Annotated in this window: 81 protein-coding genes, 1 rRNA gene, 1 other RNA gene, 3 pseudogenes and 3 riboswitches; of the genes and pseudogenes, 18 read left to right on the top strand and 68 right to left on the bottom strand. The window is 46.0% G+C overall.

Going from position 1 to position 91,125, the window contains the following annotated elements; translation table 11 throughout:
* Nucleotides 1–101, bottom strand: a 16S ribosomal RNA gene (locus tag C6Y45_RS09115); the annotation flags it as partial.
* 1,023 nt (nt 102–1,124) lie between these two features.
* On the opposite strand from C6Y45_RS09115, the gene C6Y45_RS09110 reads away from it, so the two are divergent.
* Nucleotides 1,125–1,712 carry a biotin transporter BioY gene (locus tag C6Y45_RS09110; protein WP_107584911.1) on the top strand — a complete coding sequence of 196 codons (588 nt, stop codon included), beginning with the start codon at nt 1,125–1,127 and terminating at the stop codon, nt 1,710–1,712.
* A gap of 88 nt (nt 1,713–1,800) precedes the next feature.
* On the opposite strand, the gene C6Y45_RS09105 is transcribed toward C6Y45_RS09110, so the two are convergent.
* From C6Y45_RS09105 to C6Y45_RS09095, 3 genes are read right to left on the bottom strand one after another with little or no spacing between them, the layout of a single operon-like run.
* Nucleotides 1,801–2,997, bottom strand: a complete 1,197-nt coding sequence (locus tag C6Y45_RS09105; protein WP_107584910.1) for a DctP family TRAP transporter solute-binding subunit — start codon at nt 2,995–2,997, stop codon at nt 1,801–1,803.
* A 58-nt stretch (nt 2,998–3,055) separates the two neighbouring features.
* The gene (locus tag C6Y45_RS09100) at nt 3,056–4,330 is read right to left on the bottom strand and encodes a TRAP transporter large permease (RefSeq protein WP_107584909.1); all 1,275 of its coding nucleotides are present in this window, start codon (nt 4,328–4,330) and stop codon (nt 3,056–3,058) included.
* A gap of 21 nt (nt 4,331–4,351) precedes the next feature.
* Complete coding sequence (locus tag C6Y45_RS09095; RefSeq protein WP_245922625.1) at nt 4,352–4,900, bottom strand: TRAP transporter small permease; 549 nt, start codon at nt 4,898–4,900, stop codon at nt 4,352–4,354.
* Nucleotides 4,901–5,333: 433 nt separating this feature from the next.
* On the opposite strand from C6Y45_RS09095, the gene C6Y45_RS09090 reads away from it, so the two are divergent.
* On the top strand, nt 5,334–5,813 hold the full coding sequence (locus C6Y45_RS09090; protein ID WP_107584908.1) for a divergent PAP2 family protein: 480 nt from the start codon (nt 5,334–5,336) through the stop codon (nt 5,811–5,813).
* Nucleotides 5,814–5,893: 80 nt separating this feature from the next.
* On the opposite strand, the gene C6Y45_RS09085 is transcribed toward C6Y45_RS09090, so the two are convergent.
* From C6Y45_RS09085 to C6Y45_RS09080, 3 genes are all read right to left on the bottom strand, one after another.
* Nucleotides 5,894–6,223, bottom strand: coding sequence for a YuiB family protein (locus C6Y45_RS09085; RefSeq protein ID WP_107584907.1), 330 nt, complete (start codon nt 6,221–6,223; stop codon nt 5,894–5,896).
* A gap of 61 nt (nt 6,224–6,284) precedes the next feature.
* A complete protein-coding gene (locus tag C6Y45_RS17495; protein WP_160058264.1) occupies nt 6,285–6,410 on the bottom strand; it encodes a YuiA family protein in 126 nt (41 codons plus the stop codon).
* 288 nt (nt 6,411–6,698) lie between these two features.
* Entirely contained in the window at nt 6,699–7,907 is a 1,209-nt protein-coding gene (locus C6Y45_RS09080) for an NAD(P)/FAD-dependent oxidoreductase (RefSeq protein WP_107584906.1), read from the bottom strand.
* Nucleotides 7,908–8,285: 378 nt separating this feature from the next.
* Here C6Y45_RS09080 and C6Y45_RS09075 point away from each other — a divergent pair, with 378 nt between their 5' ends.
* Nucleotides 8,286–9,281 (top strand): NAD(P)/FAD-dependent oxidoreductase, encoded by a 996-nt coding sequence (locus C6Y45_RS09075; RefSeq protein ID WP_107584916.1) that lies wholly within the window; start codon nt 8,286–8,288, stop codon nt 9,279–9,281.
* Between the two features lie 169 nt (nt 9,282–9,450).
* On the opposite strand, the gene C6Y45_RS09070 is transcribed toward C6Y45_RS09075, so the two are convergent.
* Nucleotides 9,451–9,801, bottom strand: coding sequence for a HesB/IscA family protein (locus C6Y45_RS09070; protein ID WP_107584905.1), 351 nt, complete (start codon nt 9,799–9,801; stop codon nt 9,451–9,453).
* A 336-nt stretch (nt 9,802–10,137) separates the two neighbouring features.
* Here C6Y45_RS09070 and mqnE point away from each other — a divergent pair, with 336 nt between their 5' ends.
* Nucleotides 10,138–11,232, top strand: coding sequence for an aminofutalosine synthase MqnE (gene mqnE / locus C6Y45_RS09065; protein WP_107584904.1), 1,095 nt, complete (start codon nt 10,138–10,140; stop codon nt 11,230–11,232).
* Here mqnE and C6Y45_RS09060 read toward each other — a convergent pair.
* The 3 genes from C6Y45_RS09060 to C6Y45_RS09050 all read right to left on the bottom strand — a co-directional run bounded on the left by C6Y45_RS09060 (nt 11,229) and on the right by C6Y45_RS09050 (nt 12,401).
* Complete coding sequence (locus C6Y45_RS09060) at nt 11,229–11,705, bottom strand: hypothetical protein (protein WP_107584903.1); 477 nt, start codon at nt 11,703–11,705, stop codon at nt 11,229–11,231. The two genes, mqnE and C6Y45_RS09060, sit on opposite strands and share 4 nt — an antisense overlap.
* Before the next feature lie 76 nt (nt 11,706–11,781).
* Nucleotides 11,782–12,018 (bottom strand): hypothetical protein, encoded by a 237-nt coding sequence (locus tag C6Y45_RS09055; protein ID WP_107584902.1) that lies wholly within the window; start codon nt 12,016–12,018, stop codon nt 11,782–11,784.
* Nucleotides 12,019–12,164: 146 nt separating this feature from the next.
* The gene (locus C6Y45_RS09050) at nt 12,165–12,401 is read right to left on the bottom strand and encodes a YuzB family protein (RefSeq protein ID WP_107584915.1); all 237 of its coding nucleotides are present in this window, start codon (nt 12,399–12,401) and stop codon (nt 12,165–12,167) included.
* Between the two features lie 216 nt (nt 12,402–12,617).
* Here C6Y45_RS09050 and C6Y45_RS09045 point away from each other — a divergent pair, with 216 nt between their 5' ends.
* Nucleotides 12,618–13,727: an NAD(P)/FAD-dependent oxidoreductase gene (locus C6Y45_RS09045; RefSeq protein ID WP_342752437.1), complete on the top strand. Its 1,110-nt coding sequence runs from the start codon at nt 12,618–12,620 to the stop codon at nt 13,725–13,727.
* A 130-nt stretch (nt 13,728–13,857) separates the two neighbouring features.
* On the opposite strand, the gene C6Y45_RS09040 is transcribed toward C6Y45_RS09045, so the two are convergent.
* Complete coding sequence (locus C6Y45_RS09040) at nt 13,858–14,166, bottom strand: YuzD family protein (RefSeq protein ID WP_342752436.1); 309 nt, start codon at nt 14,164–14,166, stop codon at nt 13,858–13,860.
* A 131-nt stretch (nt 14,167–14,297) separates the two neighbouring features.
* Here C6Y45_RS09040 and C6Y45_RS09035 point away from each other — a divergent pair, with 131 nt between their 5' ends.
* From C6Y45_RS09035 to C6Y45_RS09025, 3 genes are all read left to right on the top strand, one after another.
* Nucleotides 14,298–14,534, top strand: a complete 237-nt coding sequence (locus C6Y45_RS09035; protein WP_107584899.1) for a NifU family protein — start codon at nt 14,298–14,300, stop codon at nt 14,532–14,534.
* Nucleotides 14,535–14,689: 155 nt separating this feature from the next.
* Nucleotides 14,690–15,997 carry a flavin monoamine oxidase family protein gene (locus C6Y45_RS09030; RefSeq protein ID WP_160058262.1) on the top strand — a complete coding sequence of 436 codons (1,308 nt, stop codon included), beginning with the start codon at nt 14,690–14,692 and terminating at the stop codon, nt 15,995–15,997.
* 29 nt (nt 15,998–16,026) lie between these two features.
* Nucleotides 16,027–17,301, top strand: a complete 1,275-nt coding sequence (locus C6Y45_RS09025) for a peptidase (protein WP_107584897.1) — start codon at nt 16,027–16,029, stop codon at nt 17,299–17,301.
* Between the two features lie 128 nt (nt 17,302–17,429).
* On the opposite strand, the gene C6Y45_RS09020 is transcribed toward C6Y45_RS09025, so the two are convergent.
* The 3 genes from C6Y45_RS09020 to C6Y45_RS09010 are packed head-to-tail and all read right to left on the bottom strand — an operon-like array spanning nt 17,430 to nt 19,637.
* The gene (locus C6Y45_RS09020) at nt 17,430–18,404 is read right to left on the bottom strand and encodes a 2-hydroxyacid dehydrogenase (RefSeq protein WP_107584896.1); all 975 of its coding nucleotides are present in this window, start codon (nt 18,402–18,404) and stop codon (nt 17,430–17,432) included.
* The gene (locus tag C6Y45_RS09015) at nt 18,397–19,185 is read right to left on the bottom strand and encodes a TIGR01457 family HAD-type hydrolase (protein ID WP_107584895.1); all 789 of its coding nucleotides are present in this window, start codon (nt 19,183–19,185) and stop codon (nt 18,397–18,399) included. The genes C6Y45_RS09020 and C6Y45_RS09015 overlap by 8 nt, the downstream gene beginning before the upstream one ends.
* Entirely contained in the window at nt 19,182–19,637 is a 456-nt protein-coding gene (locus tag C6Y45_RS09010; RefSeq protein ID WP_107584894.1) for a DUF86 domain-containing protein, read from the bottom strand. The genes C6Y45_RS09015 and C6Y45_RS09010 overlap by 4 nt, the downstream gene beginning before the upstream one ends.
* 169 nt (nt 19,638–19,806) lie before the next feature.
* Between C6Y45_RS09010 and glpX the strand changes: the two genes are divergently transcribed.
* Complete coding sequence (gene glpX / locus C6Y45_RS09005; protein WP_107584893.1) at nt 19,807–20,778, top strand: class II fructose-bisphosphatase; 972 nt, start codon at nt 19,807–19,809, stop codon at nt 20,776–20,778.
* A 516-nt stretch (nt 20,779–21,294) separates the two neighbouring features.
* Here glpX and C6Y45_RS09000 read toward each other — a convergent pair.
* On the bottom strand, nt 21,295–21,666 hold the full coding sequence (locus C6Y45_RS09000; RefSeq protein WP_342752435.1) for a YutD family protein: 372 nt from the start codon (nt 21,664–21,666) through the stop codon (nt 21,295–21,297).
* 68 nt (nt 21,667–21,734) lie between these two features.
* The gene (gene lipA / locus C6Y45_RS08995; protein WP_107584892.1) at nt 21,735–22,619 is read right to left on the bottom strand and encodes a lipoyl synthase; all 885 of its coding nucleotides are present in this window, start codon (nt 22,617–22,619) and stop codon (nt 21,735–21,737) included.
* Nucleotides 22,620–22,855: 236 nt separating this feature from the next.
* Between lipA and C6Y45_RS18110 the strand changes: the two genes are divergently transcribed.
* Nucleotides 22,856–22,990, top strand: a complete 135-nt coding sequence (locus C6Y45_RS18110) for a hypothetical protein (protein ID WP_281260605.1) — start codon at nt 22,856–22,858, stop codon at nt 22,988–22,990.
* 90 nt (nt 22,991–23,080) lie between these two features.
* Here the strand turns inward: C6Y45_RS18110 and C6Y45_RS08990 are convergent, their stop codons facing one another.
* From C6Y45_RS08990 to C6Y45_RS08870, 24 genes and pseudogenes are all read right to left on the bottom strand, one after another.
* Nucleotides 23,081–24,424, bottom strand: coding sequence for a sodium-dependent transporter (locus tag C6Y45_RS08990; protein ID WP_107584891.1), 1,344 nt, complete (start codon nt 24,422–24,424; stop codon nt 23,081–23,083).
* Nucleotides 24,425–25,201: 777 nt separating this feature from the next.
* On the bottom strand, nt 25,202–25,504 hold the full coding sequence (locus tag C6Y45_RS17490; RefSeq protein WP_107584890.1) for a hypothetical protein: 303 nt from the start codon (nt 25,502–25,504) through the stop codon (nt 25,202–25,204).
* 140 nt (nt 25,505–25,644) lie between these two features.
* A complete protein-coding gene (locus tag C6Y45_RS08980) occupies nt 25,645–27,219 on the bottom strand; it encodes a Na+/H+ antiporter NhaC family protein (protein ID WP_107584889.1) in 1,575 nt (524 codons plus the stop codon).
* An 80-nt stretch (nt 27,220–27,299) separates the two neighbouring features.
* Nucleotides 27,300–27,473, bottom strand: a riboswitch (Lysine riboswitch).
* 47 nt (nt 27,474–27,520) lie between these two features.
* A complete protein-coding gene (locus tag C6Y45_RS08970) occupies nt 27,521–28,024 on the bottom strand; it encodes a dihydrofolate reductase (protein WP_107584887.1) in 504 nt (167 codons plus the stop codon).
* Complete coding sequence (locus C6Y45_RS08965) at nt 28,021–28,815, bottom strand: thymidylate synthase (RefSeq protein ID WP_107584886.1); 795 nt, start codon at nt 28,813–28,815, stop codon at nt 28,021–28,023. Before C6Y45_RS08965 ends, C6Y45_RS08970 begins: the two co-directional genes overlap by 4 nt.
* Nucleotides 28,816–28,841: 26 nt before the next feature.
* Nucleotides 28,842–30,197, bottom strand: coding sequence for a bifunctional metallophosphatase/5'-nucleotidase (locus C6Y45_RS08960; RefSeq protein ID WP_107584885.1), 1,356 nt, complete (start codon nt 30,195–30,197; stop codon nt 28,842–28,844).
* Nucleotides 30,198–30,213: 16 nt separating this feature from the next.
* Nucleotides 30,214–31,035 carry a sulfite exporter TauE/SafE family protein gene (locus C6Y45_RS08955; RefSeq protein WP_107584884.1) on the bottom strand — a complete coding sequence of 274 codons (822 nt, stop codon included), beginning with the start codon at nt 31,033–31,035 and terminating at the stop codon, nt 30,214–30,216.
* Between the two features lie 323 nt (nt 31,036–31,358).
* The gene (locus C6Y45_RS08950; RefSeq protein ID WP_107584883.1) at nt 31,359–32,243 is read right to left on the bottom strand and encodes a DUF72 domain-containing protein; all 885 of its coding nucleotides are present in this window, start codon (nt 32,241–32,243) and stop codon (nt 31,359–31,361) included.
* Between the two features lie 384 nt (nt 32,244–32,627).
* Nucleotides 32,628–34,025 carry a Fe-S cluster assembly protein SufB gene (sufB, locus tag C6Y45_RS08945; protein ID WP_107584882.1) on the bottom strand — a complete coding sequence of 466 codons (1,398 nt, stop codon included), beginning with the start codon at nt 34,023–34,025 and terminating at the stop codon, nt 32,628–32,630.
* A gap of 121 nt (nt 34,026–34,146) precedes the next feature.
* Nucleotides 34,147–34,587: a Fe-S cluster assembly sulfur transfer protein SufU gene (gene sufU, locus C6Y45_RS08940; protein WP_107584881.1), complete on the bottom strand. Its 441-nt coding sequence runs from the start codon at nt 34,585–34,587 to the stop codon at nt 34,147–34,149.
* The gene (locus C6Y45_RS08935; protein WP_107584880.1) at nt 34,574–35,797 is read right to left on the bottom strand and encodes a cysteine desulfurase; all 1,224 of its coding nucleotides are present in this window, start codon (nt 35,795–35,797) and stop codon (nt 34,574–34,576) included. Before C6Y45_RS08935 ends, sufU begins: the two co-directional genes overlap by 14 nt.
* 2 nt (nt 35,798–35,799) lie before the next feature.
* Nucleotides 35,800–37,107 (bottom strand): Fe-S cluster assembly protein SufD, encoded by a 1,308-nt coding sequence (gene sufD / locus C6Y45_RS08930; protein WP_107584879.1) that lies wholly within the window; start codon nt 37,105–37,107, stop codon nt 35,800–35,802.
* A gap of 22 nt (nt 37,108–37,129) precedes the next feature.
* Nucleotides 37,130–37,912, bottom strand: a complete 783-nt coding sequence (gene sufC, locus C6Y45_RS08925; protein WP_107584878.1) for a Fe-S cluster assembly ATPase SufC — start codon at nt 37,910–37,912, stop codon at nt 37,130–37,132.
* A 1,037-nt stretch (nt 37,913–38,949) separates the two neighbouring features.
* A complete protein-coding gene (locus C6Y45_RS17790) occupies nt 38,950–39,093 on the bottom strand; it encodes a YuzK family famiily protein (protein WP_170098736.1) in 144 nt (47 codons plus the stop codon).
* A gap of 391 nt (nt 39,094–39,484) precedes the next feature.
* Nucleotides 39,485–40,411: a MetQ/NlpA family ABC transporter substrate-binding protein gene (locus tag C6Y45_RS08915; protein WP_107584876.1), complete on the bottom strand. Its 927-nt coding sequence runs from the start codon at nt 40,409–40,411 to the stop codon at nt 39,485–39,487.
* A gap of 17 nt (nt 40,412–40,428) precedes the next feature.
* Nucleotides 40,429–41,058, bottom strand: a complete 630-nt coding sequence (locus C6Y45_RS08910) for a methionine ABC transporter permease (protein ID WP_107584913.1) — start codon at nt 41,056–41,058, stop codon at nt 40,429–40,431.
* A 46-nt stretch (nt 41,059–41,104) separates the two neighbouring features.
* A complete protein-coding gene (locus tag C6Y45_RS08905) occupies nt 41,105–42,130 on the bottom strand; it encodes a methionine ABC transporter ATP-binding protein (RefSeq protein WP_107584875.1) in 1,026 nt (341 codons plus the stop codon).
* A gap of 140 nt (nt 42,131–42,270) precedes the next feature.
* Nucleotides 42,271–42,379, bottom strand: a riboswitch (SAM riboswitch).
* Nucleotides 42,380–42,614: 235 nt separating this feature from the next.
* Nucleotides 42,615–43,055, bottom strand: a pseudogene (locus C6Y45_RS08900) (peroxiredoxin-like family protein); the annotation flags it as partial.
* Nucleotides 43,056–43,311: 256 nt separating this feature from the next.
* Nucleotides 43,312–43,695, bottom strand: coding sequence for a glycine cleavage system protein GcvH (gene gcvH / locus C6Y45_RS08895; protein WP_107584873.1), 384 nt, complete (start codon nt 43,693–43,695; stop codon nt 43,312–43,314).
* 131 nt (nt 43,696–43,826) lie between these two features.
* Nucleotides 43,827–44,183 (bottom strand): arsenate reductase family protein, encoded by a 357-nt coding sequence (locus tag C6Y45_RS08890; protein WP_107584872.1) that lies wholly within the window; start codon nt 44,181–44,183, stop codon nt 43,827–43,829.
* 303 nt (nt 44,184–44,486) lie between these two features.
* On the bottom strand, nt 44,487–46,265 hold the full coding sequence (locus C6Y45_RS08885; RefSeq protein ID WP_107584871.1) for an acyl-CoA dehydrogenase family protein: 1,779 nt from the start codon (nt 46,263–46,265) through the stop codon (nt 44,487–44,489).
* A gap of 20 nt (nt 46,266–46,285) precedes the next feature.
* Nucleotides 46,286–47,467, bottom strand: coding sequence for an acetyl-CoA C-acetyltransferase (locus C6Y45_RS08880; protein ID WP_107584870.1), 1,182 nt, complete (start codon nt 47,465–47,467; stop codon nt 46,286–46,288).
* 19 nt (nt 47,468–47,486) lie between these two features.
* Nucleotides 47,487–49,871 carry a 3-hydroxyacyl-CoA dehydrogenase/enoyl-CoA hydratase family protein gene (locus C6Y45_RS08875; RefSeq protein WP_107584869.1) on the bottom strand — a complete coding sequence of 795 codons (2,385 nt, stop codon included), beginning with the start codon at nt 49,869–49,871 and terminating at the stop codon, nt 47,487–47,489.
* A 956-nt stretch (nt 49,872–50,827) separates the two neighbouring features.
* Nucleotides 50,828–52,210 carry a PQQ-dependent sugar dehydrogenase gene (locus C6Y45_RS08870; RefSeq protein ID WP_107584868.1) on the bottom strand — a complete coding sequence of 461 codons (1,383 nt, stop codon included), beginning with the start codon at nt 52,208–52,210 and terminating at the stop codon, nt 50,828–50,830.
* A gap of 262 nt (nt 52,211–52,472) precedes the next feature.
* Between C6Y45_RS08870 and C6Y45_RS17195 the strand changes: the two genes are divergently transcribed.
* Nucleotides 52,473–52,787: a COG3415 family protein gene (locus tag C6Y45_RS17195; protein WP_146159166.1), complete on the top strand. Its 315-nt coding sequence runs from the start codon at nt 52,473–52,475 to the stop codon at nt 52,785–52,787.
* Nucleotides 52,788–52,998: 211 nt separating this feature from the next.
* Here C6Y45_RS17195 and secY read toward each other — a convergent pair whose 3' ends face one another.
* The 5 genes and pseudogenes from secY to ilvD form a co-directional block, all read right to left on the bottom strand.
* Complete coding sequence (secY, locus tag C6Y45_RS08865) at nt 52,999–54,300, bottom strand: preprotein translocase subunit SecY (protein ID WP_107584867.1); 1,302 nt, start codon at nt 54,298–54,300, stop codon at nt 52,999–53,001.
* Nucleotides 54,301–54,660: 360 nt separating this feature from the next.
* Nucleotides 54,661–55,206, bottom strand: a pseudogene (locus tag C6Y45_RS08860) (DsbA family oxidoreductase); the annotation flags it as partial.
* A gap of 137 nt (nt 55,207–55,343) precedes the next feature.
* On the bottom strand, nt 55,344–55,766 hold the full coding sequence (locus C6Y45_RS08855; RefSeq protein WP_160058260.1) for a hypothetical protein: 423 nt from the start codon (nt 55,764–55,766) through the stop codon (nt 55,344–55,346).
* 28 nt (nt 55,767–55,794) lie between these two features.
* Nucleotides 55,795–57,003, bottom strand: a complete 1,209-nt coding sequence (locus tag C6Y45_RS08850; protein ID WP_107584864.1) for a homoserine dehydrogenase — start codon at nt 57,001–57,003, stop codon at nt 55,795–55,797.
* 189 nt (nt 57,004–57,192) lie between these two features.
* Nucleotides 57,193–57,305: riboswitch (SAM riboswitch) on the bottom strand.
* A 284-nt stretch (nt 57,306–57,589) separates the two neighbouring features.
* Nucleotides 57,590–59,284, bottom strand: a complete 1,695-nt coding sequence (gene ilvD, locus C6Y45_RS08845; RefSeq protein ID WP_107584863.1) for a dihydroxy-acid dehydratase — start codon at nt 59,282–59,284, stop codon at nt 57,590–57,592.
* 202 nt (nt 59,285–59,486) lie between these two features.
* Here ilvD and C6Y45_RS08840 point away from each other — a divergent pair.
* Both C6Y45_RS08840 and C6Y45_RS08830 read left to right on the top strand, forming a co-directional pair.
* Nucleotides 59,487–60,857, top strand: a pseudogene (locus C6Y45_RS08840) (dipeptidase).
* A gap of 582 nt (nt 60,858–61,439) precedes the next feature.
* Nucleotides 61,440–62,114 carry a hypothetical protein gene (locus tag C6Y45_RS08830; protein ID WP_107584861.1) on the top strand — a complete coding sequence of 225 codons (675 nt, stop codon included), beginning with the start codon at nt 61,440–61,442 and terminating at the stop codon, nt 62,112–62,114.
* A gap of 104 nt (nt 62,115–62,218) precedes the next feature.
* Here the strand turns inward: C6Y45_RS08830 and C6Y45_RS08825 are convergent, their stop codons facing one another.
* A complete protein-coding gene (locus tag C6Y45_RS08825) occupies nt 62,219–63,664 on the bottom strand; it encodes a nicotinate phosphoribosyltransferase (protein WP_107584860.1) in 1,446 nt (481 codons plus the stop codon).
* Nucleotides 63,665–63,933: 269 nt separating this feature from the next.
* Between C6Y45_RS08825 and C6Y45_RS08820 the strand changes: the two genes are divergently transcribed.
* Nucleotides 63,934–64,962: a glycerophosphodiester phosphodiesterase family protein gene (locus C6Y45_RS08820; RefSeq protein WP_107584859.1), complete on the top strand. Its 1,029-nt coding sequence runs from the start codon at nt 63,934–63,936 to the stop codon at nt 64,960–64,962.
* Nucleotides 64,963–65,574: 612 nt separating this feature from the next.
* On the opposite strand, the gene ssrA is transcribed toward C6Y45_RS08820, so the two are convergent.
* The 14 genes from ssrA to rpoN all read right to left on the bottom strand — a co-directional run bounded on the left by ssrA (nt 65,575) and on the right by rpoN (nt 81,028).
* Nucleotides 65,575–65,941, bottom strand: a transfer-messenger RNA (tmRNA) gene (ssrA, locus tag C6Y45_RS08815).
* Between the two features lie 80 nt (nt 65,942–66,021).
* Nucleotides 66,022–66,489: an SsrA-binding protein SmpB gene (smpB, locus tag C6Y45_RS08810; protein ID WP_107584858.1), complete on the bottom strand. Its 468-nt coding sequence runs from the start codon at nt 66,487–66,489 to the stop codon at nt 66,022–66,024.
* Between the two features lie 55 nt (nt 66,490–66,544).
* Nucleotides 66,545–68,875 carry a ribonuclease R gene (gene rnr, locus C6Y45_RS08805; RefSeq protein WP_107584857.1) on the bottom strand — a complete coding sequence of 777 codons (2,331 nt, stop codon included), beginning with the start codon at nt 68,873–68,875 and terminating at the stop codon, nt 66,545–66,547.
* A gap of 45 nt (nt 68,876–68,920) precedes the next feature.
* Nucleotides 68,921–69,667, bottom strand: coding sequence for an alpha/beta hydrolase (locus C6Y45_RS08800; RefSeq protein ID WP_107584912.1), 747 nt, complete (start codon nt 69,665–69,667; stop codon nt 68,921–68,923).
* Complete coding sequence (locus C6Y45_RS08795) at nt 69,633–70,397, bottom strand: alpha/beta hydrolase (RefSeq protein ID WP_107584856.1); 765 nt, start codon at nt 70,395–70,397, stop codon at nt 69,633–69,635. Before C6Y45_RS08795 ends, C6Y45_RS08800 begins: the two co-directional genes overlap by 35 nt.
* 154 nt (nt 70,398–70,551) lie before the next feature.
* Nucleotides 70,552–70,782 carry a preprotein translocase subunit SecG gene (secG, locus tag C6Y45_RS08790; RefSeq protein WP_107584855.1) on the bottom strand — a complete coding sequence of 77 codons (231 nt, stop codon included), beginning with the start codon at nt 70,780–70,782 and terminating at the stop codon, nt 70,552–70,554.
* 1,253 nt (nt 70,783–72,035) lie between these two features.
* Nucleotides 72,036–73,319: a phosphopyruvate hydratase gene (eno, locus tag C6Y45_RS08785; RefSeq protein WP_107584854.1), complete on the bottom strand. Its 1,284-nt coding sequence runs from the start codon at nt 73,317–73,319 to the stop codon at nt 72,036–72,038.
* A gap of 5 nt (nt 73,320–73,324) precedes the next feature.
* A complete protein-coding gene (gene gpmI / locus C6Y45_RS08780) occupies nt 73,325–74,896 on the bottom strand; it encodes a 2,3-bisphosphoglycerate-independent phosphoglycerate mutase (RefSeq protein ID WP_107584853.1) in 1,572 nt (523 codons plus the stop codon).
* Entirely contained in the window at nt 74,889–75,647 is a 759-nt protein-coding gene (tpiA, locus tag C6Y45_RS08775) for a triose-phosphate isomerase (RefSeq protein ID WP_107584852.1), read from the bottom strand. Before tpiA ends, gpmI begins: the two co-directional genes overlap by 8 nt.
* Nucleotides 75,648–75,671: 24 nt before the next feature.
* Nucleotides 75,672–76,856 carry a phosphoglycerate kinase gene (locus C6Y45_RS08770; RefSeq protein WP_107584851.1) on the bottom strand — a complete coding sequence of 395 codons (1,185 nt, stop codon included), beginning with the start codon at nt 76,854–76,856 and terminating at the stop codon, nt 75,672–75,674.
* 281 nt (nt 76,857–77,137) lie between these two features.
* Complete coding sequence (gap, locus tag C6Y45_RS08765; protein WP_107584850.1) at nt 77,138–78,145, bottom strand: type I glyceraldehyde-3-phosphate dehydrogenase; 1,008 nt, start codon at nt 78,143–78,145, stop codon at nt 77,138–77,140.
* Nucleotides 78,146–78,265: 120 nt separating this feature from the next.
* Nucleotides 78,266–79,291, bottom strand: coding sequence for a sugar-binding transcriptional regulator (locus C6Y45_RS08760; RefSeq protein WP_107584849.1), 1,026 nt, complete (start codon nt 79,289–79,291; stop codon nt 78,266–78,268).
* 145 nt (nt 79,292–79,436) lie between these two features.
* Nucleotides 79,437–79,676: a glutaredoxin family protein gene (locus C6Y45_RS08755; RefSeq protein WP_107584848.1), complete on the bottom strand. Its 240-nt coding sequence runs from the start codon at nt 79,674–79,676 to the stop codon at nt 79,437–79,439.
* A 29-nt stretch (nt 79,677–79,705) separates the two neighbouring features.
* Nucleotides 79,706–81,028, bottom strand: coding sequence for an RNA polymerase factor sigma-54 (gene rpoN / locus C6Y45_RS08750; protein ID WP_160058258.1), 1,323 nt, complete (start codon nt 81,026–81,028; stop codon nt 79,706–79,708).
* Between the two features lie 331 nt (nt 81,029–81,359).
* Between rpoN and clpP the strand changes: the two genes are divergently transcribed.
* Nucleotides 81,360–81,950 (top strand): ATP-dependent Clp endopeptidase proteolytic subunit ClpP, encoded by a 591-nt coding sequence (gene clpP, locus C6Y45_RS08745; protein ID WP_107584846.1) that lies wholly within the window; start codon nt 81,360–81,362, stop codon nt 81,948–81,950.
* 96 nt (nt 81,951–82,046) lie between these two features.
* Here clpP and C6Y45_RS08740 read toward each other — a convergent pair whose 3' ends face one another.
* From C6Y45_RS08740 to C6Y45_RS08710, 7 genes are all read right to left on the bottom strand, one after another.
* The gene (locus C6Y45_RS08740) at nt 82,047–82,304 is read right to left on the bottom strand and encodes an HPr family phosphocarrier protein (RefSeq protein WP_107584845.1); all 258 of its coding nucleotides are present in this window, start codon (nt 82,302–82,304) and stop codon (nt 82,047–82,049) included.
* 146 nt (nt 82,305–82,450) lie between these two features.
* The gene (gene whiA / locus C6Y45_RS08735; protein ID WP_107584844.1) at nt 82,451–83,392 is read right to left on the bottom strand and encodes a DNA-binding protein WhiA; all 942 of its coding nucleotides are present in this window, start codon (nt 83,390–83,392) and stop codon (nt 82,451–82,453) included.
* Nucleotides 83,393–83,415: 23 nt separating this feature from the next.
* Nucleotides 83,416–84,360 carry a gluconeogenesis factor YvcK family protein gene (locus tag C6Y45_RS08730; protein ID WP_107584843.1) on the bottom strand — a complete coding sequence of 315 codons (945 nt, stop codon included), beginning with the start codon at nt 84,358–84,360 and terminating at the stop codon, nt 83,416–83,418.
* Nucleotides 84,357–85,256 (bottom strand): RNase adapter RapZ, encoded by a 900-nt coding sequence (gene rapZ / locus C6Y45_RS08725; protein ID WP_107584842.1) that lies wholly within the window; start codon nt 85,254–85,256, stop codon nt 84,357–84,359. Before rapZ ends, C6Y45_RS08730 begins: the two co-directional genes overlap by 4 nt.
* Nucleotides 85,257–85,261: 5 nt before the next feature.
* The gene (locus C6Y45_RS08720) at nt 85,262–85,756 is read right to left on the bottom strand and encodes an NUDIX hydrolase (protein ID WP_107584841.1); all 495 of its coding nucleotides are present in this window, start codon (nt 85,754–85,756) and stop codon (nt 85,262–85,264) included.
* Between the two features lie 303 nt (nt 85,757–86,059).
* Nucleotides 86,060–87,028 carry a thioredoxin-disulfide reductase gene (gene trxB / locus C6Y45_RS08715; RefSeq protein ID WP_107584840.1) on the bottom strand — a complete coding sequence of 323 codons (969 nt, stop codon included), beginning with the start codon at nt 87,026–87,028 and terminating at the stop codon, nt 86,060–86,062.
* Nucleotides 87,029–87,135: 107 nt separating this feature from the next.
* On the bottom strand, nt 87,136–88,161 hold the full coding sequence (locus C6Y45_RS08710; RefSeq protein WP_107584839.1) for a tetratricopeptide repeat protein: 1,026 nt from the start codon (nt 88,159–88,161) through the stop codon (nt 87,136–87,138).
* 517 nt (nt 88,162–88,678) lie between these two features.
* Between C6Y45_RS08710 and C6Y45_RS08705 the strand changes: the two genes are divergently transcribed.
* The 3 genes from C6Y45_RS08705 to C6Y45_RS17850 all read left to right on the top strand — a co-directional run.
* On the top strand, nt 88,679–89,224 hold the full coding sequence (locus tag C6Y45_RS08705) for a methyltransferase family protein (RefSeq protein ID WP_107584838.1): 546 nt from the start codon (nt 88,679–88,681) through the stop codon (nt 89,222–89,224).
* Nucleotides 89,225–89,273: 49 nt separating this feature from the next.
* On the top strand, nt 89,274–90,785 hold the full coding sequence (locus tag C6Y45_RS08700; RefSeq protein ID WP_107584837.1) for a phytoene desaturase family protein: 1,512 nt from the start codon (nt 89,274–89,276) through the stop codon (nt 90,783–90,785).
* A 103-nt stretch (nt 90,786–90,888) separates the two neighbouring features.
* The coding region (locus C6Y45_RS17850; protein ID WP_218017806.1) for a hypothetical protein at nt 90,889–91,125 on the top strand (237 nt) is incomplete at its 3' end.

The raw sequence follows: 91,125 nt of genomic DNA, 5'->3' as shown, positions 1-91,125 counted from the left end.
GGCTTCCCCCCGAAGGGTTCCGCCGGTTTCCTGCGCTCGACTTGCATGTATTAGGCACGCCGCCAGCGTTCGTCCTGAGCCAGGATCAAACTCTCCGATAAATCGTCGAAGTTTGAACTTCTGACATTGCGAAGCAGGATGCTTCGCTTGCAAAACGGAATCTGGCTAAAGATTCTTTTTAAAAAATTGACAGAGAATGATTCATTCTCTTTTTTCCTTCACAATCGTCTTTTGTTTAGTTTTCAAAGGGCAAATCATCGCGCCGCCGTTTTTGGCGACTTAATTAATATATCACTTCCAAAAAACTAAGTCAATAACTTTCTAAAAAGAAAATGAAGTGTTTTTTGTTTGTTACTCGGCGCCTCATCAGCGACAATTAATAATATACCAGAATAGCATTCTTCTGACAACCATTTATTTAATACTTTTCACGATTTCTTCAATGAATTTTAAAAGGCTGAACTTCTTAAAAAAAGCAGGTTCCGATTCGGACCGGCCTGAACTATTCTAAACATGTAACTGTAAAAATTCAATACTTTTCTGGCTGCTCTATTCAAATCGTTAATTGGTTATGAATCAAAAACTGGTTATCCCCCTTTTTTGTCTTTTAAACTGGCTGCCTTGAAATAAAACAACGAATAAGAACATTTCACGGCTTCGTTTCTATGGAAATTCGGGTCGGCCAAAACTGATCCTTTTCTACAAAGCCTGAGCCTCGAAGAAAGTTCCTGTATTAATATAGATCTGAGAAAACCCCATGTAAGGAAGACAAGATCTGTTTTTTCGGGATCTGGACCTTTTTCAAGCTATTATATACTGGTTATTCTATATAGGAAGAGAAGTTATTTTTTCCGCTTTCACTCACAGAAAATCACCTTCCTACTGAAATACCGGCATACAAGATTTCACCAGATAAATTTATTCAATCAAGTCGATTTTTCTGGAGTGTACAACGTTCTTCCCCAAATCAGTGTAAAAACACTCGACGTAAACAGGAGCGGCCCATGCCCGTCTTAATGATAAAATTCAAAGAAATACAAAATTTTCAATTGACAGATACAAAATAAACGACGTATTCTATTGTTAACCAAAATAAATAAAAGTTAACAATAGGAGGTTTTCTTATGTCCGCTTCACCACGATTTTCCGCTTTACATATTACGTACGCTGCTATGTTCATTGCTCTCATGGCTGTGGGCGCTAACCTTGCCGCTTTTATTACACTCGGCGGGGTGCCCCTGACATTTCAAAGTGCCGTCGCCGTTCTTGCAGGAATTATACTGGGCAGAAAATTAGGTGTCCTCTCTATGGTTGGATACATTCTTCTTGGATTAGCCGGAGCACCTGTTTTTGCCGGATTCAGCGGTGGAACTTCCGTACTTGCTTCACCAACATTTGGATTTATCATTTCTTTCATTTTTATAGCTTATGCAGCCGGTTTTGTAAGTGAGAGAATGCGTGAAAAAACAAAGCGTGGTTTTTTTCTTGCAGGAACAGCAGGCTTAATTTTAAATTACGGGATCGGTGTTCCTTACCTTTATTTCTATACAGCCTATGTGCTCGGGGCAGCTGACGCCAGTTTTACTATTATAGCTGCCGGAATGAGCGCCTTTTTCATTAAGGATATGATTTTAATTTTTTTCACGGCAACTTTGGCTTATCAACTTTATTCAAGAAAAGCTGTGCAGCCTGTCTGGCAGAAAGCCGCATGATTCCTATGTAAATAAACACCAAATTTCCGCAATTAACAAGAAACCCGCCGCTGCGGTTACGCAGCGGCGGGTTTCTTGTTTTATCAGATTATTCTTCGTCGTCTTCATCTTCGTTCATATCGTTATTTGAGTTTTCGTTATCCACTTCATCTTCTGCATCGTCCCCGGATTCACCAGCGCCAATGTCCTCACCACTCATATCCTCGATTTCCTGCTCCAGTGTATCGAGGATTTCTTCAGCCTGATCTCCTCCATTTTCACGGAAGTAGTCACGTACAGGAAGGGCAAGTTCACGGAAAGCGTCCCGTTCTTCTTCGGAAAGTTCGGTGATTTCTGTCGGGTTATCTTCGTCGTCTTCAATTTGGGACAGGAATTCATTATTCTGTTCTTCCTGAATTTCGAACCCTCTTTCCCGCATTTCTTCGACAGACTCATCAATAATCTGCTGAACCTCTTCGTCCAGTCCATTATAGAAATCCGGATTTACTGTAGTCATTGTTACATACATGTTGTGATTGGATATTGTCATGTAGTCCTGTACTTCGTTGAAGTTGGCATCCGCGATAAAGAAGATAGGATTTTCCTGACCGTCCACCGCTCCCTGCTGCAGACCTGTATATAATTCTCCCCAGCTCATAGCAGTAGGGTTAGCTCCGTATGCTTCATACGATTCCAGAATTAAAGGAGATTCCTGAGTGCGCATCTGGAAGCCCTGGAAATCGTCTGGAGTCTGAAGAGGAGAGTTTCCTGTCCACTGCATAGCACCTTCTGTCCAGAAAGCCAGTGGGAGGATTCCCTGCTCTTCATAAAGAGGAACAAGCTGCTCATTAATTGCTTCTGATTCATTCAAAATCTCCTGATTCGTTTCCTGATCATCTGTGAACAGGAACTGGAGAGCGAAAATGTTTCCTTCCGGTACGAGTGTACCCGTAAACCCTGGAGATATGATTGCAAATTCAACGATACCCTGTGTCAGCTGCTCAACCTGGTCGACCTCACTTCCGAGTGCACCAAATTCATATACATCAATATCGAGTGCCCCGCCGGATTTTTCATCTACCAGATCAGCGAACTCTTGTGCATATTCATATTGCACCTGACCCTGGGTCTCCTCCACGACAAAGCGCCATTCCTGCGGTTCGATATCCCCGGCAGCTTCTCCGTTGTCTCCATTATTACCAGTGTCTGTATTTCCATTGTCTGCCCCATCATCGTTGCCGCCACATGCGGCAAGAACAAAACTTAAAGATAAAGCTCCTGTTAGTAAACCTGTTTTTTTAAACATACGTTTACATACCCCCATAATTTTTTTTATTTATTTTAAAGATACACTCCCCTGTCTCTTAGAAAAGGTTGAGCAGGAAGAGGGATATATCTTCAAAAACGATTACTAATACTGATGTTAACAATAATATTACGATATAAGGCGGCGTCCCGCGTATAACATCCAGATAGGATTTATTAAACACGGCGCTCGCGGTGAATATGTCGACTCCAAACGGCGGTGTTGCTGATCCGAGTGCCGCCTGGAATACGATAACTACCCCAAGATGAATAGGATCCACCCCGGCCATCGTTGCTACCGGCGCAAAGATTGGCGTGAGGATAAGAATTACTACAATCGGATCTACAAACATACATCCGATGAAAAAGAAAACCGCTACGATGACCAGCACCTGCAGCGCTGTAGGATCTGCAGGAATTACGGCATCTGTGAGCATCGTGGGAATTCTCGCAAACGATATGACCCAGGAAAATGCCTGCCCTCCCGCCACAAGTACAAATACAGCGGATGTAACGATCCCTGATGACAAGGCGATATCCGGTATCTCTTTCAGTTTAATGGAACGAAAAACGAAAACTTCCAGAATCAGTGCGTAAAGAACAGAAATACCCGCAGCTTCTGTTGGTGTAAACTGGCCGGTATAAATCCCCCCTACAATAATGACAGGGAATCCAAGCGGCATAAGCGCTTTGATAAATACGCTCCGCCTTTCCTTCCAGTCCGCTTTCGGAGCAAGAGGAATATTGAAAATTTTCGCATGTATAAACGCATAGGCAGCGAAAAAGATGAAAATAAGTACTCCGGGCCCTATTCCGGCAATAAAGAGATCCCCTACTGACGCATCGGCAACTAAAGCATAAATAATCATTCCGATACTCGGTGGTATAAGTAAAGCTACGTCACTCGCATTGATAATCAAAGCAATTGCACTCGAATCTTTGTATCCCGCCTTGAGCAGCCGCTGCCGCATCGGTTTACCGATGGCTACAACCGTCGCCTGTGTGGAACCGGAAATTGAACCGAACATCGTACAGGCAGCTGCAGTCGTAATCGCATAACCTCCGCTTAAATGCCGGACGAAAGCACCTACAAAGTCGAGAAGCTTCTGAGAAGTCCTTCCGGATGTCATTATGTCAGCCGCAAAGATAAAAAGTGGAACGGCTATAAGTACATACGATGATATTCCTTCCGCCATCTGCTGGATCATAATAGTAGGTTCAAGCCCGTCCATAAAGAACAGAATCATTATGAGCGGCCCTGCAATCAGCGGAATCATCATCGGAAAGCCCAGTAACAGTGTTATGACCATTACCCCTAATAATGTCCAAAGCATAGTATGTTCCTCTCTGTTCTTCTAGATTTGTGTTTCCTGCTGCTCACTGTAATCTTTTTTGTCCTGTGCCAGATAAATTTCTTTATTAACAATATTGATCCACATATTGCGAAGAAATTGTATCCCTCCGAGGAAACACCCTATTGGAATAGCTACTACCATCAGCCAGAAAGGAAACTGCAGCGCAGCTGTTGTACGGCCTGATTCGTAAATACCATGCGTGTACAGTACTGCGAAATAACCAACTGCAAACAGGACAATGGCTGTAACAAAGGGAATAATAATTGCCAGCGCTTTTTTAACAGGCCTTGGTGAAAGATCAAAGAAAGCAGACATACTGATATGCCGGCCCTTGCGTGCAGCATAACTGATGCCTATAAAGCTCGCCACAATAACAGACAGACGACTTATCTCTGCTGCAAAGTGCCAGCTGCTCCCAGTCACCAGCCGGTAAATAACATTTCCGAACGTCATAACGGAAATCACGATAATCGCCCACTTAAGAATAAACTTTTCAAGTGTGTGGAGCCCCGTATCAAGCAGCTTCAAAAACTTTTTAACGGTTTCCAATGCCCATCCCCCCTTTAGTAAAATATGAAGTTTTTATTGAATGAAGGAAGGAAACAGCAGTTTGTTTCCTTCCTTCATTATAACAAAAAATACCAGCAGTGAAATATGTATTTTGGGTCGGGCATCCTATTTAATAGGATAATACAGTAAATAGAAAGTCTCAAAACGCATATAAGTATATCCAGGCCCATGGGAGCACAGCAGAAGACTCATTCTTGCTGAAGCGGCCTGCAGCTACGAATTTGAGGGATTTTGACTAACTATTGGTTTGATAACTTTTTTACCCTTATGAGTATAAGTTAAAACATAATTTTACATACTGTCTGCGATTTTTTTCTTCTCCAGCTTTCCCAGCTTATCATCCGGCTGTAATATGCTATAATAGCGTGTGTACTTTTTATATTTTTTATCAGGAAAGGACGTTTATACTGCAATGGAATTTTTCACCAACTTCCCTCTGCTCGTGGCACTGTTTACAATCGCTTTTGCCCAGTTCATTAAAGTTCCTCTCCTGTATATAGCAAGCCGCCGAGTAGACTGGACCCTTCTTACGAGCACCGGGGGTATGCCGAGTTCTCATTCCGGGGCCGTCACTGCCCTCGCTACTGCTCTTGCCATTGAACACGGCCTTGGTTCGCCTTATTTTGCTATCGCGGTTATTTTCGGTGTTATTGTTATGTTTGATGCAACAGGTGTAAGGTGGCACGCCGGCGAACAGGCTACTGTCGTTAATCAGCTGGTTATGGACTTCACTAAATTTCGTGATGAAATGAAACACTGGCCGGAGAAAAAAGAAGAAGAAAAGAGAAACGAACTGAAGGAGCTTCTCGGACACCAGCCTATTGAAGTTTTTTTCGGAGGTCTCTTAGGTATTATCCTTGCTTTAACTCTTCATTTTATTTTTAACACTTAAACTTTTCGGCCTTACAAGATGACACAGCTGAATAAAGAAAGTTAAAAATCCGCCGGGGAAATTCATCCCCGGCGGATTTTTTAGAACATTTGATACCCCCGCACGCGGAGCATCCTTATTGCAATCCCGGCAAGAACTGCACCAACCATGCCGGCACTCAATATGAAAATATCCACAAACGTGAGCGAAGCCAGACTGTTCCCGAGAACTGAAAAAGAATTCCCGGGAGACGTGAAGTAACTGAAAAAACCTGCTTCACTTACGATAAATAAAACGACCAGTGGATAAATAACAGCCATTACCCAGGTCGAACGAAGCAGCATATTTAAAATAAACCCAATTCCAAAGAAAAGAACAAAATACAGCAGTACTGCTATAATAAGCTGCGGCAAATTTAACAAGCGTGGCATCCCCCTTCATTCAGTCAAAATCAGTTTACTGAATTGAAAGGAAGACGTCAATGATGAAAGGTCAGCGTCTCTTACCTGACCCCTGGCAGCGGCTGCACGTTTCAGATCCGCCAAGCAGCAGCTGATGATAGCCGCGGCCGGTGCAGTAAGCGCAGCTGGAACTTTTATTTTGTTTGCGCTGATACATATTCTCACCTCAATTATCTGATATTTCTGATAATATAACATCTTTTCTCAGTCATTGCAAAAACTTAATTTCCTCTTTATATCTCCATGTAAGCGCAAACATCTTCTTTTTCCTCTTTCTCAAAGGACCATCCTGTTATTTTATCTTTCCTGCAGTCAGGATCAGCGGTCCCTTTCTGCCTAATTATCAAAATCGACTCTTACACGCACCTCCCTTTCGTAACGAGTTCAGCATAATAGGATAGTAAAAATCCATCCGGAAAACCGGATGGATTTAGATGGGGTGTATTTAATAAAATTTCAGCTTTCCTTTTTTCATGACCAGCGGTACTCCGCCGAGCAGGTACAGGTAGCGGTTATCGATCATTTTTTTCATTACGGAGGCGGAATTACCATAAAGCTTACGGGATCCAACTACTCCAATGGCTTCATTTCCTCCAAGGGAGGCTACAGTTCCTTTAATTTCCGGGTTAAATACTTCGAGCTCTTTTTTACCTTCAATAAGCGCTTTAAGATTATTGGCACACGTGTATGCCTGCTGAATAGCAATCTGCGCCGTTGGTGGGAAAGGCCGCTCTGTTTCTTCATTAATGATCAGTGAACAGTCTCCGATAACAAAAATGTCTTCATAACCAGGAGCGCGCAGATCTTTTTCAACTTTGATACGGCCGCGCATCGCTTCAAACCCGGAGTTTTCCACCACTGGGTTCCCACGTACACCTGTCGTCCAGACTACCGTGTTGGATTTCAGCATCGTATCATCATTAAGAAGGACTCCGTCTGCACGTACTTCCTTAATCGGCATATTGATTTTAAATTCGACTCCGCGGCTTTCGAGGAGATTCATTGCATATTCTACGAGCTCTTCATCAAAGCCGGGAAGAACGGTAGGAGCTGCCTCCACAGATACGAGTTTTACTTTTTCACGTGGGATGTCGTATTCTTTGCAGAGTTCCGGCACTCGTTCTGTAAGCTCTCCAACAAATTCCACACCGGTGAATCCTGCCCCTGCCACAACAATGGTCAGCATTTCGTCGTGCTTTTCGTCCATTTGACTGTAGGTTGCGAATTGATAATCAATGTGGTCCTTAATCTGACGTACCGAGTCCACATTCGTAATGCCAAAAGCATGCTCTTTAACTCCCGGAATACCAAACGTTTCCGGCACTGCACCGAGTCCTATTACAAGATAGTCGTAGTCAAGCTCCATTGTGCCAAGCACAACTTTCTTTTCCTCCGCCTTAATTTCCACTACCGTATCCTGAACAAAATTAATTTTACTTAAATCGAGTACCTTGGATATATCCATACGGGTTTTATCGTGATGCATAGTTCCTGCAGCCGGTTCGTGCAGCCAGGTTGTCTGGTAGTGGTAGTCGTTTTTGTTAACAAGTGTCACGTTTGCATCTTTTGACGCCGTCGATTTCTGCAGACGGGCAGCAGTAATCATCCCGCCGTAGCCGGCTCCTAGAATGACGATATTCGGTTTATTGCTCATTCTGCTCACTCCAATAAATTAATGAATTTTTACAGCTCAAGGAAATCTGCCACTAACGCACCTCACACTGAATATGCGGTATATAATGTGATTTTTTTCACGTAATTGTCTGCAGAAAGACACTGCCGCTCTTTGAGCTGTATGTACTTTTTTTACTCTTCATAGGATACTTCTGTAATTTTAGGGTGTTTATCCGGCATTTTCAACTTTTTTTTGAACAATTGATGAAATCTGCACATCCATTCTCTATTCTATCCTCTTCCTCTTTTTTTCTCAACCATAAATACCGGCCCTTTTCAATCCCCCTCCCTTTTCTTTAAACAAGAGAAAGGCTATAATAGTTTAATGGAATATATTAAAGCCGGAGGTGTCTTTAAAGTGTCACAAGATCAAGAAGTATACGACCTGACCATTATCGGCGGCGGCCCCGTCGGATTATATACGGCTTTCTATGCCGGTCTTCGTCAGATGAAAGTTAAAATTATCGAAGCTATGCCCCAGCTCGGAGGCCAGCTTTCTGCCCTGTACCCCGAAAAATACATTTATGATGTTGCAGGGTACAAAAAAGTACTGGCACAGGAGCTGGTGGACAACCTTGTAGAGCAGGCAGTCCAGTTTGATCCTGCTACTGCCCTCGGGGAAGCCGTACAGGATGTAGAGAAAGATGCGGATGGGATTTTTACACTGCGCACAAATAAAGGGGAACATTTAACAAAAACGGTTGTTATTGCCGCAGGAGTCGGAGCATTCCAGCCCCGCCGCCTGAAAATTGAAGGAGCAGAACGATTTGAAGATACGAACCTTCATTATTTCGTAAACGACATTAACCAGTTTGCCGGTGATCGAGTGGTGCTTGCCGGCGGCGGAGATTCGGCCGTCGACTGGACACTTATGCTCGAAGATATTGCAGAAGAAGTGACTATCGTCCACCGCCGGGATAAATTCCGTGCCCACGAACACAGTGTTTCGCAGATGGAAGATTCCGAACGCATTAACGTAAAAACACCTTACAGTATTGAAGAGCTCCACTATGAAAACGATGAGATTACAAGCGTGACATTGAAGCACAAAGATGGAGACCATTCAGAGGAAGTGGATATCGATTCGCTGATCGTGAATTACGGTTTCGTCTCTGATCTTGGTTCAATTAAAACATGGGGACTTGAAATCGTTAAAAATTCCATCGTCGTTAATTCAAATACTGAAACCAACATTGAAGGTATATACGCCGTTGGAGATATCGTAACGTATGAAGGGAAAGCAAAACTTATAGCTACAGGCTTCGGTGAGGCCCCTACTGCCGTAAACAAAGCAAAAGTGCTCGTTGATCCAAAAGCAAAGGCAACTGCAGGACACAGCACAAGCCTCTTTTAATTTTCAGCAGTTTTAACGTTCTTTGCAGGTAATGAAAAACTTTATTTTGATCGGGCAGCTGTACTTTTAATAATATGAAACTTTTATTGCGTCTGCGGGTTAAGCTTCCGCATAAAAAAGATCTGTCCCCGCCTTAATCGGCGGGGACAGATCTTTTTGTTTGAAAATATCAGCAGTCTTCCGGCTTCCCGGCGTTTGTGGCTGTACGGAAAGACGCGCCACAGCCGCAGTTGGCTATCGCATTCGGATTGTCGAGTGTAAATCCGCCGCCCATCATGTTCTGCTTGTAGTCGATCGTGACACCGTCAAGCATCGGTGCACTTTCATTATCGATCACGAGATCAATCCCGTTTATCGTAACCTGACTGTCGTCATCATGTACTTCCGAGTCGAATCCCATGCCGTAGGAAAGACCAGTACAGCCTCCCCCCTGCACACCAACTCTCATATAGTTTGCATCTTCATTATCTTCCATCATCTGCTTAATCTGAGCAGCAGCTGTTTCAGTAATCGTAATCATATACTCCGCCTCCTTAAATAACCTCTTCCTATTAGTATAACAACATGCATCTTTTCCTTCAAATTTCCTGTACACGTTCGTTGCGTTTGGCAAGGAAGTTTGGTTGGTGGTAAGATATAGATAGTTTCGGGCGGAAGTTCTTTAATCAGAAGCACTATTGAACGCCGCGTATCATTTTTGATAACTGCAGTAACAATTATCCGGCACTGTTTCGGGGTAATAATGGCAGGTCTGACAAACACAATCTGCACTCCAGCCGTGAGCGGAAGCAGAGAAGACTGCAGCGGATATCTGTTTTGAAGGATATCCTAACATAGAAAAGGCAGGGGATTATAAATGAGCACAATCGTAATGGATGACAAACTGCAGGCAATCCAGGAGAAAGTTAAAAACGGAGAACGCCTGACAATTGAAGACGGTCTGACACTTTACGAAACTCCGGATCTACTAACTGTCGCCCAGCTCGCCAATCAGGTGAACGAGCAGAAAAACGGTGACAACGTCTATTTCATAGAGAACATGTACATTAATCCAACAAATGTCTGTGAAGCAAGCTGTGCCTTCTGCGGCTTCAAACGTAAGCCCGGAGAGGAAGGCGCCTACACGATGCACGAAGAGGAACTTCTTGAGTACGTTCAGAAACGCTGGAATGACAATATCCGGGAGTTTCACATCGTCGGGGGCCATAACACGGACGTTCCTTTCGACTATTACCTGAATACTATCCGTACGCTTAAAAAGCATTATCCGCAGTGTGCAATTAAAGCATATACCGGTGCGGAAATTGAATTTTTTGCGCGTCACGCCGGCATCTCTATGCGCGAAGTGCTGGAACAGCTTGTCGAAGCCGGGCTTGATACTCTTCCAGGCGGCGGGGCAGAAATTCTAACTGAAAATTACCGGGCTAAAATGAGTCCCGACAAAGCTTCTACTGATCAGTGGCTCGAAGCACATGAAATTGCCCATGATCTTGGGATGAAAACTCATGCCACAATGCTTTACGGGTCTATTGAATCTAAAGAAGAACGCCTGATTCATATGGACCGGCTCCGACAGCTTCAGGATAAAACAAACGGATTCATGGTATTCATTCCACTCGCGATGCAGCCTCGTAAAGCAAGTGCAGGACTTAAACGCCGTACCTCAGCATATGACGATCTGCGTACAGTAGCTATCAGCCGGCTGATGCTCGATAATTTTGATCATATTAAAGCTTATTGGATTAACATCGGTGTACAGTTGACCCAGATGTCCCTTGCTTTCGGCAGTTCTGATATTCACGGCACGCTTATTGAAGAAAGAATTTCACACTCTGTAGGTGCCTTAACTTCCCAGAGTCTGACACGAAGCGAACTGGTCCACCTTATTAAAGGTGCCGGTAAAACACCGGTCGAACGGGACACCTTCTACAACGTAATTAAATCTTACTAATAGTTCTGCAGCTCCTGCAGCGGCAGCGATGAACAAAAAGCCACCGGCATAAGGCCGGTGGCTTTTTCAGCGTGTTGATTAAGTCTTGGTTTCAGAATAATTATTCTTCTGAGCGTATAGCTTTCTCCTACACTCCCCGGCGGAAGCTTGCCGTGGGGCTCGTCATCAGCTATTTTCCAGCCCTTCGGCCATGGAAAAGGATCTTCCGACTTCGCTTTATCCCACCGGCGTCCCCGCCGGTCGTTCCGGAGGAAAAAGCCTCTCCTGAATGGAAGAAAGGGCGGAATTAACACATTTTTTAGAAGAAGAACCTTCTTTTTATTTTCCTGCTGGAGCTGCAGCAGGCGACTCCGAGGCGAGATAGGACGAGCAGAAGATCCATTTCTTCCGAGCAGTGGGAGGAAGAAATTAGCTGAAGCCGGCCCGCCCGGAAAGCGTCCTGAGGAGGCGAAAGCAGGAATTTGCATAGGCATGTATAAAAAACACTTTATAAACAGCCTGAAGGAGAAAAAAAGATAAACACCTGCCTATACAATAAAATGCATTTTTTTAACGAAGCGGTTCATCCGCCCAAAAATAATCGTCATCCGCTTCTAAAATTGTCATTGTCTGTAGACAGCACGGAAAATTAAGTCTTGTTTTTACCCCTTCCTTTGCCCGGCTCAGAGTGTTGGCTTTCATGTAAGTAAGAACGTTGGATTCCCCGCAGTAGGGGCATGTATCCACATAAATTTCGCCCATCTGCTTTTCATAGGGCCACGTATGATCAAACGGCAGCGGCTTCACACTTTCACCTGCTTTCTAAACTGTAAATTTCTATAAAGAGTAATGGAACTTTTTAAAAGAAACGAAGCGGCGGCAGAAGTAAAGACTAAAAGCCGGCTCCGTTGAGAAAAATCAGGCCCCTGCCGGAGACAGAGGACCTTTCTTTATCAAAACATTGGGTTATCTTCTAAATACTGATAAATATTCTGCAGCAGTTCATCATTCGTGTCTCCAGTGACCATGTCCCCGTTTACAAGAGCATACCTGCTGCGGGCACACATACCGCAGTAGCTGAGACAGCCGTATTCGATAACATCGAGGTCCGGATCTTTCTCCAGTTCTTCCATAACTTCCTGTGTCCCGCTCGCAAGATTACTGATGCAGAACTCTATGATAGGTTTCATTTCAAGCTTCACCTCATTATTTTCTTCTTCGTTTATGCTAAGGGCAGCACCTCTGTTTGTCAACATTCCGGACTCAGAAGGGTAAAGGAGAAGCAATTCGTAAACCGCTTTCAAATTTGATTGTGTACCTCTCAAAAAACTGGTATATTTAACAATGGTATTGTACTAATTACATCGTTGGAAGTTGAGAGAACGGCAGCAGCCGCTTCTTCTCCTTTGGCACGATTGAAAGGGGTTGATCCCGTGCACCATCTCGTTATTTTAGGAGGAGGCTACGGAGGGCTTCGCGTGATCCAGAGATTACTTGCAGATAAAGAAATACAAGATTTTAAAATTACTCTGGTGGAACGGGAAGCTTATCACAGTTTAAAAACAGAGTTTTATGCCCTGGCAGCAGGTACAGTGGCAGACCGCCATCTGCGTATTTCCTTCCCGGAGGACGATAGGCTTGAGCACGTATGTGACACTGTTACAAACATTCGCCTGGAAGACAGAACGGTCGAACTGAAATCAGGGGAAACACTTACATATGATGATCTGCTTATCGGTCTGGGCTGTGAAGACAAATATCACGGAGTACCCGGTGCCCAGGAAAAGACGTTGAGTATTCAAAGTATGCGACGTGCACGCAAGACGAACCAGATTATTCAGAATGTTCCCCACGGCGGAAAAGTCGCTATTATCGGAGGCGGTCTCAGCGGCGTGGAAACAGCGAGTGAACTTCGGGAGAGCCGTGAAGATCTGGATATCCGCCTTTACGACCGCGGAGAAAATATCCTCTCCATGTTTCCACCCAAACTCTATAATTATGTGACGGACTGGTTTCATAAAAACAACGTTACCCTTATTAACCGGGCGAACATTACTAAAGTAGAATGGAACATCCTGTATAACCATGGAGAAGCAGAAGAACTTGACGCCATTATCTGGACAGCCGGCGTGCAGCCGAATAAGCTTGTCCGGGATCTTACTGCAAAACACGACCTCGTAACCGACCGTATGGGCCGTGTCGAAACAACAAAATATCACCATATTCCCGGATTCGAAGACGCGTTTATTGTGGGAGACTGTGCCGCTTCCGAGCACGCACCAAGTGCTCAGCTCGCAGAAGCACAGGGAGACAATATTGCTATTCTGCTGAGCAAAAAGTGGCGGAACCTTCCTTATCCGGAAACACTTCCGAAAATGAAACTTAAGGGCGTGCTCGGCTCTCTCGGAAAGAAACATGGCTTCGGTTTGATGGGAGAAAGAAAACTGGTCGGCCGGGTGCCCCGCGTTCTGAAATCAGGAGTGCTCTGGATGTACAAGCATCATTCCGGATCCTGATCGGCCAGAAACAAAAAGAGTGCCGGTACAGAAATCCGGCACTCTTTTTATGATGAAGCTGATAAAGCAGCTTTTTCCGGGTACAGGGGGCTTAGTTAACAAGCTGTAAAAAAACGGTCCCCTATGCACTTTACGGCTGAACCGGGAGAGACTTCTCAATTTCTCTGTAAAGCGCCGGAAGTCTCGGATCCCCTTCTGCTACAGCTTCTCCATTCAGGACAACGAGAGGATAAAAATATTCATCGTCCAGAATCAGCTCTGAAAAACGGCGCTCTTCTTCTGTTTCCGGATGTTCAATGTCACAATAATGAAATTCAATTTTATCCTCGGGGAACCTGCGGCTGACCGCTGCTTCGAGCCACTCTTTTGTTTCAAGTGCACTCGGCAGGTGAATACAGCTGGCACATTTCTGTTCTGCTCCATAAACCGTTATTTTCACCGCTGTCACATCCTTTCTTTTCTTCATTTTACCACGAACTATTTTCTGTCTGAATAAAATTAAGCCTCAGCCGTGGATTTTTGTCTCCAATGATACTATAATGGTTGTTAAAGGAAAGGAGAGTGTATGCAATGACTACAGAAACAATGGAACCACAGGTACAGGAAGTACTCGATAAATTACGTCCGTTCCTTCTTCGTGATGGAGGCGACGTAGAACTGGTGGATATTGAAGACGGAGTGGTAAAGGTCCGCCTTATGGGCGCCTGCGGCTCATGCCCAAGTTCCACAATCACTCTTAAAGCCGGTATTGAGCGTGCACTTCTGGAAGAAGTTCCAGGATTTACTGAACTCGAACAAGTATTTTAATTCAACCGATAACATTTTCATAAAAAAAAGCCCCGGCCAAGCGGCCGGGGCTTTTTTTGGTGTTTCCTAAAGTTTATGGGCTCAGAAAAAAGGTAAACAGAATGGTAAAACCCTCCTATAAATTGGGAGCGTACAGAACAGGAGGTGTGAGAGTAATGGCGGCATACGATGCAATTATTATAGGAGGAGGATTCAGCGGGCTGGCTGCTGCGCGGGAACTGAGTGCAAACGGCTGCCATCCGCTCGTGCTGGAAGCTAAAAACCGTCTCGGCGGACGTGCATGGACAGATGAGCGCCTGGGAAAAAAACTTGAAATGGGAGGTACATGGTTTCATTGGTATGAACCCCATATATGGAGTGAAATAACTAAATACAATCTTGAAACTACCCAGCACGTGAAGGTGGAAACGTTACAATGGCACAACGGAAAATCAGTCAAAAAAGTTCCTCTGAATCTGCTGTATACTTTTCTTGAAAAAAGAATGAAAACGTTGACAGATGAAGCCTCTTTTTATTTCCCAAATCCATACCGTCCCTTGGAACAGCAGGAAAAACTGCTGGAAATTGACGGTTTGTCCACCAGAGACCGTCTCAACAGAATGAAACTCACTTCTTCGGAATACGAATGGATGGACAGCCTCTGGTCTCTCATCTTTCACGGCCGGACGGAAGAAGCTTCCTATACCCATTCACTCCGGTGGCTGGCTCTTTCCATGAATGACTGGAAAAGACTGCTCGAAACTTTTTCAGCTTTCCAGCTTACAAACGGAACGAAAGAACTCATTTCCTGTATAGCCGCTGATGTAAAAGGCGACATACATCTCTCCAGCGAAGTAACAGCTGTAGAAAAGCAGAAAGACGAAACGTATGCCGTCACTACACAGGCAGGGGAAACTTTCCATGGAAACACCGTCATCGTAACGCTTCCTCCTCCAGTGATACAAAATGTTGCTTTTTCCCCTCCTCTCTCCTCCGTCAAAAGGCAGGCGGGTAAAGAAAAAGCCGTATCCAGGGGCGTCAAGGTATGGGTCAGGATCAAGAGCTCCCCGGAACCATTTATAGCAGCTGCTCCGGCCCACTTTCCGCTGAATTATATTCAATATGAATATGAAGATGAGGACGGCTCGTTTCTCGTCTGCTTTGGAAGCGACGCCGGCAAACTGGACGTTTCCAATATCAGTGATGTTGAAGATGCCGTACACAGAATTCTTCCTGATGTTGAAATAATGGACTGTGCCGGCCACGACTGGACACGTGATAAATTTGCCGGCCAGACCTGGTCAATGCACGGTAAAAATCAGCTGACCCGGTATCATATGGAGCTGAACCGGGAAGAAAATGGTATTTTTCTTGCTGGAGACAGCCTGGCCGATGGGGGGGCCGGCTTAATGGACGGTGCGCTTGAAAGCGGAATAAAAACAGCCGGTAAAGTAAGAAATTATATAATCCAGCACCTGAAATAAATTCAGCAGTGTGAAAGGAGCATAATAAAATGGACAGCGTATACAATATACAATCCTATCTCAGCCAATACCGGGACCATTATATTAATCTGCTTCAGGAATGGGTCCAGCACCCCACACTTTCCGGAGAAGAATATGAGCTTCAGCAGAAAATAGCGGACAGTCTTAAAGCTGCCGGACTCGACGTGGATATGTGGGAACCGGATATTGAACTAATAAAAGATCATCCCGCCTTCACGTCTGAAAGAAAAAGCTTTGAAGGCAGCCCTAACGTATGCGCAACGTTGAAAGGCACAGGCGGAGGCCGCTCTCTTCTTTTAAACGGCCATGTCGATGTGGTTCCGGAAGGGGCTCTTGAACAATGGGAGCACGATCCTTTCTCCGGTCTTATTGAAGACGGAAAAATGTTCGGCCGCGGGACCACTGATATGAAAGCAGGGAACGTCGCACTCCTTGCAGCAGTGGAAGCTGTCCAATACTTGAATGTCCCTCTTAAGGGGGACCTTATTTTTCAAAGTGTGGTAGAGGAAGAAACAGGGGGAGCCGGTACACTCTCTGCTATCGAGCGTGGATACCGGGCTGATGCAGCTATCATTCCGGAACCGACTGAGATGAAGATTGTACCAAAACAGCAGGGTTCCACATGGTTCCGCGTCACCGTTTCAGGGATATCAGCTCATGCCGGCACACGCTTTGAAGGAATCAGTGCTCTCGAAAAGTCATGGAAAGTATACGATACGCTTATGTCTCTTGAAAATGAACGGAATATCCGTCTGCAGGATCCTATGTTTAAAAACATAAAAATACCTATTCCTATTAACGTCGGAAAAATTCAGGGCGGCAGCTGGCCTTCATCCGTCCCATCCCAGGTAGTTATGGAGGGACGCTACGGTATTGGCCCGGATGAAACGATCGAGGAAGCAAAAAAGGAGCTGGAACAAGCGCTCCATCGTCTGGAACAGTATGATGAGTTTTTTAAAAAATATCCTGTGGAAGTGGAATGGTTCGGAGCAAACTGGATCCCGGGAGCCGTAGATCTCCCCCACCCCCTCGTCGATATTTTAACGAATACGTTTGAAAAAACGCAGCAGCGGCAGCCGGTCATCCAGGCTTCCAATTGGGGGACGGACGGAGGGATGCTGACTCAATATGCCGGCACTCCAAGCATCATCTTCGGTCCCGGCACGACCAGTATGGCTCATTTTCCTAACGAATCCGTAGAGCTGGACCGTGTGTTTGCTTTTACGGAAGTATTGTTTCACACTATTATTGATTGGTGCGGAACGCCAGAAAATAACGCGTAAAGTGAAGCTTCGGAGTCCCGCACCTCTTTTGAAACAGCCACTGAAAAAACTGTTCCGCTGTATCGAAGCGGAACAGTTTTTTCTGGAATCATTATTCATCGGCTGAGTGCGCCTTTAAGGCAGCCGAATTACCTGTGGCTGCCTACAGGAGTTTCCGCCCCTCTGCCTGTAAGAACGCCGTGAATGTTTGCCGCTGCAAGCTGCATCATGTCCCTGCGTGTCTGTACCGTAGCACTGCCGATATGAGGCAGCGCCGTTACTTCCTTAAACTGCAGCAGCGGATGATCTGAGCGGATTGGTTCTCTGTCAAAAACGTCCAGACCCGCACCGGCAATCTGTTTCGTCTGGAGGGCCTTTATAAGTGCTTCCTCCTGTATTACAGGTCCCCGGGAAATATTAATAAGGTGGGCGGAGTCTTTCATTTTTTTAAATTCCTCCGACCCTATCATTCCTTTGGTTTCCGGCGTCAGCGGAGCTGTGACACAAACAAAATCAGCAGTCTCCAGAAGCTCCGCTTTTTCTGCATAGGAAGCCCCCGTTTCCTTTTCGACATGTTCACGGCGGGAACGGTTATGATAAAGAACCCTCATATTAAATCCTTTGGCTCTTCCTGCCACTGCCGCGCCGATTCTTCCCATCCCGATGATCCCTAAGGTTTTGCCATGGACTTCCGTGCCGGCAAGAAGAAACGGAGCCCACTCGCGCCATTCATCCCGTTTAATATACTCCGACGCTTCGGTCAGTCTTCTGGCAGATGCCATCAATAGAGCAAAAGCAAGATCAGCCGTTGCTTCCGTCAAAACGTCGGGGGTGTTGCTGATTACAACACCTCTCTTATCCGCTTCCTGAAGATCGACATTATCGTACCCGACAGCCATGTTCGCACATATTTTTAAATTCGGCGCCCGGTCGAGCAGTTCTTTATCAATTTGTTCACTCAGCATAGTGAGCAGCCCGTCTGCTTTCTCCGCCTTTTTCAGGAGGGTTTCTCTGTCTACAGCACGGTCTTCATACGGCCAGCATTCAACATCCGCCGCTTTACTCAGCTCCTTAAGTGTATCCTCCGGCAGCTTTCTCGTTACATATACATATGGTTTAGTCACGTTGAACTTCTCCTTTCTCTACAGACCACTCGTCCAGACTGTCAGCCTTCCAAACAGGCTGGTTCCCTTTTTCAGCAAGTTCCTCTCTCGTAGAAACGCCGGTAAAGACCATCAGCGTGTCAAGACCGGCCCGGATACCGGCAAGAATATCCGTGTCGTAATTATCTCCTATCATCAGCGTTTCTTTTTTATCCGTCCCGAGAGCCTGAAGAGCCTGTTCCATAATTACCGCTTCGGGTTTACCGATAAACAAAGGATCCTGTCCGGTGGAAACCTGCACTACGGCTGTAAGTGAGCCATTACCGGGGAGCATGCCCCTTTCTGTCGGTATCGCTTTATCTCCGTTCGTTGATAAAAAGGCCGCTCCACTGCGCACAAACAAGCACGCTTTCGCAAGTTTTTCATACGTAATTTTCCGGTCAATACCCATCACTACTACATCTGCCTCTTCCTCTGAAAGTGAAAGCCCTTCTGCTTCCACCGCTTCCCGGAGTCCTTCCTCCCCGATAACGTAGACAGCCGCGTCTCCATACGTCTTTTTTATGTATTTCGCTGTCGCCATACTTGTCGTCATGACGTTTTCTTCGAGCGCATTGATGCCCATATCCCGCAGTTTCTCCGCTACCTGGTCCGGTCGCCGGGAGGAGTTATTCGTTACGAAAATGTACGGAATGCCGGCTGCATTCAAGCGTTCTACAAGCCTTTGTCCTGCATCGATACGTTCCGTCCCACGGTACATTGTCCCGTCCAGGTCGATAAGATACCCTTTATATTTATTCATGAACGATCCTCCTCTTCCGGAAGAAAGGCCGAGACCGGCCCGAGCTCATTTGTTAAGTAATGTCGTACACGTTCTGGAAATTTTTTATACGCTCTGCTGTTCGCCCTGAACCCTTCCATCATAGCTTCGTAGCTGTAGGAAGTATAATTTTGAAGCAGCTCTTTTCTCCACGGAAGCAGTGCTTCCATTTCCCCGCCTTCTTCTGCGGGAATAACTTTTTCATCGACGAGAATCGCAGCGATATCTTCAAAGCTTCCCGGATCACGCATGATAAATCCGTCGATCATCTGATTTCCAACGTCCATCATCGATTCGATCAGCATGTGGCACGCTCTTTCTCCCGCGTACAATGCGTATTCGTTTTCTGCCTCGTAAACTTCCTCCACCAGCCGGCTCATATCTTCAATAAATGCGAGTCGTTCTTCAATAAGTTTTCGATCAACAAAATACATAGTATCTTTTCCTCCTTCTATTAGTATGTCACATTGAATGCCCTTAACAAAATAAAAATCATAATTCCGCCATTTTTACATTCCATTTCTCAAAAATCTCTGGTAATATGATAAAGGATTTTGTACATATAATTATACATGGATTAAATACGTATTTGGAGGAATTAACATGGATCGCGAATTAGCAATGGAAGTAGGGCGCGTAACAGAAGCTGCTGCCCTCGCTTCTGCTCAGTGGATGGGAAGAGGATTAAAGAACGAGGCGGATGATGCTGCTACATCGGCGATGAGAAATATGTTTGACTCTGTGAACATGAACGGAACGGTCGTCATTGGAGAAGGAGAACTGGATGAAGCACCGATGCTCTACATAGGCGAAGAACTCGGTACCGGGACAGGTCCGGAAGTTGATATTGCAGTAGATCCTCTGGAAGGAACAAGTATTGTAGCTAAAGGTCACCCGAATGCCATGGCTGTTATTGCAATTGCTGATCGGGGGACGCTCCTGCACGCACCGGATATGTATATGGAGAAGCTTGTAGTCGGACCTGAAGCAGCAGGACTTGTCCGGCTCGATGATCCGATTGAGAAAACGATTGATATCGTTGCAAAAATGAATGATAAACGCGTACGGGACGTGACAGTAATTATTCAGGAGCGGGAACGGCACGCTGATCTAGTAAGGCGCGTACAAAATAAAGGTGCACGGGTAAAGCTTTTTGGTGACGGGGATGTCGGGGCGTCTATCGCTGCCGTTATGCCGCGTACCGGTATTGATTTGTTTGTCGGAACGGGCGGGGCACCGGAAGGGGTCATCTCTGCAGCCGCAATTAAAACGCTGGGGGGAGATATGCAGGCACGTCTCGTCCCTTCCAATCAGGAAGAATATGAGCGGTGCCGGAAGATGGGGATTGAAGACCCGGAGCAGCATCTCAGTCTCGACGACCTTGTAAAAAGTGATGATGCTATTTTCGCAGCTACCGGAGTTTCTTCAGGAGAGCTTCTCGAAGGCGTCCGCTTTCTCGGTAAGGATCTTGTTGAAACAGACACAATTGTCATGCGGGCAAAAACAGGTACGGTCCGGTATATAAAAGCCCATCACCGCCTGAACCAGAAGCCGCATCTGCTTGAAACGAAGTAGTGTAAGTCTTTTAACAGACTACAAAAAGCAGAAAGGCGGAGGCCTTTCTGCTTTTCAGTTTGTTGATTAAATGATCTGTGCAGAATAGTTATTCCAGTCGCTGTATAAGCTCCTTCTCTTGCCTTGCCGTGGAGCTGGCCTTCAGCTGTTTGGCCTGTGTCATGGTCTGACCGCGCTGCGCCTCCGCCGTTTCGGAGGGGAAATCATCTCTTTATCGAAGGATATGGCTTTATAAAGAGGGATTCTTCATAGCAGAAACCTTTTTTTGATTTCCCTGCAGCAGCCGCAGGGACGACTCCTGGGCGATTAAGGCCGGGACGAAGATCCATTCCTTCCATCCATATGTTGGAAGAAATTAGCTGAGCCCGGCCGGAAAGGTGAAAGCAGGGCAGTGTATATCTATACATGAAAATATACTTTTTCTAAGTGTTAATTAAGTTTTGCTTTCAGGATAATTATTCCGGTGTACAGATTTCTCCTGCCCTCTCTCTGTGGAATCTTTCTTCCATAAATCATTTACGATTCCTGGGCTTCCTCTTCTGTTTCAGGCTGCTCTTTAGTTTTTCCGACTTTTTTAATGACGAAATAGGCACAGCCGAAATTACAGTATTCGTAAATATAATCATGCAGAAAATTAATTTTGGCATCAGGAGCTGATTTCCGGTGGCTTTCTTCAAAAAAACCTTTCAGCCGGAGCTGTTCATATCCCCAGTCGCCTACAATATAATCATATTTGTTTAAAATATCACTGTAGCGCTCCTTAAAAGCTTCTTCCGACCATCCGTTCCGGACGTCTTCAACTATTTCGTACATATTCCCCTGAATCTGAATCATCGTTCGCCACCTGCCTTCTTTCTCTATCTTGCCGGATTTCCAGGCAAATTTCAATTCTTTCCTGCTCTCTTTGAAAAACACCGCAACGGAGTCCGTTACGGTGCTTTTCTCAGTTTAACCTATCAGCTGTTCGCCTTTGCTGCATTCACCTGTTCATCCGCATGATAAGAGGAACGAACGAGCGGACCGGCTTCGCAGTGTTTAAATCCTTTGGAAAGAGCAATTTCCTTCAGTTCGGCAAATTCCTCAGGTGACCAGTATTTTTTGATTTTCAGATGGGATTTTGTCGGCTGCAGATACTGGCCGATAGTCATAATGTCCACATCTGCATCCCGGAGGTCATCCATCAGTTCTATAATTTCTTCCTTCGTTTCTCCAAGTCCGATCATCAGACTCGATTTCGTCGGGATAGATGGATTCAGCTGTTTGGAAATACGTAAAACGTTAAGTGTGCGGTCGTATTTTGCCCGTGCCCGGACCCGCGGCGTAAGACGACGGATTGTTTCAATATTGTGGTTGAAAATATCCGGCTTTGCATCAATAAGAGTTTTAACATTTTCCTCTTTTCCTCCCATATCAGAAGGAAGAACCTCGATGCTTGTCCCCGGATTCATTTTCCGGACCTGACGGACTGTTTCTGCAAAAACAGCCGCTCCACCGTCCCGAAGGTCATCCCTGGCCACAGCCGTAATGACTACATGCTTCAGTCCCATTACCTGTACGGATTCCGCGAGTCTTTCCGGCTCCTCCCAGTCAAGTTCGTTCGGCAGACCTGTTTTCACCGCACAGAAACGGCACGCCCGTGTACATACGTCCCCGAGAATCATAAACGTTGCTGTTTTTCTTTCCGCCCAGCATTCATGAATATTTGGACACTTAGCTTCTTCACAGACCGTATGGAGGCGCTTTTCACGCATTAGTTTCTTTAAACCTTTATAGGACTCATTTGTATTAAGCTTTATTTTCAGCCACTCGGGCTTGCGCAGATATTCTTCCTGCTTTGCCATGCAAGCTCACGCCCTTCGTAAATTTATGTATAATTCGTCTTCTACTTTATCACATTCCAGCACTTTCCTCCAACAGCCACGTTTAAATACCTTCTTTTGGCATACCTTATTAAACAGTGGCTTTATTACGACTCCCCCTTTCGTTCCTCCCGTCTCACTAGTGCCCCAGACCGGTTCCTCTGACAGTGTGTGATCCGGCTTTTAAAAAAGACTGTGTTAAAGTCTGTTGTGGACACATGCAGAAAGCCCGCTGGTTGAATGAAGAAGGTACAAAGGGAGCAACCAGGGCCAAGGCGATCTTTCCGCGGCAAGCGAAGAAAAAGGAGCCGCAGGTGCTGCAAAAACAACCCGGAGCTTTAACAGAGCCTTAAAAACAGAAAAAGAGACCCGCAGATGAGGGCCTCCTTTTCCTGTAAAACTATTACCTGCTGATCAGTAAATCTTCTAATCATTTAACCATTTTATCCGAAAATATTCTGGAAAAGAATCCAGGCAATACCGAGTGGAGCGACAACACGGAGAATCCACAGCCAGAGAGTACCAATAATGGAATCAGTCAAACCGGTTTCCTTCAGTGCGTCAACCTTGTTCCATCCCCAGCCTACAAATAACGCTACAATAAGTCCACCGAGTGGAAGCGTGTACTGGTCAGTAACTGTGTCCACAAAATCCAGGAATGGAAGGCCTAAAAATTCCATTGTGAATGGTCCGCCCTGGCTTAATGCGGAAGGAACACCGAGTGCTGTTACAGCCACACCAGCAAGAAGCGTCGATTTATGACGGTTCATATTCAGCTGTCTCATAATGTACGAAACAGTTACTTCCAGCAGGGAAATCGCAGAAGAAAGTGCCGCAATTCCTACAAGGAAGAAGAAGAACAGGGCAAACACTGTACCGCCGGTTCCCATCTGGTTAAATACTTCCGGAAGCACTATGAAGATAAGTCCTGGTCCAGCATCCGGCTCGACACTTGCGAAAGAAAATACCGCCGGAAAGATAACGATACCGGCAACAATCGCAAAGATCGTGTCGAGTGTTACAACTCCCCCGGCTGCACTCGGGAGCCGTGTTTCTTTACCAAGATAACTGCTGTACGTAATCATGGCACCCATCCCGAGGGACAGCGTGAAGAATGCCTGGCCTACAGCTGAAGCATATACTCCAGGGTCCGAAAATGCATTCCAGTCCGGAGTGAAAAGGAAGGCAAGTCCTTCCCCGGCTCCATCCAGTGTCAGACTGTATCCTGCAAGGAAAATAAGGATAATAGCAAGAAGCGGCATGAAAATTCTGTTGGACAGCTCAATCCCTTTTCTTACACCGAAAAAGACGATAAAAATAACAAGAGCCATAAACAGTACCTGCCAGAAAATAGGACCGGCCGTTCCTCCGATAAAGTTAACGAAAAAGTCGGCGTATCCTTCAGTCTCCACAGCGCCAGCCTGCCCTGATATATAGGCGAAGATATAGTAGAATACCCAGCCGGCAATAACGCCGTAAAACGATAAAATCAAAAATGATGTCAGAACGCCGAGAATACCACCGATAACCCATGGTTTCCCCGGTGCTATTTTGTTAAATGAACCAATAACGTCTGACTGACCTCTCCGCCCGATCGAAAATTCTGCAAGAAGAACGGGAAGACCAATAAGGAAAATACATAAGACATATACGAGTAAAAAAGCGGCTCCCCCGCTTTCACCGGTTACATAGGAAAAACGCCAGATATTACCCAGACCTACAGCAGACCCTACTGCCGCAAGAATAAAACCTAATTTCGTCGCGAAATGCTCCCGTGGTGCAGCCATTGTACAACCCCCTCCTTATATCTCTGTTAATCATTGGAAAACCATGCTATAAGTATGAGAAAAAACTGTGTCCTCCCTCCCTTATCATTTCCTAATTTTTTCATATTTCTATGCTTTGCTATTTCATTATAATTATTATATGGGAAAAAGTCAAAGACTTTTCTGAATATTTATTTTAACCAGAAAATTGTGTTTTTGTGAGCAAACACTGTTTTTATTCTGTACTTTCAAAGTAGTAAAAAAGGAAATTTACAGAAGGATTTATTTTTATATAATAATATATGCAGTTTTTCTATGCATACGCTTATGCTGTATTTTTTAACGAATAAAACCTCTCTCTGTACCTTTTCGTTCTGCAGCAGGCAGCATATGTTTCATTTTGGGTATGAAAAATAAGGTTACTAAAAAGGTATAGTAAAGTTTGGTACTGATGAATGAAGAAAACTTTGCTCCAAAAAGAGCCTGTCAAAAGAAATATGTTCTTTCACAGGCAGTGGAATTAAATTAAGAAGCCGGAAGAATTACCACCAGGGCTGGAATTCTTCCTTACATCCCGAGAACTTCTGGAAGAACAGCGATTTCCCTCCCCCTTATCATCTGAAAATAAAAGCAGAAAGAGGGTATCTTCTGCGAAAAGCCAGTAAAAAAGTGTCAGGACCATTCCGGTCCTGACACTTTCCAGAGTGTTGATTAAGTCTTGGTTTCAGAATAATTATTCTTCTGAATGTATAGCTTTCTCCTGCACTCCCCGGCGGAAGCTTGCCGTGGGGCTCGTCATCAGCTGTTTGCCCTCCGGCTTTGAAAAGGATCTTCCGACTTCACTTTATCCCACCGGCGTCCCCGCCGGTCGTTCCGGAGGAAGAAGCCTCTCCTGAATGGAAGAAAGGGCGGAATCAACACATTTTTTAGAAGAGAAACCTTCTTTTTATTTTCCTGCTGGAGCTGCAGCAGGCGACTCCGAGGCGAGATAGGACGAGCAGAAGATCCATTTCTTCCGAGCATTGGAAGGAAGAAATTAGCTGAAGCCGGCCCGCCCGGAAAGCGTCCTGCGGAGGTGAAAGCAGGGAAATGCATAGGCATGTATAAAAAACACTTTATAAACAGCCTGAAAAGTGTCAGGACCATTCCGGTCCTGACACTTTCCTGTTCAGTATTTCTAATACGTCAGTTTTTTCATTCTGAAATCGCTTTGTGGAAAAATTCTCAGATTTCTGTGCAAACTATGCTTTTTCCGCTTTAATACGCGGCTCACGCTTTGCTGCAAAATGCAGAAGCAGTAAAATCGCGGCAAGAACAACGGCCCCGGCTGCGAGTCCGAGAATGGTACTTCCGGTGAAGCCGAGTACAAGGAACGAAGCAGTAGCCGTGAGACCTACGAGCAATGCATAAGGGAGCTGTGTCAGTACGTGGTCAATATGATGGCTTCCTGCCCCAGCCGAAGAAAGAATAGTCGTGTCTGAAATTGGAGAGCAGTGATCTCCGAAAATGGCTCCCGCAAGAACAGCTGCGAGTACTGGAAGCATCATCGTAATATCTGTGGCCGCAGCAATATCCCCGGCAATTGGAAGCATGATCGCGAACGTTCCCCACGATGTTCCGGTACTGAACGCCATAAATCCTGCCACAAGGAACAGCAGGGCCGGAAGCAGAGCAACCGGGATGAACGTATCCACCTGTGCTGCCAGATATTCGCCCGTTCCAAGCGCGTCGATAATTTCGATAATTGTCCAGGCGAAAATAAGAATGTAAATCGCCGGAAGCATCGATTTGATTCCGGACCATAAACCGAGGCTGATATGCTTGACGCTTACTTTTCGCATAAAAGCGAGGAAAAGAGCCGAAGCAAAACTTACGAGCCCGCCGTAAAGAAGTGCAGCAGCGACATCTGTGTTTTCGAATGTGGCAAGCAGTGACAGCTCACCTTCCGTCGCCTGAATCCCTGTAACGACCATAAAGAAGACCGTTCCGACGATCAATATAAGAATCGGTACAACCAGATCAGAGACCTTTCCATGGGCCTGGGGCACAGCGTCTTCGTTTTCTCCCGGTATCGGTCCTTTCGAGCGGTCTACAAGCTCATTCCACTCCACGGCACGGAATTCGTGCGCCTTCATTGGACCGACATCGAGCTTCCAGTAGGCTACTGCAAACACAGCGATGATCGCAAATACAGCGTAAAAATTCATCGGAGCAATAAGCAGGAAGGCATGGAGCGCTTCGTACTGCATTACTCCGTGTGTCGCAAGGATGCCTCCGATAATCGTAATAATGTATGCTCCCCAGCTGGATACAGGAGAAATAACACACATTGGGGCAGCCGTAGAGTCCACCACATAGGCAATCTTCGCCCGGGAAATCCGGTGACGGTCCGTCAGCGGCCTGCTCACATTTCCGACTGTGAGGCTGTTGAAATAGTCATCGATGAAGATGATGACCCCGAGAAACGCTGCCGTAAACTGAGCCCCCACCCGGGTTTTTACACGGGCCATCGCCCATTCCCCGAAAGCCCGTCCGCCTCCGGTAATCGTAATCAAAGCGGCAATCATTCCCAGCAGGAAAAGGAAAAGAATAATATAAAATTCCCAGGTGTTGATTCCGTCTTCTGTCACGAAAATATTCGTTACAATTGTCAAAATGTCCATAATAGCTGCATTGACGAACATTTCTTCCGTCTGGTGCACCATCAGGGCCCCTGTAATAATACCGACACCGAGCGACAGCAGTACTCGCTTCGTAATAAGAACGAGCACAAGTGCCAGAACGGGCGGCAGTAAGGATAAAATACCGTGTTCCATGATTCTTCCCCTTTCTATTTTTGCACACAAAAAGGGCAGGGGAATTCCCCTGCCCTTCCTAAAAGCAGTTTCCCTCCATGCTGTAAAGCAGCTCTCCGCAGTTATGCGACAGTTCTTTACCTGTTCGGTAAAGACCCAGCCTCTGAAAGCGGCATCGGCTTTCAGGACTTCGGCGGAAGCACCTTTTATATACTTTCCCTGCCGGTGCCCGGCTCGAGTATACGACTCATTGCTTCCGCTCCTCCACCTCATTGTGCATGAGGTTTCCTTGCTTAATATTCAATTCAGCCTGAAAATCATATCATACCTTTTTTGAAGAATCAACCTTCCGTTCCAGTGTTTGAAACACGTGGGGAATTTGATTTTTTTCGTTTATTTCTCCCCGTCTTTCCTCAACGGTTTCCCATTCACTCTCATTAAATTCAGGAAAAAACGTATCCCCTGAAAACTCCTTCTCGATCCGGGTCAGGTAAAGCCTGTCCGCTTCGAACATAAAAGCTTCGTAAAGCGTTGCTCCTCCCATAATGACAAGCTCCTGCTCCTTTTTTTCCAGCTGCAGTACGTCTTCTTTTGTATGAACTACAGTGACTCCTTCCGGCTGGAAGTTTGTCCGTGACGTCATGACGACATTTTTTCTTCCGGAAAGCGGTTTTCCGATCGATTCGTACGTTTTTCTTCCCATGACAACGGTTTTCCCGTATGTTGTTTCTTTAAAAAAGCGGAGGTCTCCCGGCAGATGCCAGGGCATGCCCCCATCTTTACCTATTACCCGGTTTTCGGCCATTGCAGCAATCATGGAGATCATACGGAAACCTTCCCTTTAATCGCAGGATGATGTTCGTAGCCTGTCAGTTCAAAATCTTCAAAGCGGAAGTCTTCAATCCGTTTAACATCCGGATTCAGTTTCATAACCGGAAGCGGATACGGCTCTCTCGTCAGCTGCAGTTTCACCTGTTCCAAGTGATTGTTGTATATGTGCACGTCGCCGAATGTATGGATGAATTCCCCCGGCTCGAGTCCGCATTCCTGTGCAACCATCATCGTCAGAAGCGCATAGGAGCCGATATTGAACGGTACACCGAGAAAAACGTCTGCCGATCTTTGATAAAGCTGGCAGGAAAGCTTCCCGTCCGCTACGTAAAACTGGAACAGACAGTGGCATGGGGCAAGAGCCATGTCTTCCAGTTCTCCGACGTTCCATGAATTAACGATCAGCCGCCGGGAATTTGGAGTTTCTTTAATTGCATCGATGACCTGCCGCAGCTGATCAATTGTTTCCCCGGATGGCGTGGGCCAGCTTCTCCACTGTCTGCCGTACACCGGTCCGAGATCTCCATTTTCGTCCGCCCACTCATTCCAGATGCGGACACCGTTCTCCTGGAGATACTTCACATTTGTATCCCCCTGGATAAACCAGAGCAGCTCATGAATCATCGCCTTTACAGCCATCTTTTTCGTCGTTACAAGCGGAAAACCTTTCTGAAGATCAAAACGCATCTGCCAGCCGAACGTACTGACTGTACCGGTCCCTGTCCGGTCCCCTTTTGCCGTTCCATTATCAAGAATATGTCTGCACAGCTCATGGTAGTTTTCCATATGCCTACTTCCTTTCCATTCTTTTTTTAAGATTGCCTCAGTTTCCAAGTGAGCACATCCCGGAGAAATTCCGGCATAAAATAAGATGTTTCCCTGAGATCTGTAATAAAAGGATAAAGATGACTGAATGTATATAGGTCCGGCACCGCTACACTGTAGTATTTTTCGGGCTCTATCTGCCTGCCGGCTTCCCCGATTTTTTCAAGCGTATCTGCCGTCCAGTCCTCTCCTGTAAAGACAGGAAATCCCAGTACTTTTCCCCGGAAGCCGTAGCCTTTAAGTGCATAATGAATCATCGTATTATCACTCGACTGTCTCATCAGTCTGGCAATATCACTTCCACTCATCGTCACTTTTGCCGGGTTGATCGGATGCGGGCATATTTCATGAATATGTTTTCTCGTTATACTGCCCTTAGGAAGGCCGTTCAGCAGCAGCCCCGCGTTGACCATAGCAATATCAGCACCGCACCATTCCCTCAATCCTTCTGCAAGGAGCTGTGTCAGTGGAGAGGCTCCGTACCAGGACACATCCATTTTATCCGGTATGTCGGTTATTTCTTCTTCCATATGGACGAGCGCCCGTTGTTCTATATCGTAAAGCTTCGTTTCTGTAGAAGCATCTCTTCTTGAATCATCTACTTCGTGTGTCTGGATATACGCTATTTCTGCCGCTTCCTCCATATTAACCGTAACTTCCCCTACATGGGAGCCGGAACGGCCGCACTGATGAATCCATGTATGACCGGCCTTTCTGCCGCCTTTCAGTACGTGATGCGTATGCGCTCCAAGCAGCAGGTCAATCCGGGGGAAATTTTCCGCCATCTGTTCATCGAGGCGCAGACCTAAATGAGAAAGCCCGATAATAAAATCTGCCTCTTTCTCCATTTCCGGGAGGATATCACCCACCGCTTTTATCGGATCCGTCACATGCCAGCCAAGCTCTTCATAAAAAGCATAGAAAGGAATAGTCACTCCAAAAACGGCAGCTGTTCTGCCTTCGGAAAGTTCGTACAGTTTCCAGGGGCGGCACCAGTCCGGGCGTCCCCCGCTTTCATAAAAAAGATTCGCCAGCAGAACATCAAATTCTGCGTTTTCATACAGACTATCGAGCTCCTGCCTGGAAAGAGTTATCCCTTCATTGTTCCCTATCGTTGCAGCCGTATAGGCCGCATCATTCAAAAGTTCAATATTTCCTTTTCCAAGCAGTCCTTCCGTCAGCGGGTGAAATCTGTCGCAGTGGTCACCAATATCAAAAAGCAGGACATCATGGCCGAGCTTTTCGGCACGCTGTCTCTGATGGGAAATGAGCGAAGTAACCGCAGACCACTGGTCAAGCTCACTATGTAAATCGTTCGTATGCAGAATGGTCAGTGTAGTCATGATCTGCTTCTCCTCTCTATCCGGTCACCCCTTCAAAGATTAACCTGATACCTATAATAACAAGCACGATCCGTAAAGCAAAGATAAGCGTACCACTTTTCAGCCGCCGGTTAATCCATGCACCGATCTGTCCGCCGAACCAGGCTCCCGGAATCAGTGCCAGCGCATACAGCCAGTTTACATTCCCCAGTGCTATATGGGAAATGGAACTTACCGCTGCCGATAGAAACACGAGAAACATCGATGTTGCTACAGCAATATGCGGAGGAAAGGCAAACAGAATAACCATCGCAGGAACGATCAGGGACCCTCCCCCGATGCCGAAAAGGCCGGAAAACATACCGGTAAAAAAAGAAATAACAATACCGAGCCACGGTTCATATCCGTATTCCCTCAGTGTGCCGTCCGATTCCCGAAACGTCCGGCGGATACCATTTGGCCGGAGAGGAAGCGGCTTAATTTTCCCCCGGATCATGAGAAGAAAGGAAACGAGGATCATAAACAGACCGAAGGCAGCAAAGAAAGCACCTGTTTCGATACCATTATTCAGCCAGACTCCGAAAAGAGCTCCCGGCGCACTTCCGATGAAAAAAATCCATCCGCTCTGAAAATCGACCGTTTTCTGCTTCATGTAGGCGAGTGTGGAAGAAAGGCCGGTAAATATCATTACGAGGAGCGATGTCCCTACCGCTGTCTGGGGAGAAATCCCTTCCAGAATGCCTGTATATCCTCCCATAACAATTAAAACCGGGACGATAACAATTCCGCCCCCAAGACCGAGCAGGCTGCCTGTAACAGCCGCTGTCAGCCCTAAAAACATCAGTAAAATCCATTCCATTCAGCATAAGTCCTTTCTTTCAGACTGTCTTAAAAACAGCTCGTTTATGTGATGGACATAACGCTCCTGCACTCTCAGCGTGGCGTACCCGCGGGCCTGTTACTGACTAATCTCAGCGGGAAAACAGACCGCCAGATCGGATTTTCAAACGACGCTGATCCTCTGGGTTTCCCCGCCTTCGTTACCCAGCGTTAGAAGTTTTCATGGTGCAGTTTTTAAATGCATCTATCTCTCTATTGTAATCTAAAATTTCTTTGAATCTTTCTTTCGCTCAAAATGACGTTCACGGTTTGCTTTTTAACTGGCCAGCATACTTTCTATCTTTATTTATTCTGTGACTGATCCATATCCCCAAAAAGATCGAGCTGTTTCGGGGCAAGTCCTTCATATTCAATACCGAGCATTCCGATAAACTGTTTTGCATTCCCCGCTGCGTGTCTGCCTGAATTGTTATTAAAAACAACGGTAACCGTATGATTTTCAGAAGCAAGCTTTTTCACTTCTGTTTTTATTTCCTGCAGCTCCTCCCGGGAATAATCATACAAATAGCGGATATCCCGCCATTCTTCCCCTTTAACAGGCTTCTGCCAGGCTGCTTTATTTCTCCCGTGCAGACGGACAAATGTATGATCTTTGTGCGTACGTACAGGAACAAATGGCACAGAGCGTTCACCAATCTGAGGTTCATCACAGACCGTATGGATCCAGTCATCATCTTCCATATAGGCCAGCGTACGCTCCCTCATTTCTTCACTGTACCAGGACTCATGACGGAACTCCAGCGCAGCTGGAAATTCACGCAGTTCTTCCCGCAGCCATTTTAAATATTGTACATGCTTCTGCTGACAGTCAAACCATGGCGGAAACTGACAGAGAACGAAGCTCAACTTTCCTTCTTCAAGCATTGGCCGGAATGTTTTTCGGTATGCCTCAAGCATTTCTTCTTTGGAATCAAATGGAATGTCTCCCCGCTGATGCCCGGTCATACCCTGATAAGCCTTTACAACGAATTGAAACTGCGTCGGTGTTTCCCTGAGCCACTTATTGATGGAGGAAGCCGGTGGAATGGCATAAAATGAAGCGTCCAGTTCTACGACCGGGAAATGGCCGGCATACGTCTCCAGCTTTGAAGCCGTCGAACCGAGACTTTCGTATAAAGAGGGGTGATCGCCCCAACCCGTTACTCCAATTTGAATATTATTCTTCATGATTTCAGCACCTGCTTTCTGGTGATCTTATAAAATTCACGAACTGCTGCGTTTCCGTCTGTACCTTTTATTTCTTTACCCTAAAAGCATTCAGGACAATACCTTTTTCAGAAGATGAAACAGTAATTATATATGTTGAACTTAATAAGTAGATTTCGCTTCTGTAACCAGGCGCTTTCGTTTTCTTGGAGACACTTTCCGGGCCGGCCTCAGCTGATCCCTTCCTTCTTTTAACAGGGAAGACCACTTTCAAGGTCTATCATTCTATCTATATAAATATTAAGTTCAATGTATATAGCAGGAAAATATTTTATTGCGGGGGCAGGAACTTCCTCCATAAGAAAAGCGGACCCGCATAGCGGATCCGCCGTCCCTTAACACTTATTAACCGATAGAACCTTCCATCTCGAACTTGATAAGACGGTTCATTTCTACAGCGTACTCCATCGGAAGCTCTTTCGTAAACGGCTCGATAAAGCCCATTACGATCATTTCTGTTGCTTCCTGCTCGGAGACACCGCGGCTCATCAGATAGAAGAGCTGCTCTTCCGATACTTTGGAAACAGTCGCCTCGTGCTCGAGGGAGATATTATTGTTAAGAATTTCGTTGTAAGGAATTGTATCAGAAGTGGACTCGTTATCCATAATGAGCGTATCACACTCAATGTTGGAACGGGACCGTTCTGATTTACGTCCAAAGTGGACAATTCCACGGTACGTTACTTTACCGCCATGCTTGGAAATGGACTTCGACACAATGGAAGAAGAGCAGTCCGGAGCAAGGTGGTGCATTTTAGCGCCTGCGTCCTGATGCTGGCCTTTACCTGCAATTGCGATAGAAAGAACGTTACCACGGGCACCGCGGCCTTTCATCACAACAGCCGGATACTTCATCGTAAGTTTGGAGCCGATGTTACCGTCAACCCATTCCATTACGGCGTTCTCTTCTGCTACAGCACGCTTCGTAACAAGGTTGTACACGTTCGGAGCCCAGTTCTGGATCGTCGTGTAACGGCAGTAGGCATTCTTTTTAACGATAATTTCCACTACAGCACTGTGCAGGGAGTTCGTCGTATACACCGGTGCAGTACAGCCTTCCACATAGTGGACAGAGCTGTCTTCATCCGCAATGATAAGCGTACGCTCGAACTGACCCATGTTCTCGGAGTTAATTCGGAAATACGCCTGAAGAGGAGTATCCGTTTTAACGCCTTTTGGTACGTAGATGAAAGATCCGCCGGACCATACAGCTGAGTTCAGTGCTGCGAATTTGTTGTCAGACGGAGGGATAACTTTACCGAAATGCTCCCGGAAAATTTCCTCGTCTTCTTTCATTGCAGTATCTGTATCTTTAAAGATGATTCCCTGATCCGTCAGTTCCTGTTTCATGTTGTGGTAAACCACTTCGGATTCATACTGTGCAGATACACCGGCAAGGTATTTCTGCTCTGCTTCAGGGATACCGAGCTTATCGAAAGTATTTTTAATTTCTTCCGGCACTTCGTCCCATGAACGCTCGGACTGTTCGGACGGCTTCACGTAATACGTGATTTCGTCGAAGTCCAGATCGGAAATGTCACCGCCCCATGTCGGCATCGGCATTTTATAAAACTGCTCGAGAGACTTCAGACGGAAATCGAGCATCCACTGTGGTTCTTCTTTCATACGGGAAATTTCACGGACAATATCTTCCGTCAATCCTTTTTTGGATCGGAAAATAGAAATATCTTTATCTGAAAACCCATATTGATATTCCTCGAGTTCTGGCATTTCTTTAGCCATATGAAACCCTCCTTTAAAAATCTGGTGAGGCCCTGCCTCCTATATCTTAACCTGACACGAATGACTATCAGCTTGTGGTTTCATTTTACATGATATGGGCCTGTTTTACAAAGACCGGAAGTTATTTCTCTTCTTCAAGCCCCTGCTCCATTGCTTTCCAGGCCAGCGTAGCGCACTTAATACGGGCCGGAAATTTCTGTACACCCTGCAGTGCTTCCAGATCACCAAGATCCAGACCGGCAGGATCAATTTCTTTTCCGAGCATCATGTCAGAGAACAGCGCTGACATGCGGAGAGCATCCTCAACAGGGAGACCTTTTACCGCCTGGGTCATCATGGAAGCGGAAGAAAGACTGATGGAGCATCCTTCTCCGTTGAATTTCGCTTCAGCGATCTTTCCATCTTCTACCTTCATCTGGAGCTGGATCCGGTCGCCGCATGTGGGATTATTCATATCCACTTTCAACGTTTCCCCGTCTACTTCTCCCCGGTTCCGGGGATTTTTATAATGATCCATGATCACCTGACGGTAAAGTGTGTCCAATTTATTATCCAAAGACATCTCCGAAATACTCCTTTGCTGTTTGTAGTGATGCTGTAAACTTGTCCACGTCTTCTTCTGTATTATACAGGTAGAAGCTGGCGCGGGCAGTCGCTGTCACGTCGAGCCATTTCATCAGCGGCTGCGCACAGTGATGACCGGCCCGGACCGCTACGCCTTCAGAATCAAGAACAGTAGCAAGGTCGTGCGGGTGAACGTCATCGGAATTAAAAGTGACGATACCTGCGCGGTCCTGTGGCCCGTAAACTGTCACTCCATCTTTGTCTTTCAGCTGATCCAGCGCGTAGCGGGCCAGTTTTCTTTCGTGGGCTTCAATATTATCGAGACCGATGTCCTCCAGGAAGTCAATTGCCGCTCCGAGACCGACAGCACCTGCAATGATCGGAGTTCCGCCCTCAAATTTCCACGGCAGCTCTTTCCAAGTAGAGTCATACAGCCCGACAAAATCGATCATTTCACCACCGAATTCGACCGGTTCCATCTCTTTAAGAAGCTTTTTCTTTCCGTAAAGTACACCGATGCCGGTTGGCGCACACATTTTGTGTCCGGAAAAAGCGAAGAAATCAGCACCAATATCCTGTACATCCACTTTCATATGCGGAACAGACTGAGCTCCGTCCACAACCATGACCGCTCCGTTTTCATGGGCAATTGACGTAATTTCCTTTACCGGGTTGATTGTGCCCAGCACGTTGGATACATGCATCACGGAAACAATCTTAGTATTTGCTGTGATTGTTTCCCGTGCCTTCTCCACACTGATCGTACCGTCTTCTTCGAGTGGAATGTACTTCAGCTCTGCACCTGTCGCTTTTGCAAGCTGCTGCCACGGAATAATGTTACTGTGATGCTCCATCGGTGTAATGACAATTTCGTCACCTTCGCCGACGTTGGCCCTGCCGTAGCTGGAAGCTACAAGGTTGATAGCTGTTGTCGTTCCTCTGAGGAAGATAATTTCTTCCATACTGGAAGCATGAATGAACCGGCGGACTTTTTCCCGGGCTCCTTCATATCCATCTGTTGCCATTGAGCCGAGTGTATGAACTCCGCGGTGGACATTGGAATTGTAGCGTTTGTAATAATCTTCTACAGCTTCAATGACTTGACGCGGTTTCTGGGAAGTTGCGGCACTGTCCAGGTAAACGAGCGGATGCCCGTTTACCTCCTGGTCTAAAATAGGAAACTGGCGGCGGACTTCCTGAATATCCATAATTAGTACACTTTCCTTTCGATCAGGTCATAGAGCTGCTCTTTCACGGAGTCGATCGGAAGTGCACCGACAACCGGCTCCAGGAAACCGTGGATAATCAGACGTTCTGCTTCTGTCTGGGAAAGCCCGCGGCTCATAAGGTAGAACATCTGCAGAGGATCAATTTTACCAACAGAAGCAGCGTGGCCGGCTGTTACATCGTCTTCGTCAATAAGAAGAATCGGATTTGCGTCTCCGCGTGCTTTTTCACTGAGCATCAGAACGCGCTCCGTCTGTTCCCCATTAGCCTTCGTTGCGCCTTTTTCGATCTTGGAAATACCGTTAAAGATCGAAGTAGCAGCTTCTTTCATGACACCGTGCTTCAGAATCTGACCGTCCGTGTCCTTGCCGAAGTGGATCACGTTCGTTGTAAAGTTCTGAATCTGCTTTCCACGGCCGATAGAAACAGTTTTTGTGTCTCCATAAGAGCCCTGACCGTGCAGGTACGTTGTGTTTTCAGATACAGTATTGCCGTCGTTCATCTGTCCGAGTGCCCAGTAAAGCTCAGCGTCCCGGCCATTGACCTGACCGCGGCGGTTTACATAGGTAGTAACAGCACCGGCCAGATTATCAACTGCACCGAAGCGGACTTTAGCTCCGTCTTCCAAGTACACTTCTGCCACGATGTTTGCTGCTGCTTCTTCACCGGAGCCTTCACTGAGATAGTTTTCGATATACGTCAGGGAGCTGTTCGCTTCCGCTACAATCAGAACGTGATTAAACAGTCCGAAACTGCCTTCATGTGCGAAGATAGCCTGAAGCGGCGATTTCACTTCCACACCTTCCGGAACGTAAATGAATACCCCGCCGTTGACAAGCGCTGCGTGGGCTGCTGTCAGGCTGTTCTCGTCCACAGAGACAGCGTCCTTCATGAAGTACTTCTGTACGAGGTCCCCGTGTTCTTTCAAAGCTGTTTCCATGTCGGTGAAAATAACACCCTGTTCACGGAGCTCAGCCTGAACTGCCTCGTAAGTGGACCGGCCGTTTTTCTGTGTTATAAGGTTTTCGACTTTTTCTTCCTCTCCGACAAGCGTGCGAACAGCGTCGGAAAGTTCTTTATAGGATGAAGTAGCTTCTCCCTGCGCATCATAGGAAAAAGAGGTGAAGTTCCACTTCGTAATTTTTGTTTTATCAGGCTTTGGCAGCTCAAGCTTTCCTGCTTTTGTAAGAGCGTCCAGGCGCGCATTTGTAAACCATTCCGGCTCCTGACGGTCTTTGGAAAAGCTCTGAAGCTGTTGTTCATTTACTGGAAACGTTAATTCCGTCGTCATGTGTACATCCTCCTTCTGCAGCTTATTCCTGCCCTACTCGCTCGTCTTCGATACCGAGTTCTTCTTTAATCCAGTCGTAACCCTGCTCTTCAAGCTTCTGTGCAAGCTCCGGTCCACCTGATTTTACGATGCGTCCCTGCATCATAACGTGTACATAGTCAGGCTGGATGTAGTTAAGAAGACGCTGATAGTGAGTAATAATCATGCATCCGAAATCGTCGCTGCGGAGCTCGTTGATTCCTTTTGCAACAACTTTCAGCGCATCGATATCCAGTCCGGAGTCGATTTCGTCCAGAATGGCGATCTTCGGCTCAAGCATAAGAAGCTGAAGAATTTCGTTACGTTTCTTCTCCCCGCCGGAGAAACCTTCGTTCAGATAACGGTGCTGGAAAGACTGATCAATTTCAAGCATTCCCATTTTATCGTCGATTTTGCGGATAAACTGCATAAGAGATACTTGATCGTCTTCGGAACGGTCCGCATTCATTGCAGAGCGAATAAAGTCAGCGTTCGTCACACCGGACACTTCGCTCGGATACTGCATAGCAAGGAAAAGTCCTGCACGCGCACGCTCGTCAACTTCCATCTCAAAAAGATCTTCACCGTTGAACGTTGCTTCACCACTTGTCACTTCGTAATTTGGGTGACCCATGAGAGCGGATGCCAGGGTGGATTTACCTGTTCCGTTCGGTCCCATAATAGCGTGGATCTCTCCACCCTTTACATCTATTCCAAAACCTTTCAGAATCTCTTTTTCTTCAATGGATACATGAAGATCTTTTACACTTAAGCTTGGCTTGGTCATAACGTATACCTCCATCTTTTTTTGAAAGTTAGTTTATAATCATGTTAAGATAATAGGCATGAAAATAGGAAGCGCTGAGCTTCCCATCAGCCTTCTATCAGAACAGAAGAATCCTCAATAGATTCCTAAATTATTTTCATTCTAATCTTATCTTATATGTATAGTGAGTTCAAGTCATACGCTTAATTCTTTTTCATATCCCTGGAACCGCACCGGTTCTGCTCTCCTTCTTCTTTTCACACCAATATACCCAGAATCCTTCTATTCTCAATAGGAGGGTTTTTTAATCTCTAATTGAGAATAAATATTAATTAGATTAGTTTCTCAGAATGTCCCCCTCTCAGACCCTCATAAGCAGCAGAAAAGCTGTTCCGGCGCTCATTATACAAATAAAAAACTTTATTGACTAAACAGGCCTTTTTTCTATTGTTACACTCGTCGGAACAGAACGGACACTTTCTATTTCTTTCTCCCTGGCTGCCCTGAGAATAAAAAAACGAACGTTCGCTTTCGTTTCCATGGAGAGGCTTTCCGAGCGGGCCGTCCTCAGCTAATTCTGCCCTTCTTTTGTCGGTCAGAGTGGGGCTCGGCCCTGCTCGCTCTGGAGTCCCTCCATGTCCACTACAGCTTCCGGTAAAACGACCGCGTTCTATTATCTTTCGAAGGAAAAAGCAGGAGATGTTAAACGAACGATAGAAAAGACTGTTTTCACCTAATATGGTGCAATGATTTTGTATGAATGTCTCTGTTAAAGCTCCGGATTGTTCTTGAAAGAATTACTTAGGCCTCGGTTTTACGGAATAAAGAACTGTGCTCATGAAAAGCAGAACTTTTCTTTTTTTATAAAGAAAACAAAGCGGAACCGGCCCGTGGAAGAAGGATATTGGAGAATAGGGCGCAGCCTTCCCGAAAATCTCCTCTATGGCATACCGTTGGAAAGCGAAGTGTTTCTCCAGTTATCAACCGCCGACTTTAACATTGCTTTCTCCCTGAATAAAGAAGAGCCGGGAAGCATCCGCTTCCCGGCTTAGGTGATATTATCCATTAATAAATTGCTCTACGATCTTTTGACTCGTTTCATAGTCTTTCTGCCGGCTGTTTTCCACTTCAAGACGGTTATCAAGTGTGCGGTTGTATTCTGCGTACCCCATTCCGTGCGTTGAATGCATAGCTCGTTCCATTCCAGCAGTTGTTTTCGTATCAATTTGATGGATAGTAAATCACGTTCCTTCCAAAGTGTTTTTCCGCTTATGTGTCGGATATTTCATATTTTACCACCCGGCTCTTTGTGAACCAATGCGCATACAAAGTCATATTTTCTGACAATTCTGTATTCTGCTCTCTCGTTATTTCTCACCTGCTTTATCTTAATTATTTGGTGGTTTTCCTCCCTTATACTCCTGATATCAAAAGCAATACGTGTAATTGTGAACATTTTATGTCTAAATCTGTCCTGAACATATTCCAGGTATTGCGGCACTTATGATTTTTACTCGTGCATCCAGACTTTTTTGTCTGTAAAAAAAGCAGCCACGGCAAAATGATTGCCGAAGCTGCTTTATAAAAACAGATTTAATCTTCTACAGGAACTACTGCACCTTCATAGTTATCTTCAATATATTCTCTTACATCGTCAGATAGAAGAACTTCCACGAGTGTTTCAATACGGGCATCGTTTTCGTCTTCGCTTCTTGCTGCAACGACGTTGGCATAAGGGTTATCCTGGTCAGCCGATTCCATAGCAATTGCATCTTCTGTCGGGCTGAGTCCTGCATCAAGTGCATAGTTGGAATTGATCAGAACAGCATCACCTTCATTATTATCGTAAGCTGTTGGAAGAAGTGCCGCTTCTACGTTGTCCTGAAAGTTAAAGTCGTTTGGATTTTCTGCAATATCGTCAATCGTTGCTTCCACACCTGCTCCTTCTTCAAGTGTAATGAGCTCTTCTTCTTCAAGCATCATAAGAATGCGTCCGTGATCAGCTATAGAACTGCTCATGATGATTTCCGCGCCTTCCGGCAGCTCTTCCAGGGAACCGTAATCCTGGGAGTAAATACCGATCGGCTCAATATGAATACCGCCCATGTTCACAAAATCAAAGCCGTGCTCTTCTATTTGCGATTCAAGATAAGGAACGTGCTGGAAATAGTTCGCGTCAATTTCCCCGTCAGCGAGCGCTTCGTTCGGTAGAATATAATCATTAAACGTTTGAATTTCAAGCTCCACTCCTTCTTCTTCCAGAAGCGGCTCGGCAAACTCCAGAATTTCAGCGTGAGGTACGTTGGAAGCTCCTACTGTAAGCGGCTCTGAATCCTCTGCTGCTTCTTCACTCTCTTCTCCGTTATTTTCTTCCGCAGCATCTTCCGTGTTGTTTTCCTCGTTAACATCGGCTCCGCCGTTATTATTATCAGCGGCGCCATTATTTTCCTCATCTCCACATGCTGCAAGAAGGGAAATGGATACTGCACTTAACGCTGTAAGCTTCAATACTTTTTTCATAACAAAAAACCTCCTGATTATCTTTTATCTAATTTATTTGTAATATAATCGCCGATAAACTGAAGAATAAAGACGATTATGAGTACGATAATTGTTGCCGTGAATGTGATTTCCGGATTATTCCGCTGGAAACCGTCTCTGAAAGCAAGGTCTCCCAGTCCTCCGGCTCCGATAACACCCGCCATGGCCGTGTAGCTGACGAGGGCGATCGCGGTGACCGTAATACCTGACACGAGAGCCGGCATTGATTCCGGCAGCAGTACTTTACGGATAATCTGTCCGTTGGTCGCTCCCATTGCTTTGGAAGCTTCAAAAACTCCTTTATCGATTTCCCGCAGGGCTATTTCCACCATTCGTGCATAAAAAGGGGCGGCACCAATTATCAATGCGGGAAGGGCAGCTGAAGGTCCAAGCATCGTTCCAAGCATCGTCCGGGTGAATGGAATAAGAAGTACGATTAATATAATAAACGGAATCGAACGGAAGATATTTACGTATGCTCCGATTATAAAATGAGCTGTTTTATTCTGCCAGAGCTGTCCCCTGTCTGTCAAAAACAGAAGAAGCCCGAGCATTATACCAAATATAAAAGTGAAAAGAAGAGCTACGACAGTCATATAAAGTGTTTCTACTGTGGCATCCCACATATTTTCCCAGTTCACTTCGCCAAACAGCGCAGAGGCAGCTATCAATTTATCCACCGTGAATCACCTCAACTTCCACCTGCTGGGCACGAATATAATCAACCGCTTCCTTCACCGTATTCTTATCCCCGCGCATACTTATATACAGGGAACCGTAGGATCCGTGCTGCGTCTGGGAGATTTTACCCTGCAGAATGCTGATATCAACTTCAAACTGCCGAATCACATCTGTTATGAGTGGCCGCTGTGTTTCACCGCCGACAAACGTCAGCTGAAGCACCTGGCCGATGCCTTCTTCACCGAACAAATGGTTCAGTGCTTCCTCTGTTTCTTCAGGTTCAGTTACCTGCTTAACAAATTCTTTGGTCATTTCCTGCCGGGGCCGCCGGAATATATCAAGAACATCCCCCTGTTCAACGATTTTACCATTTTCCATTACTGCCACCCGGTGGCATATTTTTCGGATGACGTGCATCTCATGAGTAATCAGCACAATCGTTAGACCGAGCTTCTTATTTATGTCTACAAGCAGGTCAAGTATAGAGTCTGTCGTTTTCGGATCCAGTGCCGAAGTTGCTTCGTCACAAAGCAGTACTTTCGGATTATTTGCCAGGGCCCGTGCTATGCCCACCCGCTGCTTCTGACCGCCGCTCAGCTGGGATGGATAGGATCCTCCGCGTCCTTCGAGACCGACGAGCTTGATAAGCTCATCCACCCTTTCTTTCTGCTCACTTTTGGAAAGGCCTTTGATTTCCAGAGGAAAGGCGATATTTTCTGCTACTGTTCTCGACCAGAGAAGGTTGAAATGCTGAAAAATCATGCCGATTTCCTGTCGTGCTTCACGAAGCTGCCTGTTTTTCAGTGTATGCATCGGCTTTCCTGCTACTTCCACAGTTCCTTCAGAAGGAGCTTCCAGCATGTTCAGCATACGGATGAGTGTACTTTTTCCTGCACCGCTGTATCCAATAACACCAAAAATCTCTCCCTGATCTATCGTCAGGTCGATGTCATCCACAGCAGTCACAGCTCCATCTTTTGTATTGAATACTTTTGCCAGTTTCTGCAGTGTAATCAAACCATCTGCTCCTTTCTTTTACTATTATTCCTATCACTTTAGTTCGTTTAACGCGCAAAAGTGTTTTTATAAAAAAAGACATAAAAAAAGCCTTTCTACGCTTCCAGATAAGTAGAAAGGCTCACGAAAGGGAGTCTTAAATCTTATCTGTTGAAGGATTTCCCTTCAAAGGAATTGGCACCTTCCAGGCTTCTGCCTGGTGGTTGCCGGGTTTCATCAGGCCAGTCCCTCCACCACTCTTGATAAGAAATATGCACTTTTTAGTCTAAGATGGATAATATCACTGGCAGATAAGCTTGTCAACAATTTGTTACTTACGTATGAGTGTGCGGTTTTTGCATAAAACTATTATAAAATTTGGTGTTGATGACTGGAGGAAACTTCGCTCCAGCCCGGGCTGTGTCAGTCCTTGAAATAGGAGCTTATTCACAACCTGCACATGTGTAATTCAGTTGGAATCACGCCGATAAAAAACACCACAGCATTAACTGCCGCGGTGTTTTTCGGTTTCCTGTACGATTTCTTTTGCATCTGCATGGTCTTCCGGGGATTCATCAATATGATTCCAGAGAACTTCCCCATTGTCATCAAACAACCATGTGCCTCCCTGGATAGAAACGTCGGCAGAAGTCATGGATTTTTTCACTACGGATTTCTGCTCCGCTTTCTCAGGAAGAATCTCCTTCAGTTTGCCCTTCAAAACCCCGACGCCGGATTTAACAAGAAGTTTACCTTTTGACATGCTTTTATGCCCCATGTCTTTGTAAGCCTTCCGCGCCGGATCTCCATAGATAGGGAACGGATAAGGATCGAAAGCGTCAAGAAACTCCTGTACAAACTCTCCATTGTGAGGAACAATTACTACGATCTGAAAGCCGTTTTTCTTAATATCGTCACTATGCTCACGCAACTGCGCGAGGAATTTCCTGCAGTAAGGTCAGCCAAGATGACGGCCGAATGCTACAACGGTGTGCTGCTGCTTGACAATTTCCTCAAGGTTTACGTGCTCTCTGCTGCTCGTTTCCAACGTGTAATTTAAATCCATTAAAGGACAGCCTCCCATTCTCGGTTAATACTGCTGTCATTCCCTGAATTCTGCTTTATTAAAACCTTTTCACACTGTTTTTGGCGCGTTTCAGCAAAAAAGCCTGTTGCCGGCTGACCGGGAACAGGCTTTTTTATTAATCTTCGTCAATCATTTCCTTGTAGGCATCCGCATCCATCAGCTTGTCCATCTCACTCGTGTCTGACGGCTCCAGAACGACCATCCATGCTTTTTCGTAAGGAGATTCATTTACAAGCTCAGGCTCGTCCTCCAGGCTTTCGTTAATTTCCACGACTTTTCCTGTCACCGGTGCATACAGTTCAGATACTGTTTTTACTGATTCAACACTTCCAAACGGTTCTCCTGCTTCCAGTTCATCTCCCGGTTCCGGCAGCTCTACAAATACAATATCGCCGAGCTCGGACTGGGCAAAATCTGTAATACCGATGCGTACTTTTCCATCTTCTTCTTTTACCCATTCGTGTTCCTCTGAATACTTCATATCTTTTGGCAGACTCATAAGATCGATCCCTCCATCAATGTAATATCAATTCGAGATTTCTTGCGGCCGCAGGTTTATGTAACGGCAGGTAACAGTTGTCTTCCTTTCCACTATAATACATGCCGCTTTCTCCCTGCAACACATTGTAGTTATTTCCATGCCTCTTCATACGTTTTTTCCTTGAATCCAAGCGTAATATTTTCCCCGTCTGTCGCCAGAGGACGTTTAATCAGCATACCGTCGGAAGCGAGAAGCTCCAGCAGTTCCTCTTCAGAAGATTCTCCAATTTTATCCTTCAATCCGAGTTCACGGTATTTTTTACCGCTCGTATTGAAGAAGCGGCGGATCGGAAGTCCGCTTTCCCGGTACATTTCCCGGAGCTGTTCTTTTTCCGGCGGATTTTCCACAAGATTTATTTCTTCGTAGCTCACCTCGTTGTTATCCAGCCAATTTTTTGCTTTTCTGCAAGTTCCACATTTCGGGTAATGATAAAAAGTTAAACCCATATGATCACTCCTTTCGTTATCTTCTATTGTAGCGGTTCCTGGATTCGTGCGCACACCCTTTTTTATTCCAGATTCAGAAAAACCCCTCCGGCATTTCAGGAATTACGATGCAGTACGAAGTGGAAACGAAATTTCTCTAATAATGCACAGTGCATTAAAACGGGATTTCACAAAGAAAGAGCCCGGAATCACGTGGGGAGACGTGAAGCCGGGCCTTTCTTCAAGAGAGAATGTTCTTTCTGCATTCAGAAAGAGTGTTTATAGTATTTTAGGACAGGGAACTGCCCTAAATTTGATAATAACCTAAACGACGTAGCGCTCTTCTTCGATGACACGTTTAGCAATTTCACGCTTTTTCTGAATAAGATCGATCGGCGTGTGGCGCGTCAGTTTTTTCAGAATCGACAGCATTGTACGCAGGCTGTCTCCTTCTTCAAGTGTCACAAGAGATTCTTTTGCAATAGCTTCAATGTTATTAAATGCTTCCTGCGTGTACACCTGCGTCATGAGAAGCTTCTGATGAGATTTTTCTTCTCCGGAAGCAGCCATCGCTTTTTCTGTACGGAGAATCATCGATTCAATGTTAAACACTTCGTTAACGATGTCTGCTGTATTGGCGAGAAGTTCCTGTTCTTTCTGCAGCTTTTCTCCATATTTCTGGGCAGCTGTCCCTGCAATCATAAGGAAAATCTTCTTCGCATTGGCAAGCAGGTAGCGCTCCTGTTCAAGCGGCTCATCACCAGCTTCTTCCGGCATCATCATCATAAGTTCTTCCTGCAGACCCTGTGCCTGTTCAAGCAGAGGAAGCTCTCCTTTCATCGCTTTGCGGAGGAGCGTTCCCGGAACGAGCATCCGGTTAATTTCGTTTGTTCCTTCAAAGATTCTGTTAATACGGGAGTTACGGTACATTGTTTCCACTTCGTACTCTGCCATGAATCCATATCCCCCGTGAATCTGCACCGCTTCATCCACGACAAAGTCGAGCACTTCCGAACCGAAAAACTTATTGAGAGAGCATTCGACAGCATATTCTGCAATTGCATTGCCGACGGCTTCTCCGTCTTTCTGCTCTTCTTCGGAAAGACTTTCAAAAGCGTCGTTAATCAAGCCTCCGGTGCGGTAAATCGTGCTTTCCATCGCATACGTTTTTGCTGCCATTTCAGCAAGTTTTTTCTGAATCAATGTGAACTTTGAAATTGGCAGTTTAAACTGTTTACGCTCGTTTGCATATTTTGCGGAAATTTCGATGGCACGCTTTGCTCCGCCGATGCATCCCACGCCGAGCTTGTAGCGCCCAATGTTCAAAATGTTAAAGGCTATAACGTGCCCCTTGCCTTCCTGTCCGAGAAGATTTTCTTTCGGTACTTTGGCATCCTGAAGAATCAATGTTCTGGTGGAAGAACCTTTTATACCCATTTTCTTTTCTTCCGGACCGACAGAAACTCCGTCATACTCTCTTTCTACGATGAAAGCGGAAAAGTTTTCTCCGTCAATTTTTGCATAAACAACAAACACATCTGCAAAACCAGCGTTCGTGATCCACTGCTTTTCACCGTTCAATACATAGTGGGAGCCATCGTCAGACAGCACGGCCGTTGTTTTTGCGCTCAGTGCGTCTGAACCGGAAGTCGGCTCCGTCAGGGCGTAGGCTGCAATTTTTTCTCCGGTAGCAAGTGCCGGAAGATACTGTTGTTTCTGTTCTTCTGTTCCAAAGAAAACAATCGGAAGAGAACCGATACCAACATGGGCACCCTGCGTCAGGGAAAAAGAGCCTGCAAGAGCGAATTTTTCGGTAATAAGAGAAGAACTGATTTTATCAAGTCCGATCCCGCCATAAGCTTCCGGCACGTCTGCACCAAGCAGTCCGAGCTCTCCTGCCTGCTTTAACAGACGGACTGAACGATCGAATTCATGATTTTCGATATACTCAATCTCCGGAAGAACTTTGTTTTTAACAAAGTCTTCTGTCGTCTTTCCAATCATCTTGTGCTCTTCTGTAAGGTCTTCCGGTGTGAAAACGTCTTCTGCTGTCTGGGATTCAAGCAGGAATCCGCCGCCTTTTACTCGTTCGGTTGTTGCCATATTTTATCATCCTCTCAAGTTTAAAGTAATTCGAACACGCCTGCGGCACCCATGCCGCCTCCGATACACATTGTGACTACACCAAACTGTTCATTACGGCGCTTCATTTCATGAATAAGGCTTAATGTCAGCTTTGTACCGGTACATCCGAGTGGATGACCAAGTGCAATCGCCCCGCCATTGACGTTAACTTTGTTATGATCAAGGTTTAGATGACGTATCACCTGGAGAGACTGGGAAGCAAACGCTTCATTGAGTTCAAACAGACCAATATCCTCAAGAGAAAGCCCTGCCTGTTTGACGGCTTTTGGAATTGCTTCGACCGGCCCGATACCCATCACTTCCGGAGCAACACCTGCCACGGCAAACGAACGGAACTTCACGAGTGGCTGCAGACCGTCCTGTTCAGCTTTTTCCCGGTCCATCACGAGAACAGAAGCTGCACCGTCACTCATCTGGGAAGCATTCCCGGCTGTTACTGTTCCATTATATGGGTTAAAAGCAGGGCGAAGCTGCCCCAGCGATTCCTTCGTTGTATCTTCCCGGATCCCTTCATCGCGGGAATGAGTCACTTCTTTTTCCCAAAGCTTATTATTTCCGTCCACTCCCCGGAGTGTTACCGGGACCGGCACAATTTCATCATCAAAACGACCGTTTTTCACAGCGTCTGCTGCACGTTTATGACTTTCAGCCGCGAAGGCGTCCTGGTCTTCCCTGGAGACTCCGTAGCGTTTAGCTACTTCTTCTGCTGTAAAGCCCATCCCCATGTAATATTCAGGAGCATTTTCCACGAGTGAGGGGTTTGGGGCGATGACATGCCCTCCCATGGGAATCAGGCTCATGGATTCTGCTCCACCGGCAATGATTGCTTCCGACTGACCGAGCATAATCCGCTCCGCTCCGTATGCAATACTCTGCAGGCCGGAGGAACAGTAGCGGTTGATCGTAATAGCCGGCACCTGCTGCGGCAGGCCTGCGAGCGCGGAAATGTTTCTTGCCATGTTCATCCCCTGCTCTGCTTCCGGCATGGCACAGCCGATAATAACGTCTTCCACACGCTGCGGGTCAAAGTTATTTGCACGTTTTAATGTTTCTTTTATGGTAACCGCAGCCAGATCGTCCGGACGGACACTGGCAAACGTTCCTTTTTTCGCTTTTCCGACAGGAGTTCTTGCTCCTGCAACTATAACTGCTTCTTTCACTTCAGATCCCCTCCTTCAACTAGTTGCGCAGCGGCTTGCCTGTTGTCAGCATATGCTGCATACGCTGCTGGGTTTTCGGCTCACCTACAAGACTGAGAAACGCCTCTCTTTCCAAATCAAGCAGGTACTGTTCATCTACTTTCGTACCGTAAGGAACACGTCCGCCTGCAAGAACAAAGGCCAGTTTTTCTGCGATTTTCAGATCGTGGTCAGAAATGTGTCCTCCGAATTTCATTGTCTTTGCCCCAAGCAGCATTGTAGCGTATCCTCTCTCCCCGACAACCGGAATCGCTTCCCGTTTTGGTGCACGGTAGCCCTGGTTATACAAGTAAAGCGCTTTCTGCTTCGCATCATGAAGAAGGTGATCTCCGTTAATACTAATATCATCCTGCGGCCGGATAAATCCGAGTCCTTCCGCTTCGTGGGCACTTGTGCTGACTTTTGCTGTTGCAATTGTTTCAAAAACCTTATTCGAAACCGCCTGAAGATCAATGTTCGTTCCTTCCGGCAGGCTGTTCACATGACGAAGGTAAAGTTCTTTATTCCCTCCGCCCCCCGGAATCAGTCCGACACCTGCTTCAACGAGACCCATGTATGTTTCCATGGAAGCCTGAATTCCTGCTGCAGGCAGGCAGACTTCCGTCCCGCCGCCGAGCGTCATCTGGAACGGAGCCGCTACGACCGGTTTTTCAGAATAGCGGATTTTCGCCATGGAGTTTTGGAACTGCCGGACAACGAGATCAATTTCCGGGAAGTTCATATCCTGCGCTTCCATGAGCATCATCATCAGGTTCGCCCCGACACAGAAGTTTTTACCCTGGTTATTAATCACGAGACCTTTGTAGTTCTTTTCCGCTTCGTCAACAGACTTGTTGATCATCTGCATGACGTCCAGGCCGATCGAATTGTTCGGTGATGTAAATTCAAGTACAGCAATATCATCGCCGATATCTATCAGTGAGGCTCCGGCATTTTTCATCACGACGCTGCTGTCTGTTTTAGTGGTTTTCAGATGAATTACTTTTTTATTTATCGCGGCATCTTTGTAGCTGCCTTCCTGATAGTAGCGGGCGTGTCCCTCGTAGAATTTCGTTCTGCCTTCTGCGAGCATTTTTTCCACCCATTCCGGAATCTCTTCTCCTTCTTCTTTCATACGGTTGACGGATTTTTCGACGCCAATCGCATCCCATGTTTCAAAAGGTCCGAGTTCCCATCCGAAGCCCCATTTCATCGCCTGATCCACATCGTACAGGGAATCGGCTACTTCATAACATTTTTCTGCTGCATAAAGCAGAGTCGGCTTTAATATATTCCAGACAAGCTGGCCGGCTTTATCATCTGCATATACAAGCGTCTGGATTTTAGCTGCTTTTCCTTTCGCCTGCTTACTCTGCTGTACGGAAGGCGCTTTCATTTTACGGCGCGGTACATATTCCATGGATTCATAGTCCAGCTCGTAAATTTCGCTGCCTTTGTCTGTTTTCTGTTTTTGATAAAAACCTTTTCCTGTTTTACTGCCCAGCATATTTTCGTCAATCATTTTTCTCATAAATGCCGGCGGGTCAAAAACTTCTTTCTCTTCCCCTTCCAGTTGTGCATATACGTTTTCCGCTACGTGCATGAACGTATCGAGACCTACAACATCCAGCGTACGGAAAGTAGCACTTTTCGGACGTCCGATCGCTGGTCCGGTTACAGAATCCACTTCACCGATCGAGTAGCCGCCTTTCATCATTTCCCTGACTGTCACGAGAAGACCATAAGTGCCTATCCGGTTACCGATAAAATTAGGCGTGTCTTTCGCTTCCACTACTCCTTTGCCGAGAACATCTTCACCAAACTGCTTCATAAAGGAAAGCACCTGCGGGTCTGTGGCGTTTGTCGGGATTACTTCCAGGAGTTTTAAATATCGCGGCGGGTTAAAAAAGTGAGTGCCGAGAAAGTGCTTCTGAAAATCTTCCGAACGTCCTTCTGCCATAGCTTCCACAGAAATTCCGGATGTGTTGGAACTGATAATTGATCCTTTTTGACGGTGTTCATCCACCTGGGCAAAAACCTTTTGTTTTATCTCCAGGTTTTCTACTACTACCTCAATAACCCAATCCACTTCCTGAAGCCGGTGCATATCGTCTTCAAAGTTGCCCGGCTCGATTAAATCCGCATTTTCCGAACGTGAGAGAGGGGCGGGCTTCTGCTTTTTCAACTTTTTCACAGCTTCTGCCGAAAGTTTATTCCGGGCTTTTTTCTTTTCCTTCGTTGCTACACTGCCTCCACTATCCTGTTCTTCCTTCGGTACGATATCCAGAAGAAGTACTGGAATTCCAATGTTTGCCAAATGAGCTGCGATTCCTGATCCCATAATTCCAGAGCCGAGCACTGCTGCTTTTTTAATATGACGTGACATGTGAAACCTCCTTGCAGTCTATTTTTGAATGAATAATCATTCATTTTTACTTTAAAAAAATATTTCCTTCGCTTCTTTTACTATATATAATTTCCTGCCGTTATGCAACAAGAAATGTCAAAAAATTTCTTCAATGATTTTTCCGTTCTTTTCTTCTCCATTAAAACAACGTCCGCTTAATTCTTTTCTCCGTTAAGTCTTATCTTTTATCTGAAAGAGGCTGGCTCAAAAGGAGCATAGAGAGAGCCTGAATAGCACGAGCGGAGCCGGACCAAGGTTTTAAAACCCTGTCATACCTGGATTTATCTGACAGGGTTTAGTCCGCGCTAAGCCGTGCTCTCTCATTTACAGGACATCCCCTTTTCGGAGTTTTGATTAAGTCGTACTAATGAATTAATTATTCCATTAGTATGAGAGCTCTCCGGCAGTCCCGCACAAAACACCAGATCTGAAAGAATGCCTGTAGACCAGCATCCCCCCCTGTCTTTAAGAAATTATATATGGGTACGTCTGTTGTCAGTCCGTGGTATATACTCTATCATTTAATGGAAAGAAAGATGCCAGAGGTGTTAATATTTTGTGGCAGTAATCACGGGGCAAACATTTGAAGCATGAGCTTGTAAGGGTTCTTTTTCCACTTGCGTGTAAACTTCTCGGGGGTGACTTCACGAATATCTTCCAGGTGAATCACCTGGCCTTCTTCTCAATAATCTTTGAACGCTTCCATTGTTTTCTGTATGATAGACACCTTCCTTATATCCTCCTTTCGCTGTCCGCAGCTCTGTATGTCCACCGAATCATTTCAATCATACCACCTTTATTTTTTCAATCTGCACAGGCAGCAAAAAAGAAGCAGGCATTCAGGGATTTCCATAAATGCCTGCTTCTTTAATATTGTCAAACGCCTTAAGTTAATGACATTAACTTAAGGTTGGGTGCTTTTAGAGAATAATAAATTATTCAGCATCGTCGTCTTCTTCTGTGTCTTCAACTGCGTCACCTTCATCTGCTGCAGTAATCTGATAAATCTTACCGTCATCAGTGGTTGCAATAAGCGCGCCATCCTCAGTTACAAGAATATCACGGAAACGTTCGCCTTCTTCCGTTAATAGACGCTCTTCTCCAACGATGAGGTCATCTTCAATTACGACACGTACAATATAGTTCGGCGCTAAACCACCGATGAACAAGTCGTTCTCCCATTCAGAAATTGCGTCGTTATCATAGAATGACATACCACTTGGTGCACTTGTTGGATCCCAATAATATACTGGTTCAACAAAGCCCTGCTCCTCGTGTTCTGAAATGCCTTCATTGACAAATTCACCACTGTACTCGAGACCATAAGAAACAATTGGCCATCCATAGTTCTCGCCTGGTTCAATAATATTAAGTTCATCCCCAGCTTCTGGACCGAATTCAACAATCCATAAGTCTTCTGTTTCAGGGTGGAAGTCCACACCTTGAATATTACGGTGACCGTAGCTGTAAATACCATCCAGTGCGTCTTCATCTTCGACAAATGGATTCGTATCTACTGCTTCTCCATCTTGTGTAATGTGAATTACTTTACCTAGGTAAGCATCCAAGTCTTGTGCACGTTCGCGGATTGGATCATCTGAACGCTCACCAGTTGTTAAGAACAGGTTGTCCTCATCATCAAAGATAATACGCCCACCGTAGTGTAAGGAACCATCATATGCTGGTTCTGCCTGGAAGATAACTTCAAAATCTTCAAGTGAAGCTTCATCTTCTGATAGAACACCTTTACCGACAGCAGTAACAGTACCACCTTCAATATCTTGAGCAAACGTCATAAATACTAATCTTGATTCGTCAAAATCAGGTGCAATGGTTACATCAAGCAGCCCACCTTGAGCTTCGTTATTTACTTCTGGTGTACCTTCGATTGGATCTGAAACAGAACCATCTTCAAGGTCTATAATAAGAAGTTCGGCTGAATCTCTCTGCGTAACAAGTAAGCGGTTTGTATCAAACTCTTCCATACCCCAGGACACACCAAGATCTTCAACAACAACTTCCTCATTAAGTTCTGTTTCAGTCTCTACTTCAGGTGCTCTTGTTTGTTCTGGAAATGCTGGTTCAAACTCAGTAACTTTTGGTTCATCTTCTGCACTTCCATCATCTTCTGCACTTTCATCAGCGCCCTCGTCAGCATTTTCTTCTGCTCCGGCATCCGACTCAGTATTTTCTTCTGTTCCAGCATTAGAGTCATCCGTTGATTCCTCGTCTGAAGTATCATCATTGCCACATGCTGCAACCACCATCACAGTAGAAAGCGAGAGAGCAAGCAGGCCGTTTCTCTTCAGTTTTTTCATTCTAAAATCAACCTTTCCATAATAAGTTTCTTAATTCTTATAACTGTACTATTACTTAAGTTGCATTTCCCTTTTTAAAAATTTATAAAACCCAGCTCTAAAGCCTGGTTTATAAACAAGGCCTGTTAATTATCCAAAATTAGACAAAACCGGACCATACTAATCCTGGAATGAAGAAAAGCTGCTATATAAGTTGAGTTAAAGCTTCCGAAACTTCCAAAACGGAAAGAGGAAAGAAAATCACCGTGGAAGGGTATGCATCATGAATATGCAATGTGAACTCGAGGAAATCCAAGAAGCGATGCGACAGACGAAAGATCGCCGAATGTTTGAACGGAACGGTACCAGGCCGTTTATTTTGTTTTTAAGCGGCTGTAAACGGTACGAGATTGCACAAATTCTCGATCGACATGTAGAAACGGTGGGCATTTACATTGCGACATATCAAAAGAACGGGCTCTCTGGACTCACCATCGGGCATTCCTCAGGAAAAACAGCGAAAGTTCTGAAAAGAAATCTTCCCTCAGCTAAATCTCATGGAGGGTTTGGGGAAATGGTTAAAAGAATCGGTGATTAATAATGTCTTCTTTCCGAATGTCCAAAAGATCACGTTGAAAGTAAGGGAATTCATCCGCGATATCAGCCACAGGCACGAAGCGATCATCGACCGTCTTTGCATGCGACTATAAATCGGATTTATATATTTAACTTATATATTTACTAATAGGAAACATTTTTAAAACCTAAAAAGCACCCCGGTAAAAACCGGAGTGCTTTTCTATGATTTATCAGGAGGATCGTTTCATGAATCCTGTGTATCGTCTGTCAATCAGCTGGCTCTCGATACGTTTCATTGTATCAAGCGCTACACCGACTACGATAAGAAGACCTGTACCACCAATCTGAACCGCTGGAGGCAGTCCTGCAAGCTGCCCGAGAATAAGCGGAAGGATAGCTACAGTCGCTAGGAAAAGCGATCCGACGAACGTCAGACGGTAAAGAAGCTTTACAATATAATCCTGCGTTGCTTTACCCGGACGCACTCCCGGGATAAATCCATTCTGTCGCTGAAGATTCTGTGCCATCTGCTCTGGATTCATCTGTACGAACGTATAGAAGTACGCAAAAGCAATGATTAAGAGGGCGTACACCACCATCCCGATTGGATTCGTGTAATCGAAAGTCTGGACGACCCACGTTGCAATAGGACTGCCTTCTCCTACGAAGTTAGCTACAGTCGGTGGGAAAATAAAGAGAGACATCGCAAAGATAACCGGGATTACCCCTGCAGCGTTTACTTTTATCGGCAGGTGGGAAGACTGTCCGCCGGTGGCACGGCCGCCGGCAGCAACCTGCTTCGCATACTGTACAGGCACTTTACGTTCTGCCTGCTGAACGTAAATAACACCTACTACCACTGCGAGAATTGCAAGTACAATCAAGGCAACAATAATTATATTCATAAACAGCTGTTCGCCCGCATCCACAATGTATATGGAATAAAGCTGCATAACACCGTTCGGAATACCCGCCGCAATACCTGCGAATATGAGGATGGAAATCCCGTTTCCAACACCTTTTGCCGTAATCTGCTCACCGAGCCACAGAAGAAATGCTGTTCCTCCGGTAAGAGTAATAGCAATAAGCAGGTATGTTGCAATGGACGGATCCGGTACAAGACCCGGCATAATGTTATTGAAACCAATAGACATACCGAGTGCCTGAACGAAAGCGATACCGATTGTTCCGTACCTTGTAACCTGTGCCAGTTTCTTGCGTCCTGCATCCCCTTCCCGGGACCACTCTGCAAATTTAGGTACTACGTCCATACGAAGGAGCTGCACGATAATCGACGCAGTAATGTATGGCATAATTCCCGTCGCAAAAATTGAGAAGTTTTCCAGTGCACCGCCGCCGAACTGGTTAAGAAAACCTAACGCTGCCAGTCCTTCAAAATCGACGGCATCAGCGTTGACACCCGGCGCCGGAAGATGCGCCCCAATACGGAATACCACCAGTATGGAAAGCGTGAATAAGATTTTATTACGCAGATCTCCTGCGCGGAACATCCCCTGTAATGCATTAAACATAAACATCTACACCTCTGTTCATTTCAAATATATACGATGCTGCACATTCGTTATGTGCTCTGCGATTTATTATCACCTGCATCTTTGTAAAGCTTTGGAACTATCGACTATTCAGAAAAATACTGCCTTATTAGTCTATCATATTCAAGCAGGAGGTGCGTGGACAATTTTACCTATCGTGAAAAAAATTTAATAACAGTCTATTAAACTTCGTATTTAGAGCCTCCGGGCGACCGAGGAGGGATCTCTCCCCTACTGAAAGAATCATGCCTAAAAAGCTGCCCTGAAAATACAGGCAGCTTTTCATCATTTATCCTATACTGATTTTCCTCTGCCGTTCTGAACAAAAAGGCCGGCTGTTCAGGACGTCTCCGCCTTCCGCACAGCTTCTTCATAGGCTTCTTTTGACTGCAGGCCGGTCATTTTGTTGTTTCCGATGATAAAAGCAGGGACGGCCTGGACATTGTCCTCCTGATGGGCACGGCGTATAGATGCCTGTCTTTTTTCGGAATACTGCCGTTCTTCAAGCGCTCTAAGGAATTTGTCCCCGGGAAGTCCACTGGCTTCTGCCAGCTCTGTCAGCACCTGGAGATCACCTATATCTTTTCCATCCTCGTAAAAAGCCTTGAAAACACGGTGGGCATATTCATTTCCCTTATGAAATTCTTTAGCAAAAAGCAGCCCTTCATGGGCGTAATGCGTATGAGGCTGTGGATCCGTCATATTCAAGTTCATCGTTACGCCTAACTTTTCTGCCAGAGGCAGGATCGACTGATGCCATGCCTGCTGGATGTAGTTACTGTGAGGGCTCAATGTTTCATGGGGATAGGGCCGGAGCTCAAAAGGCAGCCAGTCCACCTCTACGTCTTTTCCTTCTATTGCCTCAAAAAGCGGAACCTCCGCTAAATAGCAGAAAGGTCAGACGAAATCACTGTAGATTCTTACTTTTACGGTCATTGTTTTTCTCCTCTCCATATTAATGGTTCGCTCATTATAAGCGTTTATCTTTCGTAGCATTATAAACTCCTGAAGAATTATACTCCTTAAACCAGCAGCTCGTTCAGCCACGTTTCTTTACACAGGGGAGCCGGATCGATGGAAGGATCCAGACGTTTAAGCATCACAGCCGCTTCAGGTAAACTTTCCGCTTCCCTCAACAACAAAAGAAATCCTGCCGCAATACAGAGGGCATCCTTTCCGGAAGGCAGTCCGCTGATAATTATCCGGTGGCCTTCCACGTAACTGTGCTCCAGCAGCCGGACCACCTTCATTAAAGTCCGTTCACGGGATTTTTTATGTTCCTCCACGTAGGAAAGGTACCTCGTTCCGTATAAGGGGAAGGATGCCTGTTTTTCCTTCAGGGACGCCACATAATGTATCCTGTTCCGGTATACTTCTTCAAATGTACACCTGCTGCTTTTTCTGAGGACGGCACTTTTCAAAAAGGACTGAATTTCTTTCATCACCGCTGCCCCCTTAAACTTCAGCAGCCTCCTAGGAACAGACCGCCTGCTTTTTTATCTGGACGCCTGCTTTCAGTGTGCCGGTTACCGGATATACACGCAGTCCGTCCTTGTGAAACTGTTTTTTCTCTCCATGCACGAAAACTCCTTCTCTCCCGTGTTCCGTATGAATATCCGAAACTATACCGTGAAGCTGATCCAGACCGGTCCCTGTAATAAACCAATAAGGAAATGGTTCCGGCTCTCCGCTTGTTCTTTCCGGCTCCTCGTCGGAAACCGGCGGCTCTGCCTCTGCGGTATTCGTCCAATGATTAATTACATCTTCAATGACTGCACTCGCCGTTGGATACTTACCGGCACCTGCCCCTTGAAAAAGCAGCGATCCTACGATACTTCCCTGAACGTTCAGGCCGTTGTTGACTCCCTCCACCCCGTACAGAGCATGATCAGCCTCTACAAAACGCGGAGCAACAGAAGCCGCTGTGCCTTCCAGAACAGCTGTATGCTTAATTCTTCCACTGAAGGATGCTGCCAGGTGAAGATCCCTTACGTCTATCCCCCGTATACCATGCGGTTTTTCTTCTGCCCAGTCGGGATTTTTCCCATGAATCCACTGACTTAGAATAACCGTTTTATACCAGGCGTCCCATCCATCAACGTCTTTATCCGGCACTGCTTCAGCGTACCCAAGCTCCTGTGCTTCGGCAAGCGCTGCTTCGAAAGAAGTGCCTTCTTCTCTCATCTTTGTGAGTATGAAATTCGACGTCCCATTGACGATTCCTTCTATTCTTTCTATTTTATTTGTTTTCAGCGTATGGCGGATGCTTGTAAGAGCCGGAATACCGCCTGCAACCGCAGCTTCAAAGTACAGCCGTGCATTATTAATGGCCGCAATATATAAAAGTTCCTCCCCGTGCAGAGCCACCAGCTCTTTGTTGGCTGTCACTACAGTAATTCCTTGTTTCAGAAGTCTGCGGACTACAGGATAAGCTGTTCCGGCATCCGGGGAAACTTCCACCACCGTATCTATATTTTGTTTAAACAGCTCTTCGATATCATCTGTGACCTGTGTCTCCGGATGTACGTTCCTGCTCCGATCGGTATCCTTTACGATGACCAGTGGAATGGAAAATGAGCCGGCCAGCCGCTCAATTTTTCTCACTTCTGCTTTCATTACTTCGTAAACACCACTCCCGACCGTACCAAATCCTACTAATGCCAGCTTTTTCTGTCCACTCATCAATGATACCCTCCTCTTTTATCTATCCGGCCGGTCTCTTCCGGCTCGTCTGGTTATTCGAACAATGTTCTTTCATACTTTTAAGTCTGCTTCATATAGAGTCCGGCTTCTGAGGGCCTCTCCACAAAAAAACAAAAATCCCCCTATCTGAAAAAGATAGAGAGACTAAGAATAATAAAATATTCCGCTCTCTCATCTTTCAGAACACAATTGTATTCTGCAGGATTTGGCACCTTCCAGGAATTCACCTGATGGTTGCCGCGGGTTCTTCGGGCCAGTCCCTCCGCCGCTCTGGATAAGAGAATTATATTATTTTTGCAGAATCCATGCCCTGCCGGCTGAACTCTGTTAATAAATATGAGTTGTTAGAATATTAACACTCTGCAGCTGCAATGGTCAATCACTTTTTTAAGTACTATAAAAAAGTTCGCTATTATTTACGAACACAAAAAAGAGCAGGCAGAAACGCCCCTGATTTACCGGGACGTCTTTCTGCCGGGCTCTTCATCTTCGAATGCATATGCTCTACAAACGAGGAAATTCCAACTGTTCTGCACCGGGGTGACCGGTGGAGTTTTCACCTTTGTTAGTCGAGGTCGGCGTCGGTTACCGCCCCTTTGGCAGACGAGGAAACGAGGCGGGCGTACTTCGCGAGAATGCCTGTCTTGTACCTCGGCTCCGGAGCAGTCCATGCTGCTTTCCGACGGCTCAACTCTTCTTCGTCCACGTGCATGTTAATTTCCTGAGTGTCACTGTCGATAGTAACTTTATCTCCTGTCTGAAGCAGACCTACCGGACCTCCCATGGCTGCTTCCGGAGAAATATGGCCAATAACAAACCCGTGGGAACCACCGGAAAAACGTCCGTCCGTCATGAGAGCGACTTTTCCATTGAGTCCACGGCCTACAATCATTGCCGTGATAGACAGCATTTCCGGCATCCCCGGTCCGCCTTTCGGCCCGACATTTCGGATAACGAGAACGTCTCCCTCTACAATTTCTCCGCCTTCAATGGCAGATGTCGCGTCGGCTTCGCTGTCGTATACTTTCGCTTTTCCTTCAAACCGGCTGATTTTCTGTCCGGACATTTTAGCAACGGCGCCTTCCGGTGCGAGATTACCTTTCAGCACGACAAGCGGCCCCGTTTTTTTGAAAGGCTTGTCAAATGGAAGAATAACTTTCTGTCCTTCTTTCAAGTCCGGTACTTCCTCCAGGTTCTCCGCCATCGTTTTCCCGGTAACTGTCAGGCAGTCGCCGTGGAGAAGCCCTTCTTTCAGAAGTACTTTCATTACGGCAGGAACGCCCCCTACTTCATAAAGGTCCTGCATGACGTATTTACCGCTCGGCTTCAGATCAGCAATGTGAGGAACCTGTTTTCTGATCCGCTCAAAATCATCGAAGTCCAGTGCTACTCCGGCAGAGTGGGCCATCGCCGTCAAATGAAGAAATGCGTTCGTGGAACCACCGAGTGCCATAACTACTGTAATCGCATTTTCAAAGGCTTTCTTCGTCATAATATCGCGTGGATAAATATCTTTTTTCAAAAGATCGATGACGAGTTCTCCGGCCTGACGGCATTCTTCTTCTTTGTAGTCGTTGACAGCAGGAGTGGAGGAAGAGCCGGGAATGCTCATCCCGAGAGCTTCTACAGCAGAAGCCATCGTATTGGCTGTATACATGCCTCCGCATGCGCCGGCACCGGGACAGGCACTGCATTCTACTTTATGCAGCTGTTCCTCATCGATCAGCCCTTCCTGATACTGGCCGACCGCCTCAAAAGAAGAAACAATGTCGATATCTTCCCCATTAAGTTTACCCGGAGCAATTGTTCCGCCGTATACGTAAACGGCCGGAAGATTTAAACGCCCCATGGCCATAACACAGGCAGGAGTTGTTTTATCGCAGCCCCCGATAGCAACAACCCCGTCCAGACGCTCCGCTCCTACGACCGTTTCGATAGAGTCGGCGATCACTTCCCGGCTCGGCAGGGAGTAGTTCATCCCTTCATGCCCCATCGCGATGCCGTCTGCAACCGTTATAGTGTTAAAGATCATCGGTGCTCCGCCGCCGGCTGATGCGCCGGCTTTAGCTTTTCGGGCCAGATTATCTATATGTACGTTGCATGGAGTTACTTCACTCCACGTACTGGCCACCCCGATCATCGGTTTTTTAAAGTCTTCATCTCCAAACCCGACCGCGCGGAGCATAGAGCGGTTAGGTACTCTGTTTGCCCCTTCACTGATTACTTTGCTGCGGATCCTCAGATCTTTTTCTTCACTCATCTTCTCGTCATCCTTTCCTGCTTTCGGTCAAATACTTGCTTGAACTATAACCTTTATCTTAACTACTTTTACACACTGATGCAATGAGTTTTCAGAATTCACTTCGTATTCAGACAGGATGCGTTCATATTTGCACCAGCTCTGCTGGAAAGGTAAACTTAGAAACAGATGATTGATTTGACAGACGAAGGAGTGAAGCTTCATGAGTGAAGCAGTACAGCAGTATTTAAAAGAGCATGAAGAAAGGTTATTAAAAAAGCTGGGAGACTTCCTGGCCATTGACAGCATCAGTACAGATCCATCCAAAAAAGAAAGTATGGACGAAGCAGTCGTCTTTTTAATGGATTATTTACATGAGATCGGATTTGACCTTGTAGAACGACGGGAAACTGGAGGTCATCCTCTCGTGTATGCAGAATACAGCCAGGCAGCGGAGGGAGCGCCGACTGCACTTTTTTACGGTCATTATGATGTGCAGCCGGCCGACCCGTATGAATTATGGGAAACACCACCGTTTTCTCCAGCAGTGCGTGATGGAAGACTGTTTGCCCGCGGGGCCAGTGATGACAAAGGACAGGTATTCATGCACCTGGCCGTATTTGAAGCGATGATGCAGACAGAGGGACGCCTGCCCGTGAATGTAAAAGTTATTATCGAAGGAGAGGAGGAAATCGGCAGTGAAAACCTGTACAGCTTTTTAGAAGATAACCAGGAACTGCTGAAAGCAGATTTTTCCCTGATTTCCGACTCGGGTATGGTGGATAAAGGAATTCCAACTATTCTTTACGGACTGAAAGGTTTTACCGGTCTTGAAGTAACAGTAAAGGGACCAGACCGCGACCTTCATTCCGGTCTCTACGGTGGAGCAGTTAAAAACCCGGCAATGGCACTCGCCCAGCTGCTTGCCTCTATGAAAAATACGGAGGAAACTGTAACGGTTCCCGGTTTTTATGAGGGGATAGAAACCCTTACCGGTGAAGAACGTAAGCTTATGAACGAGGCGCCGGGAGAGGACTATCCTGTTTCCACCGGCATTCCGTAAACAGCTTCTGAAAAAGGCTTTACCGCAAAAGAGCATACGATGGCAAGACCGACTCTCGAAGTAAACGGCATTTTTGGCGGCTATCAGGGGGAGGGGACGAAAACCATCATTCCTTCAGAAGCAACGGCCAAATTGACGTGCCGTCTCGTTCCCGGCCAGGAACCGAAACAGGTGCAGGACGCTCTCGTGGCTTTTATTGAAAAGAATCTGCCTGCCGGTGTAACAGCCGAAATTAAGCGGGAAGCACTTGCTGCCCGTGCGTATAAAGTAGATCCAAACCATCCGCTTCTTTTGAAGGCAGCGGACAGCTATGCCGAAGCTTTTGGCAGAGAAACAGTATTTGTTCGTCTCGGCGGTTCTATTCCGGTTGTAGAAACGATCGACAGTCTCTTCCAGATACCTGTCGTTCTTCTCGGCTTTGGCACCCCCGAAGATAACCTCCATTCACCGAATGAAAGCTTTCCGCTGGAGCATTTTGCCAAAGGCATGGATGTTTTAACCCGCTTTTACCAAAGTGCCGGCAGAATGTAGTCGGCCTCCTCTGCTCTTTCAGGATATTCCTGAAATCACTGTGGGCTGCCTGAGTAATTCCAGACTGAGCGCTTTATCATTATTTAAGAAGTCTGTCCAGCTTCGGCTGGACAGACTTTTCAGTTTGTTGATTAAATGATCGGTGGCTAATATTTATTCCAGTCGTTGTATAAGCTCCTTCTCTTACCGAGCCTGCCGTGGGGCTGGTCTTCAGCTGTTTGGCCTGCGCCGTGGTCTGACTGCGCTGCGCCTCCGCCGTGTCGGAAAGAAAACCATCTCTTTATTGGAGAAAACAGCTTTATAAAGAGAGATTTTTCATCGCAAAAAACCTTTTTTAATTTCCCTGCAGCAGCCGCAGGGACGACTCCTGGGCGATAAAGGACGAGGCGAAGATCCATTTCTTCCGAGCATTGGGAGGAAGAAATTAGCTGAGCCCGGCCCTCCCGGAAAGCGTCCCGGGAGGCGAACGCTGGGTAGTGTATATCCATACATGAAAAAATACTTTATCAACAGACTTTTATAGCGGAGGCGCACTCCCTCCGCGTATATTGAACAGAGATTACTCTGAAAGGAATGTTTATTATGAATCAGGCCTGGATGGTCGGTCCGGTGCTTATCCAGCTGTACATGCTCTTTGCTGTGGCAGCGTTCGCTGCAGCTTTTGTTCTTCTGCGTTATTTTTCTCCTTTAAAAGAAGACCTGCCCGCACGGGACGGCGTACAGAATGCGTACCTGTGGGGGCTTTTTACATTAATTTTCAGTACAGGACTGTTCCAGCTTCCTCTGCTTTTCCGGGATCCACTTGTTGTGCTCAGTTATCCTTCCGGCACCAGAGAAGCCGCTGCAGCTGTTATCGTTATGCTGACTGCTGTACTTTATGACATGCGGAAAAAAGGCACGAGTGCAGCCTCACTTATATCCGGTATCGCATTTGTGCTGTTTTCAGCAGATATTGTTTATACCTTCCTTACACAGCCGGCCGGTGTGGATATATCCTGGCTTCCGGTTTCCCATCCTGCTGCTTTATATTCCATGATTGTGTCTTTTATCGGCCTGGTTATGCTTTTCCGGCTCAAGGAGAATTCAGGAAGCTTTTATATTCTCTCCGTATGGATGCTGATTCAGTTTTTAATCAGCCTGGTGGAACGGCTGCCTCATTTATTTCTCGTTACTGTGCAGCCAGGATTTTATATTTTTGCTGGTGTTTGCATATTAGGCTTCGGAACCGTTATAAACCGACTTCAGCGGCAGACTTAATTTCCGGCTGCTGCTTTCTTTTTCACACCGCTGTTCATAACAGGAAATATCAATTTTAAAAGCTGCAGTAAGGATTTATAAACACTGTTTCAGGGAAACTGCATCTAATAATAACTGCGCGCTGCTTCAATCATCTTGTTTTTAAGCCTCCAGAGATCCACAGAAAGGTCGACATAATACACCTGCGGATTACTTTTTCTTTTATGTTCTTCCCAGAAACGGCTTAACGCCTTTTCCCTGTAGCTTCTTATTTCCTGTATATCCGGGTGGACCGTAATCTTTTTTCCTTTCTCTATGACTTTTTCCTGGAGTTCTACCGCTTCGTAATCTTCCACTGTTTTTTGTTTCCATGTATAAATGGGATCAAACAACAGGAGGTTTCTGCCCTGCTGCGGGACTTTTTCATCAGCGAGAGCTATATAATCTCCTTCCACTCTGCCGGTTCTGCTGTTAAGAATCCGATACGGCTTTTTTCTGCCGGGAGTAATAATTTTTTCTATGTTATCCGAAAGCTTTATTCTCGGTCTTCTTTTCCCTTCATCTTCCACTTCCACAAGTTTATAGACCCCGCCTAACGATGGCTGATCGAAAGCGGTAATCAGCTTCGTCCCGACCGCATACATATCTATAGCTGCTCCCTGACTTTCCAGCTCGGAGATAATATATTCATCCAGGTCTCCTGACGCAGCTATTTTAATGTCCGGAAATCCACTTCCATCCAGCATTTTACGGGCTTCCTTCGATAAATAGGCCATGTCTCCGCTGTCCAGCCTGATCGCATCCACCCTTTTCCCCCGTTTTTTCAGCTCTTCTGCTGTTCTGATGGCATTGGGCACGCCACTTTTTAATGTATTAAATGTGTCAACCAGCAGTACAACGTTTCCTTCGTTTTCCTCGGCATACGCCATGAATGCCTGCTGTTCTTTTTCAAAACTTTGTACAAATGCATGAGACATAGTTCCGACAACAGGTATATGAAACATTTTCCCTGCTTTGACGAGTGAGGTGCCTTCCATCCCGCCGATAGCAGCAGCTCTCGCCCCATAGAGTGAGGCCCCGGGTCCATGCCCCCGCCTGGCTCCAAAATCTACTGTCTTTTTTTCACCGGTTATCTGCTTAATCCGGGAAGCTTTCGTTGCAATAAGCGTCTGATGGTTGAAAATATTTAAAAGAGCCGTTTCAATCAGCAGCGCTTCAACAATCCGTCCCTCCACTGTCAACACCGGTTCATTCGGGAAGATAATCTCTCCCTCTTTCATCGAATATACGTCCCCGGTAAAACGAAAGTCGCTTAAAAGGTCGGTGAATTCTTTCTTAAATCCGAGAGACTTGAGATATGCTATATCTTCCTCTGAAAACGAAAGTTGCGTTAAATAGTCTATTATCTGTTCGAGACCAGCGAAAACGGCATAGCCATGACCGAACGGCAGGCTTCGAAAAAACATATCAAACACAACTTTCTGATCCTGAAGCCCTTTTAAAACATAGGTCTGCATCATTGTCAGCTGATAAAGGTCTGTATGAAGTGCCATATCTTCGTAAGATTTCATTTCTTAACACTCCTTTTCGTAGTATTACCTTTTTTCAAACGGTTTTTTTCCAGGAAGTTTATGATTTCTAAATTAATTTATATCAGTATACTACATATATTTGGTTATTATGATTTTCTTTTGGCTATTTGCTGGAAGAAACCCTACTTTCCCGGTGTCATAATGGTATTCCTCTTCCATTGAAAGTTCCTATGAGTCTGCTATACTACTCTGCGGGACGTCCCTCCAATAAACATACACATCCAACAACAGGAAAAAGGAGAGATTTGATGAAAAAGTATTACTTAACCGCAGCAGCAGCAATTTTTCTTACAGGATGCGGAGCTGAAGATCAATCAGACGTAAATGAAAACCAGAACAACAACATGTCAGAAGAAGAGCCGGAAAACAACGAAGCAGACAATGTACAGGAAGAAAATGATGAAGAGGCTGAAGTGAATGACGACTCTTCAGAAGAAGAAGAGAGTCAGGCAGCTGTCATTGCCCACCGTGGAGCAAGCGGCCACGCTCCTGAACAAACGATGCCGGCTCTTGAAAAAGCGATTGAAATGAACGCTGACTGGCTTGAACTGGACATTCAAATGACGTCTGATGGCGAGCTTGTCGCTTTTCACGATGATGAAATTGATCGTACGACAGACGGAGAAGGTGAAATCGGTGATCATACGCTCGATGAGCTGAAGGAGCTTGACGCCGGTTCCTGGTTTAATGAAGAATATCCGGATCAGGCGGATGAAAGCTTTGAAGGAGTGGAAATTCTGACACTCGAAGAAATCTTTGAGGAATTCGGGGACTCCGAAAATTATTATATCGAAACAAAATCCACTTATTTGAATGAGGACATGGAAGAACCGATGGTGGAACTGATCGAAGAATACGGCTTTGATGAATCAGGGAATATTATTATTCAGTCGTTCCATCAGGACAGCCTGGAAGAAATAAAAGAGTTGAATGACTCTATCCCACTCGTACAGCTTCTCTGGTGGGAAGTGGATGAAGAAACCGGCGAAATGGAAGAGTGGCTCGACATTACGCCTGCCCCTGATGACATGACGGAAGAAGACTTTGCTGAGATTGCTGAGTACGCTGACGGTATGGGGCTTCATCTTGAGTACTATGACGGTACGGAAGTCATTGATGAGTCCTTCGTACAGACTGCACGCGATGAAGGCTTCGAGGTTCACGTTTATACTATTAACGAAGAAGAGGACATGGACCGTCTGCTCGACTGGGGGGTCACCGGCCTTTTCACCGACTATCCTGACCGTATGCAGAACGTGCTTGAAGAAAGAGAATAAAAAAACTGCAGACAAGTCCTGTTAATAAGGGCTTGTCTGCAAGTGTGTTGATTAAGTCCTGCTTTCAAAATAATAATTTCAGCGTAATAGCCCCTCCTGCACTCCCCGGCGGAAGCTTGCCGTGGGCTTGTCTTCAGCTGTTTGCCCTGCGGCCATGGAAAAGGATCTTCCGACTTCGCTTATTCCCACCGGCGTCCCCGCCGGACGTTCCGGAGGGAAAACCTCTCCTGAATGGAAGAAAGGGCGGAATCAATACGTTTTTTAGAAGAGAAACCTTCTTTTTATTTTCCTGCTGGAGCTGCAGCAGGTGACTCCGGGGCGATGAAGGACGAGCAGAAGATCCGTTTGGGAGGAAGAAATTAGCTGAAGCCGGCCCGCCCGGAAAGCGCCCTGTGGAGGCGAAAGCAAAGAACCGCCTATCTATACTAAAAAAGCACTTGTTCAACAACCTGACAGAAAAGCCCTGTTAATAAAGGCTTGTCTGCAGCTTTTTATTTTATCTTACAGCGGAACAAACTTTCAGCTGTCTCCTCCGCGGCCCGCTGACTGGCAGCGGAGTTCCCTGTAATATCAACAGCACTCAAACATAAAAAAACCACCATAGGCTATGTATGGTGGAGACGGCGGGAATTGAACCCGCGTCCAGAGATAACGTGACTTACGCTTCTACGAGTGTAGTTGATTTATTATAATTCGCCGATACTTCAGCCAATCAACGGGCTTCCGTATGGCTAACCTGATTGGTCTCTTCTGTCTTTCCCCAGGTGGAGGAAAGACAGCGTATCCCACTTAGAGTGAGTCCCTTATACCTTCACGTGGGTGATGAAGGGAGGAACCGCAAGCAGGGTTGTTACGCCGCTGCTAGTGCGAAGTTTTCTTCTTGTTTGCCAACTATAGGCGTGTGAGCGTTTTTACGAGGACACTCAGCTCGACTCGCCACGTAAGTCCGACCTATCCCTGTCGAATCCAGAACGTCCCCTTGAAATTAAGAACGTTAAGGAGAATATTTCCCTTAACTCTATTACTAATTATAACACACCTGTATATACAGTCAAGCCGTCAGCGTCCAAGCTGGGCATCTTTCATTGCACGCTGAATATCCCGTTTTGCATCCTTCCGCTTCAGGTCTTCCCGCTTATCATATTTCTTTTTACCTTTACCGAGTCCGATAAGCAGTTTGGCTACGCCGTTTTTAATGTACATCTTAAGCGGCACAATAGTGTAGCCTTTCTGCTGGGTCTGACCGATCAGCTGATTGATCTGCTTTCGGTGCAGAAGCAGCTTCCGCGGCCGGATAGGATCATGATTATAACGGTTTCCCTGCTCATACTCACTGATGTGCATGTTGTGCACCCAGACTTCGCCGTTGGAAACTCTCGCAAATGCTTCCTTCAAGTTTACCCGCCGGTTCCGGATGGATTTGATTTCAGTGCCTGTCAGCACAATTCCCGCTTCAAAGGTTTCTTCTATATGATAATCATGATTGGCTTTTTTGTTCTGCGCAATCTGTTTTCCTTCTGTGGCCATCTTTTTCCCCCCTCTGCAGTTGTTCAGGGACCGGAAGCACCGGTCCCTATGCTCCCTATTTTTTCTTTTTCGCTTTATTACGCTGCTTTTTCGGGAGATTTTCGTAAAAAGCTTTCTTTTTCTTTTTCTTCGGTCCTTTTCCTTCTTTACCCTGCTTCAGATCGATGCCTTTTCCTTTTTCCTTCTTTTCTTTTTTTGCTTTTCCTTCACCTTTGTTTGTTTCAATAACCCGCGGCGTTTCTTTCCGGCGGATTTTACGCGGCTTCATACCAATTACTTCAAAATCAATAACCCGCTCATCCACGTTGACGTTCGCCACGCGGACTTCAATTTCATCGCCGATACGGAACGTATTGGCAGTACGCTCGCCGGTCATAATATAATTGGACTGGTCGAAATGATAATAGTCGTCCGTCAAATAGCTGACATGGACGAGTCCTTCGATCGTATTCGGCAGACGTACAAACAGTCCAAAATTTGTCACACTGCTTATAATGCCCGAATATTCCTCGCCGACTTTATCTTCCATATACTGAACCTTCTTAAGCTCATCTGTTTCGCGCTCAGCATCTTCTGCCCTGCGTTCCATTTCCGAGGAGTGCTTTGTTATTTCCGGAAGTTTTTCCTCCCACTTTTCCACGGTCTTCCTGCCTGTTTTCCCTTCGATCAAATAGGTTCGGATAAGACGGTGGACGATGAGGTCCGGATACCGGCGGATCGGTGACGTGAAGTGCGTGTAGAATTCCGCTGCCAGACCGAAGTGGCCGACGTTTCCTGGATCATATTTTGCCTGTTTTAACGAACGGAGCATCATCGTATTGATTACCGTTTCCTCTGATTCTCCTTTAACACTTTCCAGCAGTTCCTGCAGCGCCCTCGGATGAACAGAGTTGGAAGTTCCTTTTACTACGTAACCGAAATTCGTAATGAACTCGAGAAACTGGTTCAGCTTCGCTTCATCCGGATCTTCGTGGATACGGTAAACAAACGGAAGCTTCATCCAGTGAAAGTGCTCGGCTATCGTTTCGTTTGCAGCAAGCATAAATTCTTCAATCAGCCGTTCGGCTACACTTCTTTCACGGATAACAACATCTACAGGATTACTTTCTTCATCCACGAGCACCTGGGCTTCCTTGAAGTCAAAATCAATGGCTCCCCGGTCGAAACGTTTTTTGCGGAGTATCGCTGCAAGGTCCTCCATATTTTTAAAGAAAGGAACGAGAGACTCGTAGCGTTTTGTTACTTCCTCGTCTTCTTCTTCTAAAATTTTACGGACGTCCGTATAAGTCATCCGCTCATTCGTCCGGATGACGCTTTCGTAAATGTCGTGGTTAACGACTTCCCCCTGAGGTGTAATTTCCATATCACAGGAGAGCGTCAGGCGATCCACCTGCGGATTCAAAGAACAGATGCCATTGGAGAGGCGGTGTGGAATCATCGGTATGACCCGGTCCACTAAATAGCTGCTCGTTCCTCTTTCATAAGCTTCCCGGTCAATCGGGGAATTTTCACCGACATAGTGGGAAACGTCTGCAATGTGTACTCCGAGAAGATAATTCCCATTATCAAGTCGTTTCACCTGAACGGCATCATCCAGATCCTTCGCATCCGCTCCATCGATCGTAACGATCGTTTCCTCCCGGAGATCCCGGCGGTTTTCCAGATCTTTCGGGTCAATCTCATCCGGCACCCCGTTAGCCTGCTCGATCACATCATCCGGAAATTCTCCCGGAAGTCCGTGTTTATGAATAACAGATATAATATCTACTCCCGGATCGTTTTTATGGCCGAGAATTTTTGATATATGCCCCTCTGCATTCATGCGTCCTTCTGCATATTTGGTTATTTCCACAACAACTTTGTGGCCGTCTACAGCCCCAAGTGTCTGGTTTTTCGGAATGAAAATATCGGAAGGGATGCGCTTGTCATCAGGGATAACGAATCCAAAATATTTGTCATCACTGAACGTACCGACTGTTTGTGTTGTTCCACGCTCCAGTATCCGGATGATTGTTCCTTCCTGACGGGCGCCTCCCGATTCCTGCTGCAGGCGTACAAGTACTTTGTCCTTATTCATCGCCCCGTTTAATTCGCCCGGTGCGACAAAAATATCCTCTTCCTGGTCGTCTGTTTTTATAAAGGCAAACCCTTTTGGATTCATGATTACTTCTCCCCGCATCAAGTTCATCTTCTGCGGAATACCGTAACGGTTCGTTCTTGTTCTTACGAGCTCTCCTTCTTCCTCAAGCTCGTTCAGCAGTTTCATGCCTTCTTTAAAACGTTCGGCATCCTCAAGGCCTGCCTCTGCTTCTATATCTTTCATGGAAAGCGGTTTATCCGCTCCTTTAATTATTTCCATAATGAGGTCTTTTGTAAGTTCCTGCATTACTGGTCTCCTTTCTGTATACGAGACCCTTCATGGGATGGACAGTTATTCGCTCCAGTCCAGTCCTTCAAGAAATTCGTAAATGTCTTCATTCAGCTGGTCTCGTTCTTTATCAAGTGTTATTACGTGGCCTGATTCTTCATACCACTTTATATATTTTTCTTCTGCTTCTACTGAGTCATAAATAATATTGGCACTCTCTGTATCGATAACATCATCTTTGCTTCCCTGCGCAACAAACGTCGGCGCATAAATCGTATCGATATGTTTCCGCACATCCTGGTTCATGTCAATCAGGCGGCGGATCGTGTCCATCTGTGTTCCGTCAAAGGCTTCCATCTCTTCTTTTATCTGTTCGTCGGACTTCTGCTCGTTACGCTTATATTTTTCAGCGTATTCTGCGACTCCTCTGCGAAGTTTATCTTCGTCCTGGGGTATCATCGGTGAACACATAGTAAAAAGACCTTTCACCGGCTTCGTGTACCCGAGTTTCAAGGAGTATACACCCCCGAGGGAAAGTCCGCCGACAGCAATTTCTTCATGTCCGAGCTCTTTCAAATAATCGTATGCTTCCTGAACGTCCTTCCACCAGTCTTCCGGACCGGCCTTTACAAGCTCCTCCGGCGGCACCCCGTGGCCTTTCATATGGGGTGCATGACACGTATAGCCGCGCTTGTTCAAATATCTTCCAAGCATTCGCGTATCCGCAGAGTTTCCAGTGAATCCGTGCAGAAGAAGAACCGCTCTCGGTCCCCCTTCAAAAGTGAATGGTTTCGGCTGCGCTATCTTCATCATGACGTTTTCTGCTCCTTTTATCATCATTTTCGGAACCGGCAGGAGTCTTTAAAAAAGAATCAAGCTTTTTTAAAAAAGCTTCTTTATCGCTGCCGTACCATATATAGTGTTTTGCTTCCTCAAAAAAGTAAATTTCTTTATCTTCCGAGCGGATGTGTTCATATATATATTCTGCGCTTCGGACCGGCACAAGCCCGTCTTTTTCCCCCTGGACAATTAACGTCGGGACATTAATATCATTCAGGGCGTGACGCAGTTTCTTTACTAGTTTAGTGAATTCCACCGCTGCGGATACCGGGGTTCTTCTAATTTTTTCCCGGTAAAACCGGTATATGTCGTTTTGATCCAGTTCCCCGCGTATTCCTTCGAGGAACCATCCTTTCAGGTCTTCGGCAATCTGCTTAGGGTTCAGGTAAAAAACGGCGGAGGAAATTAATACAAGTCTGTCTACCGGGTACCTGGCGGCCAGATAGCCGGCAATGACTCCTCCCATGGAAAAACCGATAATATATACTTCGTCACACCGTTTCATCAGTTCTTCCAGGGCCACCTGTGCTTTATACACCCATGCCCGGTAATCGGCGTCGCGCATCGATTCTCTCGTCCCGTCATGACCGGGGAGTTCGGGGGTGTAGACGAGCCAGGATTCTCCGGCAAAATGGTTCTGGATGTCTTCTACTTCCTTCGGGGCACCAGTAAAGCCGTGTATAATCAAACAGCCAATCATTTTTCATCACCTGTTCCTGTTGTATTTGTCCCTGGCTCTTTACATTATTCCCGAATTACCTCCTCGTTAACCGGGTTCTCCGGGGTGAATTCTCCGCCTGTTTTTTATACACAAAAAAGCAGCAGATGGCTGTCTGCTGCTTCCCTCATTCTTATCACATAAAGTAACCAAGCCAGAGTGCAAATCCAAAAAACAGCACTCCTAGTACTACCGTTGCACGGCTCAGTACAGCTTCAAGTCCTCTTGCTTTCTGTTTACCAACCATCTGCTCCGCGCCTCCGGAAATCGCCCCGGAAAGTCCCGCGCTCCGGCCGGACTGAAGCAGTACTACGGTAATCAGCAGAATGGCTACAATAACCAGCAATACAGATAGAATTTGTTCCAACAGACACACCCCTTAAATAAAACGAACGTTTATACCTTGTGAAAATATAACACGAAATTTTCTCCGTTGCAAGAGGGTCCGGGATTCTTCTGGAAATGGTGCGGCAGCTGTCGTTTAAAAGAAAATCCGCAAAAAAGTAAGCAGGGGAATAACCTTTTTACAACTGCTCATTGCTTTGTAATGAAGTTTTCATGCTTCTTTTTCTGTCGTCCGGCAGTAACTTTCCGAGCGGCTTTTTTCTCTGATCCTCCGGAGCCATCGTCTTACGTTTTAATCATCTGTTATCCATGCGAAGACATTATTATTTTTTTGCAATAAATATTCAGACTAACTTAAAAAATAAAGAGGGATGTTCGCTTTCGTTTTCATGGAGAGGCTTTCCGAGCGGGCCGGTCTCAGCTAATTCTGCCCTCCTTTTTGTCGGTCAGAATGGATCTTCGGCTCGGCCTTGATCGCTCCGGAGTCCCTCCATGTCTCCTACAGCGGATAGAAAAACGAATCGAAAATCGGCGGACGCGAGTGTAAGAAAAAGGTCGGAGTAGAGCACGGAGTGCTAACTTCATATCTCTTCCACGGTAGAGCCGGGCCGAAGTTTTTCCTATTGTTATCAACACGAAAATTAACAGACCCAAATATATGGAATGTTTCATGCCAATAACCATTTTTATACACTTAATCTCTTTCAGCCCCACCTATTTTATTTATTTTCTCTTCAAAGACTTTCAGTTCTTCACTCATGTTTTAGTTTCTCTTTTTAGTTAGAGAACGTAATAACTTGATTGTTTAATATTAATTTAACTTTCCTTCCTGTTAATCTGAATAAGAAATATAATTATTCCGTAATAACAGCTAACTAATGCTCAAAGATTTCATGGAAAATTGACTCCTTAGAAGATAAAGCAGTGAAAGGGTCTATCTAATACTTGTCCAGTCAATTTTTTGTGAAATTATCTTTTGTACAGCTTCAAACTCTGCGTATTCTCGAAATTATCCCAGTACGTTCGCTCTCCTTTTTATTCAGATGTCATCATCTAGATGTAACGGAGCTTTCAACGTCGAAAGCCGAAGTCGGAATGGGGTGACTCCGAGGCGATTAAGGAAGAGCTGAAGATCCATTTCTTCCTGCCTCAAGCAGCAGAAATTAGCTGAGGCCTTCCCGCCCGGAAAGCGTCCCCATGGAGGCGAAGGCTTACTATTAATGAAAACAAAACTAAAAAAACCGCCCCTGGTTCAGGGACGGCTCTGTAATAAAATTATTTGTTCAGGTTGTAGAAGGCTGTCTTCCCGGCATAACGACCTACATACTGCAGCTCATCCTCGATGCGGAGAAGCTGGTTGTACTTCGCTACGCGGTCTGTACGGGATGGAGCACCTGTTTTGATCTGCCCGGCATTAGTCGCAACAGCAATATCTGCAATCGTTGCATCTTCAGTTTCACCGGAACGGTGGGAAATGACATTTGTATAACCCGCACGCTTCGCCATTTCAATGGCATCAAACGTCTCTGTCAGTGTACCGATCTGGTTCACTTTGATAAGGATGGAGTTACCGATTCCTTCTTCGATTCCACGGGAAAGCTTTTCCGTGTTCGTAACGAAAAGATCGTCCCCAACGAGCTGTACTTTGTCACCAAGACGGTCCGTAAGTTTCTTGAAGCCATCCCAGTCATTCTCGTCCAGACCGTCTTCAATAGAAACGATCGGATACTTGTCGCAGAGGTCCGCATAAAAGTCGACCATTTCGTCTGACGTTTTAACAACGCCTTCCCCTTTAAGGTTGTATTTACCGTCTTCATAAATTTCAGAAGCAGCTACGTCCATCGCGAGCTGAATTTCTTCGCCCGGCTTATATCCTGCTTTTTCTACTGCTTCAATGATCGTAGCAAGTGCTTCTTCATTGGAGCCGAGGTTCGGTGCAAAACCGCCTTCGTCTCCTACAGCTGTATTGTAGCCTTTTGAGCTCAATACTTTCTTCAGGTTGTGGAAGATTTCCGCCCCCATCTGCAGAGCTTCAGAGAACGTATCCGCACCGACAGGCATAATCATGAATTCCTGAATATCCACGTTGTTGTCCGCATGTTCACCGCCGTTTAGAATGTTCATCATCGGTGTCGGAAGTGTTTTTGCACTGAATCCGCCGAGATATACGTACAGTGGAACTCCAAGCGCATCAGCTGCCGCATGGGCAGTTGCCATGGAAACACCAAGGATCGCATTGGCACCGAGCTTTTCCTTGTTCGGGGTGCCGTCAAGGTCAAGCATCAGCTGGTCGACACCGAGCTGATCCAGTGCATCGAAACCTACAAGTTCAGGAGCGATAACATCATTCACGTTATCTACTGCTTTCGTTACGCCTTTCCCCATCCAGGCACTGCCTCCGTCGCGAAGTTCTACTGCTTCATATTCACCAGTTGATGCACCACTTGGTACGATCGCACGGCCGAAAGCACCGCTTTCGGTATGAACTTCTACTTCCACTGTTGGATTTCCCCGGGAATCGAGTACCTGGCGGGCATATACGTCTGTAATAATTGTCATAATGATCAACACTCCTTCAAAAAGATTAGTTTATTTTTTGATTTTATCAGGGATTTTCCGGTCATTGCCTCCGGCTGGTTTACTTTCATCAGATCAAGCATCGTCGGTGCAAGATCTCCGAGAACGCCGTCTTCCCGAAGCTCCACATTTTTATCTGTGACGATAACCGGAACTGGGTTTGTCGTATGAGCCGTCATCGGTGAACCATCTTCCATTTTCAGCACATCCGCATTGCCGTGGTCGGCCGTAATAATCGCTTTGCCGCCTTTTTCTTCGAGCAGATCAACGATTTTCCCCAGACATTCATCGACTGCCTCGATTGCTTTAATGGTCGGTTCTATTTTTCCTGAATGTCCAACCATATCCGGATTGGCAAAGTTTAAAATGATCATGTCATGTTTATCCTGCCGGATTTCTTCCAATAGAGCATCCGTTACTTCATAGGCACTCATTTCCGGTTTCAGGTCGTAAGTGGCTACTTTCGGTGAATCAATCAGAATACGTTCCTCGCCGGGATATTCTGCTTCCCGGCCGCCGCTGAAAAAGAAAGTGACGTGCGGATACTTTTCTGTTTCTGCGATACGCAGCTGGTTGAGCCCCTCATCGGCCACTGTTTCTCCAAGCACTTTCTCCATGCTCGTCGGCTTAAAAGCAACTTTTCCTTTAATAGATTCACTGAACTGGGTGAGCGTTACGTAATGGACATTTTCCGGATGGCGCTCCCCGCGTTCAAAGTCGACAAATTCGTCCTTAGTGAAAACTTCAGACAGCTGAATCGCACGATCCGGACGGAAATTAAAGAAAATTACTGCGTCATTATCCTGAATCGTACCGACGGGTGTTTCCCCGTCTTCTTTTGTAATTACTGAAGGAAGGAAAAACTCATCGTGAATTTCTTTTTCATAGGAAGCATCAATAGCTTCCTTGGTAGAAGAAAATTTTTCTCCTTCTCCATAAACCATCGCACGATAGCTTTTCTCCACGCGGTCCCAGCGTTTGTCACGATCCATCGCGTAGTAGCGCCCCTGTACCGTCGCAAGCTGACCGGTACCGAGCTCCTTCATTTTATTCTCAAGCTGATCGAGATACGTCTGGGCTGTTGTCGGTCCAACATCCCTGCCGTCAAGAAAAGCGTGAACATATACTTTTTCAACCTGCTCTTTTGCTGCCATCTCAAGGAGTGCAAAAAGATGCTTAATATGACTGTGGATACCGCCGTCTGAAACGAGGCCATAAAGGTGTAGGGCAGTCCCTTTTTCCTTGACGTGCTCCATTGCACCTTTGAATTCTTCATTTTCGAAAAACGATTTATCTTCAATGGAAAGATTCACCCGGGTGAGGCTCTGGTAAACGACCCGTCCGGCACCTATATTTAAGTGACCTACTTCTGAGTTCCCCATCTGTCCTTCCGGAAGACCGACCGCCAGCCCGCATGCCTGCAGGGTGGCGTGCGGATACGTGCTCCAATAGCGGTCAAAATTCGGCTTTTCTGCCTGAGCTACTGCGTTGCCGTCCGTTTCTTCCCTCAGGGCAAACCCATCGAGAATAATTAAAGCAGTGGGCTGTTTCTTACTCATTTCCGCCCTCCACAAGCTGAAGAAATGACTCTGCTTCCAGGCTTGCCCCGCCTACAAGTGCGCCATCGATATCCGACTGGCTCATCATCTCTTTAATGTTCGCCGGCTTAACGCTTCCGCCGTACTGAATACGGACCGCTTCTGCTGTTTCTCTGGAGAAGGCAGTGGCAAGAGCCTCGCGGATTACTCCGCACGTTTCGTTTGCTTCTTCCGCTGTCGGAGTTTTTCCTGTTCCGATCGCCCATACCGGCTCGTACGCTACAACGACAAGAGCAGCCTGTTCTTTTGTGAGATCCTTCAGGCCTTCCTTCACCTGACGCGTAACAACATCACTCGTTTTGTTGGACTCCCGCTCTTCCAGCGTTTCACCGACACAGACAATTGGCGTCAAGCCGTGATCAATCGCTGCGTGTACTTTTTGATTGACAGATGCATCTGTTTCACCAAACATGTCACGGCGCTCTGAGTGCCCGATAATAACATACTCTACACCGAGGTCTTTCAGCGCTTTCGGACTTGTTTCACCGGTAAAGGCTCCCTTTTCCTCAAAATGCATGTTCTGAGCGGAGATTTTCACCTCTGTTCCTTCTGCTTCCTGCACGAGGGCATCAAGAAACAGATCAGGTGAACAGACAACTGCTTCCACTTTTTCGCCGGATGGTACTTTTCCTTTTACTTCCTGAAGAAAAGAAACCGCTTCTTCCTTTGTTTTATTCATCTTCCAGTTACCTGCAATAATTGGTGTACGCATATATATCTTCCTCCTTTAATGAAATTATTTATCGTTCAGTGCTTTTACACCAGGGAGTTCCTTGCCTTCAATAAACTCGAGGGAAGCTCCGCCGCCGGTGGACATATGGTTCATTCTGTCAGCAAATCCGAATTTTTCAACAGCTGCAGCAGAATCTCCCCCGCCGATCACTGTATACGTACTTTCTGCTTCTGCGAGTGCTTCTGCCACACCGATTGTTCCCCGGGCGAATTTTTCGAATTCAAATACTCCCATTGGTCCGTTCCAAATAACGAGCTTGGAGTTTTTGATTACGTCTCTGTAAATATCAATCGTTTCAGGACCGATATCCAGAGCTTCCCAGTCTGCCGGGATAGAATCAATCGGCACTACCTGTGTGTTCGCATTTTCACCAAAATCGTCAGCTACGGTAACATCCACCGGCATGTAAAATTTCACGCCTTTTTCTTCAGCTTTTTTCATAAACTGCTTTGCCAGATCAATTTTGTCTTCTTCAAGAAGAGACTTCCCTACTTCATATCCCTGGGCTTTCACAAACGTATAGGCAAGGCCTCCTCCGATGATAAGGTTGTCCACCTTGTCAAGAAGGTTATCGATAACACCGATCTTATCCTTTACCTTTGCCCCACCGATAATCGCTGTAAACGGACGTTCAGGAGACTCCATTGCCTTGCCGAGAACTTCCAGTTCTTTTTCCATCAGAAGTCCTGCCACGGCTGGAAGGTGCTCTGCAATTCCTGCAGTAGACGCGTGAGCACGGTGAGCTGCTCCAAATGCATCATTGACGTAAACATCTGCAAGGTCTGCGAAGTGCGCAGCAAGCGTTCCGTCATTTTTTTCTTCACCAGCTTCAAACCGGACGTTTTCCAGAAGAAGAATACCGCCCTCTTCCAGCCCGTCGGCGGCTCTTTTCGGTTCCGTTCCATAGACCGCATCTGTTTTTTGTACTTCCTTATGCAGGAGATCGCTCAGGCGCTTTGCTACTGGATCCAGACGCAGCTCGTCCACTGCCTCGCCTTTTGGACGGCCAAGGTGGCTCGCAAGAATTACTTTTGCTCCCTTATCGGCCAGCAGCTGGATCGTAGGCAGTGCCGCCCGGATACGTGTGTCATCTGTTACCTCGCCGTCTTTCATCGGCACGTTGAAATCAACACGGCAGAAAACACGTTTTCCTTTTACATCGATATCTCGAATGGATTGCTTGTTCATGAAATTACCTCCTTCAGGATATAAGTTTCTGTTGCTGAGGCTCTGTCAATGTTCGTTGTTGAGAAAAACTCTGCGGCAGGTGAAAAAAGCCGCAGAAATCCTTCTATCAACCTGGAGCTTTAACATAGCCATTATTAAAGAAGATTCCCGCAGAGAAAACCTTGAAACTTTTTAAAGCTCTCTACTTTTCTGTGTAATTCGGCACTAAAAATTAAAAAGGAGGCAGGACACGTTGGGCCCGCCTCCTAAAGGGTCGTTCAGGATGGAATATTACCTTTTAATTAAACTCCCTGCTTAGCTACATACTCTACAAGACGTACTACCTGCGCGGAGTAGCCTGTTTCGTTGTCGTACCAGGAAATTACTTTTACCATGTTGTCTTCCATAACCATTGTTGAAAGAGCATCGATGGAAGAAGCATACACATTACCGTTGTAGTCCTTGGAAACAAGAGGCTCTTCGCTGTATCCAAGAATTCCTTTAAGGTCGCCTTCAGCAGCTTCTTTAAATGCTGCGTTCACATCGTCAGCCGTAACGTTCTGATCCAGCTCAGCTACAAGGTCAACGAGAGATACGTTTGGAGTTGGTACACGCATCGCCCCACCGTTGAGCTTGCCTTTAAGTTCTGGAAGGACAAGGGACACAGCTTTCGCAGCACCGGTAGATGTTGGAATGATGTTTTCCGCTCCGGCACGTGCACGACGGTAGTCTTTATGAGGAGCGTCAAGAATGTTCTGGTCATTTGTGTAAGAGTGAACAGTAGTCATCATACCGCGCTTTAGTCCGAATTTGTCGTGAAGAACTTTTGCGAATGGGGCAAGACAGTTAGTTGTACATGACGCGTTGGAGATAACGTGATGATTAGCTGCATCATACTTATCTTCGTTTACACCCATTACAAGCGTAATGTCTTCTTCCTGAGCAGGGGCAGAAATAATTACTTTCTTCGCTCCAGCTTCAAGGTGCTTCGCAGCTCCATCACGCTTCGTGAAGATACCAGTAGATTCCACAACGATTTCAGCGCCGAGCTCGCCCCATTTAAGGTCAGCCGGGTCTTTTTCCGCCTGTACTGTAATTTCCTTACCGTCTACTACAAGGTTACTGCCATTTACAGATACTTCTACGTCAAGCTCTCCTTGAACTGTGTCGTACTTCAGCAGATGTGCAAGCATATTAGCATCTGTAAGGTCGTTTACAGCTACAACTTCCACGTTCGGGTTTGCCATTGCCTGACGGAATACAACTCGTCCAATACGTCCAAAACCATTAATACCAATCTTTGTTGCCATGATAAATTCCTCCTTAAGTTAGGTGAAAAAATATATTTCAAAGGGAAAATCCCTTGAACTTACAGCTTCTTTAAAATTCCCCGCAGGGAGTTATATTGACGTTCCCCGCCATAATTAAACTTAAACTTTTGCGAGCAGCGCTTCCGCTGCTCCTTCGTCGGTTACGAGAACCTGACTCGGGCCGGTTTTCATATAGGCTTCTATTGCCTCTGCCTTAGATGCTCCGCCCGCTACAGCAATAATTGCCGGAATGTTCTGGAGGTCTTCAAGCTGAAGTCCTATTGTCAGTACTTTATGAATAATTTTTCCGTCCCCGTTGAAATAATAACCGAATGCTTCTGCCAGTGCCCGTTCCTGTTCAAGTTTTTTCATGACGTCATCCGGCGTGTTACGGCGTTCTGCCATTGTCCGGGCGTCACCAATACCATGAATGACCATCGTTGCTGAATGAATCAGACGCAGAATAGCCTGAATGGAAGGTTCGCTGATAAGCGAATCGTAAGCTTCCTTACTAAGCTGATCCGGCACGTGAAGAAGCCGATAGGAACCCATCGCTTTGCGGGCCATCGTGGCACAGATCGTATTGGCCTGATTTTCAACCTGCTCTCCAAGTCCCCCTCTCGCCGGGACGAACATGGACTTTTTCAAGTCGGAATCCGGGACGAGCATTTCGGCCACCGCAGCTATGGATGTGCCTCCCGTTACGGCGATAATATTATCGGACGGCTGCAGACGGCGTTTCATTACGCTGACACAGGCACGTCCAAGTTCTTTTTTCACCCACGGATAGGAATCGCTGTTTCCCGGGACGACATGGACTTCCTCTACTCCAAGCTTCACCTGAAGTTCTTCTTCCATTGTACTCGTATTAAAGACATCTTTCATGACGGCTTCCAGCTGTCCGAGAAGCCTCTCTCCGTCTTCAGTCAGCAGCATACCGCTCGCTTGAAAAGTTACGAGCCCCTGTTCCTTTAAAAAGGTGACTTCTCCGCGCAGCACACGTTCCGACATGTTCAGGTTTGAAGCCAGAGTCCGTCTTCCAATAGGCTGCATCAGGCGGATATAACGGAGAATGCGGTAACGCACGCCCATCACCTCTACCAGGTCGGGGAGAAGCTTTTTTTGAAGATCCAAAAGCGTATTCATGTCCAGCCTCCTCAGCACTGCCAGGGACATAAATCGTCCCCATTAGACAAATTGTGTCCCACTTATTTTAAAAAAATAAGCCCTGTAGAAGGTGCAAGCTTTTTTCTTACACCTCCATTTTACCAAGTAATTTTTCATTAAGCAACTAATTTTCTTTAAGTCCGGAAATCAGGCCGCCATACGTAACGATACCTTCCTCAATTACTTTTCCGGCGTCAGATTCCACTACGGGAATGCGGATCTGATACTTCTCCAGTAAATCTTCCCGTTTATAAATATCGTAAACTTCGATTTCCAGTGGCATCTCTTCCTGGACCATTTTCAGTTTTTCGAATGCTTTATCACAAAGAGGACAATGCTCCTTCGTATAGAAATAAACTTTCATGCAGGCCTCCTTCTTTTGAGCAGATGTACTTACTCATATCTTTTCCGTCTTGAGGAGGATGGAATGTGCATTTCCTCCCTGTATTTAGCTACCGTGCGCCGGGAAAGACTGATTTGATGTTTTTCTTCCAAAAGGGCGGATAGTTTTTGATCAGACCAGGGTTTTTGTTTCTTTTCTTCGTCAATCAGCCGTTTCAAATATATTTTGGCTCTCTCAGCTGACTGATCCTCCCCCGCCTGACGTTGAATTCCCGACTGGAAGAAATACTTGAGTTCAAACAGTCCGCGCGGCGTTTGAACATATTTTCTCGTAGCGGCACGTGAAACCGTGGATTCATGAATCTCAAGTTTTTCGGCGATCATCCGCAGGGTGAGCGGTTTTACGTATTCCGGGCCGTTTTCGAGAAAGTCATGCTGGTGTTCTACAATCGCTTTTGTCACACGCAGAATGGTATCCTGCCGCTGGGCAATACTTTTTTTAATCCATTCAAACTGCTCCTGCTTCTGCCTCAAGTACTGCTGGACGTCTTCTTTTTCTTTCTGCAGGAGCTGCTCGTACTCGCGGTTCATTTTCATCTGCGGAAGTCCCGCTCCATTCAGACTCACGGTCCACCCTGAAGAAGTTTTCTCAATAACAGCATCCGGTGTAATATACTCTGCCGGCCCCTGATAAAAAGCTGCTCCGGGCTTAGGATTGAGGGTCTGAATAAAGTCTGCCGCCTGCTGAACATCTACGACAGAAACACCTTCCTCCCTGGCTATCTGCTTCAGCTGCTTCCGTGCCAGAAGATCCAGATGCTTCTCGACGATATGTTCTGCAAGGGGATCTTCTACAGGCGTGTGGCGGAGCTGTATTAAAAGACATTCTTTTAAGGACCGGGCTCCAACTCCGGAAGGCTCCAGGCTCTGAAGCAGAGCAAGCCCTTCTTCCATCCGGTCGAGCGGCTCCCCGAGTGCTTCTCCAAGCTCTTCAAGAGAGTGCGCAAGATATCCATTTTCATCCGTGCTGAGTGCAAGGTAGGAAACAGTAGAATACATGAGTTTATCCAGCGGCTGAATACGCAGCTGGGAAAGCAGGTAATCCTGCAGGCCTTCTTCTTCGTTAGTCAAAAAGTCGAGAGGTGACAACGAATGCTCCTGGGAGTTGTAGGAGCCGGAAAGGATTTTTTCGCCGGACGTTCCGCTGTTTTCCGGTTCCTGAAGCTCAATAAGCGGATTTTCCAGCTGCTGTTCCTGCAGGTAATCCTGAAGTTCATGAACGGAATACTGAAGCATCGTAATAGCCTGCCGGAGTTCGTTTGTCATTACAAGTTTCATCGACTGCTGCTGAATAAGACTGAAATCCATATTCATGTGTGCACACCCCCTCATCCGTTCGATTCGTTATTCTCTATTTTATCATATATATAGTGTTTGAGTTTTTGAAGAAACGGTTATCATGAGTAATGGTATCTCTGTATTTTCCGCGGAAGGATTCCCCCTCTCTGCCGGCGAATAGATAGTAGTGGACCAAAATAGACCCATCCTGGAAAAGCGGTAAGCTTTTAGGTTTTTTTCTATTCAGAAATCACCGGTAAAATATTTGACCTTCATTGACCTTTAACGTTATGATATGTACATAACGGTGCGCTTCTGTATAAATGAAATGAACCGCGATTCCGCTAAAATAAGAGGAGGATTATTCATGAACTTAGTACCTACAGTTATTGAACAGACAAACCGTGGAGAGCGTGCTTATGATATTTATTCACGTCTCCTGAAAGACCGGATCATTATGCTCGGTTCCGGAATTGACGATAACGTTGCCAACTCTATCGTTTCCCAGCTGCTGTTCCTGACAGCAGACGATCCGGATAAAGATATTTCTCTTTATATCAACAGCCCGGGAGGATCGATTTCCGCAGGGATGGCAATCTACGACACAATGCAGTTTATTAAGCCAAACGTGCAGACTATCTGCATCGGCATGGCGGCTTCCATGGGAGCTTTCCTTCTTGCTGCCGGCGAGCCCGGTAAGCGTTACGCCCTCCCTAATAGTGAAGTTATGATCCACCAGCCGCTCGGCGGTACTCAGGGTCAGGCTTCTGACATCGAAATTCACGCGAAGCGTATTGTCCGTATGCGTGAAAAGCTGAATGAAATTCTGGCGGAACGTACCGGCCAGACAATTGAAACAATCAGCCGGGACACAGACCGCGACAACTTCATGAGTGCTCAGGAAGCAAAAGACTACGGCCTTATTGATGAAGTAATGGACAAGTCCCAGAAAGTTTAATCTGCACCATTATAAAAAGCCCCGGCGAAAATATGCCGGGGCTTTTTTTGAAACAACAAGCTGCAGTCAGATCCGGATAAGTATGTATCCGCCCCGCTATTCTTCTTTCTCCACAAAAGAAACAAGTGCGCTCATCGCTTCCTCTTCATCAGGACCATCTGCTTTAATTACAATCTCTTTGTCCGCTCCCACCGCAATACTCATAATACCCATGATGCTTTTTGCGTTCACGTTTTTGTTGTCTTTTTCAATAAAAATATCTGCATTAAATTTATTTGCTTCCTGAACAAATAATGCTGCCGGCCGTGCCTGCAGTCCGGCCCGACGCTTTACGGTAACTGTTTTTTCGATCATTCCTTATCTCCTCCTGTATGTTTGTTAATTTTCATGAACGCTTTTTCCAAACGCCGGCAGAGCTTTACGCAGGCTCTGGAAGCACCGGACTTCAGTACATATTAATAGAAACGCTTTCATTTTTTGAAGAATGGAGGTCAGGGGAATCAAACCTTTTCCCCTGACCGGAGTTTATCAGCAAATTCTTCTATCTTTTTCAGGCGGTGGTTTACTCCGGACTTGCTCACCTGGCCGCCTTTAAGCATTTCCCCGAGTTCTTTCAGGGTAATGTCCTGATGCTCAATCCGGAGCTCTGCCACTTCCTGCAATTTATCAGGCAGGGCCTCAAGCCCGGTTTCATCACGAATAAAACGAATATTTTCCACCTGACGCATTGCAGCGCCGACAGTTTTGTTTAAATTAGCCGTTTCGCAGTTCACAAGCCGGTTCACAGAATTTCTCATATCCTTCATGATCCGGGTATCCTCAAACCGGAGAAGGGCCTGATGTGCCCCAATCACGTTCAGGAAATCACTGATTTTTTCGCCTTCTTTCAGATAGAGAATAAAGCCTTTTTTCCGTTCAATCATCTTGGCAGGAAGATCGAACTCTTCCAGCAGCTTAATTAAGGAACGGGTATGCTCTTCGTAAAAAGAAAATATCTCCAGATGATACGAGGCGGTGTCTGGATGATTTACTGAACCTCCTGCAAGAAAAGCTCCTCTTAGATAGGCTCTTTTGCAGCAGGTGTTCTGCAGCAGTTCCTTATCGATCTCCCTCGTGAAAGCAAACGATTCATCGACGATTTTTAAAGATTCCAGAATTTCTCTTGCTCCCCGTGACAAACGGACCACGTACACATTGTTTTTTTTCAGTCTCATTTTTTTACGCACAAGCAGTTCTACGTGTACATCGTAGATTTTTTTCAAAAGTGTATAAATTCTTCTTGCTATCGCAGCGTTTTCTGTCTGGATATCAAGAGATACCTGCATGTTTCTGAGAGACACTGCTCCATTCATTCTTACGAGCGCAGCCAGCTCTGCTTTCATGCAGCAGTCGTCCGATTCCAGCTGCGTTAATTCTTTTTTTGTCATGGATGCAAACGACATAGTAGTCCCTCCCCTCTGTTTCGCTACAATAATGACACAAGCCGCTGAGAGACTTTCATTGCATCATGACGGACTGCTCCAAAATTCGTTGTTACGAGCTCGTCCGCGATAATCTGCACATTCATCCGTATCAGCCTGTCTTCGTCCACCACTACAGGGGATGCTCCCTGCTCTTCATATACAGCTGCAAAATCGCCGGGTACTTTCTGACTGTTTATAAGAACAGAATTGACCACTTTTCCTCCTGCGTGGTTGTTTATAGCTTGAATATGGTCAGCCACGCTGTAATTATCTGTTTCTCCCGGCTGGGTCATAACATTGCAAATGTAAACCGTTCTCGCTTTGGAATTTAAAAGGGCTTCTTTCATACCCGGAACGAGAAGACTGGGAATAATACTAGTATAAAGGCTGCCGGGTCCGAGGACAATCAGATCGGCCTGCTCCAGAGCGTAAACCGCTTCGGGCATGGGACGGGGCGACTCAGGTTCCAGATAAACTCTTCGTATCGGCTTGCCGGCAAGCGAAATATTCGATTCTCCCCGTACAATAGACCCATCTGTATACTCCGCAGAAAGCGTTATATGATCGTTGGATGCAGGAATGACTTTCCCTTTCACGTTGAGCACCCGGCTGATCTCCTGCACTCCCTGGGCAAAATCTCCCGTAATCCGGCTCATTCCTGCAAGCAGCAGATTCCCGAGGGAATGCCCTGTCAGACCGGCGGCGTCATCAAAACGGTGCTGAAATAGCTCTTCCACCAGCGGCTCCACTTCCGATAAAGCGACAAGAACGTTTCTTATATCCCCCGGCGGAGGAATATTCAATTCTTTACGGAGCCGCCCTGAACTTCCCCCGTCATCAGCGACAGTAACAATGGCCGAAATGTCGACTGGAAACGTTTTTAAACCACGAAGGAGAACAGAAAGACCGGTTCCACCGCCTATTACGCAAACGTTGGCCCTCTTCATTTTTCCTTCCTGCCTTTTTCTACGTCGCGGTGTGTGACAGATGTCCGGTAGCCGAGGTTTGACAGTCTTTTTTGAAAATATTCCCCGAGAGTAACAGAACGATGTTTTCCACCGGTACATCCTATTGCAATAATCAGCTGGCTCTTTCCTTCCCTTTGGTAATGAGGAAGCATGTATTGAAGAAGATCATCGAGTTTCTCAATGAACTTTTTTGTCTCTCCCCATTTTAAAACATAATCGGATACTTCCTTATCCAATCCGGTCTGCGGACGCATATGATCAATGTAATGCGGATTCGGCAGAAAACGGACATCAAATACTAGATCGGAATCGATCGGCAGTCCGTGCTTAAATCCGAAAGTGAGAATATGAACGTGAAACGTTTCTTTCTGATCGGAGGCAAAATGGCTTAAAATGCGTTCTCTAAGCTCCAGAGGCTTCAAGCCCGTTGTATTGATAATTACCTGTGCCTGGCCTTTCAGGTCATCCAGCATTTCTCTTTCTGCCTGAATACCTGCCAGAGGTGAGTTATTATCAGATAATGGATGAGACCTTCTCGTTTCCTTATAGCGCTGGACGAGTGTTTCGTCCTCAGCATCCAAGAAGAGAATACGCGGTGTTACTTTTGATTCTTCGGCGACAATATTGATAGCTTCAAAAAGCTGATCAAAAAATTCTCTTCCTCTCAAATCAATAACGAGTGCTACTTTCTGCATGGAACCATCCGAATTTTCCACGAGGTCGATAAATTTAGGAATGAGCGCCGGGGGAAGGTTATCTACACAGAAATAGCCCATATCCTCGAAACTCTGTACTGCTACTGTTTTTCCTGCTCCCGACATACCCGTAATAATAACTAATTCTATTTCTTCGTTATCTAATGAAGTGCTTTCCATAAGAGTCACCTTCCCCCATCATATCCCTGCTGTATACGCCGTCCGTTAATCTCCAGCTTATAGCTCTGCAGACTCCGGTGGTTATCATAAATAAAAGTACCGTAAAGCATTCCTTCGTTTTCCAGCATGCTTTTTATTACTGTACGGTCCGCTTCGTCCATTTCCAGTGTATTCAGTTCGTCCGCAGAAATCCAGGCAAGTTCGCCTTCCGGCGATTTTTGACGGACTGTACCATTAAATGAATGTGCTTCGAATAAAAACATCGTTCTTTTTTCAAGATATGTTTCTTCATCCAGAACAAGGTGTGTCAAAATACCCCGGAGTTCCGGTTTGCGTACGGTCAGTCCCGTTTCCTCATACACTTCCCTTTCAGCCGCTTCCGGAAGAAGCTCCTCGTGCTTCATTTTCCCTCCCGGAGGATACCACCAGCCTCTTCTTGGCTTTTTCAGCAGTAAAATCCGGCCTTCATATTGAATCACACAGTTCGTAACCCGCTGCATTCCATCCACCTCTTTCTCTGACTTGAAATCTGTTTCCAGTATACTACAAAAGCTGCACTTAGGAAAAAGAGGGGAAAACGGCACAAAAAAAGGCACGGCCTGAAGGGGGAGGCCGCGCAGGAAACATATAAAAGGGGGGTCAATTACTATCTTAAAGTATATAGTACTTTTATTTCGTACAGGTTACAAGGGGATTAAGAACCCGTTACTTTAGACCCCCTCCTCCGCTTCAACGACTTTCTTCGGCAGGGCCGGGAGCCGCAGTCCCCTTAAATCAGTACAGAGATCTACCGGCCCCGATGATTAAACAGATTCTTTCTTTTCCTTACCTGCTTCAAGTTCTTCCATGAGGTTTTCTACATAGTGCTGGACGCCCTGGGCAGCAACGCTTCCATCACCGGTTGCTGTTACAATCTGACGTAGCGATTTATCACGGATATCCCCCGCAGCGTAAATACCCGGCACATCCGTTGCCATGCCTTCATCTGTTACAACGTACCCTTCGTCGTTTGTAATCCCCAGATTAAGGAATGGAGTGTTCAGAGGAAGCATGCCGATGTAGATAAATGCTCCGTCGGCTTTGAATTCCCGCTCGCTTCCGTCTTCTTTGTTTACGAGCGTGACACTTCCCACTTTGCCGTTTTCTTCGTTAATTTCTTTGACGACATGATTCCAGATAAAGTCAATTTTGTCGTTGGCAAAAGCACGGTCCTGAAGAATTTTTTGAGCGCGCAGTTCTCCCCGGCGGTGAACTACGGTTACTTTGCTTGCAAACCGGGTAAGATAAACAGCTTCTTCTACTGCAGAATCCCCTCCGCCGACGACTACCAGTTCTTTTTCCTTGAAGAAGGCTCCATCACACACGGCACAGTAGGAAACACCACGGCCGCCAAGCTCCTCTTCACCCGGTACACCAAGTTTTTTATATTCGGCACCTGTCGTAATAATGATGGAACGCGTTTTAATTTCTCCGCTTCCTGTCACAATTGTTTTAAACTCTTTGCCGTCGATAATTTCTTTTACATCTCCATATTTGTACTCTGCCCCGAACTTCGTTGCATGTTCGAACATTTTATTGGACAGATCAGGTCCGAGAATATGATCGTAACCCGGATAGTTTTCCACGTCTTCCGTATTGGCCATTTGTCCGCCGGGCATCCCCCGCTCCAGCATGACTGTAGAGAGGTTGGCCCGGGAAGTATAAACAGCGGCAGTCATTCCTGCAGGTCCAGCACCAATAATTACCACATCATAAATTTTTTCTTCACCCATGTTGTCACACTCCTAATAAAATCTTTCATAAGTTTGTCAAATCTCTATCTTTTATCCTACGCACCACAGAAGAAGAAGTCTATTAATCTGCTTGCATTATATTTGCTTTATCGTTTAAGCATCCAATCCTTGTCCTGTTCTTCCGGAACAAGAGATTTTTCTGCTCGTGCTGCCAGCTCCAGGGCTTTCTCCCGGTATTCCGGCTGAAGTCTGACAAGGTGGTTCCACAGCTGTGCTGCCCTTTCAAACCGGCCGCTTCTGGATGCCGTTACCGCCAGCTGGTGGACATACACTGGATGATCCGGCGGCACAGCATCTTTCAAAAGCTGATAGGATGCTTCATATTCTCCAGCCGTATATAAAGCTCTGCCGGTCAAATACCTTTCCCATGTGTTCAATGGATGAATCTGCTTCAACATATCCGCCCATGCAGCAGCCTGGTCACTATTTGTTGCCGCGAGAAAGACTGCGTACTGACAATAAGCTGCTAAAGGTGGGTTCTCTTTTAAGAGAAGATCCTGAAGAATCCGCCCGCCTTCTTTCTGTTTTCCCTGTTTCCAGAGAGTTTCTCCAAGAAGTGCATAATAATCCCACGCCTCAGGTTCGACAGCAATTAATTTTCTTGTTTCTTCTTCTGCTTCCTCCAGCTTATTTTCGTGCAGGAGAAGAACAGCTTTTGAATAAAAAGGATCATCGCTCTCTTTTCTTTTATCTGTGCTGCCGAGCTCTGATTCGAGCAGCAGCAGAAGAGACTCGGCGTCCTCCTGAAAATCTCCGGAAGGATCCATTTCCAGGTAGGTTTCCACGTTTTCTTTCGCCTCCTGGAACTCTCCGGTATGGGCCTGGTTGTTGGCAAGAAAGAAGTAGCATTCACTCATATAAGGATCGACATCATTCTTAATTTTGTTCAGCCACTGGTTGGAAGCCTCATAATCCCCTTCCTCAGATAGAACAATAGCCATCTGACAGAGAAATACAGGTTCCTCCGGTTCCATTTGAATCGCTTTTTTAATGTAGTGGAGAGAACGGTCCACCTTTTTATTTTGATAAGCCTCTATTCCTTTTTTATAAAAAAAGCTGCCTTCCTGCATAAAAGGAATTACTTCGGCCTTGTTTTCCTGGACATCATTCATGCTTTAAAATCCTCCATTCCCTTACAATTACCCCTTTGTTTTATCATCTTTTTATAAGTCCAAACCTGCTTCAGCAGCAGAATCGCTTTACCCATTATACCTGTTTATCTTTTTTCTCAAAAAGAACATACCTGCTGTTTGTAATGACAGCATTCTTTCTTTTGGGATGAATAAACTGTAAATGATTTCGATGCTCTTCCCTTAAACGGTATTTTCCGGAGAGACAATGCATGGTAACACATTACGGAAAAAGAGACATCATTTTTGCCCTATAGAAGTATAACATGCACTCGAAACGCTCACAATGGACCTTCCTATTGTTTCCAATCGTTTTGCAGCTCAAACTTTACATTCCAGTTTCAGGGTTATCACTGTCCAGTGCAGGGTATACTAAAGAGAAACGTTTTCCGCAGAATACTCTGTATTTTCTAAAGCTGCCGGAAGTTACATCGGCCTGCGGGGACCATGCAGCATCTACAGACGGACTACATAAAGCAATGGAGGCGGTGGATGGAGTATGCTCGATATTTTTTTCACGGCATTATCAATTCTCTGGATTCTGGAATTCTTTATTTTCAGAAGCCGGCTCAGTGGAGACGGGGACGAAGCATCATCGTTTCCGTGGCTGATGGCAGCAACAGCTTCCATAGCTGCTGTTTCGGTGCTCAGCCGTGAAACAGGCACTGCAGTATTTTCTTCAACTTTCCTTATGACAGCCGGTCTTTTATTATACGGCGCGGGTATTTTTCTCCGCTACTGGGGGATTATACATCTCGGCCGGCAGTTCACAAGGGATGTGCAGGTGCGTGAAGGAGACAGGATTGTCAGCAGTGGCCCTTTTCGAAGACTGAGACACCCCTTATACACAGGACTTTTCAGTATTGTTACGGGTTTTGCTGTTTACATGGGAAGCTGGGCAGGAATTCTTCTCACTGCTGTTTTTTTCCTCCCTTTTCTTATGCGGCGCATCCGCGTGGAAGAACAGATGCTTATCCAGTCTTTCGGCCCTTCCTACGAAAAATGGCTGAAAACAAGATACCGCCTTGTCCCTTTTATTTATTAGCAGCACAGCGGTTTAACCAGCCGTTTTAATTTATTTGGAGGTGCTTACAATGACAGTTAAACAAAAAGCAGTAGTAATCGGAGCAGGACTCGGGGGGCTGTCGGCCGCTGTTCGTCTAGCCGGGGACGGTTATGATGTAACCGTACTTGAGAAAAACGAAAATATCGGCGGCAAGCTGAACCGCCGCAGCGGTAAAGGATTTACGTTCGACACCGGCCCTTCCATTCTTACTATGCCCTGGGTGCTCGAACAGCTTTTTAAAAGCGTTCACCGCAATGTCGACGACTACATGGACATCGTCCGGATTGAACCACAGTGGCGGACTTTTTATGAAGACGGCACATCGATCAACGTATCGTCTGATATACCGGAAATGTTAAATGAAATGCGCAAAGTGAAAGATGATCCCGGCGGCTCATTCATGAGATTTCTAACCTATTCCGAAGAAATGTACGAACTCTGTATGAAAAGCTTCTATAAAACGAGCATCGCCGATTTAAAAGATCTGAAGCAGCAGCACACATTGAAAGAACTGATGGCGATGGATCCTTTCCATACAGTAGCGGACAGCACGAAAAAACATTTCAACAACAAGCATCTCGAACAGCTGTTTAATTTTTTCGTGATGTACGTGGGCTCCAATCCATATCAGTCCCCTGCCATTCTGAACCAGCTTGTCTACGTACAGCTCGGTCTTGGCATTCACTACGTCAAAGGTGGTATGTACAACATTGCTCTCGGGATGCAGAAAGTACTGGATGAGCTGCGGGCAGAAGTTAAGACAAGCACTCCTGTCTCCCATATCCATATTGAAAATGGAAAAGCAGCCGGTGTTGTTACAGAAGCAGGAGACCATTATCCGGCAGACGTTGTTGTTTCCAACCTGGAAGCCATTCCGGCCTATAAAACCCTTCTCCCGAATACGGGCCGTACAAAGAAAGAATTGAAGTCCCTTACAAAAAAATACAGCCCAACCGTTTCCGGGACGGTGCTTCTTCTCGGAACAAACCGGAAATTTCCAGAGCTGGACCATCATAATTTCTTCTTTTCAGAAGATCCGGAAAAAGAGTTTAAACAGATATTTGAGAAAGGAGTGCCCGCTGATGATCCGACGATTTATATTGGAGTTTCTGCTAAGTCCGATCCTTCGCAAGCTCCGGAAGGGAAGGAAAACCTCTTCGTTCTCACCCACGTCCCGCCAAAGACCGCGCTGAAGAAAAAAGCTGACTGGGACAATTACAGGGAGGTCGTCCTTGATAAGCTGGAGAGAATGGGGCTGAACGGCCTTCGTGAATCGATTGAATTCGAATATGAATTTACACCGGACACTATTGAGGAACTGTATGGTTCCAACGGTGGCTCTATTTACGGCATTGCCGCAGATAAAGGTACGAACGGCGGCTTTAAAATTCCGGCAAGAAGCTCCCTTTACGAAAATCTCTATTTCAGCGGCGGTTCAACCCATCCGGGCGGCGGTGTACCAATGGTAACCCTCTCCGGCCAGCTGACCGCTGACCTTATTAAAGAAGACCGCGAAAGTCAAAAGAAAAAAGCAGAATAACATTTTTCTCATTAAAACAAAAAGCTGTTCCGGATAGTTTCCGGAACAGCTTTTTGTTTTCCTGCTGGAGCTGCAGCAGGCGACTCCCTCGGGAAAGATTGATATGGCAGGGTTTATGACCTGTTTTTTCTCTTTAAAAAAATTTTTTGAGCTTTCCTCCTTTATGAAGCAGAACACAAATAACCATTTGATGAAAATAATGGATAAGTCAGAGACGCGCTGCGTAGGGAGTCTGTTAAAATACTTCCAATTCTTCCTGTGTTCGCAGGAGGTATCTCTGCTGGTATCAGGGGAACGCACCCTCCCATGTCTCTTGGCATCGTGTGCCCACATTCCTTCG

This window comes from Alkalicoccus saliphilus (assembly GCF_003044065.1).
GTDB classification, from domain to species: Bacteria; Bacillota; Bacilli; order Bacillales; family Salisediminibacteriaceae; genus Alkalicoccus; species Alkalicoccus saliphilus.
Note: the sequence above shows the minus strand (reverse complement) of the source record. Positions and strands in the feature narration are given on the sequence as shown.

Bases quoted from the DNA above. Each gene is read 5' to 3' on its own strand.
- C6Y45_RS09010 (WP_107584894.1), bottom strand. From the start codon at position 19,637: ATGTATTTTGTTGATCGAAAACTTATTGAAGAACGACTCGCATTTATT.
- gcvH (WP_107584873.1), bottom strand. From the start codon at position 43,695: ATGAGTCTGCCAAAAGATATGAAGTATTCAGAGGAACACGAATGGGTA.
- C6Y45_RS08875 (WP_107584869.1), bottom strand. From the start codon at position 49,871: ATGTCACGTCATATTAAAAAAGCAGCAGTGCTCGGCTCTGGAATTATG.
- C6Y45_RS08990 (WP_107584891.1), bottom strand. From the start codon at position 24,424: ATGGCTGCACCACGGGAGCATTTCGCGACGAAATTAGGTTTTATTCTT.
- C6Y45_RS08770 (WP_107584851.1), bottom strand. From the start codon at position 76,856: ATGAACAAGCAATCCATTCGAGATATCGATGTAAAAGGAAAACGTGTT.
- trxB (WP_107584840.1), bottom strand. From the start codon at position 87,028: ATGGGTGAAGAAAAAATTTATGATGTGGTAATTATTGGTGCTGGACCT.
- C6Y45_RS08710 (WP_107584839.1), bottom strand. From the start codon at position 88,161: ATGAATGATGTCCAGGAAAACAAGGCCGAAGTAATTCCTTTTATGCAG.
- C6Y45_RS09025 (WP_107584897.1), top strand. From the start codon at position 16,027: ATGGACAGCGTATACAATATACAATCCTATCTCAGCCAATACCGGGAC.
- secY (WP_107584867.1), bottom strand. From the start codon at position 54,300: ATGTTTAATGCATTACAGGGGATGTTCCGCGCAGGAGATCTGCGTAAT.
- C6Y45_RS17495 (WP_160058264.1), bottom strand. From the start codon at position 6,410: ATGTATCAGCGCAAACAAAATAAAAGTTCCAGCTGCGCTTACTGCACC.
- sufB (WP_107584882.1), bottom strand. From the start codon at position 34,025: ATGGCTAAAGAAATGCCAGAACTCGAGGAATATCAATATGGGTTTTCA.
- C6Y45_RS08705 (WP_107584838.1), top strand. From the start codon at position 88,679: ATGCTCGATATTTTTTTCACGGCATTATCAATTCTCTGGATTCTGGAA.
- C6Y45_RS08740 (WP_107584845.1), bottom strand. From the start codon at position 82,304: ATGATCGAAAAAACAGTTACCGTAAAGCGTCGGGCCGGACTGCAGGCA.
- clpP (WP_107584846.1), top strand. From the start codon at position 81,360: ATGAACTTAGTACCTACAGTTATTGAACAGACAAACCGTGGAGAGCGT.
- C6Y45_RS08950 (WP_107584883.1), bottom strand. From the start codon at position 32,243: ATGAAGAATAATATTCAAATTGGAGTAACGGGTTGGGGCGATCACCCC.
- C6Y45_RS08955 (WP_107584884.1), bottom strand. From the start codon at position 31,035: ATGGAATGGATTTTACTGATGTTTTTAGGGCTGACAGCGGCTGTTACA.
- C6Y45_RS09030 (WP_160058262.1), top strand. From the start codon at position 14,690: ATGGCGGCATACGATGCAATTATTATAGGAGGAGGATTCAGCGGGCTG.
- C6Y45_RS08760 (WP_107584849.1), bottom strand. From the start codon at position 79,291: ATGAATACGCTTTTGGATCTTCAAAAAAAGCTTCTCCCCGACCTGGTA.
- C6Y45_RS08980 (WP_107584889.1), bottom strand. From the start codon at position 27,219: ATGGAACACGGTATTTTATCCTTACTGCCGCCCGTTCTGGCACTTGTG.
- sufC (WP_107584878.1), bottom strand. From the start codon at position 37,912: ATGACCAAGCCAAGCTTAAGTGTAAAAGATCTTCATGTATCCATTGAA.
- mqnE (WP_107584904.1), top strand. From the start codon at position 10,138: ATGAGCACAATCGTAATGGATGACAAACTGCAGGCAATCCAGGAGAAA.
- C6Y45_RS17490 (WP_107584890.1), bottom strand. From the start codon at position 25,504: ATGCCTATGCATTTCCCTGCTTTCACCTCCGCAGGACGCTTTCCGGGC.
- C6Y45_RS08915 (WP_107584876.1), bottom strand. From the start codon at position 40,411: ATGAAAAAAGTATTGAAGCTTACAGCGTTAAGTGCAGTATCCATTTCC.
- C6Y45_RS08870 (WP_107584868.1), bottom strand. From the start codon at position 52,210: ATGAAAAAACTGAAGAGAAACGGCCTGCTTGCTCTCTCGCTTTCTACT.
- sufU (WP_107584881.1), bottom strand. From the start codon at position 34,587: ATGTCTTTGGATAATAAATTGGACACACTTTACCGTCAGGTGATCATG.
- C6Y45_RS08885 (WP_107584871.1), bottom strand. From the start codon at position 46,265: ATGGCAACAACCGAACGAGTAAAAGGCGGCGGATTCCTGCTTGAATCC.
- whiA (WP_107584844.1), bottom strand. From the start codon at position 83,392: ATGTCGTTTGCATCCATGACAAAAAAAGAATTAACGCAGCTGGAATCG.
- C6Y45_RS09110 (WP_107584911.1), top strand. From the start codon at position 1,125: ATGTCCGCTTCACCACGATTTTCCGCTTTACATATTACGTACGCTGCT.
- gpmI (WP_107584853.1), bottom strand. From the start codon at position 74,896: ATGAGTAAGAAACAGCCCACTGCTTTAATTATTCTCGATGGGTTTGCC.
- C6Y45_RS09060 (WP_107584903.1), bottom strand. From the start codon at position 11,705: ATGCCTATGCAAATTCCTGCTTTCGCCTCCTCAGGACGCTTTCCGGGC.
- rnr (WP_107584857.1), bottom strand. From the start codon at position 68,875: ATGCAGGAACTTACAAAAGACCTCATTATGGAAATAATTAAAGGAGCG.
- C6Y45_RS17790 (WP_170098736.1), bottom strand. From the start codon at position 39,093: ATGGAACGAGCTATGCATTCAACGCACGGAATGGGGTACGCAGAATAC.
- lipA (WP_107584892.1), bottom strand. From the start codon at position 22,619: ATGGCAAAGCAGGAAGAATATCTGCGCAAGCCCGAGTGGCTGAAAATA.
- tpiA (WP_107584852.1), bottom strand. From the start codon at position 75,647: ATGCGTACACCAATTATTGCAGGTAACTGGAAGATGAATAAAACAAAG.
- rpoN (WP_160058258.1), bottom strand. From the start codon at position 81,028: ATGAATATGGATTTCAGTCTTATTCAGCAGCAGTCGATGAAACTTGTA.
- C6Y45_RS08795 (WP_107584856.1), bottom strand. From the start codon at position 70,397: ATGATTGGCTGTTTGATTATACACGGCTTTACTGGTGCCCCGAAGGAA.
- C6Y45_RS09100 (WP_107584909.1), bottom strand. From the start codon at position 4,330: ATGCTTTGGACATTATTAGGGGTAATGGTCATAACACTGTTACTGGGC.
- C6Y45_RS08910 (WP_107584913.1), bottom strand. From the start codon at position 41,058: ATGTGGGATGCCACAGTAGAAACACTTTATATGACTGTCGTAGCTCTT.
- sufD (WP_107584879.1), bottom strand. From the start codon at position 37,107: ATGACGACGGAATTAACGTTTCCAGTAAATGAACAACAGCTTCAGAGC.
- glpX (WP_107584893.1), top strand. From the start codon at position 19,807: ATGGATCGCGAATTAGCAATGGAAGTAGGGCGCGTAACAGAAGCTGCT.
- C6Y45_RS08730 (WP_107584843.1), bottom strand. From the start codon at position 84,360: ATGAAGAGGGCCAACGTTTGCGTAATAGGCGGTGGAACCGGTCTTTCT.
- C6Y45_RS08800 (WP_107584912.1), bottom strand. From the start codon at position 69,667: ATGAAGATAGCGCAGCCGAAACCATTCACTTTTGAAGGGGGACCGAGA.
- C6Y45_RS08755 (WP_107584848.1), bottom strand. From the start codon at position 79,676: ATGAAAGTTTATTTCTATACGAAGGAGCATTGTCCTCTTTGTGATAAA.
- C6Y45_RS08820 (WP_107584859.1), top strand. From the start codon at position 63,934: ATGAAAAAGTATTACTTAACCGCAGCAGCAGCAATTTTTCTTACAGGA.
- C6Y45_RS09050 (WP_107584915.1), bottom strand. From the start codon at position 12,401: ATGAAACCTATCATAGAGTTCTGCATCAGTAATCTTGCGAGCGGGACA.
- smpB (WP_107584858.1), bottom strand. From the start codon at position 66,489: ATGGCCACAGAAGGAAAACAGATTGCGCAGAACAAAAAAGCCAATCAT.
- C6Y45_RS08935 (WP_107584880.1), bottom strand. From the start codon at position 35,797: ATGGATATTCAGGAAGTCCGCCGCCAGTTTCCTATTTTAGACCAGGAG.
- C6Y45_RS09035 (WP_107584899.1), top strand. From the start codon at position 14,298: ATGACTACAGAAACAATGGAACCACAGGTACAGGAAGTACTCGATAAA.
- C6Y45_RS09015 (WP_107584895.1), bottom strand. From the start codon at position 19,185: ATGAATAAATATAAAGGGTATCTTATCGACCTGGACGGGACAATGTAC.
- C6Y45_RS17195 (WP_146159166.1), top strand. From the start codon at position 52,473: ATGAATATGCAATGTGAACTCGAGGAAATCCAAGAAGCGATGCGACAG.
- C6Y45_RS08965 (WP_107584886.1), bottom strand. From the start codon at position 28,815: ATGGAAAACTACCATGAGCTGTGCAGACATATTCTTGATAATGGAACG.
- C6Y45_RS08850 (WP_107584864.1), bottom strand. From the start codon at position 57,003: ATGAGTGGACAGAAAAAGCTGGCATTAGTAGGATTTGGTACGGTCGGG.
- C6Y45_RS09080 (WP_107584906.1), bottom strand. From the start codon at position 7,907: ATGAGCAATAAACCGAATATCGTCATTCTAGGAGCCGGCTACGGCGGG.
- C6Y45_RS09085 (WP_107584907.1), bottom strand. From the start codon at position 6,223: ATGCCACGCTTGTTAAATTTGCCGCAGCTTATTATAGCAGTACTGCTG.
- C6Y45_RS08700 (WP_107584837.1), top strand. From the start codon at position 89,274: ATGACAGTTAAACAAAAAGCAGTAGTAATCGGAGCAGGACTCGGGGGG.
- C6Y45_RS08960 (WP_107584885.1), bottom strand. From the start codon at position 30,197: ATGACTACACTGACCATTCTGCATACGAACGATTTACATAGTGAGCTT.
- C6Y45_RS08890 (WP_107584872.1), bottom strand. From the start codon at position 44,183: ATGGGTTTAACTTTTTATCATTACCCGAAATGTGGAACTTGCAGAAAA.
- C6Y45_RS09105 (WP_107584910.1), bottom strand. From the start codon at position 2,997: ATGTTTAAAAAAACAGGTTTACTAACAGGAGCTTTATCTTTAAGTTTT.
- C6Y45_RS09090 (WP_107584908.1), top strand. From the start codon at position 5,334: ATGGAATTTTTCACCAACTTCCCTCTGCTCGTGGCACTGTTTACAATC.
- C6Y45_RS08970 (WP_107584887.1), bottom strand. From the start codon at position 28,024: ATGATCTCCATGATTGCTGCAATGGCCGAAAACCGGGTAATAGGTAAA.
- C6Y45_RS08825 (WP_107584860.1), bottom strand. From the start codon at position 63,664: ATGAAATCTTACGAAGATATGGCACTTCATACAGACCTTTATCAGCTG.
- C6Y45_RS09070 (WP_107584905.1), bottom strand. From the start codon at position 9,801: ATGATTACGATTACTGAAACAGCTGCTGCTCAGATTAAGCAGATGATG.
- C6Y45_RS18110 (WP_281260605.1), top strand. From the start codon at position 22,856: ATGCAGAAAGCCCGCTGGTTGAATGAAGAAGGTACAAAGGGAGCAACC.
- C6Y45_RS08830 (WP_107584861.1), top strand. From the start codon at position 61,440: ATGAATCAGGCCTGGATGGTCGGTCCGGTGCTTATCCAGCTGTACATG.
- gap (WP_107584850.1), bottom strand. From the start codon at position 78,145: ATGGCAACAAAGATTGGTATTAATGGTTTTGGACGTATTGGACGAGTT.
- C6Y45_RS08720 (WP_107584841.1), bottom strand. From the start codon at position 85,756: ATGCAGCGGGTTACGAACTGTGTGATTCAATATGAAGGCCGGATTTTA.
- rapZ (WP_107584842.1), bottom strand. From the start codon at position 85,256: ATGGAAAGCACTTCATTAGATAACGAAGAAATAGAATTAGTTATTATT.
- eno (WP_107584854.1), bottom strand. From the start codon at position 73,319: ATGACAATTATTACAGACGTATATGCCCGCCAGGTACTCGATTCCCGG.
- ilvD (WP_107584863.1), bottom strand. From the start codon at position 59,284: ATGAGTGAAGAAAAAGATCTGAGGATCCGCAGCAAAGTAATCAGTGAA.